Origin of the sequence: Micromonospora humida (assembly GCF_016901255.1) — a bacterium.
GTDB lineage: Bacteria > Actinomycetota > Actinomycetes > Mycobacteriales > Micromonosporaceae > Micromonospora > Micromonospora wenchangensis.
On the sequence record NZ_JAFEUC010000010.1, the window covers coordinates 1 to 115,343 of the forward strand.

At 73.4% G+C, this 115,343-nt stretch carries 87 protein-coding genes (1 of these 87 running past the window's edge); 24 read left to right on the forward strand and 63 right to left on the reverse strand.

Annotated features, from left to right (window positions below; translation table 11 throughout):
- Positions 1–195 precede the first annotated feature (195 nt).
- Entirely contained in the window at positions 196–516 is a 321-nt protein-coding gene (locus tag JQX11_RS20095; RefSeq protein ID WP_204926506.1) for a DMT family transporter, read from the reverse strand.
- 317 nt (positions 517–833) lie between these two features.
- Here JQX11_RS20095 and JQX11_RS20100 point away from each other — a divergent pair, with 317 nt between their 5' ends.
- Positions 834–1,847 carry a hypothetical protein gene (locus JQX11_RS20100; RefSeq protein WP_204926507.1) on the forward strand — a complete coding sequence of 338 codons (1,014 nt, stop codon included), beginning with the start codon at positions 834–836 and terminating at the stop codon, positions 1,845–1,847.
- Between the two features lie 94 nt (positions 1,848–1,941).
- Entirely contained in the window at positions 1,942–2,958 is a 1,017-nt protein-coding gene (locus JQX11_RS20105) for an Acg family FMN-binding oxidoreductase (protein ID WP_204926508.1), read from the forward strand.
- Between the two features lie 71 nt (positions 2,959–3,029).
- Here the strand turns inward: JQX11_RS20105 and JQX11_RS20110 are convergent, their stop codons facing one another.
- Both JQX11_RS20110 and JQX11_RS20115 read right to left on the reverse strand, forming a co-directional pair.
- Complete coding sequence (locus JQX11_RS20110) at positions 3,030–4,175, reverse strand: fatty acid desaturase family protein (protein ID WP_204926509.1); 1,146 nt, start codon at positions 4,173–4,175, stop codon at positions 3,030–3,032.
- Between the two features lie 13 nt (positions 4,176–4,188).
- Entirely contained in the window at positions 4,189–5,280 is a 1,092-nt protein-coding gene (locus JQX11_RS20115; RefSeq protein WP_204926510.1) for a ferredoxin reductase, read from the reverse strand.
- An 83-nt stretch (positions 5,281–5,363) separates the two neighbouring features.
- Here JQX11_RS20115 and JQX11_RS20120 point away from each other — a divergent pair, with 83 nt between their 5' ends.
- The 3 genes from JQX11_RS20120 (at position 5,364) to JQX11_RS20130 (ending at position 11,953) form a co-directional block, all read left to right on the forward strand.
- Complete coding sequence (locus JQX11_RS20120) at positions 5,364–6,605, forward strand: PucR family transcriptional regulator (RefSeq protein WP_204926511.1); 1,242 nt, start codon at positions 5,364–5,366, stop codon at positions 6,603–6,605.
- A 180-nt stretch (positions 6,606–6,785) separates the two neighbouring features.
- Complete coding sequence (locus tag JQX11_RS20125) at positions 6,786–7,145, forward strand: effector-associated constant component EACC1 (protein WP_204926512.1); 360 nt, start codon at positions 6,786–6,788, stop codon at positions 7,143–7,145.
- A complete protein-coding gene (locus tag JQX11_RS20130; RefSeq protein ID WP_204926513.1) occupies positions 7,142–11,953 on the forward strand; it encodes a caspase family protein in 4,812 nt (1,603 codons plus the stop codon). The genes JQX11_RS20125 and JQX11_RS20130 overlap by 4 nt, the downstream gene beginning before the upstream one ends.
- Before the next feature lie 25 nt (positions 11,954–11,978).
- On the opposite strand, the gene JQX11_RS20135 is transcribed toward JQX11_RS20130, so the two are convergent.
- The 6 genes from JQX11_RS20135 to JQX11_RS20160 form a co-directional block, all read right to left on the reverse strand.
- The gene (locus tag JQX11_RS20135; protein ID WP_204926514.1) at positions 11,979–12,863 is read right to left on the reverse strand and encodes a sulfite exporter TauE/SafE family protein; all 885 of its coding nucleotides are present in this window, start codon (positions 12,861–12,863) and stop codon (positions 11,979–11,981) included.
- A complete protein-coding gene (locus JQX11_RS20140) occupies positions 12,860–13,459 on the reverse strand; it encodes a rhodanese-like domain-containing protein (protein ID WP_204926515.1) in 600 nt (199 codons plus the stop codon). Before JQX11_RS20140 ends, JQX11_RS20135 begins: the two co-directional genes overlap by 4 nt.
- 37 nt (positions 13,460–13,496) lie before the next feature.
- On the reverse strand, positions 13,497–14,897 hold the full coding sequence (locus tag JQX11_RS20145) for an MBL fold metallo-hydrolase (protein WP_204926516.1): 1,401 nt from the start codon (positions 14,895–14,897) through the stop codon (positions 13,497–13,499).
- A 126-nt stretch (positions 14,898–15,023) separates the two neighbouring features.
- Complete coding sequence (locus JQX11_RS20150) at positions 15,024–15,293, reverse strand: metal-sensitive transcriptional regulator (protein WP_204926517.1); 270 nt, start codon at positions 15,291–15,293, stop codon at positions 15,024–15,026.
- Between the two features lie 114 nt (positions 15,294–15,407).
- Positions 15,408–15,677: a GlsB/YeaQ/YmgE family stress response membrane protein gene (locus JQX11_RS20155; protein ID WP_204926518.1), complete on the reverse strand. Its 270-nt coding sequence runs from the start codon at positions 15,675–15,677 to the stop codon at positions 15,408–15,410.
- A 146-nt stretch (positions 15,678–15,823) separates the two neighbouring features.
- Positions 15,824–16,576: a dienelactone hydrolase family protein gene (locus JQX11_RS20160; protein WP_204926519.1), complete on the reverse strand. Its 753-nt coding sequence runs from the start codon at positions 16,574–16,576 to the stop codon at positions 15,824–15,826.
- Positions 16,577–16,777: 201 nt separating this feature from the next.
- Between JQX11_RS20160 and JQX11_RS20165 the strand changes: the two genes are divergently transcribed.
- Both JQX11_RS20165 and JQX11_RS20170 read left to right on the forward strand, forming a co-directional pair.
- A complete protein-coding gene (locus JQX11_RS20165) occupies positions 16,778–17,518 on the forward strand; it encodes an SDR family oxidoreductase (protein WP_204926520.1) in 741 nt (246 codons plus the stop codon).
- 62 nt (positions 17,519–17,580) lie between these two features.
- A complete protein-coding gene (locus JQX11_RS20170; RefSeq protein ID WP_204926521.1) occupies positions 17,581–18,486 on the forward strand; it encodes an RNA polymerase sigma-70 factor in 906 nt (301 codons plus the stop codon).
- Positions 18,487–18,711: 225 nt separating this feature from the next.
- On the opposite strand, the gene JQX11_RS20175 is transcribed toward JQX11_RS20170, so the two are convergent.
- From JQX11_RS20175 to JQX11_RS20285, 23 genes are all read right to left on the reverse strand, one after another.
- On the reverse strand, positions 18,712–20,163 hold the full coding sequence (locus JQX11_RS20175) for an MFS transporter (protein WP_204926733.1): 1,452 nt from the start codon (positions 20,161–20,163) through the stop codon (positions 18,712–18,714).
- 126 nt (positions 20,164–20,289) lie between these two features.
- Positions 20,290–21,123 (reverse strand): thioesterase II family protein, encoded by an 834-nt coding sequence (locus JQX11_RS20180; protein WP_204926522.1) that lies wholly within the window; start codon positions 21,121–21,123, stop codon positions 20,290–20,292.
- A 13-nt stretch (positions 21,124–21,136) separates the two neighbouring features.
- Entirely contained in the window at positions 21,137–22,234 is a 1,098-nt protein-coding gene (locus tag JQX11_RS20185) for a class II histone deacetylase (RefSeq protein ID WP_204926523.1), read from the reverse strand.
- A 101-nt stretch (positions 22,235–22,335) separates the two neighbouring features.
- Positions 22,336–22,641: a hypothetical protein gene (locus JQX11_RS20190; protein ID WP_204926524.1), complete on the reverse strand. Its 306-nt coding sequence runs from the start codon at positions 22,639–22,641 to the stop codon at positions 22,336–22,338.
- Between the two features lie 92 nt (positions 22,642–22,733).
- Entirely contained in the window at positions 22,734–26,771 is a 4,038-nt protein-coding gene (locus JQX11_RS20195) for a bifunctional SDR family oxidoreductase/pyridoxal phosphate-dependent aminotransferase family protein (protein WP_204926525.1), read from the reverse strand.
- The gene (locus tag JQX11_RS20200; RefSeq protein WP_204926526.1) at positions 26,768–27,889 is read right to left on the reverse strand and encodes a DNA alkylation repair protein; all 1,122 of its coding nucleotides are present in this window, start codon (positions 27,887–27,889) and stop codon (positions 26,768–26,770) included. Before JQX11_RS20200 ends, JQX11_RS20195 begins: the two co-directional genes overlap by 4 nt.
- The gene (locus tag JQX11_RS20205) at positions 27,886–34,254 is read right to left on the reverse strand and encodes a type I polyketide synthase (RefSeq protein ID WP_204926527.1); all 6,369 of its coding nucleotides are present in this window, start codon (positions 34,252–34,254) and stop codon (positions 27,886–27,888) included. Before JQX11_RS20205 ends, JQX11_RS20200 begins: the two co-directional genes overlap by 4 nt.
- Before the next feature lie 37 nt (positions 34,255–34,291).
- Positions 34,292–43,714, reverse strand: a complete 9,423-nt coding sequence (locus JQX11_RS20210) for an SDR family NAD(P)-dependent oxidoreductase (protein ID WP_204926528.1) — start codon at positions 43,712–43,714, stop codon at positions 34,292–34,294.
- Positions 43,715–43,724: 10 nt separating this feature from the next.
- The gene (locus JQX11_RS20215) at positions 43,725–53,399 is read right to left on the reverse strand and encodes a polyketide synthase (protein ID WP_204926529.1); all 9,675 of its coding nucleotides are present in this window, start codon (positions 53,397–53,399) and stop codon (positions 43,725–43,727) included.
- Entirely contained in the window at positions 53,396–54,556 is a 1,161-nt protein-coding gene (locus JQX11_RS20220) for an aromatic ring-hydroxylating oxygenase subunit alpha (protein ID WP_204926530.1), read from the reverse strand. The genes JQX11_RS20215 and JQX11_RS20220 overlap by 4 nt, the downstream gene beginning before the upstream one ends.
- Positions 54,557–54,658: 102 nt before the next feature.
- The gene (locus JQX11_RS20225; RefSeq protein WP_307826268.1) at positions 54,659–56,056 is read right to left on the reverse strand and encodes an NAD(P)/FAD-dependent oxidoreductase; all 1,398 of its coding nucleotides are present in this window, start codon (positions 56,054–56,056) and stop codon (positions 54,659–54,661) included.
- A 940-nt stretch (positions 56,057–56,996) separates the two neighbouring features.
- Entirely contained in the window at positions 56,997–57,758 is a 762-nt protein-coding gene (locus JQX11_RS20230; RefSeq protein ID WP_204926532.1) for an SDR family NAD(P)-dependent oxidoreductase, read from the reverse strand.
- A gap of 26 nt (positions 57,759–57,784) precedes the next feature.
- Positions 57,785–58,447, reverse strand: coding sequence for an NADPH-dependent F420 reductase (npdG, locus tag JQX11_RS20235; RefSeq protein ID WP_307826269.1), 663 nt, complete (start codon positions 58,445–58,447; stop codon positions 57,785–57,787).
- 276 nt (positions 58,448–58,723) lie between these two features.
- Complete coding sequence (locus JQX11_RS20240) at positions 58,724–59,059, reverse strand: VOC family protein (protein ID WP_204926533.1); 336 nt, start codon at positions 59,057–59,059, stop codon at positions 58,724–58,726.
- Positions 59,056–60,039 carry an LLM class flavin-dependent oxidoreductase gene (locus JQX11_RS20245; protein WP_204926534.1) on the reverse strand — a complete coding sequence of 328 codons (984 nt, stop codon included), beginning with the start codon at positions 60,037–60,039 and terminating at the stop codon, positions 59,056–59,058. The genes JQX11_RS20240 and JQX11_RS20245 overlap by 4 nt, the downstream gene beginning before the upstream one ends.
- A gap of 8 nt (positions 60,040–60,047) precedes the next feature.
- Positions 60,048–61,019, reverse strand: a complete 972-nt coding sequence (locus JQX11_RS20250) for an enoyl-CoA hydratase/isomerase family protein (protein WP_204926535.1) — start codon at positions 61,017–61,019, stop codon at positions 60,048–60,050.
- A gap of 15 nt (positions 61,020–61,034) precedes the next feature.
- The gene (locus JQX11_RS20255) at positions 61,035–62,015 is read right to left on the reverse strand and encodes an LLM class flavin-dependent oxidoreductase (protein WP_204926536.1); all 981 of its coding nucleotides are present in this window, start codon (positions 62,013–62,015) and stop codon (positions 61,035–61,037) included.
- A gap of 11 nt (positions 62,016–62,026) precedes the next feature.
- Positions 62,027–63,625 carry a class I adenylate-forming enzyme family protein gene (locus JQX11_RS20260; RefSeq protein ID WP_204926537.1) on the reverse strand — a complete coding sequence of 533 codons (1,599 nt, stop codon included), beginning with the start codon at positions 63,623–63,625 and terminating at the stop codon, positions 62,027–62,029.
- Complete coding sequence (locus JQX11_RS20265) at positions 63,622–64,647, reverse strand: LLM class flavin-dependent oxidoreductase (RefSeq protein WP_204926538.1); 1,026 nt, start codon at positions 64,645–64,647, stop codon at positions 63,622–63,624. The genes JQX11_RS20260 and JQX11_RS20265 overlap by 4 nt, the downstream gene beginning before the upstream one ends.
- Complete coding sequence (locus JQX11_RS20270) at positions 64,644–65,735, reverse strand: LLM class flavin-dependent oxidoreductase (protein WP_204926539.1); 1,092 nt, start codon at positions 65,733–65,735, stop codon at positions 64,644–64,646. The genes JQX11_RS20265 and JQX11_RS20270 overlap by 4 nt, the downstream gene beginning before the upstream one ends.
- 74 nt (positions 65,736–65,809) lie before the next feature.
- Positions 65,810–66,838: an acyl-CoA dehydrogenase family protein gene (locus tag JQX11_RS33135; protein WP_204926540.1), complete on the reverse strand. Its 1,029-nt coding sequence runs from the start codon at positions 66,836–66,838 to the stop codon at positions 65,810–65,812.
- 13 nt (positions 66,839–66,851) lie between these two features.
- Positions 66,852–68,003 carry an acyl-CoA dehydrogenase family protein gene (locus JQX11_RS20280; protein ID WP_204926541.1) on the reverse strand — a complete coding sequence of 384 codons (1,152 nt, stop codon included), beginning with the start codon at positions 68,001–68,003 and terminating at the stop codon, positions 66,852–66,854.
- Positions 68,004–68,036: 33 nt separating this feature from the next.
- Positions 68,037–69,584, reverse strand: a complete 1,548-nt coding sequence (locus tag JQX11_RS20285) for an AMP-binding protein (RefSeq protein WP_204926542.1) — start codon at positions 69,582–69,584, stop codon at positions 68,037–68,039.
- 68 nt (positions 69,585–69,652) lie between these two features.
- On the opposite strand from JQX11_RS20285, the gene JQX11_RS20290 reads away from it, so the two are divergent.
- A complete protein-coding gene (locus tag JQX11_RS20290; protein WP_204926543.1) occupies positions 69,653–70,633 on the forward strand; it encodes an MBL fold metallo-hydrolase in 981 nt (326 codons plus the stop codon).
- A gap of 33 nt (positions 70,634–70,666) precedes the next feature.
- Here the strand turns inward: JQX11_RS20290 and JQX11_RS20295 are convergent, their stop codons facing one another.
- Genes JQX11_RS20295 through JQX11_RS20345 form a run of 11 tightly spaced genes read right to left on the reverse strand, consistent with a single transcriptional unit; the run spans position 70,667 to position 82,751 of the window.
- Positions 70,667–72,220, reverse strand: coding sequence for a class I adenylate-forming enzyme family protein (locus JQX11_RS20295; protein WP_204926544.1), 1,554 nt, complete (start codon positions 72,218–72,220; stop codon positions 70,667–70,669).
- Positions 72,217–73,734 carry a class I adenylate-forming enzyme family protein gene (locus JQX11_RS20300; RefSeq protein ID WP_204926545.1) on the reverse strand — a complete coding sequence of 506 codons (1,518 nt, stop codon included), beginning with the start codon at positions 73,732–73,734 and terminating at the stop codon, positions 72,217–72,219. The genes JQX11_RS20295 and JQX11_RS20300 overlap by 4 nt, the downstream gene beginning before the upstream one ends.
- On the reverse strand, positions 73,734–74,228 hold the full coding sequence (locus JQX11_RS20305; RefSeq protein ID WP_204926546.1) for a VOC family protein: 495 nt from the start codon (positions 74,226–74,228) through the stop codon (positions 73,734–73,736). The genes JQX11_RS20300 and JQX11_RS20305 overlap by 1 nt, the downstream gene beginning before the upstream one ends.
- Before the next feature lie 29 nt (positions 74,229–74,257).
- On the reverse strand, positions 74,258–75,178 hold the full coding sequence (locus JQX11_RS20310) for an SDR family NAD(P)-dependent oxidoreductase (RefSeq protein ID WP_204926547.1): 921 nt from the start codon (positions 75,176–75,178) through the stop codon (positions 74,258–74,260).
- Positions 75,175–76,359, reverse strand: coding sequence for an acetyl-CoA acetyltransferase (locus JQX11_RS20315; RefSeq protein WP_204926548.1), 1,185 nt, complete (start codon positions 76,357–76,359; stop codon positions 75,175–75,177). The genes JQX11_RS20310 and JQX11_RS20315 overlap by 4 nt, the downstream gene beginning before the upstream one ends.
- Entirely contained in the window at positions 76,349–77,761 is a 1,413-nt protein-coding gene (locus JQX11_RS20320) for a zinc ribbon domain-containing protein (protein ID WP_204926549.1), read from the reverse strand. Before JQX11_RS20320 ends, JQX11_RS20315 begins: the two co-directional genes overlap by 11 nt.
- 17 nt (positions 77,762–77,778) lie before the next feature.
- Positions 77,779–78,570: an ABC transporter ATP-binding protein gene (locus JQX11_RS20325; RefSeq protein WP_204926550.1), complete on the reverse strand. Its 792-nt coding sequence runs from the start codon at positions 78,568–78,570 to the stop codon at positions 77,779–77,781.
- Positions 78,567–79,457: an ABC transporter permease gene (locus tag JQX11_RS20330; RefSeq protein WP_204926551.1), complete on the reverse strand. Its 891-nt coding sequence runs from the start codon at positions 79,455–79,457 to the stop codon at positions 78,567–78,569. The genes JQX11_RS20325 and JQX11_RS20330 overlap by 4 nt, the downstream gene beginning before the upstream one ends.
- A gap of 2 nt (positions 79,458–79,459) precedes the next feature.
- A complete protein-coding gene (locus JQX11_RS20335; RefSeq protein WP_204926552.1) occupies positions 79,460–80,383 on the reverse strand; it encodes an ABC transporter permease in 924 nt (307 codons plus the stop codon).
- Positions 80,380–81,225 carry an ABC transporter ATP-binding protein gene (locus JQX11_RS20340; protein ID WP_204926553.1) on the reverse strand — a complete coding sequence of 282 codons (846 nt, stop codon included), beginning with the start codon at positions 81,223–81,225 and terminating at the stop codon, positions 80,380–80,382. Before JQX11_RS20340 ends, JQX11_RS20335 begins: the two co-directional genes overlap by 4 nt.
- A 2-nt stretch (positions 81,226–81,227) precedes the next feature.
- On the reverse strand, positions 81,228–82,751 hold the full coding sequence (locus JQX11_RS20345) for an ABC transporter substrate-binding protein (RefSeq protein ID WP_204926554.1): 1,524 nt from the start codon (positions 82,749–82,751) through the stop codon (positions 81,228–81,230).
- Positions 82,752–82,942: 191 nt separating this feature from the next.
- On the opposite strand from JQX11_RS20345, the gene JQX11_RS20350 reads away from it, so the two are divergent.
- From JQX11_RS20350 to JQX11_RS20360, 3 genes are read left to right on the forward strand one after another with little or no spacing between them, the layout of a single operon-like run.
- A complete protein-coding gene (locus tag JQX11_RS20350) occupies positions 82,943–83,680 on the forward strand; it encodes an enoyl-CoA hydratase/isomerase family protein (protein WP_204926555.1) in 738 nt (245 codons plus the stop codon).
- Positions 83,677–84,495 carry a VOC family protein gene (locus JQX11_RS20355; RefSeq protein WP_204926556.1) on the forward strand — a complete coding sequence of 273 codons (819 nt, stop codon included), beginning with the start codon at positions 83,677–83,679 and terminating at the stop codon, positions 84,493–84,495. Before JQX11_RS20350 ends, JQX11_RS20355 begins: the two co-directional genes overlap by 4 nt.
- Entirely contained in the window at positions 84,492–85,007 is a 516-nt protein-coding gene (locus tag JQX11_RS20360; RefSeq protein ID WP_204926557.1) for a flavin reductase family protein, read from the forward strand. The genes JQX11_RS20355 and JQX11_RS20360 overlap by 4 nt, the downstream gene beginning before the upstream one ends.
- An 87-nt stretch (positions 85,008–85,094) precedes the next feature.
- On the opposite strand, the gene JQX11_RS20365 is transcribed toward JQX11_RS20360, so the two are convergent.
- From JQX11_RS20365 to JQX11_RS20390, 6 genes are read right to left on the reverse strand one after another with little or no spacing between them, the layout of a single operon-like run.
- Complete coding sequence (locus JQX11_RS20365) at positions 85,095–85,583, reverse strand: MaoC family dehydratase (protein WP_232378252.1); 489 nt, start codon at positions 85,581–85,583, stop codon at positions 85,095–85,097.
- Positions 85,571–86,392: an enoyl-CoA hydratase/isomerase family protein gene (locus JQX11_RS20370; protein WP_204926558.1), complete on the reverse strand. Its 822-nt coding sequence runs from the start codon at positions 86,390–86,392 to the stop codon at positions 85,571–85,573. The genes JQX11_RS20365 and JQX11_RS20370 overlap by 13 nt, the downstream gene beginning before the upstream one ends.
- Entirely contained in the window at positions 86,389–87,345 is a 957-nt protein-coding gene (locus JQX11_RS20375; protein WP_204926559.1) for a zinc-binding dehydrogenase, read from the reverse strand. Before JQX11_RS20375 ends, JQX11_RS20370 begins: the two co-directional genes overlap by 4 nt.
- Entirely contained in the window at positions 87,342–88,052 is a 711-nt protein-coding gene (locus JQX11_RS20380; RefSeq protein ID WP_204926560.1) for a nitroreductase family protein, read from the reverse strand. The genes JQX11_RS20375 and JQX11_RS20380 overlap by 4 nt, the downstream gene beginning before the upstream one ends.
- Positions 88,049–88,798: a nitroreductase family protein gene (locus JQX11_RS20385; protein WP_204926561.1), complete on the reverse strand. Its 750-nt coding sequence runs from the start codon at positions 88,796–88,798 to the stop codon at positions 88,049–88,051. Before JQX11_RS20385 ends, JQX11_RS20380 begins: the two co-directional genes overlap by 4 nt.
- Complete coding sequence (locus JQX11_RS20390) at positions 88,795–89,781, reverse strand: nuclear transport factor 2 family protein (RefSeq protein WP_204926562.1); 987 nt, start codon at positions 89,779–89,781, stop codon at positions 88,795–88,797. Before JQX11_RS20390 ends, JQX11_RS20385 begins: the two co-directional genes overlap by 4 nt.
- Before the next feature lie 121 nt (positions 89,782–89,902).
- Between JQX11_RS20390 and JQX11_RS20395 the strand changes: the two genes are divergently transcribed.
- Positions 89,903–91,051, forward strand: coding sequence for an acyl-CoA dehydrogenase family protein (locus JQX11_RS20395; protein ID WP_307826288.1), 1,149 nt, complete (start codon positions 89,903–89,905; stop codon positions 91,049–91,051).
- 27 nt (positions 91,052–91,078) lie between these two features.
- On the opposite strand, the gene JQX11_RS20400 is transcribed toward JQX11_RS20395, so the two are convergent.
- The 4 genes from JQX11_RS20400 to JQX11_RS20415 all read right to left on the reverse strand — a co-directional run bounded on the left by JQX11_RS20400 (position 91,079) and on the right by JQX11_RS20415 (position 94,632).
- A complete protein-coding gene (locus JQX11_RS20400) occupies positions 91,079–91,714 on the reverse strand; it encodes a TetR/AcrR family transcriptional regulator (RefSeq protein ID WP_204926564.1) in 636 nt (211 codons plus the stop codon).
- 156 nt (positions 91,715–91,870) lie between these two features.
- Positions 91,871–92,779 carry a hypothetical protein gene (locus JQX11_RS20405; RefSeq protein ID WP_204926565.1) on the reverse strand — a complete coding sequence of 303 codons (909 nt, stop codon included), beginning with the start codon at positions 92,777–92,779 and terminating at the stop codon, positions 91,871–91,873.
- An 84-nt stretch (positions 92,780–92,863) separates the two neighbouring features.
- Positions 92,864–93,526, reverse strand: a complete 663-nt coding sequence (locus JQX11_RS20410; protein ID WP_204926566.1) for a response regulator — start codon at positions 93,524–93,526, stop codon at positions 92,864–92,866.
- On the reverse strand, positions 93,523–94,632 hold the full coding sequence (locus JQX11_RS20415) for a sensor histidine kinase (RefSeq protein WP_204926567.1): 1,110 nt from the start codon (positions 94,630–94,632) through the stop codon (positions 93,523–93,525). The genes JQX11_RS20410 and JQX11_RS20415 overlap by 4 nt, the downstream gene beginning before the upstream one ends.
- A gap of 217 nt (positions 94,633–94,849) precedes the next feature.
- Here JQX11_RS20415 and JQX11_RS20420 point away from each other — a divergent pair, with 217 nt between their 5' ends.
- Entirely contained in the window at positions 94,850–95,278 is a 429-nt protein-coding gene (locus JQX11_RS20420; protein WP_204926568.1) for a DUF6223 family protein, read from the forward strand.
- Between the two features lie 89 nt (positions 95,279–95,367).
- On the opposite strand, the gene JQX11_RS20425 is transcribed toward JQX11_RS20420, so the two are convergent.
- Together JQX11_RS20425 and aceB are read right to left on the reverse strand one after the other, a co-directional pair.
- Positions 95,368–96,360: a TauD/TfdA family dioxygenase gene (locus JQX11_RS20425; protein ID WP_204926569.1), complete on the reverse strand. Its 993-nt coding sequence runs from the start codon at positions 96,358–96,360 to the stop codon at positions 95,368–95,370.
- Positions 96,361–96,385: 25 nt separating this feature from the next.
- Positions 96,386–97,987: a malate synthase A gene (aceB, locus tag JQX11_RS20430; protein WP_372444616.1), complete on the reverse strand. Its 1,602-nt coding sequence runs from the start codon at positions 97,985–97,987 to the stop codon at positions 96,386–96,388.
- A 557-nt stretch (positions 97,988–98,544) separates the two neighbouring features.
- Here aceB and JQX11_RS20435 point away from each other — a divergent pair.
- From JQX11_RS20435 to JQX11_RS20465, 7 genes are all read left to right on the forward strand, one after another.
- Positions 98,545–99,642, forward strand: a complete 1,098-nt coding sequence (locus tag JQX11_RS20435) for an ABC transporter substrate-binding protein (RefSeq protein WP_204926570.1) — start codon at positions 98,545–98,547, stop codon at positions 99,640–99,642.
- Entirely contained in the window at positions 99,642–100,427 is a 786-nt protein-coding gene (locus tag JQX11_RS20440) for an ABC transporter permease (RefSeq protein WP_204926571.1), read from the forward strand. The genes JQX11_RS20435 and JQX11_RS20440 overlap by 1 nt, the downstream gene beginning before the upstream one ends.
- Positions 100,428–100,454: 27 nt before the next feature.
- Positions 100,455–101,225 (forward strand): ABC transporter permease, encoded by a 771-nt coding sequence (locus tag JQX11_RS20445; RefSeq protein ID WP_204926572.1) that lies wholly within the window; start codon positions 100,455–100,457, stop codon positions 101,223–101,225.
- On the forward strand, positions 101,222–102,013 hold the full coding sequence (locus JQX11_RS20450) for an ABC transporter ATP-binding protein (RefSeq protein ID WP_204926573.1): 792 nt from the start codon (positions 101,222–101,224) through the stop codon (positions 102,011–102,013). Before JQX11_RS20445 ends, JQX11_RS20450 begins: the two co-directional genes overlap by 4 nt.
- A 109-nt stretch (positions 102,014–102,122) precedes the next feature.
- Entirely contained in the window at positions 102,123–103,082 is a 960-nt protein-coding gene (locus JQX11_RS20455; protein WP_204926574.1) for a PaaX family transcriptional regulator, read from the forward strand.
- A 229-nt stretch (positions 103,083–103,311) separates the two neighbouring features.
- Positions 103,312–104,571 (forward strand): cellulose binding domain-containing protein, encoded by a 1,260-nt coding sequence (locus JQX11_RS20460; protein ID WP_204926575.1) that lies wholly within the window; start codon positions 103,312–103,314, stop codon positions 104,569–104,571.
- 84 nt (positions 104,572–104,655) lie between these two features.
- A complete protein-coding gene (locus JQX11_RS20465; protein WP_204926576.1) occupies positions 104,656–105,126 on the forward strand; it encodes a hypothetical protein in 471 nt (156 codons plus the stop codon).
- Between the two features lie 13 nt (positions 105,127–105,139).
- On the opposite strand, the gene JQX11_RS20470 is transcribed toward JQX11_RS20465, so the two are convergent.
- The 8 genes from JQX11_RS20470 to JQX11_RS20505 are packed head-to-tail and all read right to left on the reverse strand — an operon-like array spanning position 105,140 to position 111,323.
- Entirely contained in the window at positions 105,140–105,916 is a 777-nt protein-coding gene (locus tag JQX11_RS20470; protein ID WP_204926577.1) for an IclR family transcriptional regulator, read from the reverse strand.
- 1 nt (position 105,917) lies between these two features.
- Complete coding sequence (pcaC, locus tag JQX11_RS20475) at positions 105,918–106,298, reverse strand: 4-carboxymuconolactone decarboxylase (RefSeq protein ID WP_088642633.1); 381 nt, start codon at positions 106,296–106,298, stop codon at positions 105,918–105,920.
- Entirely contained in the window at positions 106,298–107,071 is a 774-nt protein-coding gene (gene pcaD, locus JQX11_RS20480) for a 3-oxoadipate enol-lactonase (protein WP_307826270.1), read from the reverse strand. The genes pcaC and pcaD overlap by 1 nt, the downstream gene beginning before the upstream one ends.
- On the reverse strand, positions 107,068–108,408 hold the full coding sequence (gene pcaB / locus JQX11_RS20485) for a 3-carboxy-cis,cis-muconate cycloisomerase (RefSeq protein ID WP_204926578.1): 1,341 nt from the start codon (positions 108,406–108,408) through the stop codon (positions 107,068–107,070). Before pcaB ends, pcaD begins: the two co-directional genes overlap by 4 nt.
- Positions 108,383–108,955 carry a protocatechuate 3,4-dioxygenase subunit alpha gene (pcaG, locus tag JQX11_RS20490; RefSeq protein ID WP_204926579.1) on the reverse strand — a complete coding sequence of 191 codons (573 nt, stop codon included), beginning with the start codon at positions 108,953–108,955 and terminating at the stop codon, positions 108,383–108,385. The genes pcaB and pcaG overlap by 26 nt, the downstream gene beginning before the upstream one ends.
- Positions 108,948–109,688, reverse strand: coding sequence for a protocatechuate 3,4-dioxygenase subunit beta (pcaH, locus tag JQX11_RS20495; RefSeq protein ID WP_204926580.1), 741 nt, complete (start codon positions 109,686–109,688; stop codon positions 108,948–108,950). Before pcaH ends, pcaG begins: the two co-directional genes overlap by 8 nt.
- Entirely contained in the window at positions 109,685–110,470 is a 786-nt protein-coding gene (locus JQX11_RS20500) for a CoA-transferase subunit beta (protein ID WP_307826271.1), read from the reverse strand. Before JQX11_RS20500 ends, pcaH begins: the two co-directional genes overlap by 4 nt.
- Before the next feature lie 34 nt (positions 110,471–110,504).
- Positions 110,505–111,323 (reverse strand): CoA transferase subunit A, encoded by an 819-nt coding sequence (locus JQX11_RS20505; RefSeq protein WP_204926581.1) that lies wholly within the window; start codon positions 111,321–111,323, stop codon positions 110,505–110,507.
- Positions 111,324–111,582: 259 nt separating this feature from the next.
- On the opposite strand from JQX11_RS20505, the gene JQX11_RS20510 reads away from it, so the two are divergent.
- The 4 genes from JQX11_RS20510 to JQX11_RS20525 form a co-directional block, all read left to right on the forward strand.
- On the forward strand, positions 111,583–112,755 hold the full coding sequence (locus tag JQX11_RS20510) for a 4-hydroxybenzoate 3-monooxygenase (RefSeq protein ID WP_204926582.1): 1,173 nt from the start codon (positions 111,583–111,585) through the stop codon (positions 112,753–112,755).
- 212 nt (positions 112,756–112,967) lie between these two features.
- On the forward strand, positions 112,968–113,927 hold the full coding sequence (locus JQX11_RS20515) for an ABC transporter substrate-binding protein (RefSeq protein ID WP_232378253.1): 960 nt from the start codon (positions 112,968–112,970) through the stop codon (positions 113,925–113,927).
- Positions 113,928–113,991: 64 nt separating this feature from the next.
- Positions 113,992–114,786 (forward strand): ABC transporter permease, encoded by a 795-nt coding sequence (locus tag JQX11_RS20520; RefSeq protein WP_307826272.1) that lies wholly within the window; start codon positions 113,992–113,994, stop codon positions 114,784–114,786.
- On the forward strand, positions 114,783–115,343 hold the 5' portion of the coding sequence (locus tag JQX11_RS20525) for an ABC transporter permease (protein WP_307826273.1). Its footprint extends 261 nt past the window's final position; 561 of the gene's 822 nt are visible here — the first part of the coding sequence; it begins with the start codon at positions 114,783–114,785; its stop codon lies beyond the right edge, outside the window. The genes JQX11_RS20520 and JQX11_RS20525 overlap by 4 nt, the downstream gene beginning before the upstream one ends.

The window sequence follows — 115,343 nt, forward strand, 5'->3', positions numbered from 1 at the left end:
CGAGGACTCGCCACCCGCTACGACAAGTTGGCCGCCAACTTCCAGGCCACCCTCGATCTGGTCGAAACCCTCGACTGGCTACGCGCCGTCCCCGACAACCAAGATCCGCGAGACAGAACCTAGACCTCGACCACCACAAATCCCCACGATGGTCAAAACACGAGGTAGCCGGCCGCCCCTGCCGGGGCGGCCGGCTCAGTGCGTCCCGCCGAGGTTAAGCACGACCACTCCCCCGATGATCAGGCCCACCCCGACCACCTTCGTCAGGCTCAGCGGCTCGCCGAGGAAGACCGCGCCGACGGCGACGATCGCGGCGGTGCCGAGCCCGGACCACATGGCGTACGCCACCCCGACCGGGATGTCCCGGACCGCCAGCGCGAGCATCCCGAAGGCCAGCAGGTAGGCCACGGCCAGCCCGACCGTGGGCCAGAGCCGGGTGAACCCCTGCGTCGCCTTGAGCAGGCTGGTGCCGCCCACCTCGGCACCGATCGCGATCAGCAGGAACAGGTAGGCCACCGCTCTCCCTCCACCGGTCCCCCGATGATCCCGCACGGGCGGACCTTCCCGCCGCCGTCCCACCCACGGAGCGCCCGGCGCGCCGCTCGACCACGGCGGGATGCCGCCCGGCGTGCGGGAAGCCGTGGCGCGGGCCGCCCGGCGTGCGGGCGGTCGCGTTTCGGACAACGCGTAACCCGGCACCCGGCTCGCCCGTCATACAGGCGTCACCGACGCCCGGTCCACCGGGGTCGGCCGCACCGCACGACCCGCCCGCGCCCGCCCCACCGGCGGGCGGGGGCGCGGTCCCCCCACCACCACGTCCGATCGGAGCCACCATGATCCGTCACCGTTTGCTCGCCGGGGCCGTCGTCGCCCTGCTGACCGCCGTGCCGGGCCTGCCCGGCACCGCCGCCGCCGGACCACCGCGCGGCGACGGTCTGCGCCCGTGCGCGCTGCGTCCGCTGCCCCTGCCCACCGGGGTGGCCCACGGCCGGGCCACGGCCGTCGATCCGACCGGGCGGTACGTCGCCGGCATCGGCACCCGGATCACCGACGGGGTGTGGGAGCCTGCGCTGCTGCTCTGGCAGGGCTCCCGGGTCACCGCCGTGGACACCGCGCTGGCCGAGGAGGTGGTGGGCGTCAACAGCGCCGGGGTGGTGATCGGCAACGCCTACGTCACCGCGGTGCAGCGGCCGTGGCGCTACCAGGGCGGCCGGCTGACCGACCTGCCCGTGCCGGGGAGCGTCTCGGGCGCCTGGGTCACCGGGATCAACGGGCGCGGGGACATCGTGGGGTACGGCGCGGTGGAGGAGACCGAAAGCACGATCCCGTTGCGCTGGCCGGCGGACCGGCCGGGCACGGTCGCGACGATCGGCACCCCGCCCGACGGGGCCGCCCTCGCGGTGCTGGACGACGGCACCGTTGTCGGCTCCGCCCGGGCGTCGGCGGGATCGTCGTCCTACGCCGGCTGGGTGCTCCACCCCGACGGGCAGCTCGACCGGCTCACCGTGCCCGGCAGGTCGAACGCCTGGGTGCTCGCGGCCCGGGACGGCTGGGCGGCCGGCGTCACAGCCGACGACCCCGACGGACAGCAGCACCCGGTGCGGTGGGAGCTGGCCACCGGGCGGGCCACCGTCGTCGACCCGGCGGTGCAGCCGGTGCAGGACGTCACCGCCGGTGGGGTGGTGCTCGGCCTGCGGGCGGTGTGGCACCCCGACGGGGTGACGCCGCTGCCGGGGGCGGTCGACGGGTTCCCCGGGGTGCAGGCGCAGGCGATCGCCGACACCGGCACGACGGTCGGCTGGACCACCACCGACCGGCTCACCCCGGTGCGCTGGACCGGCTGCTGACGGGCCACCGGCCCGCCCGGTCGGGTCCTGTGGCCCTGTCCGCGACCCGCGAGGCGGCGCAGGGTGGGGGCAGAGCGACCAGGAGGTGTCTGCGATGACCTCGCCGTCCACCCGGCCGGGCCCGGTGCCGACCGTACGCGAACTGACCGCCGCCGCCGAGCTGTCCCGGTACGCGCCGTCGGTGTTCAACACCCAACCGTGGCGCTGGCGGGTCGCCCGGGGACGGTTGGCGTTGCACGCCGACCCGACGCGGCAACTGGCCAGCACCGACCCGGACGGGCGGCTGCTCACCCTGAGCAGTGGGGCGGTGTTGCACCACGCCCGGGTGGCGCTGGCCGCCGCGGGGTGGCGGGTCGAGGTCGACCGGCTGCCCGACCCGGCCGACCCGGGACTGCTGGCCCGGTTGCGGGCCACCGGGCCGGGTGGGCTGGACGTGGCCGCCGCCCGGTTGACCGAGGCGATCCCCCGGCGGCGCACCGACCGGCGGGCCTTCGGTGACCGGCCGGTGCCCGACGAGGTGCTGACCGGGTTGCGGGCGGCGGTCGAGGCCGAGGGCGCGCACCTGCACGTGGTCCGGACCGACCAGATGCCGATGCTGGCCGTGTCGACGGGCCGGGCGGCCGACGCCGAGCTGGCCGATCCCGGCTACCGGGGGGAGCTGCACCGGTGGACCCACCGGTCGGTCGGCAGCGGTGACGGGGTGCCGACGAGCACGGCGGTGCGGCCGGCGCCGCGCCGGGTGCCGCTGCGCGACTACGCGCCGGGCGACGCCGCCGGGTTGGCCGCCGGCGCCGACTTCGACCGGGGCGCGGCGTACGTGATCCTGTTCGGTGACCGGGACGACCCGGCGGGGTGGCTGCGCGGCGGCGAGGCACTGTCGGCGCTGCTGCTCACCGCGACCGCGGCGGGGCTGTCCACCGCCCCGATCAGCGACACCATCGAGCTGGCCTGGCCGCGCCGGATGATGCGGGAACTGCTCGCCGACGTGGGCGAGCCGTACCTGGTGGTCCGGGTGGGGTGGGGGCCACCGGCGGCGGAGCTGCCGGCGGCGCCGCGCCGCCCGGCGGCCGAGGTGATCGAGGTCGACGGGGACGGGGACGGGGACGGCTGACCGTCCGACGCCGGCCCGGCGTCGTGCCGGGCCGGCGTCGCCGACCGGGTGGGTGCCGGGACCGGGTGGGCTCAGACGCCGGAGGTGGCGAGCACCCTGGCCGGGGGTTCGTCGGTGGCCGGCGGGGCGGTCTCCCGGTTGGGCAGCGAGAGCCGGATGACCTTCCACCAGGCGGAGGCGACCTGCTTGGGCAGCGGGCCCGTGGTGTAGGCCAGCCCGTACCTGTCGAACAGCGCCCGCACCTGCGGGGCGATCTCCTGGTAGCGCTTGCTGGGCAGATCGGGGAAGAGGTGGTGCTCGATCTGGAAGGACAGGTTGCCGGTCATGATGTGCAGCAGCCGGCTGCCGCTGATGTTGGCCGAGCCGAGCATCTGCCGCAGGTACCACTCGCCCCGGGTCTCCCCCTCGATCGACGTCTTGGAGAACGTCTCGACCCCGTTGGGGAAGTGGCCGCACATGATCACCGAGTGGCTCCACAGGTTGCGGAGCAGGTTCGCGGTGAAGGTGGCGGCCAGGGTGGTGAGGAAGGACGGGCCGGACAGCAGCGGGTGGATGACGTAGTCCTTGAGCACCTGACGGCGGATCTTGCGGCCGACCGCGCGCAGCCGGGCCCGGAACTCGGGCGTCTTGTGCCGGCCCTTGCGCAGGTTACGGCCCAGCTCCAGGTCGTACGCGGCGATGCCGTACTCGAAGAAGCAGGCGTTGAGGAAGTTCCACAGCGGCTGGCCGAGGTGCAGCGGGTACCACTTCTGGTCCTCGTCGACGCGCATGATGCCGTACCCGAGGTCGTTGTCCTTGCCCAGCACGTTGGTGTACGTGTGGTGCAGCTGGTTGTGCGAGTGCTTCCACTGGTCGGCCGGGGAGACGTGGTCCCACTCCCAGGTGGTGGAGTGGATCTTCGGGTCGCGCATGAAGTCGTACTGGCCGTGCAGGATGTTGTGGCCGATCTCCATGTTCTCCAGGATCTTGGCCACCGTCAGGCCGGCGGTGCCGACCACCCAGGCCGGCGGGAAGAGCGAGAAGAGCAGCACCGCGCGGCTGCCCATCTCCAGGGTCCGCTGCGTCTTGATCACCTTGCGGATGTAGGCCGCGTCGCTCGCGCCGCGCTCGGCGAGCACCCGGTCCCGGATGGCGTCGAGTTCCTTGCCGAGCGTCTCGATGTCCTCGGCGCTCAGGTGGGCGATCGGGTTGACGGGCTTGTGCTGGATGACGGTCACGTCCGGCCTCCGGTCAGAGATCGATGTCGCAGGAGCCGGCCGCCGCCGACACGCAGGTCTGGATGAGCACGCCGTCCCCGGGGACGGCGGTGGTGAGTTCCCCGGTGCGCAGGTCCCGCACCGCGCCCTGACGCAGCGGCAGGACGCAGCCGTAGCAGATGCCCATCCGGCAGCCGGAGGGCATCAGCGCGCCGGCGGCCTCACCGGCGTCGAGGATCGGGGTGCCGCCGTCGGCGGCGAGGGTCAGGCCGGTCCGGGTGAAGGTGACGGTGCCGCCCTCGCCGGGTGCGATCACCGTCGGCCGGAACCGTTCGGTGTGCAGCCGGTCGGCGACGCCGGCCGCCGTCCAGTGCTGCTGGGCGGCGTCGAGCAGGCCGACCGGGCCGCACGCCCAGGTCTCCCGCTCGAGGTGGTCGGGGACCAGGGTGGCCAGTTCGTCGACGCCGAGCAGGCCGTCGCGGTCGGTGTGCCGCTCGACCAGCCGGATGCCGCCCTGCGCGGCCAGCGCACGCAGGTGCGCGCCGAACACGACGTCGTCGGGGGTCGGTGCGGAGTGCACCACGACCACGTCGGCGCGGGTGTGCACGCCGGCACGGAGCATGCCCATCACCGGGGTGATGCCGCTGCCGGCGGTGAGGAACAGCACCCGGGTGGGGGCGGGGTCGGGCAGGACGAAGTCACCGAGCGCCTGGTCGAGCTGGACGACGGTGCCGACCCGGGTCCGCCGGACCAGGTGGTTGCTGACCCTGCCGTCGGGGATGGCCTTGACGGTGACGCTGATCAGGCGGTCGGGGCGGTCGGGGGCGGAGGTCAGCGAGTAGGCCCGCCACTGGCGTACCCCGTCGACGTCGACGCCGAGGCGGACGTACTGGCCGGGGGTGTGGCCGCGCCAGTCGCGGCCGGGCCGGATGGTGAGGGTCGCCGCGTCCCGGGTCTCGGGCTCGACGGCGACGATCCGCCCGCGCAGGGCGGCCCCGGCGCGCAGCGGCGCGACCAGGTCGAGGTAGTCCTCCGGCAGCAGCGGGGTGGTGACCGTCTCGGCCAACCGCAGGAGCCGGTCCCGGACGGTGCTCTTCGCCGCAGGGTGCGGGACGGTGGTGGTCATGAACCCAGGATCCTCGCACTTTCGCATAACATCTTGACCAGGGAAGGTGAATCGGACGCGATAACTTGTTCGAAGGGAACAACATGTCGGAATCGGGGGCGACCGGCCACCTGGGTGGTCGACTGGAACTCGACGCACCGGTGGCCGCGCGGTTACGCGGCCGGCTGCCGATGGTCGCCGCGCACACCGTCACCACCATCACCGCCGAGGTCCCCGCCTACTCCGGCACGCTCACCGGCCAGATGCGCGAGAAGATCGAGAACGCGGTACGGATCGCGTTGGGCACCTTCCTCCAGCTCATCGAACGGGCCGGCGCGGAGACTGACCCGAGCACCCCGCTGACCCGGGCGTTGGAGGCCGCGTACGCGCTGGGCGCCGGGGAGGCGCGGGTGGGGCGGAGCATGGACGCGCTGCTAGCCGCGTACCGGGTGGGGGCCCGGGTGGCCTGGCGGGAGGTCTCCACCACCACGGTGCGCAGCGGGCTGTCCGCCGAGACGGTCGCCGAGTTCGCCGAGCTGATGTTCGCCTACATCGACGAACTCTCCGCCGCCAGCGTCGCCGGCCACTCCGACGAGCTGGCCAACGTCGGTCGGGCCCGGCGGCGCGACCTGGACCGGCTCACCCACCAACTGCTCGCCGGGGAACCGGAGGAGGTGCTGCGGCGCAGCGCCGAACGGGCCGAGTGGCCGCCGCCGCAGACCCTGACCGTGGTGGTGCTGCCCCGCAGCAGCCTGCGCGGGGTGCTCGCCGTGCTTCCGGCGCACACCCTGGAGAGCGGCGAGGAACCGCCCGGGGCGCAGTGGGCCGAGGAGGGGGCGCTGCTGCTCGTACCGGACATGCACGGTGGGCGGCGGCGGCAGCTCGCCACGGCGCTGCACGGGCAGCGCGCGGTGCTCGGGCCGGCCCGGCCCTGGGTCGCGGTGGCCCGGTCGTACGAGCGGGTGCTGAAGGCGCTCGCCCTCGGCGTGGCGTCACCGGCGGACGCCGCCGCGTGGGACACCGAGCAGCACCTGGCCCGGCTGGTGCTGCACACCGACCCGGAGGCGCTGGCCGATCTGCGCGCCCAGGTGCTCGCGCCGCTGGCCACGCTTCCGGCGGCGACCGCCGCGCGACTGGCCGAGACGATGCGTTCCTGGCTGCTGCACCAGGGCCGCCGCGACGACGTCGCCGCCGACCTGTTCGTGCACCCGCAGACGGTCCGGTACCGGATGGGCCGGCTGCGGGAGCTGTACGGCGACCGGCTGAACGAGCCCGGCACCGTGCTCGACCTGACCGTGGCGCTGGCGTTCCCGCCCGCCGAGGACGCCGGGCCCGCCGACTCCTGAGCCGGCGCTCCGCACCGCTGCCTCCTCCCCCACATCGGACGGTCCACCGGCCGCGCAATTCCCACCGGACTCGGCCGCGCCGGTGGTCCGAGGTGGACGGTCGGCGGGACTGTGTCGACAGGACGACAGGAGAGCGTCCGGCGGCTGACACCGCGTGACGGCGTGGGCCATGATGGCGGCATGCGTCTGATCTTCTCGGTCTCGGACTCCGACGAGTCGCCGGTGCACGACCTTCGCGATGAACTGGTGGCCGACCCGGAGCTGCGTGACGCCCGGGTCCGGCTGATCCACCGCGCACCCGAGCCGGGCACCCTCGGGGCCGCCGAGGTGCTGGAGTTCGTCGGCCAGGACGTGCTGCTGCCCGTGGTGATCCAGGTGGCGTACGACTGGTTCCAGGCCCGACGCGGTGCCCGCCGGGGTGGCGACACCACCGTGACGGTCACCCTCACCGACAGCCCGGACGGCACCCGGGAGGTGAAGATCGAGGCCAGCGGCTCGGCCGAGGACGTCATCGCGGTGCTCCAACAGGGTCTGCGGTGACCGCTGCGCACCAACCACGGTTCGACCCGGCCCAGTCCCGCGCCGTCCTGCTGGGGGTCAGCTCCTACGCCCATCTGGGGTTGACCGTTCCCGCCGCCGAGGACAACCTCGCGGCCCTGGCCGAGGCGTTCGCCGACCCCGCCGTCTGGGGGCTGCCGAAGCGGCGGATCGCCGTGGTGCACGACCCCACGGCCGACGACCTGGCCGGATACGTCGAGGACGCGGCCCGACTGGTCGGCCGCGACGGCGTACTGGTGGTCTACTTCTCCGGTCACGCCGTCCTGGTGGGCCGGTCGCTACGGCTCCTTCCCCACGAGGCTACCGACACCTCCGGCAAAGAGTTCCCGGTGGAGAGGTTCGTGGCTGCGGCCAGGGGCACGGACGCCCAGCGGTGCCTGCTGATTCTCGACTGCTGCCACGCGGGAAACGCCAGCCTGGTCCTGCCCTCGGAGGCGCTGCACCTCGACGAGGACCGTGGCTGGCAACTGCTGGCGGCCGTCCGTAGCGGACCGGCGCTCGACGCCGGCCCGGACGATCTGCACACCCCGTTCACCTGGGCTCTGCTGGGGGCCCTCAAGCACGGCCGCACGGACGCGCCCGAGTGGCTGAGCCCGGCGGAGGTGCTGCGGGAGGCCGGGGAACTCCTGGTCGATGCGGGTTATCCCGCGCCGGCCCGCAGCCCGGTCGAGTTCGACCGGGGCTGGGTGCGTAACCCGGCGTGGCGTCCGCCGGAGAAGCGCCCGGTGCCGTTCCCCCGCCGGCCGGCCGGCTCCCCCACCGACCAGGGCGAGCGGTCCGGCTTCGACAGCGCCTGGCCGGCCCGGCAGGTGCCGTTCGCCGGCCGGGTCCCGGAGCTGGCCCGGGGCGCGGCCAGCCTGGGCGTGCCGCAGGGGGCGGTACTGCCGGTCGTCGGGCCCCGGCACGCCGGCAAGCGGTACTTCGTCGACGAGGTGCTGGCCCGCTTCGCCGAGGAGGCCGGGCGGCTCGACGAGGTGGCGCTGCTGCGGCTGGACATCCCCAACAGCAGCGCGCCCGAGCCGGTACTCGGGGTGCTCGCCCGGGAACTCGACGTCACCATCGACGACGTCACCGACTACGGCATGGACTACGCCGAGGCGGTCCGGACGACCCTGGCCGAGGAGCTGCAACGGCAGCTGCACCGCCGCCGGCTGATCCTGTTCGTCGAGGGTTCCCGGCTGGGCACCCGACCGGAGGCGGTCCGGGCACAGCTCGACCGGCTGCTGAAGCTGTCGGCGTTCGACCGGGCGCTGGTCATCGTCGCCACCCGGGCGGAGATCCAGCTCAGCGGCGACGGCCAGTTCCGGTACCTGCCGGTGATCCAACTGCGCGAACTCGACGAGGACGAGGCCACCGCGCTGGTCGACCAGGTGCTCTCCGACCCGCTGTACGGCGGCGGCCTGACCATCACCGGGCTCGCCGAGGGCCGGCTCTGGACGGAGCTGGACGACAAGCTGGTCCGGCTGCCCGGAGTGCTGCACAACGGGGTCGACGAACTCGCCAACGACGTGCTCAACAAGCGGATCGAGCAGCCCGGCGTCGAACACCTCGTCGACGCCCTGCTGCGCCGCTCGGCCGCCACGGTCGGTGCCGGGCTTCGGGACGTGGACTGCTTCGCGCTGTGGACCGGCACCGACGGCAAGCGGGGCCGACCCGGCGCGCTGGCCGTGCTGACCGCCTGGGCCATCACCGACGGCCTGTGGCTCTCCACCGAACTGCTCGAATCGATGGGCTGCGGGCTCACCCCGCAGGCCACCCACCATCTGGTCGAGGCACGCATCCTCACCCAGCAGGAGCGCGACGGCACCCTCTGGCACGACCTGGGCCGGTCGACGCGGCACGCGTTGAGCAACGCGCTGACCGCCACCCTGCGCGGCAGCGGCGGCGACAACGTCTACGGCCGGGCGCTCGTCGACGGTGCCGAACTCACCCCCGACCAGCTCGACGAGCCGGTGGCCGAGGCGATGTTCGCCCTGATCATGGCGATGCTGCGGCAGCGGCAACGGCACCCGGCCAACTCCGACCGGCACGTCATGCTGGGCGTCGACCGGGCGATCGGCTGCCTCGACGAGGCGGTGGTGGCCGGATACCCCCGGCTGCGGGAGACGCTGACCAAGCTCGCCGCCGCGCACTCCGGTGACGCGGCGTTCAGCCCGGTGCGGCTGGAGGCCACGGCCGTCGTGGCCACCGACGGGCCGGTCACCGTCCCGACCGACGCCGTCGCGCCGCCGGTCGAGGCGGACGTCCCCGCCGACCGGCCGGTCCGGGCCACCGGCTACCCGGTGGTCGCCGGTGCCGCCCGGCTCAACCAGGCGATGCGGGCCACCGGGCAGAGCCAGCAGGTACGCGAGGCGTTCGTGGCCGCCGCCGACGCGGTGGCGGAGGCGATCGGGCAGGCCGACCGGGACGCGTTGTCGCACCGGCTGCTGAAGTCGATCGACACCGCGCTGTTCATCGGTGGCCGCCGGCTGCGGGCGGGGACGAGCCTGCTGCCGGCCCGGGAGCGGGCCGCGCCGGTGCTGGCCGACTGCGCCCGGGTGGCCGGCGGCAACCGCCCGGATCTGATCACCGTGGCGATCTCCTGGCTGCTGAACACCGTCGACCTCCAGCTCACCTCGGGTCGGGTCCCCGCCGCGCGGGACGCGCTCGGCACCGCGTTCGAGCTGTTCGAGCTGATGCCCGAGCCGGTCACCCTGCGCGACCGGTTCGCGGTGTTGCAGATGCGCCACCGGCTGCTGTCCGGTCGCGCCCGGGGGGAGCGCACCCTGGCGGAACGGGTGGCGACGCTGACCGAGGCGACGGCGGCGGTCAGCGAGGGGTTGGCCCTGTCCGGGTCGGACAGCGACCGGGGCCTGTGGAGCATGCGGCTGTGCGGGGTGGCGACGCTGCTCGTCGCCGAGCAGCCGACCTTCGCCGACCAGGAGGCGACGGGCCGGCGGGTGGTCGAGGAGCTGACGGCGGCTTGGGGTTCGCCGGCCCGCTGGCCCGGCGACACCCGGATGTACGTGTGGCGGTTGCTGCACGCCGTGCACCGCAGCGACCCGGACGTGGTCAGCCAGCTGGAGGCCGCCCGACGGACGACGGCCCTGGTGCTGACCGACGGCGAGTTCCCGCTGTTCCCCGGAATCGAGGCGGAGGTGCACCTGTTCGTCGCGCACTGCCTGCGCCGCAACAACAGGTTCGCCGAGGCGACGACCGAGGCCGAGGTCGCGCTGGAGTGTGCGAAGCGGGCCCACGAGGACCGACCGAGCGCCCGGTCGCTGCTGCGGGAACTGCGCATCCAGCGGGAGCTGGGCAGCTGGCGGGCCGAGATCGACGCGTCCCCGCGCGGCGGTGACGCCCCCCGGACCCGGCCCCGGGACCAGAAACTGCTGCGCCGGATCAGGGAGGTGCAGAACTGGCTGGCCGAGCAGGAGCACACCACCTGGCACCACGCGGTGCTCGACCTGTGGTGCCACCGGGCCCGGTGGAGCAGCGAGGGTAACCTGCTGGCCGCGGCCACCCCCGAGGGCGTGGAGCGCCTGGAGCGCAGAAAGCGGCTGCGGCCGGAGGATCTGGTGGAGATCCGCCGGGTCTACCGGCTCCGCCGGGACAAGCTCGACGGGCACCTGCGCCGGTTCAGCCACTCGATCGAGCTGCTCCAGATGGAGGTGGGGCTGGAGCGGCAGTACCGGCGCTGGCTGGGGGTGGGCGAGCAGCAGCCTGACGAGCAGGGGGTGCACCGGCGTAACGACGTCGACAACAGCACGGTCTGGGAGCTGATCCGGGCCGCCGAGCGGCGTTGGCCGGACCATCCGGGGGTGCTGGAGGTCCGGGCGGAGTTCCACCGCTACATCTGGGAGTACCGGCAGGCGATCGAGACGTACCGGCGGCTGATCGTGACCGCGTCGGACGGTCGGGGACGGTTGCGGTACGGGCTGGCCATGGTCGAGGCCATCGTCGGGTACGCCCACTTCGGCTGGCCGCGCAACGATCCCGATCCGCGCCCGCTGCTGCTGGAGGCGGGCGAGCTGCTCGCCGCCGAGGAGCGGGAGGGTCCGCTGCTGGAGCAGTTGGTGATCCTGCGGACCCGGGTGGACCTGGAGCTGAACCGGGAGATCGCCTGGAGCGACGTCGAGAACGTCGCCACCGAGATCATGAGCGACGGTGGCTACACCGAGGGTGTCGCGCGGATGCTCAACCGGCGGCGCAGCGGCGATGCCGTGGTCACCAGCCTGGCCGACCGGGGGGTGTGGCGGATCGCCGAGGGCAGCGAGTTCGCCGACCAGCTCAACCGGGTCTTCCACCCCACCCCCCGGGTGCGTCCGCCGGCCGACCGGGAGGTCACCGACGAGTCCCACTCGACGATCGCCGACCTCCTCCGGGAGAACTTCACCGAGGTGCAGCTCCTGCGCGGCCTCGGCGCGGTCTACCTGCGGATGGCGGAGCTGCGTCGGGACCCCGAGAAGGCGGTGAAGGCGTTCCACTTCTTCGACGGGTGCCGGGTGTTCCAGCAGGTCCACCTGGCCGGCCGGGTCACCCCGGTCACCATGTTCCTGATGGCCCGGGCGATCCTGCTGGCCGCCGAGCTGACCTCCTCGGCCGATCCGATCGCCGAGCCGTGCCCGCGGGAGGGTCGCAGCTGGCTGGAGTACGCCGAACAGCGCCTCCAGTCGAGCAAGGACCAGTCGGTGGGCGAGTTCGGCAAGCAGTGCAGCCACTTCCACAAGGAGACCGGCAAACTGCTGCGTACCATCCAGGCCCGGCAGGGCATGGAGAAGATGGCCAACCTGCGCCGCCGCCCCCGGTGACCGCGCCGGAGGCCCGGCCGGGCGGTCAGTCGGCGGGGCGGGTCGCTGTCCGACCGACGCCGGCCGGGGAACGTCGGGCGCAGGTCAGCGCGGCGAGCGCCGCGCCGGCCGCGAGGCCGGCCAGGCCGGTCCACAGTGCCGGGTCGGCCCGAACCCCGCCGGGGAGTTGCTGGACCAGCACGAAAGCGCCCATGACCAGCACGAACCAGCCGAACGACAGGCGCAGAGCCTCGGCCGGTACCCGGCTGGTGAGCCGCCCGCCGAGCAGGCTGCCGAGCACGGCGGCGGCGGTGACGGCGAGCGCCAGCGGCCAGTGGATGTCGACGGTCCAGAGATAACCGGCGAGACCCGCGAACGACTTCATCGCGATCACCACCAGCGAGGTGCCGATGGCGACCGGCATCGGCAGGCCGCCCAGCAGCGCCAGCGCGGGCACCACCAGGAACCCGCCGCCGGCCCCGACGAGGCCGGTTACCAGCCCGACCACCGCCCCGTCGGCGAGCACCCGGGCCAGGGGCAGCTCGTGCGGCCCGGTCCCCCCGGTGACCCGTCGGCCACGGATCATGGCGGCGGCGGTGGCCAGCATCATCACCGCGAATCCGGTGAGCAGGAGCGTCGGCGGGAGGTGGCCGGCCAGCCGCCCGCCGACGTACGCCCCGGCCATGCCGGCGAGCCCGAACACCAGCCCGGTACGCCAGCGGACCCGGTGTTCCCGGGCGTGCGGCAGCACCCCGACGAGGCTGGTGACGCCGACGACGAGCAGCGAGGCGGCGATGGCCTCCCGGGTCGGTAGGTCGGCGACGTAGACCAGCAGCGGCACGGCCAGGATCGAACCGCCGCCGCCGAGCAGGCCGAGGCTGACGCCGATCAGCACGGCCAGCCCGACGGTCAGCGGCAGGGTGGCGCTCACCCCTGCCGTCCGGTGTCACCGCGTAGCTGGGCGACGACACCGTCCAGGTCGCATCCGGTGCCCCGGTTGTAGGGCAGCCGGCCCAGCAGCATGCCCATGGCACAGGTGTCGGTGAGGGCGGCGACGGTGAGCCCACCGCCGATCAGCGCGGCGACCCACTTCAGCCCCGGCACCAGCACCGAGCCGAGGATGCTGACCAGCACGATCGACCCGGCGACGAGGCGTACCTGCCGTTCCAGGGCCCAGCGGGGGGTGCCCCGCCGTACGGGTGCCGACGTCTTTTCCCAGGCGAGCATGCCGCCGTCGAGGACCCGCAGGTGGGGCAGGCCGGCAGCGGCGAGCGACCGACCGGCCTGGCCGGCCCGCGCGCCGGAGCGGCAGATCAGCACCACCTCCTCGTCGAGGTGTCGCCGCAGTTCGTCGCGGTGTTCGCGGAGCAGGTCGAGCGGGACGTTGTAGGCGCCGGGGATGTGCGCGGTCTCGAACTCGGCCGGGGTGCGGACGTCCAGCAGGCGGGGCGCCCGGCCGGAGTCGACCAGGGCACGCAGGGTGCCGGCGTCGACGGTGGCCTCGCGGGTGGGGTCGGTACGGTCCATCTCTCCTCGTTTCGGGGTCCGCCGCAGCGGGGGCGGGTCAGGCGGGGGTGGTCAGGGTGAGGCCGGCGGGCGCGGCCCGGTCGAACCGGTCGTCGACGACGACCACCGTCCGGCCGGCGTTGGCCAGTAGGGACGCGGCGGCGCTGGCCCGGTAGCCGGAGCCGCAGTGCACCCAGATCGTCCCGGCGGGGATGTCGGCGAGCCGGGCCCGCAGGTCGGGCAGGGGGACGTGGACGGCGTCGGTGAGGTGCCCGGCCTTCCACTCGTTGGTCATCCGCACGTCGAGGACGACCTGCGGGGCGGGCAGTCCGGCGAGCGGGTTCCCGGCGCGGGCGGCGGCCAGGGCCGCGAAGTCGGCGGTGGGCTGCTCGCGGAGCTGGCCGGGGTCGGCGGCCCACCGTTCGGGGCCGCCGGTGGCCTGGGCGGCGGGCCGGTCGATGCCGATGCGGGCCAGTTCCCGCTGGGCGTCGGCGATCTGTTCCGGGGTCTCGGCGAGCAGGGTCAGCGGGGCGCCCCAGTCGATCAGCCAGCCGAGCCAGGTGGACATCGGCCCGTCGAGGCCGAGGCTGACCGTGCCGGCGAGGTGCGCGGCGGCGTACGCCTTGCGGTGCCGCAGGTCGACCACCCACTGCCCGGCGGCGATCCGTTCGCGCAGTTGCCCGGCGTCGGCGCGGGTGGCCGGGGTGAGGTCGATCAGCGTCGGGCCGGCGGCGTTGGCGGCTCCCATGTGCGCGTAGTACGCGGGGTGGGCGTCCAGGCCGGCGAGGATGTCGGTGACGAAATCGTCGGCGGCGAGCCGGAGCACCGGGTTGACCTGCCGCTCCCGGCCGATGGTGGAGTCGGGGGCGTCGGCCTGGGTGGCGGAGCAGAAGCTGCCGAAGCCGTGGGTGGGCCAGATCTGGGTGCCGTCGGGCAGCAGGTCGGCCAGCCGCCGGGCGGAGGCGTGCTGGTGGTGGGCGAGTTCGTGGGCGTGCTGCTGGCCGAGCAGGTCGGTGCGGCCGGTGGTGCCGAAGAGCAGGGAGCCGCCGGTGAACACGCCGACCGGCTGCCAGCCGCCGTCGGTGGCGGCGTCCAGGACGTAGGACAGGTGGTGGAAGGTGTGGCCGGGGGTGGCGACCACCCGCAGCCGCAGGGTGTCCGACACGGGCACCTCGTCGCCGTCGTCGACCGGGGTGCGGGGGAAACCGACCTGGTCGGCGGCGGCCACCAGGTATTCGGCCCCGGTGAGCCGGGCGAGTTCCCGTCCGCCGGAGACGTAGTCGTTGTGCAGGTGGGTCTCCACCACGTGGGTGATCCGGACGTCGCGCTGGCCGGCCAGGCGCAGGATGCGGTCGACGTCGCGCTGCGGGTCGACCACGACCGCGATCCGGCCGTCGGAGGCCAGGTAGCTGCGGTCGCCGAGGGAGGACGTGCTGAGCACCGTCACCTCAACAGTCATGACAAACCTCTCTTTTCGCTTATACCCTGGGGGGTATATACCGGACAGACGGGTGTTCGTGTTCCGGGGTACGGAGTACCCGCCCGGAGCGCGCTCAGGCGGGCCGGGCGGGGTGTCGTTCGCGGGTCAGGCCAGCGCCAGGAAGAGCTTCTCCAGCTCGGCCTCGGTCATCTCGGGAGTCTCACCGCGCCCACGCGCCGCGTCGCAGTGCCGCATCCCGGAGGCGATGATCTTGAAACCGGCCCGGTCAATGGCCTTGGAGACCGCCGCGAGCTGGGTCAACGCCTCCCGGCAGTCCTCGCCGTTCTCCATCATCTCGATCACGGCGTTGAGCTGACCCCGGGCCCGCTTGAGCCGGGTCAACGCGTCGCCGGTCATCTCCGGTCGCAGTTTCACGGTTGCACCTCCTGCCACCAACATACCCCCGGGGGTACCCGAACCGCCACCCGCCCGCAACGGCCGCGTCGGCCCGCCCCGGGGAGAGGGCGGGCCGACGCTAGGGGGTGCGGGTCAGTGCCGACGTCGGCCGTACGTGCCGGCGAGAACGGCGACGCCGACGGCCGCGAAGGCCACCTGGAGGAACAGCTCGATCCAGTCGATGCCCCGGGTGTCGTCCACCCCGAGCGCGCCGGCGAGCAGGGTGCCGAGGATCGCGGCCACCACGCCGATGGCCAGGGTGAGCAGGATCGAGATCTTCTGCTTCCCGGGCACCACGAGGCGACCCAGGGCACCGATGATCAGACCGATGATGATGGCGGTGAAGAAGCCCTGTACTTCCACGTGTGTCGTCCCTCCACGAGTCGCTGTCGATCTGGACTCTGCCCCGGGCGGGCGGGCGGTGAAACCACGACGGGACGCTGCGGGCCAAATGTCACGCGACTGTCATGACCCCGCGTGGGGACCGTCATCCGGCCACGGCGTCCGGCTCAGCGCAGGGTCCGCTCCAACAGGTCGAACAGCGCCGCCCAGTGCCGCTCGGTGGCCCCCTCGTCGTACATGGCGGTGTCGGCCATCGTGAAGCCGTGCGGAGCCCCGGCGTACACCTCGGAGCGGTAGGTGACCCCGGCGGCGTCGAGCGCCCCCTCCAACGTCGCGATCTGGTCGGCGGTCATCGAGTCGTCCCGGTCGGCGTGGGCGAAGTACAGCTCACCGGTGACCGCGCCGACGCCCCGGTGCGGGCTGTCCGGCGCGTCGGTGACGACCCGGCCGGCGTGGAAGCTGGCCAGCGCCGCGATCCGGTCCGGATGCGCCTCGATCGCGCGCAGCGCGTTGGTGCCGCCCATGCAGTACCCCACGATCGCCACCGGCCCGTCGGCGACGTCGTCGCGGGCGGCGAGGAAGTCCAGGTAGGCCCCGGCGTCCCGGGCCACCAGCTCCGGGGTGAGCGCGTTGATCAGCGGCACGATCCGGCCGAACAGCTCGCCGCGCCGCTGCGGGTCGGCCAGGTCGGCGAGGTCGACGCGCGGCATCGGGCCGGTGCGGTGGAACAGGTTCGGCACCAGCACCAGGTAACCCTGCGCGGCGATCCGCTCGGCCATCTCGGCGAGCCGGGGACGCAGCCCGAAGGCGTCCATGAAGAACAGCACCGCCGGGAACGGCCCGTCCCCGTCCGGCCGGGCCAGGTACGCATCCGCCGCGCCGTCGCTGGTCGGAACCTCCACCGTCGTCGTACCCGCCATGGTGTCTCCTCACCCGGGTGCCGGCGCACCCACCGCGGGAACGCTACCCGCTGCCGCGGCCGCCGGTGGGCCGTGGCCGGACGCCCCGGCCGCCGACGGCGACGGGCCGGGACGACGCCTGTCACGGATCGCGGGTCCCGTCGGTCGTTGGGAGTGCAGGGCGGTGTGCACCGCCAGGGACGGACAGGGAGTGGATCGACCATGAAGATCGTCGTCATCGGGGGCAGCGGACTGATCGGCAGCAGGCTGGTGACCGTGCTGGGGCAGCAGGGTCACGACGCGGTGGCCGCCTCGCCGCGGACCGGGGTCGACGCGCTCACCGGCACGGGGGTGGCCGAGGCGCTCGACGGCGCCGACGTCGTGGTGGACGTGTCGAACTCCCCCTCCTTCGAGGCGGACGCCGTGCTGGCGTTCTTCGAGACGTCCACCCGTACCCTGCTGGCGGCGGAGGCGAAGGCCGGCGTACGGCACCATGTGGCGCTGTCGATCGTCGGCGCCGACCGCATTCCCGACAGCGGGTACATGCGCGCCAAGGTGGCCCAGGAGGCGTTGATCGCCGCGGCGGACGTGCCGTGGACGGTGCTGCGGGCCACCCAGTTCTTCGAGTTCGTGCCGGCCATCGTCGAGTCGTCCGTGGTGGGTGACGAGGTGCGGCTGCCGTCGGCGCTGATCCAACCGGTCGCCGCCGACGACGTGGTGACGGTGCTTGCGGAGATCGCCGTCGGCGTGCCGGCCGACGGGATCGTGGACCTGGCCGGGCCCGAGCGGTTCCCGCTGGACGAGTTGGGCCGCGCGACGCTGGCCGTCGCCGGTGACCCGCGACCGGTGGTCAGCGACCCGCAGGGGCGCTACTTCGGGGCGCTGCTGGCCGAGCAGTCGCTGGTCCCGCTCGGCGACGCCCGGATCGGCGGGGTCCGGCTGGCGCAGTGGCGCGGACGCTGACCCGACGCGCGGGCCCGGCGGGTGACGTCGGGTCCGCGCGGCGCACCGCCTACGGTAGGCGTATGACGACCGGGTCGGGGGCCACCGCCGACGCGCCGGCGGCCGTCGCGCCGGCCGACCTGACCGCGTTCCTCGACGTGCGGCCACGGCTGTTCGGGCTCGCCTACCGGATGCTGGGCAGCGTCGTCGAGGCCGAGGACGTGGTGCAGGAGGCGTGGCTGCGCTGGCAGGGCACCGACCGCCGCGGGGTGCGCAACCCGGCGGCCTTCCTCACCACCACGACCACCCGGCTGGCGGTGAACGCGGCCACCTCGGCGCGGGCCACCCGGGAGACGTACGTGGGGCCGTGGCTGCCCGAGCCGGTCGACACCGGGGCCGACCCGACCCTCGGCGCGGAACGGGCGGCGGCGCTGGACGTCGCGGTCCTGCTGCTGCTGGAGCGGCTGACCCCCGCCGAGCGGGCCGCGTACGTGCTGCGGGAGGCGTTCGACTACCCATACCGGGAGATCGCCGAGGTGCTCGGCACGTCCGAGCCGAACGCGCGGCAGTTGGCCGGCCGGGCCCGGCGGCACCTAGCCGTCGAGGGTGCCACGCCGGTCGCGCCGCAGCAGCGTCGGCGGCTGGCGCAGGCATTCCTCGACGCGGCCCGTGACGGCGACCTGGCGACGCTTGAACGGCTGCTCACCGCCGACGTGGTGGCCCGGTCCGACGGCGGCGGCCGGGTGCACGCGGCCCGCCGGGACGTGCGCGGGCCGGCCCGGGTGACGAACTTCCTGGACAACGTGCGGCGCAAGTACTGGCGGGCGACGACCGTCGAGCTGGTGGAGGTCAACGGCGGTCCGGGGGTGCTCGTCACCGCCGACCGGCCGGTCACGCTGATCACGCTGGACACCTCGGCCCGGGGCATCGAACGGCTGCTGCTGGTGGTCAACCCGGACAAGCTGGGTCGGCTGCCGGTCCGCCGCTGACCGGCGAGCTACCCCACCGTCACCGGCACCTCCAGGCCGGCGACCCCGCCCGGCCGGCCGAGGATCTACCCGGCGTCCCGGACCGGTGCTGTCCCGGGTGCGCGCGACGAGCCGCCGGAGGGCGTTCTCCCGGCTGTCGAGGAGCGTCCGGTCACGACGCCGGGGGCGCACCGACGGACACCTGGTCCGTCGGCACGCCCCCGGTGGTGTCGGGGCGAACGCGGGTCAGGACGCCGACCGCGCCGGTACGGTGTCGTCCACCGGGGCGTCGTCCGGCGCGGCCGGCCGGACGCGGACCATGGTCAGCACCGCCACGGCGAGCAGGACGGTGATCACGGTGCTGATCGCGCCGATCACGTTCAGCCCGCCGGTGAACGCGTCCCGGGCGGAGGCCAGCAGCGTCGCGCCGACCTCCCCGGGCAGCCGCTCGGCGGCGGCGACGGCGGTGGCCAGCGTGTCACCCGCGGCGGTGCCCTCGGGGACGGTGACCTGGCTGCGGTAGACGATCGCGCCGATGCTGCCCAGGATGGCGACGCCGAACGCCATGCCCAGTTCGGTGCTGGTCTCCGAGACGGCCGAGGCGGAGCCGGCCTGCTCGGGCGGTGCCGACCCGACGACGATGTCGGTGCCGAGGGCGATCAGCGGCCCGCCCCCGGCGTAGACCAGGAGGAAGCCGACCACCAGCTGGGTGAGCCCACCCTCGCTGCCGAGCAGGGCCAGGCTCAGGTGCCCGACCGCCGAGACGGCCAGGCCGGCGGCCACCACGTGCGCCGGGGCGAACCGCCCGGCCAGCACCGGGGAGAGCATCGAGGTGACGATCAGCGCGATCGCCGCCGGCAGCAGCCACAGCCCGGCCCGCAGCGGGGAGAGCCCCACCACGAGCTGGAGGTACTGCGTGACGAACAGGTACGTCCCACCGGCGATCAGCATGCTGAACAGCATCGCCACCAGGGCGGTGGTCAGCGCGCGGTTGCGGAACAGCCGCAGGTCGACCAGCGGGCTGGTGAGGCCCCGCTGCCGGCGGACGAAGAACACGCCGACGGCCAGGCCGGCGACGATCGCGAGCACCGGCAGCAGGCCCGGGTCGTCCTTGGCCAGCTCCTTGAGGCCGTAGATGACCGGCAGGATGGTGGCCAGGGACAGCGCCACGCTGGTCAGGTCGAGCCGGCCGGCGTCGGCGTCCCGGTACTCGGGCAGCAGGCGCGGGCCGGCCAGCAGCAGCACCGCCATGATCGGCACGTTCAGCAGGAAGACCGAGCCCCACCAGAAGTACTCCAGCAACGCGCCGCCGACCACCGGGCCGAGCGCGATGCCGACGGAGAACATGGTGACCCAGACGGCGATCGCGATCCCCCGCTGCTTCGCGTCCTGGAACATGTTGCTGATCAGCGCGAGGGTGGACGGCATCAGGGTGGCGCCGGCGATGCCGAGCGCGGCGCGCGCGGCGATCAGCATGGCGGCGCTGTCGGCGTACGCGGCGATCACCGAGGCGACCCCGAACGCGGCGGCGCCGATCAGCAACAGCCGACGCCGGCCGATGCGGTCACCGAGCGTGCCCATGGTCACCAGCAGGCCGGCGATCATGAAGCCGTAGATGTCGATGATCCACAGCATCTGTGGCGCGCTGGGCAGCAAGCTCTCGCTGATGTGCGGCACCGCGAGGTGCAGGACGCTCATGTCGATCGAGAGCAGCAGCGTCGGTAGCGCCAGCACTGCCAGGCCCAGCCATTCCCGGGGGCTCGCCCGGTGCTGCGGTTCGCTCGTGGTGCCCAAGGTGGTTCCTCTCTGGATGGTGCGGAGTGGTCAGTGCGTAAACATCGCACTGGGGTGGGACATTTCTTGATGTTCCGCCATATGGGGGAAACAAAGATGTAAAAGATGTTCCGCGATGGTTGCCGCAGTGTCCGGGTCGTACAGGTAGAAGTGGCCGCCGGTGAACATCCGGCGGGAGAAGACCCCCGTCGTCTCCAGCGACCACAGGTGCAGCCGGTCGGCGACGACGACCGGGTCGTCCACCGCGCCCAGCGACAGGATCGGCACCGCCACCCCCGTCGGCGGCCGGCGGTAGGTCTCCATGGCTTCGAGATCGGCCCGGATCGCGGCCAGCGCGGGGCGCACCAGGTCCCCCCGGTGCAGCAGTTCGGGGCCGATCCCGCCGATCTCCACCAGGTGTTCCAACAGTTCGTCGTCCGTCCGGCGGTAGGCGAACGGCGGCTCGCTGGGAAAACACGGTGGTTGGCGGGCCGACACCGTGAGCAGCCGGGGCGGCCGACCGAGCCGCTCCATCGCCCGGGTCAGTTCGTAGCCCAGCACACTGCCGAAGCTGTGCCCGACGACCGCGTACGGCAGCGGTGGCAGCTCCGCGACGGCGCGGCTGAGGCCGTCGACGAGCGGTGCCACCCGGCGCAGCGGCGGCTCCCCGGCCCGCAACCCCCGGCCGGGCAACTGGGCGACCAGCAGCTCGACCCCCGCCGGCAGCACCGGCCGCCAGGTGCGGAACGCCGACGGCCAACCGCCGGCGTGCGGCAACGCGATCAGTCGCGCCCACGGCCCGCCGCGGGCCGGGCGGGCGGAGTGGGACCCGCTCTCGACCGGGTGCCGCAGGCCCGCGCCCACCCGCATCAACCAGCCGTTCATCGGCTCTCCCTCCTCATGTCAGCATCGGGTGGTGGGCCTCGAGGTGCTCGACCACGCGGCTCTGCTGCGGTCGCAGCCGTTGCCCGGGCAGGTGCTCCAACGAGTGCAGGAAGGGATCGGGCGGGGGTGGCAGGCCGGCGATCGCCGACGCGATGGCCAACACCAGCGTCGGCTGGTACCAGGCCGAGTAGCCGCCCTCGTGGACGAACACGATCCGCCCGCCGGTGAGTTCGTCGGCCAGCGCGCACATCGTCAGGGTCATCGCGTGGAACGTCCGGCTGGTGCACATCATCCGACCCATCGGGTCGTGGCCGCTCGCGTCGACACCGGCCGCGACCAGGACCAGCTCCGGGCGGAAGGCGCGCGCCGCCGGCACGACCAGCCGGGACAGCGCCGCCAGGTACGCCTCGTGCCCCGAACCGGCAGGCAACGGCACGTTGAGGGTACGGCCCGCGCCGGCACCCGTGCCCGTCTCGGTGACCAGCCCCGACGCGGGTGGGAACAGCCCCTCCTGGTGGATCGAGACGTAGAGCACGTCCGGGTCGTCGTAGAAGGTGCGCTGGATGCCGTTGCCGTGGTGCACGTCCCAGTCGAGCACCAGCACCCGGCGTGCCCCGTGCCGCTGCGCCGCCCGCGCGGCGATCGCCACGTTGTTGTAGAGGCACAGCGCCATCGCCCGGTCCGGCTCGGCGTGGTGCCCGGGCGGCCGGACCAGGCAGTACGCCCGGTCGAAGCGCCCGTCGAGCACGGCGGTGACCGCCTGCGCGCCGGCCCCCGCCGCCACCCGGGCGGCCTGGGCGCTGTGGTGGTTGACGTACGCGTACACCCCGGCGTCACCCGCGCCGAGCGCGGAGGCCGCCTCGACCCGGGCGAGGTGTTCCGGCACGTGCACCAGCAGCAGATCGTCGTCGGTGGCCGGCTCGGGGGTGACCGGGGTGTAGTGGTCCAGTACCCCGGCCAGCCGGACCAGCCCCTCGGCCCGGCGCAGATCCGGGTCGACGGCGTGCTGGCGCAGGGGTTCGATGCCCGGACCGACAGGCAGGTAGCCCGATCCCGGTCCGGGGTCGTGCCAGAAGCAGATCTCGTGGCTGTACCAGGCGAGCTTCGACATGGGCGACGTCCTCGGCGCTCGACATCGGACAGGGGCGGATGGCCGGGGTGCGCCACCGACGGGACCAGGTCGGCGGCGCACCCCGGACCGGACGCCGCCGGTCAGGCGGCGACGGTGGCCGGCGCCCGGGTCACCCCGGACACCTCGGCGATGTACCGGTGGTAGTGCTCCCGCTCCTCGGCGGGGGTGAGCTTGGCCCGGAACGTGGAGTCCAGCCAGCCCAGCACCTGCTCGGCCTCGGCCCGGGTGAGGGCCCGGTCGCCGAGTTCCTTCTCGAACTCCCGGATCCGGGCGGTCGGGGTCAGCACCCCCTCGGCGTAGCCGGTCTCGTCCGTGTTGTGGTTGCGGGTGCAGGCGACGGCCTTCAGGACGGCACCGAAGAAGGCCCTGCTGTCGATGTCACTCACTGCGTTCTCCTCTCGACGGGGTTCCTTCGCCGACCGCCCGGTCGGGCGGTCGGCAACACGGGTGGGTCTCGGTCGGAGCGCGCCGGCCGCACTCAGGAAATGAGCCCGACCTGCCGGCCGGCCCGGGCGAAGACGGCGACGGCATGGTCGAGGTCGTCGGCGCAGTGGCTGAGGTTGACGATGGTGCGCAGCCGGGGCAGCGCCTTGGGCACGGTGGGATAGACGATGGGCTGGACGAAGATGCCCTCGGCCTGGCAGAGCCGGGCCATCTCCTGCGCCTGCCCGGCGCTGGCGCAGATGATCGGCACCACCGGCGTCTCGCTGGCCAGGGTGTCGAAGCCCAGACCGCGCAGCGTCGCCCGGTACCTGTCGGTGAGCGCCCGCAGTTCCCCGGTGAGCTGCGGGGCCGCCTCCATCACCTCCACCGCGGCCCGCGCGGCGGCCACCTGCATGGGGGTGCCGGCGGCGGAGAACATCCAGCCCCGGGCGTTGTTCTTCAGGGCGAAGATCAGGTCGCTGGAGCCGGCCACGTAGCCACCGGTGCTGGGCACCGTCTTGGACAGCGTGCCCATCTTGACCGCGATTCGGGCCGGATCGATGCCGAAGTGCTCGGTGATGCCCCGGCCGGTGGCGCCCAGCACACCGAGACTGTGCGCCTCGTCGACCATCAGCGGCGCGTCGTAGCGCTCACACAGCGCCAGGATGCCGGGCAGGTCGGCGATGTCACCGTCCATGCTGAAGACCGCGTCGGTGACCACCAGCTTCCCGGCGTCACCCGCCCGGCGCAGGGCACGTTCCAGGTCGGTCAGGTCGTTGTGCGCGTAGGTGATCACGGTCGCGCCGGACAGCCGGTAGCCGTCCAGGATGCTCGCGTGGTTGTAGACGTCTCCGATCACCACGTCGCCCGGCCCGACCAGCGCGCCGATCGTCGCCACGTTGGCCATGTAGCCGCTGGTGTAGACGATGGCGTCCTCGGCCCCGAGGAACCGGGCGATGCCCAGCTCCAGCTCGCGGTGCAGGTGCAGGGTGCCGGCGAGCAGCCGCACGCCGTGCGCGCCGGTGCCGTGCCGCTCCAGGGCCCGCTGCGCCTGGTGGTTGATGTAGTCGTGGCCGATCAGCCCGAGATAGCTGTACGACGCGAAGTTCAGGAACCACCGGCCGTCGAACTTGATCCAGGCACCTTTGGACTCCTCGATGACCGGCTCGTAGAAGTAGTCGTCCTGGGCGATGACCACCCGGTCGTCCACCGACAGTGCGTCGATGCGCCGGTCGAGGAAGGAGCCACCCGGGTGGTCGCCGAGCCGGCCGGGCAGGGTGCGGCGGGGCACCGACGCGCCGACCGGGACGGTGACGCCGGGTGGCCCGGCGGGCCGCTCCCGGGTGGCCGGCGGACCCGCCGCCGGCCGGTGCCCGTTCGTCCCCGGGTTCCCCGTCGCCGGACCCGTCCCCGCCCGGTGGCCGGGCCGGGGCGGACGCCCGCCGGCGGCGTCGACGTCGCGGTAGCGGTCCCAGTCCGGCACGAAGCGCGCCGACCCCGACGCGGCCGTCGGGTCCGGCGACGCGCCATCCGACCCGGCCGGCACGGCGGCGGACCCGGACCGTCCGCCCACCGGCACGGCGGAGGACGGCGCCACCGGTACGGCGGCGACGGGGCGGGACGCGGCGACGGCAGGCGGGGCCGGGACGGGTGGGCCGGTGACGGGCGGGGCCGGGGTGGCGGGCGCCGGGCCCGACGGGTGGCGGGGCAGTCCTTCCAGATGCCGGGCCAGCGCCCCGACGTCGGGGTGGTCGAACATGGCCACCGGGTCGACGTCCAGCCCCTCACCGGCCAGCGCGGCGGAGACCTCGACCGCCATCATCGAGTCCAGCCCCAGTTCCAGCAGGTTGTCCTCGGGCGACACCTGGTCGACGTGCAGGGTCCGCTTCAGGATCTCCGACAACGCCGGCCACAGCCGGGTCTCGACGGGGGTCACGGTGGTCATCTGGTCGTCCTCCGGTTCGTCGACTGCGGACACGACGTAGTTCGCGGGAGTCAGTTCGAGGGTGTGCCGCAGCAGGGCGATGCCGTCGGCGGCGGTCAGTGCCGGGATGCCGCGTGCCGCCGCGGCGTCGGCGATCCCCGCACCCATGCCGACCCGCCACAGACCCCAGCCGAGGCTGTACCACGCCTCCCCGGCGGCCCGACGGCGCGCGGCGTAGCCGTCGAGGTAGGCGTTGGCGGTCGCGTAGGAACTCTGGCCGAGGTTGCCGTGGGTCGCCGAGATGGAGGAGAACAGGACCACGAACCCGGGTCGCGCGTCGGCGGGGAACGCCTCGTCGAGCGCGTGCACTCCACCGATCTTCGGCCCGAACACCTCGTCGATCCGCTCCGCCGACAGGCTGCGCGCCAACCCGTCGCGCAGCACACCCGCGGCGTGGAAGACACCGTCGAAGGGTTCCGCGCCGCGCAGCACGTCCGGCAGCGTGCGGACGTCGGCGGCGACGATCCGCAGGTCGCAGGTGGTGGCGAGGCGGTCCAGCCGGGCCCTGGTCGGCCCCTCCGTGGGTACCGTGCGGCCGACCAGGGTGAGGTGCGCACCGCCCGCACCGGCCAGGAACTCCGCCACGTGCAGGCCGATGCCGCCCAGACCACCGGTGACGAGGAACCGGCCACCGGCCACCGGCCGGGCCGACCGCCCGGGTACGACCGGTACCGCCGGATGCGTGGGCGCGTACCAGGAGCCGTCCCGCCAGGCGAGTTCCGCCTCGCCGTGCCGTACCTCGTCGAGGGTCGGCGGCTCGGTGCCGCCGCCCAGGCCGATGTCGACGAGGCGGACCCGGGCCTGCGGGTGTTCGATCCGCAGGGTACGCGCGAGGCCCCACAGCGCGGCCTGTCCGGGCTCGATCGACTCACCGTCGGTGACCTGCTGGGCGGCGTTGGTGACGATGGTGAGGGCCGGCATGGGCGGCTGCGCCGCGAGCCGCCGGACCAGGGTGAAGACGCCGTGCAACAGGGCGACGGCCGCCGCCCGGTCCCGCCCGCCGCGCGGTGCCACGTAGACCACCTCGGCGGGCGGCGTCTCGGCAAGCGCCCGGTCGAGGTGGACGTCGTCCAGGTCGGCCGGGGTGAGCAGGACGGGCCCACCCTCGTACGACTCGACGCCGACCTCCCCCGACACCACCCAGGTGCGACCGGGGTCGGTGGCCGGTTCCGGGGTGGGAACCACCGGCCGCCAGACCACGGCGGTGACCGACCCGACGGGCACCCGATCGACGGGCACCGGATCAGTGGGAGGCGGGTCGGCCTGAGGCCGGTCGGTGGGTGCCGGGGTGGGGCGGGTCGACGGGGGCTGCCGGTGGGGGGCCGCCGGGGCGGTGGTCGGGCCGGCCGCCTTGAGGACGATCCGGTCCAGCTCCAACAACACCTCGCCCTGCTGGTTGCAGACCGTGGCCCGCCCGCGCACCGCGCCGCCGGCCCCGCCCGCCGCTTCGGTCCGCTCGACCAGGGCCAGGACCGTGCCGGTGACCGGCCGGCGGGCGGTGATCCGCCCGACGTACCAGGGCAGGCAGGTGCCCGCCGTGCCGTCGTCGAGCATGCCGAGGCACTGGAAGACGCTGTCCAGCAGCGGCGGCGGGACGACGTGCCGGTCGGTCAGCCCGCCGGAGGCGCGGAGCACGGCCAGCATCCGGTCGGGCCCCCGGTGCGCGGCGCGGATCGCCCGGAACGTCGGGCCGTACGCGATGCCGCTGCCCCGCCGCCACTCGTCGACGGTGGCGAGCGGCACCTCGTCTACGCAGCCGGCGCGCAGCCCCGCCACGTCCCGGTAGGTCGGCGGGGCCAATGCGCTGCTGGTGGCCCGGGCCCGGCTGTGCAGGACCGGGCCGGAGCCGTCCGGCTGCCACGAGGCGAGCGTGCACTCCCCGGCCGGGGTGAGCACGGTCTCGATCTCGACCGACCCGCCGGGCGCGACCGGCAGCGGCGCGAGGAACGCCACCCGGTCGAGCTGCCAGCTCCCGCCCTCCCGGGTCGCCGCGCAGGCGCTGAGCATCGCGTCGAGTTGCGCCGCCGCGGGCAGGACCGGCGTGTCGCCGATCCGGTGGTCGCGCAGCACCGGGTGGTCGGCGGCGAGCGACGTACGGTGGCCGCTCACAGCCGGAGGTCGAATCTGTCGGTGGCCAGCACCTGGCCGTTGACCTGGATGTCGACGAGGTGCTCGCCGGCGTAGTAGCGCCTGGTGGAGACCTCCCGGACCGGGTGCGACTTCTCCACCGTCCGGCGTTCGCCGGGGGCGAGATCCAGCGTGGTCAGCTTGAAGACCTTCGGAATGCGCTGGCCGTTCTTGCGGACGTGGTGCACCACGTAGTCCACGGTGACGGTGTGCCGGCGGCTGTCGGTGTTCTCGACCTCCAGGCGGATCATGGTCGACTTACCGAGCGCCAGGGTGCGCGGGTGGAGCCCCATCGTGGGCACCCGGATGTGCTCACCCCCGGTGACGCCCACGATCGCCAGCGCCTCCTGGTTGCCCTTCTTGACCAGCGTGCGCAGTGCGTGCCGGACGATCCAGGTGGTCTCCGGGGTCGGGCTCTCCTGCGACCACCGCAACGCGGTGGCGACCGCGATGTCGGGCGAATCCTTGGAGATGTCGTTGAGGTTGTTCGCCACCGACTTGCGCACGTACTCGGAGGGGTCGCTGCGCAGCGGTTCGAGGATCTCCAGTACGGGCTGCGGGTCCCGGACGAAGGCGGTGAGCGTACGCGCCCAGGGAAGCCGGGGACGCACGCCCTCGCTCGCCAGCCTCCGGACGTTGTGGCTGGGGTCGCGGGCCCAGTCGGCGATCCGCTTCATCGTCAGCTCGTGGTGCTGCTCGATGAAGGGGCGGATGGCGTACTCGGCGGTGTGTCGTTTGGTGATCTCGACCAGTGCGTCGAGGGACACCTCGGGGTGGTCCAGGCCGTACTCCTCGACGAACCGGGCCACCGGCATGAGGTACCAGCTCACGTTGAACATCCCCTCGCCCTCGGCGAGTTCGTCGCCGAGGATCGCCAGGAGAATCTTCACGCTCTCGGGGTAGTCCTCCGGGAGCCGGCTGCGCAGCCCCTCCGCCAGGACGAGGACGCGGTCCTTCAGCTCCTTTCCGGGAATGCGACGCTCCACCTCGACGGCGTATTCTTCGACGTCGAAGTCCGGGTGAACCTCGCGGATCTTGCCGCCGATGAGGCGGGCGGCGTCACCGTTGAAGTGACGCTTGAGTCCGTATTCCGTAGTCATGACATCCGGTCCTTGTCGACGTGGTTTTCCCGGGCGGGCGGATAAAGGCGGATCTTATGTCGGGACGGCTCCTGCCTCCCGGAAGCCGGCCGGGCGGGGGAGCCGTTCGCCGCCCCGTCCACTCCACCGTGGACCCAGAATCTCTGCCGTTGGAAGGGGTAGGTGGGGATGGTGGTGGTGCGGTGTCCCTTCCCGTGGTGCACCCCGGCCCAGTCGATCTCACCCAGCCCCTGGTTGTAGAACGACGTGATGGCCGTGTGGAGCTGCGCCTGGTCGTCGTGGTCCCGGCGTAGCGTCGGCAGCCAGGTCAGACCGGTGTCGGTGAGCGTCGACCGGGCCAACCCCGTCAGGACCGGATGCGCGCCGATATCCCAGAAGACCCGTCCGCCGGCCGCATAGGCCGCTTCGACCGCCTGGGTGAAACGCACCGGTTCGCGGATCCCCGAACCCCACAACCGGCCATCCGCCACCGACCGGGCGTCATGCCAACCACCCGTCACCGTCGAGGCGAAACCGATCCGCGGCGGCGACACCACCGCCCGCCCGAACTCCTCGGCAAAAGGCCCCACCGCCCCGGCCATCGCCGCCGAATGGAACGCATGACTCACCGTCAACCGCTGCGTCCGCAACCCCGACCCGACACAGAACGCCTCCACCGCCCCGGCCGGACCGGAGACCGTCACGCTGCGCGGAGCGTTGAACGCCGCGATCTCCACCCCCGGAAACGACGGCAACACCGCCTCCACCGACCCGGCATCGGCGAACACCACCGCCATCGCCCCACCCGACGCCTGCCCCTGCATCAACCCACCCCGCACCACCGCCAACCGCAACAACTCCCCCAACCCGAAGACCCCCGCCGCCCACGCGGCCGTCAACTCCCCCACGCTGTGACCCACCACCAACCCCGGCCGAACACCCCACGACTCCAACAACCGCACCAACCCCACCTGCACCGCCACGATCCCCACCTGCGCAAACCGCGTCTGCACCAACTCACCACCCCGGTCCCCCCACACCACCTCCCGCAACGGCACACCCGAACCCACCAACTCGACACACTCATCGACGGCATCCCGAAACACCGGCTCCGCCGCACACAACCCCGCACCCATCCCCGCATACTGCGAACCCTGACCGGAGAACAGGAACACCGACGACGGCGGCTGATTCGACAACCGGGCCACCGGCCGATCCCCACCCGCGACCGCATTCAATCCAGCGGCCAACTCCGACCCGTCAGAACCCTGGACCGCCACCCGGAACCGATGCGACGCACGACCCACATTCGCCGTGAAACCCACATCACCCACACCCGGACCATCAACCGACGCCAACACCCCCGCATACGCACCCGCCAACCGCCGCACACCCTCCTCACTGGCCGCCGACACCTTCACCACGAACGACCCCTGCGGCAACCGTTCCTGGACGGCCGGAACCGGAGCCTCCTCGACGATCACGTGGGCGTTCACCCCACCCATCCCGAACGCCGACACCGCCGCCCGACGCGGCGCACCCGCCACCCGGGGCCACGACACCGGCTTGTCCGCCACAAAGAACGGCGTGTCCTCGAACCGGATATGGTCATTCGGCCGCACCACATGCAACGTCGCCGGCACCACCCCACGCTCCAACGACAACAACACCTTCACCAACCCCGCCAAACCCGCCGCCGGCTCCAAATGACCAATATTCGACTTCAACGAACCAATCGCACAGAACTGCGTCCGCGACGTGAACCCCCGCCACGCCCGGGTGAGACCCTCCACCTCGATCGGATCACCCAACGACGTCCCCGTCCCATGCGCCTCCACCATCCCCATCCCCTCCACACCAACACCCGCATCCCGCAACGCCGCCACAATCACCTCCCGCTGGCCGACGGGGCTCGGAGCGGAGTACCGGGTGGTCCGGCCACCGTGGTTCACCGCCACCCCCTTGATCAGACCCCTGATGCGGTCGGCGTCCCGTTCGGCGTCCGCGCGGCGGCGGAGCACGACCGCCACCGCCCCCTCACCGGGCACGAACCCGTCGGCCTCGACGTCGAAGGCCCGGCAGCGGAAGCTGGGCGAGAGGGCCCGCAGGTCCCGCATGGAGTCGAAGTACTCGGGGCTGATCGCGGCGTGCACGCCACCGATGACGGCGGTGTCGATGTCGCCGGCCCGCAGGTGCTGTACGGCGGTGTGCAACGCCACCAGCGACGACGAGCAGAGCGTGTTCACCACGACGCTCGGGCCGTGCCAGTCCATCAGGTACGACAGCCGGTTCGGGATCATCGCCTCCAGGCCCAGCCCACGCCCGTCGGCCACCCCGTGTCGGGACCGCTCCTCGTGATAGTGGTCGTGGCTGTAGGCGATCCACAGGCCGATCCGGTTGTCCGGGCTCCCCTGCCCCGTCCGGCCGGCGTCCTCCAGGGCCTGCCAGATGGTCTCGTAGACGATGCGGGCCTGGGGGTCGATCAGCGGTGCCTCCCGGGCGGAGATCCGGAACGGCACGGGGTCGAACTCGTCGACCCGCTCCAGGAAGGACGCCTGCGGCACCGGTCCCTCCAGCGGCTGCCACCGGCCCTCGGGCAGGGTGCCGACGGTGTCGCGCCCGTCGGTGAGCAGCGTCCAGAACGCGTCGAGGTCGCCGGCGGTGGGCACCCGGATCGCGGCACCCACGACGGCGATGTCACGCCCCGGGTCCGTCCCGCCGACCCCGGCGGCCGTCGGCGCGCCGGCAACCGTCGGCGCGGCGGGCACGTCACCGGCCGGGGGTGGAGGAGGAACGCTGCCGGCCGGCAGCGGGGTGGGCACGGACCCGTCCGGCGGCGTGGCGACGGTGCCGACCGGCGTCGCCCCCGGGTCGGCGGGCGGCGAGACGGGGGCAGCCGGCGACGAGACGGGGACGGCGCCGGCCGACGGTGGGGCGGCGGCGGGCGGGACCGGGGGCGGCGGCGCGGACAGCGCGGCGACGAAGTCGGGTTCCTCGTCGACGAGGTGCTGGGCGAAGCTGCGGGGGGTCGGGTACTCGAAGAAGACGGTCGGGTACAGCGACAGGCCGTGCTCCCGGGACAGGCGTTCGCTGAGCCCGACCAGGCCGACGGAGTCGAAGCCGGCGGAGAGGAACTCGGCGTCGACGTGCTCGGCATCCGTACCGGACAGGGCCAGGAACCAGGCGAGCGCCCGGGCGAACGGCGTCGCCGCGACGGGGTCGGCGGCGGGCGGCGACGCGGACCGGTCGGCGGCCGGCGGCACCTCCGGAGCAGCCCCGGCCGGCTCCGCTGCGGGCCGGTGCGCCGCTGCGGATGCGGACGCTTCCCCACCCACCGGAGCCGCGCCAACGGCGGGGTCCACCGGGACGGCAACGGCGGCGGAGGCCGGCGCGACCGCCGGCACGGGTGCCGGTCGGTGCGCGGTGTCGGCCGGCGGCTCGCTGAACGCGAGGACGGGCACCCGCTTGGAGGAGATGTCCCCGAAGGTCAGCAGCGGTACGCCCGAGGCGTCGAGGACGACCTGGGTGACCCGGCACGCCTCCTCGTTCCAGAAGGACACCTCGGTGCGCACGTAGGCGGCGTCGGCCAGGGCACCGTGCACGCTCACCCGGTCGACGGAGAGCGGAATGAACGCGGTGGCGTGGTCGGTGCCGAACACCGGGTTGTCCGGGTCGATCGCCGCGATGGTGACGCTGTCCAGCAACCCCGGGAAGAGCTGGACGTCAGGGGGGTTCAGGGAACGTTGCCGGCCCCCCTCGATCCGGGCGATGGTGCCGCCGCCGGGCAGGCTGGCGACCCAGGAGATGTTGCGGTAGTACCGGCCGTGCTGGTAGCCGATGCGGCGCAGCCAGCGGTACACGGTGGACCCGGCGTGCACCCGGGAGCAGGTGTCGAGCAGCGCCGCGAGCGGCTGCGGCGCGGGCACCGGATCGGGCTGCGGGGCGTACCGGCCGGTGACGAAGGGGGTGCCGTCGGCGTCGGCGACGGTGAACCGCCCCTCGGCGTCGACCCGGCACGCCACCCGGTGCGCCCCGGTCGGGATGAGCGGGCGGTGGAAGAGCACGTCGCGTACCCCGTGGAACGGCTCGCCGCGCAGCTCGGCGCCCTGGCGCAGGAAGTCGAACCAGGCGACGCCGGGGAGCATGATCCGGCGGTACACCGAGTGCTGGGCGATCGGCACCTCGCCCGGCCCGAAGACGCGGGAGAAGGCATACCCGGCCGGGCCGGCGTCGTCGAGGGTCAGCGGGCCGCCGGGCTCGGCGGAGCGCAGCGGCTCCCGCAGGTCCAGCGCGGGGCCGCGGGCCTGGCCGACCGGCAGGAGGCGCTTGTGCCAGGCGACCGGCCCCTGGAACGTGGCCCAGTCGATGTCCGCCCCGGCCTCGAAGAGTTCCGCCGTGACGGCGGCGAGCACCCCGGCTGCCTGCCGCCCGTCGGTGGCGGCGGCCAGGCGCGCGCAGAGGTCCAGTCGGGCGTCGACGTCGTCCGGGTCTGGAGTGTCCGTGGTCGCGGCTCCGGCGGCCAGCACCGTGCTGAGCGCCTCCTCCAGGGAGGTACGTCCGTGCACGAAGTCGGCGATCGACGCCCAGCCGGGCGGCAGGTCGACCGCCTGCTCGGGTACCCCGCTGCCGCGCAGCGCCACGGCCAGCACGACCCCCGCGCAGATCCGCAGCAGCGGGCCGGAGAACGTCGTCACCGGGCTGCCGACAGCGGTCTCGAACCGGCCGACGATCTCCCGTACCGCCGGCAGGTCGTGGTGGAGCGCGAGCAGCCACCGCGGCGGGGCGGACCCGGCCACCGGGCGGACGGCGACCACGGGCGGCCGGCCGGTGGGCTCCCCCAGCGGGACGTCGGCGCGTAGCAGCCGGGCGCGCAGCGCGGCGGCGAGGCCGTCGGCGTCCGGCCCGGTGACCGCGCAGCGTACGGCGCGGGCCGGGCGGCCGAGCCGGGCGGTGGCGAGCACGTCGGCGATCTCGTCGGCCGCCGAGGGGAGGAACTCCACCCACTGCGCGGCCAGCTCGCGCAGCACGTCGGGGCTGTCGGCGGAGAGGGCGAGCACCTCTGCGGGCCGTCCGGCCCCGGCGGTGGTCGGCGCGGGCCCGGTCGCCGCCTCGGCCACCACGTGTGCGTTGGTGCCGCCGAAGCCGAAGCCGCTCACGCCGGCCCGGCGGACCGGGGCCGCCGGCCAGGGTCGGGGACGCGGCGGCAGGTACAGGGGGCCGGTGTCCAACCGGAGCCGCGGGTTGACCGTCGGCACCGGCACCCCGGGGACGACCCCGTCCCGCAGGCAGAGGACGATCTTGGCCAGGCCGGCCAGGCCGGACGCCGAGTGCAGGTGCCCGATCCGCCGTTTCAGCGAGCCGAGCGCGACGCTGCCGGGGGCGACGCCGCGCCGGCCGAACACGTCGGTGAGCGCCCGCACCTCGATCGGGTCGCCGATGGCGGTGCCGGTGCCATGGGTCTCGACGTACTGCACCGTGGTGGGGTCGATCCGCCCGTACACCCGGTCGAGCAGCGCGATCTGGGCCTCCAGGTTGGGGGTGGTCACCCCCATGGTCCGGCCGTCGTTGTTGACGCCGGTGCCGGCGATCGCGCCGAGGATCAGGTCACCGTCGGCCACCGCCGCGGCCATCGGCTTGAGCACCAGGGCGACGGCCCCCTCGCCGGGGACGTACCCGTTGGCCTTCTCGTCGAAGGTCTGGCACAGCCCGTCCGGGGACAGCGCGCCGGTGCGGGACAGCAGCACGAAGGTCAGCGGGTCGAGCAGCAGGTCCACGCCGCCGACCAGGGCGATCTCGCAGCTGCCGGCGGCGAGGCTCTGGCAGGCCAACCAGACCGCCGTCAGCGAGGACGAGCAGGCGGTGTCGACCACCAGGCTGGGTCCGGTGAGGTCGAGGCGGTCGGAGAGCCAGGCCGCGACGAAGTTCTGCGACCGGCCCCACAGTGCCGCCGGCACCGGCCGGCCGGTGCCGTCCGGGCCGGTCGGGGTCAGTCCCCGGCCGTGGTCGAAGCCGTAGGAGTTCATCCGGGCACCGACGAAGACGCCCGCGTCGAGACGGCGGCGCACGGAGCGGTAGCCGGCGTCCTCCAGCGCCCGCGCGCCGACCTCCAGCATCACCCGCTGCTGCGGGTCGAGCAGGACGGCGTCACCGGCGGTCAGGCCGAACGCCTCGTGGTCGAAGGAGAACGGGTCCTGGAGGAAGGCGCCCCGGTGGTGGGTGCCCTGGTGGTCGCCGTCACCGAGGTAGTGGTCGCGGGCCCACCGGCTGGGCGGGACCTCGTCCACCTCGACCGAGTCGTGGGTCAGCAGCCAGCGCAGGTCCGCCACGTCCTCGGCACCGGGAAGCCGTACGGCCATGCCGATCACCGCGATTCGACTGTCCGTCATGTTCGCGTCGCTCCTTCCGTCACACTCGGTGGGCAGGTCAGTGGCGCGGCTGCTGGCCGGTGGCGAGCAATGGCCGCAGCAGGGCACTGAGGCTCGCCGTGGGCGCCGGGCCGTCCGGGTCGGGCGCGGACGACACCGCACCGGCCGCCCTGATCACCGGGTCGGTCCCGGCCGCCGGGGCGGGTGGTACGGCCCGGTCGGTGAGCCGGGCCGCGAGGTCGGCCATGGTGCGGGACCGCATCACCAGCGAGGGGTCGACGGTCGTCCCGCTGAGCCGCTCGATGGCGCTGGTCAGGTCGGCGATGACCAACGAGTCCAGCCCCAGGTCGGGCAGGGGGCGCTCACCCGGGTCCTCACCGAGCACGTCGACGAAGGCGTCCCGCACCAGCCGGTAGGCGACCCCCGGGTCGCCGTCCGACGGCGGACCGGCCGGTGCGGCGTCACCACCGGCGGAATCAGCCGGGGCGGGGTCGGCCGGTGCCCGGTCGGCCGGGGCGGGCTCGGGGTCCGCCGACGACGCGGGCCGGTGGGCGGCCTGCGGCGGCGGCGCGGAGACGGTGGTCGGCGGCGGTACGGCGCTGCCGGGGAACACCACGGCACCCCCGGTGAGCAGGTGCGCGTCGAAGCCGGCCAGCGCCTGGTCGAGGGTGATCGAGTGCCCGGCGGAGAACGACTCGTCCGCCGCCATGCCGATGCCGGACCAGTTCGGCCAGGCGTGCGCGGTCACCGTCGGGCCGTCGTCGCCGGCCTGCTCGGCCAGGGCCAACTGGTACGCGTTGGCCAGGGCGTAGTCCACCAGACCCCGGCCGGCGTCGGGCAGGGCACCGGCGATCGAGGAGACCAGGGCGACGTGGTCGGCGCCCTCGGTGCGGGCGAGCCGGATCACGTTGCGGGAGCCGGCGACCTTCGGGGCGGCCACCCGGGCCGCCTCCGACCACTGCCGACGACGCAGCGACCCGAACTGGTTGACCCCGCCGGAGCAGTGCACGATCCCGCGCAGTCGGCCCCACCGGTGGGTGAAGGACGCGGCCGCGGCGGTCAACGCGACCTGGTCGGCGACGTCGCACCGCTGGTAGTCCACCTCGGCTTCCGGGCGCAGCCCGCGCAGGAAGTCCTCGGCGGCCCCGTCGAGCGGCGATCGGCCGAGGATGCCGATGCGTCGGGCGCCGCGCGTCACCAGGTGCGTGACCAGTCGCCGGCCGACCGCGCCGAGGCCGCCGGTGACCAGGTGGTACCCGTCCCCGGCCAGGTCGGCGGGGGGACCCGGCCGGGCCGGGGACGGGGTCGGAACGTACCGGCTGCCACGGCGGTAGGCCACCACGGTGTCGGGGCCGGTGCGCAGCGCGGCGAACTCGGCGGCGACCTGCCGGGCGCGGATCTCGACCGGATCGGCCGGGTCGAGGTCGAGCACGGCGACGGTGAACCGGTTCTCGGCCGCGGCGGCGCGGACCGCGAACACCCGCGCGGCGGCCTCGGGGTCGAGTAGCGTCCGGTCCGCCTCGTCGACGGTGACCGACCGGTGTGCGACCCAGACCATCCTGCCCCGGGGCGCGACGGTGGCGGCGTAGGAGCGGAGCTGCTCCCAGAACCCGCGCAGGTCCGGTGCGGTGTCGGTGGACCCGGGGACGGCGTCGACCACCACCAGTGCGCGGGGGGTAACCCCGTCGGGGGCCAGGTCGGCACCCTTGGCGGCGAGCGCGGCGGAGACCGCACCGCCGAGGTCCGGGTCCGCCACGACCACCCGCACGGTGGCCCCGTACGCCGATGCGCCGGGCGGTGGGTCGGCGGGTCGCCACCGGGTGACCAGGGCCTCCGGTGCCGGCGTCGGGTTGCCGTAGTGGCCGCCGTCGGCGGGCCCGGGGTCCACCGGTGGGGTGTGCTCCGAGGGCAGGTCGACAGTGGTGACCGGGGCGGGTCCGGTCACCGTCGCGGCGGGGCGGGTGTGCCAGTAGCGGCCCCGGTCGAACGGGTAGGTGGGGAGCGCGACGCTCCGTGCGCCCGGCACGGACAGGGCGGCCCAGTCGATGTCGGCCCGGCCCTGCCGGACCTGGTCCACCACCGCCGCGTGCCGCTGCGCCGGGTCGGCGGGGAGCGGGTCGGCGGGCCGGTGGCAGTCGACGCGGGCGACCGGGATCCGGCCGTCGGCGACCGCCCGGAGCTGCTCGGCGATCACCTGCCCGGTGGGGCCGCTCACCGCGGTCTGGTAGTCGAGCGAGGAACGGCCCACGTTGGCGGTGTGACAGAGGTCGGCGGTGGCCCGGTCGTCGGGGGCGGCCGCGAAGGAGTCGGCGTAGGCGGCGGCGAGGCGGCGTACCGCGTCCTCGGTGGCGGCGGACACCTTCACCACGTACGACTGCTGCGGCAGGGGTTCCCGGGTGGCCGGGAGCGGGGCCTCCTCCACGATCACGTGGGCGTTCACCCCGCCCATGCCGAACGCGGACACCGCCGCCCGACGCGGCGCGCCCGCGACACGGGGCCACGGCACCGGCTTGTCCGCGACGAAGAACGGCGTGTCCTCGAACCGGATATGGTCATTCGGCCGCACCACATGCAACGTCGCCGGCACCACCTCGTGCTCCAACGACAACAACACCTTCACCAACCCGGCAAGACCCGCCGCCGGCTCCAAATGACCAATATTCGACTTGAGTGAACCAATCGCACAGAACTGCGTCCGCGACGTGAACCCCCGCCACGCCCGGGTGAGACCCTCCACCTCGATCGGATCGCCCAACGACGTCCCCGTCCCATGCGCCTCCATCATCCCGATCCCGTCGGGACCAACACCCGCATCCCGCAACGCCGCCACGATCACCTCCCGCTGCGCGGCACTACTCGGCACCGTCAACCCACTCGTCCGACCACCGTGATTCACCGCCGAACCCCGAATCACCCCCCGCACCCGATCCCCATCCCGCACCGCATCCACCAACGGCTTCACCACCACCGTCACCACACCCTCACCCGGCACGAACCCATCCGCCCCCGCATCGAACGCCCGCGACGCACCCGTCGGGGAGAGGGCCCGCAGGTTCCGCATCGCGGTGTAGTGCAGGGGGGACATCGCCAGTCGCACCCCGGCGACGATGGCCTGGTCGCACTCGCCGCTGCGGATGCTGCGTACGGCGGTGTGCAGAGCCACCAACGACGACGAACACAACGTGTCGATCGTCATGCTCGGCCCCGACAGATCCAGGAAATAGCTGACCCGGTTCGCCAGGAACGCGTTGTGGTTGCCCAGCCCGCTCGGTGCGTCCAGCTCCGGGGCGAGGTTGTAGTCCTTGTAGTGCTGGTAGCTGGCACCTACGAACACGCCTGTCGAGGCGGGCGTGGACAGCGGGGCGATCCCGGCGGACTCCAGTGCCTCCCACGCGGTGCGCAGCAGCCAGCGGACCTGCGGGTCGAGCACCTCGGCCTGCTTGGCGAAGAAGTCGAAGAACCGGGCGTCGAACTCGTCGATCGGGCCCAGGAAGCCGCCGATCGCGGCACCGTCGCCACCTCCCGCCCAGCGGAAGGCGGGCGCGGGGCCGATGCCGCTGCCCCCACGCGCCAGCAGGGACCAGAAGCCCTCCGGGTCGGTAGCACCGGGCAGCGCGCAGGCGATCCCGATGACGGCCAGGTCGCCCCGGTCGCCGCCGTCCGGCCCGGCGGGCGGCTGGTCCCGGGCGGCGGAGGCAGTCGGGGCGGGCTGGTCGGTGCTGGCATGGATGTCGTCGGCGGTGGCCCCGGCCGCCGCCGGGGCGTCCCCGGGCGCGGAAACGGCCGGGGCGTCCCCTGGCCCGGAACCGGCCGGGGCACCCGTCGTCGGCGGGGTCTGCTCGGGCAGCACGGACGCCACCACGGCGGCCAGCGCGCGGCAGTCGGGCGCCTGCAACACCTCCACCGGGCTCAGCGTCACCCCGAGGCGTTCCTGGAGGTCGGCGGCGACCATGGTGGCGAGCATCGAGTCGATGCCGGTCGCGGCGAGCGAACCGGTCGCGGTGACGTCCGGGTCCCGCAGCACCGTGCGGACCACCTCGACGACGGTCTCCTCGACGGCGAAGGCGGTCACCGGCTGACGCCCGGCCGTGGCCGCCGCACCCACCGTCGGGGAAACGTCCGCCGGCTGGTCGGGGTCGCCGGTCGGGGCGGCGACCGGCCGGTAGACCACGTCGGTGAGGGAGACCAGGACCCGGCCGGCGGTGTCCAGCAGCACGACGTCGGCCCGACGGCTGCCGTCGGGATCCTGACCGGTGAGCCGCAGCCGCACGTACCGGGTGTCGACCGGGTCCGCCCAGCGCACCGCCCGGCCGATCGACACCGGCAGGTAGGTCAGCGCGGAGGCGGCCGGATCGGCCAGGGTCAGGACCGCCATGCTCTGCAGCGCCGCATCGAGCGCGGCCACCGCGCGCACCGCCGGGTCGGCGTCGGCGTGGTCGACCCGGACGAGCACCCCGGTCGGGCCGTACGCGATGTGGCCGACGACCCGCAGCGCCGCGCCGAAGTCGACCCGCTTCGCCGCGAACCACGCGTACAGGCCGGCCGGGTCGAGTGTGCGGGGGTGGGCGGCGTACTCCCGGTCCACCGGCAGCGGCGCGGGGGGCGGTCCCTGCGGCCGGACCGCGCCGGTGGTGAGATGGCCGATGACCTGGCCGCCGTAGCGGAACGTCACCGTGTTGCCGGCGGTCGTGTCCACGGTGAGCCGGTGGTGCCCGGTGCCCCGGGCGGTGAAGGCCAGCCGTTCCAGGACGGCGGCGGTGGCGAACCCCCTGGTGACGAGGAGCGCCGCCGGCACCGTCTGCCGGCCGAAGACCCGGTGGGCGTCCAGCAGCCGGTCGAGCCCGGGTTCCCGGTGCCCGGCGGCCGGGTCCGGGGCGACCGCCGGGAGCGGTGTCGACGGACCGGGGACCGGCCGGGCGGACGCCCGGTCGGCGCGGTCCCGGAACGGGTAGGGCGGCAGGGCGAGCCGGCGCGGGCGGGCACCGTCGTACAACGGTCGCCAGTCGACGTCCCGGCCGGCGACGTACCAGCCGGCCAGCGCGGTGAGCAGCCCACCGTCGGGGGTACGCAGCTCGGCGGCGATCCGCTCGGCGGGCCACGGCAGGTGGCGCGCCAACCGTTCGGCGAGGTCCGGCCCGACCGGCACCGGGTCACCGGCGAGCACCGTGTCGCCGCGCAGCACCGTGCCCGGCAGCTCGGGCCCGAGGCGCAGCGCCCGGCGCAGGCCCGCGCCGAGGGCCGCCCCGGTCGCCCCGAGCACGGCGACCCGGTACGGCAGGTGGACCCGCCCCACCGAGGCCGAGAAGCACAGTGCCCCGACGTCGACCGCGTCGTCCGCCTCGATCATCCGCCGTACGTCGGCGACCCGCCGGGTCAGCAGCTCGGGAGTGTGCGCCGACAACACCAGCAGGTGTTCGCGCGCCGGCCCGTCGGCGGGCCGGGCGGCCGGGGCGGGGGTGTACTCCTCGACGACGACGTGGGCATTCGTTCCGCCCATGCCGAAGGCGCTGATACCGGCCCGGCGCGGCCCGGTGGCCCGCCACGGCTGCGGTGCGGTCGGGATGGCCAGCCGGCCCGGGGGCAGGGTGATGTGCGCGCCGAGCGTCGCGAACCCGGCCAGCGGCGGGATCTCACCGTGTTCGAGGCAGAGCAGCACCTTGGCGAGGCCGGCCAGGCCGCTCGCCGGTTCCAGGTGGCCGATGTTCGCCTTGACCGAGCCGAGCTGGCATGGTTCGGGCCGGTCGCCGTCGAAAACCTCGGCCAGGGCGGCGATCTCGATCGGGTCACCGAGCCGGGTGGCCGTGCCGTGCGTCTCGACCAGGGAGATGTCGGCCGGGGTGAGCGCGGCGTCGGCCAGCGCGGCCCGGATCACCGCGACCTGCGACTCGCTGCGCGGTACGGGCAGGGCGCTGCCCCGTCCGCCGTGGTTGACCGCCGCGCCCCGGATCACCGCGTGGACGCGGTCACCGTCGCGTTCGGCGTCGTCGAGTCGTTTCAGCATGACGGCCACCGCGCCCTCACCGGGCACGAAGCCGTCGGCCCGGTCGTCGAACGGCCGGGGCCGGGTCGGCGACAGTGCGCCGAGCTGGCTGAGGCTGCGGTAGTACCAGGGCGTCAGGCCGACGTGGCAGGCGGCGACGATGGCCGCGCCGCACTGCCCGGTACGCAGGCTGACCACCGCCTGCTGGAGGGCGACCAGGGACGACGAGCAGAGCGTGTCGACGGTCTGCGAGGGGCCGGTGAGGTCCAGCGCGTAGGAGATCCGGTTGGCCAGGACGGCGTTCATCGAGCCCAGGGCGGTGTGCGGGCCGACGGCCGCCAGTCCCTGCGCGTCGCGGTGATGGGTGTAGGTGGCCCCCACGAACACGCCGATGTCCCGCCGGCCGGCGAGCCCGCTGTCGTCCACCACCGACCAGGCGTGCTCCAGCAGCAGCTTCTGCTGCGGGTCCATCTCCTCGGCCTCCCGCACGGCGATGCCGAAGAACTTCGAGTCGAAGCGGTCGATCCCGGCGATGAACGCGCCGCTGCGGCAGTAGGTGCCCGTCATGTCGGGGCCGCGCTGCTGGTAGTGGTCGTCGATGTTCCAGCGTTCCGCCGGGATCTCGGTGAAGGCGTCGGTGCCGGCGCGCAGCATCGGCCACAGGTCGGCCAGGTCGCGTCCGCCGGGCAGGTCGCCGGAGACGGCCACCACGGCGATGTCGCCGGCCCGCCGTTGCGCCGGCCCGGTGGCGGGAGCCGGTGCCGCGGCGGGGCCCGGCACGGTCGCGGAGACCGGGCCCGGCACGGACAGCGGTGCCGACACCGTTGCCGGCGTGGCCTGCGGCGTCGGCGGGGACGCCGGTTCGACCGGCGCGGCGGCATCGGTCGGGGAGGCGGCATCGGCCGGGGAGGGCCCGGCGGGGGCCGGCGGGGACGCCGCGGTGGCCGGTGCCGGCTGCGGGGCGGGTGGCCGGGCGCCGTACCGGGTGGCGAGCGCCCCGGCCAGCTCGGCGAAGTCGCCGTACTCCAGGAAGAGGGTGGCCGGGAGGGCGACCGCCCACCGCCGGGACAGCTCCTCGGCCAGCTCGACGCTCAGGATCGAGTTGATGCCGTAGTCGGTCAGCGGGGCGGTCCGGTCGAGGTCGCCGAGGCCCAGCCGCTCCGCGAGGAAGTCGGCGAGCCCGTCCTCGGTGCGCCCGTCGTCGGTGTCGGCGCTGCCGGACGAACCGCCCGGGGACGCACCCGGCCCGGCGGCGGTCGGTGCCGGGTGGGCGGGGGCCGGTGACGCGGGGGCCGGGCGGGCGGAAGGCGTGCCGGCACCCGGCGTCTCCCCCGTGCCGGCGGACCCGCCGGCCGGTGCGGCGTCGGGGTGGGCGATGACGACCTGCCGGACGTCGTCGCGCAGGACGGTCATCAACGCGTCGAGCGCCTCGACGGTGCCCAGCGGCCGGACGCCGCGACGCCTGAGCTGTTCGGCGACGGCGGTGCCCATGCCCACCTCACCCCACAGCCCCCAGTCCACACTGGTCCACGGGTTGCCCCGGGCGTGGGCGAACGCGTCGAGGTAGGCGTTGGCGGCGGCGTACCCGCCCTGGCCGAGGTTGCCGAAGGTGCCGGAGACCGAGGCGAACAGCACGGCGAAGTCCAGCGTGGTGCCGGCGACGGCGGCGGCCAGCTCGTGCGCGCCGTCGACCTTCGGGCGCAGCACCTCGGCCACGTCCCCGGCGGTGGTGCCGCGCAGCAGGCCGTCCTTCAGCGCGCCGGCGGCGTGCACCACGCCGTGCAGGTCACCGAAGCGGTGGCGGATCTCCCGTACCACCTCGGCCAGGGCGCCGGGTGCGCCGACGTCGGCGGCGAACGAGACCACCCGGCAGCCGTACGACTCGATGCCGGCCAGGACGGTCCCGTCGGTGCCGGTGCCGCCGGAGCGGCTGACCAGGGCGACCAGGCCGGCGCCGTCGGTGGCGAAGCGGCGGGCCACCGCCAGGCCCAGTCCGCCGTGACCGCCGAGGATCAGGTACCGGCCGCCCGGCCGGACCGGCGGCCGGCCACCGTCGGACGCGCCCAGGGGCACGCGGACCGGCACGTGCCGTACCCCGGCGCGGTAGCCGGTCTCCACCGGCCCCCCGTCGCCCAACTCGGCCGGCAGGGCGGCGGCCGAGGCGGGGTCGAGGTCGACGAGGCGGGGCCGCAGCCCCGGGTACTCGACGGCGGCGGTGCGGACGAGGCCCCACAGCGCGGCGCGGGCCGGCACCGGGGTGTCGCCGTCGGCCACCGGTTGGCCGCGTTCCGTGCCGACCAGGAAGTGCCCGGAGCGCTGCCGCTGGCCGAGGGTCTTCAGGGCGGCGAGGCAGGTGTAGAGGCCCAGGCGCAGTTCGGTGGCTTCCGGTCGGGTCGGGCCGGTGTTCCACAGGTGCACCACCCCGGCGACCGGGTCCGTCAGCTCCGCCCAGAGCTGCTGGAACGCCGGCTCGTCGGGCTCCGGGACGACCCGCTGGTCGGCCCCGAGGCCCGACGCCGGTGGCTCGGGCAGCACCTCGACGACCCGGGCCCCATCGGCGCGCAGGGCCCGTACGATGGCCGCTCCCGGGCCGTCCCGCTCGCCGTGGTGCAGGACCACCCAGGTGCCGGCCGCCGGCCCTGCGGGGGCGGGGGCGGCGGCTGGGGCCCAGTCGATCCGGGTAAGCAGCTGCCCGGTCGCCGGTGCGGGGGGCGCGGCCGGCAACCGGCGCATCCGTACCCCGGTGAGTTCGGCGACGACCCGGCCGGCGGCGTCGACCAGGATGGCGTCCGCGACGGACCAGGCGTCCCGCACGGCGGTACGGCGTACCCGCACGGTCACTCCGGTGCTGAGCGGGGACAGCTCGGTGTGCAGGGCGAGGCGGGCCACCCCGATCGGCAGCATCGGCCCCGGCGGGTCGCCACCGGTGAGGTCCTGGAGGGCGCAGCTGACCACCTGGAAGACGCCGTCGATCAGCAGCGGGTGGGAGTACCACGGCAGTGGCTGGGCCACCGTCTCCAGGGTCGCCTCGGCGGTGCCCGTGCCGACGGCGAGCCGGCGTACGGTGCGGAAGTCCGGCCCGTAGACCAGGCCGGCGGCCGACCAGCCGGCGTAGACGCGTTCCGGCGGGACGGGCACCGGGCAGCTCACCGCCCAGGCGGCCGGCGGGTGGGTGTCCGACGGGATCGGTCCACCCGACCCGGTGGAGACCGTCTGGCGGCCCCCGGGGGTCACCGCGCCCAGCTCGAACCGGGCCCGCTCCCCCAGGGTCACGTCGAGGCGGCCGGTGACCTGCTCGCCGTCGGCGACCGTGAACGGCCTGACGAAGGCGACGTCGACGAGTTCGAGTGGGCGGAACGCCCGGCGTTGGGCGACCCCCAGCAGGGCCATCTCCAGTTGCACGGCGGCGGGCAGGATGCCGAGACCGCCGGAGCGGTGCTGGGCGATGAACGGCTCGTGGGTGGCGAAGGTCTTCTCGTAGGTTTCGACCCGGTACGTCACGGTCCCTCGCTCAGTGCTCGTAGTGACGGTCGAACAACGGGTGGCCGACTGCCCCGTCACCCGCTGCGGGTACGGAAGCCTCCGGCTCCGGTCGACGCCGCGCGGCGGAACCGGGGAACCGGGGTGCGCTCAGCTCCCGGCGCTCGAAGGGGTAGGTGGGGATGGTGGTGGTGCGGTGTCCCTTCCCGTGGTGGATTCCGGCCCAGTCGAGGTCGCCGTGGCCCTGGTTGTAGAACGACGTGATGGCCGTGTGGAGCTGGGTCTGGTCGTCGTGGTCGCGGCGCAGCGTCGGCAGCCAGGTCAGGTCGGTGTCGGTGAGGGTCGCCCGCGCCAGACCGGTCAACACCGGATGCGCGCCGATCTCCCAGAAGACCCGTCCGCCGGCCGCATAGGCCGCTTCGACCGCCTGAGCGAACCGCACCGGTCGGCGGATCGCCGAACCCCACACCTGGCCGTCGGCCACCGACCGGGCGTCATGCCAACCACCCGTCACCGTGGAGGCGAACCCGATCCGTGGCGGTGACGCCATCGCCTGCCCGAACGCCTGGGCGAACGGGTCCACCGCCCCGGCCATCGCCGCCGAGTGGAACGCGTGGCTGACCGTCAACCGCTGCGTCCGCAATCCCGACCCGGCACCGAACGCCTCCACCGCCCCGGCCGGGCCGGAGATCGTCACACTGCGCGGGGCGTTGAACGCCGCGATCTCCACCCCCGGAAACGACGGCAACACCGCCTCCACCGACGCCGCGTCGGCGAACACCACCGCCATCGCCCCGTCTGCGGGTTGCGCCTGCATCAACCCACCCCGCACCACCGCCAACCGCAACAACTCCCCCAACCCGAAAACCCCCGCCGCCCACGCAGCCGTCAACTCCCCCACACTGTGACCCACCACCAACCCCGGCCGAACACCCCACGACTCCAACAACCGCACCAACCCCACCTGCACCGCCACAATCCCCACCTGCGCAAACCGCGTCTGTACCAACTCGTCGCCCCGGTCCCCGAACACCACCTCCCGCAACGGCACGTCCCCACCCGACGCCACCAGCTCGGCGCACTCGTCGAACGCCGCCCGGAACACCGGCTCGGTCGCGTACAAACCCGCAGCCATCCCCGGGTACTGCGAACCCTGGCCCGAGAACAGGAACACCGACGACGGCGGCTGATTCGACAACCGGGCCACCGGCCGGTCCCCACCCGCGACCGCATTCAATCCGGCGGCCAACTCCGACCCGTCAGAACCCTGGACCGCCACCCGGAACCGATGCGACGCACGACCCACATTCGCCGTGAAACCCACATCACCCAGCACCGACGAATCCACCCCAGACAACAGTCGCGCATACCCGTCCGCGAGCCGACGCACCCCGTCCTCACTCGCTGCGGACACCTTCACCACATACGACTGCTGCGGCACGACCTCCCGGACAGCCGGGAGCGGCGCCTCCTCCACGATCACGTGGGCGTTCACCCCACCCATCCCGAACGCCGACACCGCCGCCCGACGCGGCACACCCGCCACCCGAGGCCACGACACCGGCTTGTCCGCCACAAAGAACGGCGAGTCCTCAAACCGGATATGGTCATTCGGCCGCACCACATGCAACGTCGCCGGCACCACCCCACGCTCCAACGACAACAACACCTTCACCAACCCGGCAAGACCCGCCGCCGGCTCCAAATGACCAATATTCGACTTCAACGAACCAATCGCACAGAACTGCGTCCGCGACGTAAACCCACGCCACGCCCGCGTCAAACCCTCCACCTCGATCGGATCACCCAACGACGTCCCCGTCCCATGCGCCTCCACCATCCCGATCCCGTCGGGACCAACCCCCGCATCCCGCAACGCCGCCACAATCACCTCCCGCTGCGCAGCACTACTCGGCACCGTCAACCCACTCGTCCGACCACCGTGATTCACCGCCGAACCCCGAATCACCCCCCGCACCCGATCCCCATCCCGCACCGCATCCACCAACGGCTTCACCACCACCGTCACCACACCCTCACCCGGCACGAACCCATCCGCCCCCGCATCGAACGCCCGCGACGCACCCGTCGCGGAGAACGAGCGCAGGCGGGAGCCGAGCTGGAAGTACTGCGGGGACATGGCCAGGTGGACTCCGGCGACGATGGCCTGGTCGCATTCGCCGTTACGGATGCTGCGCACGGCGGTGTGCAGAGCCACCAACGACGACGAACACAACGTGTCGATCGTCATGCTCGGCCCCGACAGATCCAGGAAATAACTCACCCGGTTCGCCAGGATGGCGTTGTGGTTGCCCAGCCCGGCGGCGGTCTGCACCACGTCCCCGACGACCATGTCCCGGTAGTGCTGGTAGCTCGCGCCGACGAACACGCCTGTCGACCGGCCGTCCGTACGGCCCGACAGGCCGGCGTCCTCCAGCGCGCGCCAGGCGGACTGGATGAGGTGGCGCTGCTGCGGGTCGATCCACTGGGCCTCGGCCGGTGAGATCCGGAAGAACGGCGCGTCGAAGTCGGTCAGGTCGTCGACGAAGCCCGCCCGGCGCAGGTAGACGGTGCCGGGTTCGGCCGCGTCGGAGTAGTAGTCGTCGATGTCCCAGCGGGACTTCGGGACCTCGCGGAGGCAGTCCTCGCCCCTGGTGAGCACCTCCCACAGCTCGTCGAGGTTGCTGGCGTTGGGGAAGACGCCGTCGATGCCGACGATGGCGATGTCGTGCCGGTCCGGAGCCGTCGAGGTCGCCACCGCGACCGGTGTCACCGCAGCCGGTGCCACCGCAGCCGGTGCCACCGCAGCCGAACCCACCGGGTCCGGAGCCGGAGCGATCGGAGCCGGGACGGCCGGGGCGTAAGCCGGAGCCGCCGTCGCGGGCAGGTCGACCGGGGGCGCGTCGGCCGTCGGTGCGACAGGCACCCCGGCCGGCGAACCACCGCCCGGAACGGGTGGCACCGCGCCGGGCGTCGACGCGGCACCGGGTACGGCGGTGACGCCGTACGAGTCGCGCAGTTCCCGGGCGAGGTTCTCCACCGTCCCCACCTCGAGCAGCAGGGTGACCGGGATGTCCACGCCGAGCCGGGTGCGGATGTCCTGGGCCAGCGAGACGGCGAGCATCGAGTCGAGCCCCTGGGCCTCCAACGGGCGGTCCAGTTCGAGGGTCTCGACGTCGGTCTCAAGGCCCTCGGCGATCCACCGGGCCAGCGTCCGGCCGAGGTCGCCGGCACCGTTGACGGGCCGGGAGACGGCGGTTCCGTTGACCGGCAGGGGGGCTGCGGCGGTGGTGCCGGGTCCGGACGCGGCCGGGACCCGACCGTTGCCGTCGGCACCGTGGACCGGGGTGGACCCGGGCGGGGTGCCACGGTGCCCGGGGACGCCGGTCGGGGTGGTGCCGTCGAACCGGGCCCGGTCGTGCGCGCCCGTCCCGGTGGGCGGGGTGGGCGGCGGGGCCGGGGAGATCCGACGCCAGGTGACGCCCCGGGCGGTGAGCACCGGCCGGTCGCCGTCGAGCACCACCAGACTGGCGGTGAGCAGCCCGGCGTCGGGCGCGCTGCCCCGGTCCCGGCGGGCGTGCACGCGTACCTCACCGGTGAGCGGGCCCCACACGGTCAGCCGGGAGACGGTGAACGGCACGTAGAGGCCCTGCGCCCCGCAGGCGGCGAGGGCCACCTGGAACGCGCCGTCGAGTAGCCGGGCGTCTACCGGGCCGGCGTCGGGTCCGGCGTCGACCCGCAGGGTGCCGGTCGCCACACCGTCCGCCGTGGACAGTTGGCGTACGCAGCGGAAGCTCGGGCCGTACCGCAGGCCGTTGCGGTCGAAGTCGCGGTACATGCCGTCGAGGTCGACCGGGGTGAGCCCGACGGTGGCGGCCGGTGGGGTGAGCGTCGGATCGGCCGGTTCGGGGTCGGCCACCTCCAGGTCGCAGACCACGGCGGTGGTGCCGTCGCGGAAGGTGACCCGGCTGCCGTGCCGCTCCGCGGTGAGCGTCGCCGGCGGCCGTACGGTGGCCCGGAAGGTGAGGTCCCGCAGGGTGAAGGCGTCCCGGCCGAGCAGCTCGGCGACCTTGCCGGGGTAGCCGGAGCCGGGCAGTGTCGGGTCGCCCAGCACCACGTGTTCCCGGGCCTCCGGGTGCTCGGTCCACGACCCGGGTGGGGTGGTCGCCGGCACACCGGCCGCCGGGAGCCGCCCCGCCGTCGACGCGGGCGTCAGCCACAGGTGCTTCTCCTCGTGCGGGGCGGTGGGGAAGCGCACCGGGGCGCGTTCCTCGGCCACCAGGCCGTCGCCGGCCACGAAGCGGCGGGCCGCCGTGTCGAGGGCGTCGCGTCCCGGCGCATCGCCCAACGGGGGCAGGGTCCGCCCCGACGGGGTGGGGACGATCCCGGTGTAGAGGTTCCGGGTGCCCTCGGCGCGGGCGAGGAACAGCATCAGCTTGTCGTCGAGCTGTTCGACGGTGTCCACCACGCAGGCGAGCCGGTACGTCGCCGCCGGCCGCTGCCGGCTGGCCACGCAGATCCAGCCCAGCGGCGGGCAGTACGGCGATCTCAGCAGGTGCACGAGCCGGTCGGCGAGGGTACGCAGCCCCTCCTCGGAGCCCGCCGAGAGGGTGAGCAGGCCGGTGCCGGTCCGGGCGGGCACCCGGGTCGGCGACGGGGCCGCCGCGAGGACGGCGTGCGCGTTGACCCCGCCGAAGCCGAAGCTGCTGACCCCGGCGACCCGGGGCCCGGCCCACGGGACGAGCCGGTCCGGGACGAACAGCGGCGAGTTCTCGAAGCGGAACGCCCGGTTCGGGAAGGTGAGGTGGGCCGAGGGCGGAATCCGGTCCGCCTGCAGCGCGAGGATCGTCTTGATCAGGCCGGCGATCCCGGCCGCCGGTTCGAGGTGGCCGATGTTCGTCTTCACCGAGCCGACCGCCACCGTGCCGCGCCGCGCCGCGCCCAGGGCGGCCTGCAACGCCTCCAGCTCGATCAGGTCACCGAGCTGCGTGCCCGTGCCGTGCGCCTCGATGTAGCCGACCCCGTCCGCCTCGACGCCGGCCCGCCGCAGGGCGCTGCGGATCACCGCCTGCTGGGCGGTGCTGCTCGGCGCGGTCAGGAAGCCGGCGGCACCGGTGTGGTTCACCGCGGATCCGCGGACCACCGCGAGGACCGGGTCGCCGTCGCGTTCGGCGTCGACGAGCCGCTTGAGGACGACGACCCCGCAGCCCTCGCCGCGGACGTACCCGTCGGCGTCGTCGTCGAAGGTCCGGCACACCCCGGTCGGGGAGAGCATGCCGTTGCGCAGGAAGGACCGGGTCTTGGTGGGGGTCAGCACCAGGTTGGCCGCGCCGACGACGGCCGCGTCCACCTCCCCGGCACGCAGGTGCATGGCCGCCTGGTGCAGGGCGACCAGCGAGGACGAGCAGGCCGTGTCGACGGCGAAGCTCGGCCCCGACCAGTTGAAGGCGTGGGAGAGCCGGTTGGCGACCATCGACACCGCCGTGCCGGTGGCCACGTGCGGGTCGCCGGCCCCGATGCTGCCCGCCACCAGTTCGGGGAAGTCGCTGGCGATGGTGCCGACGAAGACGCCCGTGGCGGTGCCGAGGGAGGCGGCGGTGTGGCCGCAGCTCTCCAGGGCCTCGTCGGTGACGCTGAGCAGCAGCCGCTGCAACGGGTCCAGCCGTCGGGCCTCCCGGTCGGTGAGCTGGAACCGGGCGGCGTCGAAGTGCTCGACCCGGTCGACCCAGCCGGTCGGCACCTCGTCGGCGGCGGACCAGAGGTGGCCCCAGCCCCGGTGTCCGGTCGGCGCGTCGCCGACGCTGGACACCCCCTCGGCGAGGTTGGCCCAGAACTCGTCGGGGGTGGCCGCGCCGGGGAACCGGCAGGCCAACCCGATGACGGCGAGCGGCTCCTCGACGGTGTCGGGTGCCGGGGTCCCGGACGCGTCCGCCGGGGCGGGCCGGTGGGACGGGTCCTTTCGTACCGTGCCGGGTGCGGCCGGGTCACCGGTGGTGGTGGCCCGCGGTCCGCCGGTCGTACCGGCCGGGGCGGGGTGTGCCGGGTCCGGCGCGGCGTCGACGGTACGCTCGGCGGCCGTGTCGGTGGTGGCCGCGACGACCGCCTCGGCGGCAGCGACGACGGCCTGTTCGGGGGTCGCCCCGGTGGTGTCGGGCCGGGAGCGTGCGAGCGTGCCGGGCGCGGGCTGGAGCAGTTCGGCGAGCCGTTCGGGGGTGCCGGTGGCGAAGATGGCCGGTGGGCTCACCGCGACGCCGAACTCCTCGGTGAGCGCCAGCGCCGCGCGGGTGACGTTGGCCGAGTCCCCGCCGAGGTCGAAGAAGTTGTCGGTGACCAGGAACTCGTCGTGGCCGAGCACGGCGGCGAACACCCGCGCGATGCGCTGCTCCGGCGCGATGGTCGGCTCCGGCGCGGCGGCCGGTTCGGGGGTGGCTGCGGCGGCCGCCGGGGGCGCGGCGGGCGCGACGGAGGGGACGCCGGTGCGGATGATGCTGTGCCGGTCCGGCCGGGGCAGCCGGTTGCGGGCGATCTTGCCGTTGTCGGTCAACGGCATCGCGTCGAGCCGCACATAGGCGTCCGGCACCATGTACTCGGGCAGCCGCCCGCCGACGAAGGTGTCCAGCTCCGCCTTGACCAGGGTGCGCTCGCCGACGAGGTACGCGGTCAGCCGCGGTTCGCCCCGGCCCTCGAAGGCGACGGCGATGACGGCGGCGGCGGTGACGCCGGGGTACTCCGCCAGGACGCGTTCGATCTCGGCCGGTTCGATCCGGTTGCCCCGGACCTTGACCTGCGAGTCGGCCCGGCCCAGCCACTCGATCGCGCCGTCGGCGTGCCGCCGGACGGTGTCCCCGGTGCGGTAGAGCCGCTGACCGCTGACCGGGTGGGTGAGGAACACCTCGGCGGTCCGGTCCGGACGGTTGACATAGCCGCGGGCCAGGCCGACACCGGACAGGTACAGCTCGCCGGTGTCGGCGGGCTCCAGGTCGGCGTCGAGCACGTGCAGGGCGAGGTTGGGCAGCGGTTCGCCCAGCGGCAGGAACGCGCCGACCGACTCGACCCGGTGGGCCGACGCCCAGATCGTCGCCTCGGTGGGGCCGTAGAGGTTCCACAGGGCGCGGGCGGTGCCGTGCAGTTGCTGGGCGGTCGCCGGCACCAGGGCCTCGCCGCCGGACAGGACGGTGAGCCGGGACGTCGGCGTCCAGCCGGTCTCCAGCAGCAGCCGCCACATACTCGGGGTGGCCTGGGCGACGGTGACCTCGCCGATCAGGTCGGCGAGCCGGTGCGGGTCGCGGGCCACCGCCCGGGACGCCAGGGTCACGGTCGCGCCGACGGTCAGCGGCAACAGCAGTTCCAGCAGGGAGATGTCGAAGGCGACGGTGGTGTGCGCGAGCACGGTGTCGGTCCCCGTGACGTCGAGCCGTTCCCCGATGCCGGTCAGGAAGTTCGCCAGGGCGGCGTGCCCGATCTCCACCCCCTTCGGCTCCCCGGTCGACCCGCTGGTGAACAGCACGTAGGCGAGGTCCGCGCCGGTGACGGTGGGCGGCACGGCCAGCGCGGAGCCGTCCGGGCCGGGGATCGGCAGCACCGGCCCGACCGCCTCGCCGCACGCGAGGCTGTGTTCGTCGGCGAGGATCAGGTCGCACTCGGCGACCTGCGCGTAGCGGCGCAGCCGATCCACCGGGTAGTTCGGGTCGAGCGGTAGGAACGCCGCCCCGACCCGGAGGATGCCGAGCATGGCCGGGACCAGGTCGGGGCCGCGCTCGGTCAGCAGGCCGACGACGGACCCGGCGCCGAGCCCCTGGTCGTACAGGTGGGCGGCGATGGCGTCGGCCCAGGCGTCCAGTGTGGCGTAGTCGATCCGCCGGGCCCCGCTGCGGACCGCGACGGCGTCCGGGCGGGCGGCCACGGTCGCCGCGACCAGGTCCAGCACGGTGGGTACGGGGGCGGCGGGCTCCGGCGCGGGCTCCGGGTGCGCCGTGACGTCGGGCGGGCCGGCGGAATCGGTGGGGCCGGCGGCGAGCGGCTCGGTGGCCGGGGCGGGCGCGGACCCGTCGGTCGGGGCGGGCCCGGTCGTCGCCGACGCGCCGCCGTCGGCGGGGGCCGGTGCCGAGGCGGGGGCGGGCATCGGCGCGGCGGTGCCGAGGAGCATGGCCCCGAGGGCGAGGTCCTCGACCCGCTCGGCGAACTCCAGAGCCTCGTCGGCGGACATGGCGGTTTCGCGGACGAAGACCGTTGGCGGGCCGTCGTGCAGGCAGAGCAGGGCGATCTCGGTGTCCGGCTCGGTGGCCGCCTCGTCGTCGGGGTGCCGCTGGAGGACGGCGATCCGGGTGAAGGTCGGCCCGTCGGCGCCGACCGGGCGGTACGCCAGGCCGAGGCGTACCTCCAGGTCGGTGGCGTACCCGTGGCGGGCGGTCGCCTCGTCGAGCCGGGCGGCCAGTTCGTCGGCGGCGGCCGCGTCGAAACGGACCGGGACGCGGGCGACGGCGAGCCCGTGGGTCGCCTCGGCCAGCGCCGGTGCGGACGAGGCCGACCAGGCGAAGTCGAAGCTCGGCGCCTCCATCCGTTCGGCGAGGACGGCGAGGAAGGCGCGGATCACGGTGACCGTCTCGGCCCACGACCGGGGCAGGTACGCCAGCTCGTACCGGCCGTAGTGCGCGGACGCGGCGGAGAAGTCCTCGGCGGGCAGCGGCGCGGGCCGCAGGTCGGTCAGCCGGGCCTTCCACCAGGACTCGTGCCGGCGCAGTGGTCCCTGTGCCTCGGCGATCGCGGCCAGCCGCCCGGGGGGCGCGGCCGGCAGCGGCCGGCCCGGGGCGATGCCCAGCCGTTGGGCCACGGCCCGGCCGCTGAGTGCGCTGCCGTCGGTGGCCGTGAAGTCGCTCAGCAGCAGGTCGCCGTCGGGGGTGGACAGGGTGATCGCGGAGTCGGTCACGGCCGTCGTGACGGTCACCGACGGCGGGTCCTCGCGGGGGATGCGCCGGATCTGCCGGGTGAAAACCGCGCCCTGGGCGGTGACCAGGGCCGGCACCCCGAGCGGGTTGGGGAACGTGCCGTAGTCGAGGGCCTTGGCGATGCGTTCGGCCTCGACGGCGGAGGTGCCGGCGTGGATGAGCCCGCCGCCGGCGATCCGGTCGCGCTGGTGGTAGAAGCGGCGCCCACGGTCGGCGGTGTCGACCGGTTCGGGCAGTGCGCGCCGCAGCAGGTACGGGACGAGGTCGGCGAAGAGCGCGATGCCCACCTCGGCGGTCTCGTAGGTCAGGGACAGCGCGGTGGAGTGGGTGCGGACCGGGAACCACCGCTCCAGCAGCACGGGGCCGGCGTCGACCGCCTCGGTCATCCGGTGCCAGGTCGCGGCGTGCCGGCCCGCCCCCTCGTAGAGCGCCCAGGCGGCGACGTTGCTGCCGGAGTAGCGGGGCAGTGGACCGTCGTGGAAGTTGATCGCGGCGACCCGCGGCAGCGCCAGCACCGGGCCGGGCAGGATCCGGAAGTTGACGATGCTGAACAGGTAGTCGACCTCGGTGGCGGTGAGCGCGGCGGCGAGGTCGGCGTGCGGGTCGAGCACCGGGACGTCGTGCGCGTCCGCCCAGGCGGTGGCGACCGGTTCGGCGGTGAAGACGCCCTCGATCCGTACCCCGGACGCGACGAGCTGGTCGGCGCAGCGGGCCAGGACCCGGGTGCCGCCGATGAGGAAGCAGGTGACCACGGCCGTCATCCCTCGGTGTCGACGGGGTCGGCCGTCTCACGCGCCACCCAGGCGTCGATCTGGGAGACGACCTCCTCGTCCAGGGAGAGCTGGCCGGGCGACCAGAGCGGGTTGGACAGGCCGCGGTGGGTCCGCTCGCACATCTCCCAGTCCTCGTAGTTGGCCTTGTCCCAGAGCGCGAAGACGGCCTCGTGCGAGAAGTCGCTGCGGGCCGTCTCGGAGGGGTGGAACAGCCAGAAGTGCCGTACGTAGCAGGTGCTCGGGCTCTCCGGCCAGACCCACTGCATCATCACGTAGTCGGCGGTGAAGCCGAAGAGCAGGTTCGGCAGGATGGTGATCCAGTTGATCTTCTTGAGGTCGGCGTCCGGGACCAGCGGCATGGGTGCCCGGTCGCTGCGTCCGGTCATCGACACCGAGTTGTACTTGTCCCGGATGACCTGCCACGCGCCGACGATGTCGCCCTTGAGCTCGTAGGTGCCCGCGTCGTCGAAGTCGGTGATCCGGTGCAGGTCCTTGTGCGCCGTCGGGAAGTGCAGGCTCTCGTTGACGTTGTGCGCCACCAGCTTCCAGTTGGAGGCGACCGGGTAGTCCTTGGCCTGCACGCACTTCAGGTCGGCCAGCTCGTAGACCCGGGCGAACTCGCCGAACTCGCCGAGGGAGGCGTCGAGGTCGGGCGCGTCGTCGGAGAAGGTGATGAAGACGACCCCGAACCGGATCTCGGTACGCACCGGCAGCAGGCCGTTCTTCTCCTTGTCGAAGAAGTGGTCGAAGTACGTGCCGTTGAAGCTCTTGAGCTTGCCGTTGCGGTCGTAGACCCAGCAGTGGTAGATGCAGACGATGCTCTGCCGCTTGCCGGCGGCCTCCTCCACCAGCCGGTACCCCCGGTGGCGGCAGTAGTTGTGGTACGCCTGGATGCCGTTGTCGCCGTTGATGATCAGGATGGAGCCGGTGCCGATGGTCAGGGTCGCGTAGGAGCCCTTCTCGGTGAACCGGGAGACGTGGTCCACCGGCAGCCAGCGGCGGCGGTAGATCCGTTCCAGCTCCCGCTGGTGCTGCTCCTCGCCGGTGTAGAACGCGTGGGACCGGCCACGGCCGCCGGTGTCGTAGTACGGCCGTTGGTCGTCCTGTTGGCCGATGAGATCGAACATGCTGGACGCGCGCGTCATCTGCCTGCCTCCTCCGGGGGGATCAAGTGCCACGAACGGACGGCGGAGGACGGGGACGTCCTCCACCGTCGTGCCGCGCTGTCCCGCGCGGCCTCACGCCGATCAGGACGGTTCGTAGATCCGCTTGTGCTGGGGGACGCCGGCGTCGTCGTAGATCCGGTCCAGGTTGTCGGGGGCGAACAGCTCGTGCCCCTCGACCCCGCCGGCGATCATGCCGAGCATCTTGGTGGTCCACTCCCGGCTGGTGCTGATCGCGCCCAGCACCGCCTCCAGGTACGGGTCGAGGGTCAGCTCGGCCATCGCCGTGGTGTAGTCGTAGACCGGCGCGCTCTCCTCGTCGCGCACCTTGACGTAGTCGGCGAGGGCGTCGTCCATGGTCCGCTCGCCGGACAGCGCCTCGTGGATGCGGTCGGCGAGCAGCTCGCCGTGCAGGAAGGCGTCGGTCATGCCCCACCCGGTGATGGGGTCCTTGTGGTAGCCGGCGTCGCCCACCAGCGCCCAGCCGGGGCCGTGCGAACGGCGGTAGTAGTTGTCCGGGTAGCGCATCGGCCGCAGCGGTTCCTCGCGCCGGCCCTGCTCGCGTAGCTGCGCGCCCATCTCCGGCTCGACGTCGTCGAAGACGGCCAGGAAACGCGCCTCGGGGTCCTGACGGAACTCCTTGAGCTGCCGGCGGGTGCAGATGACGGCGACCATGTTGACGTCGCCGTTGGTCGGCCAGGTGCCGAACCACTGCTCGTGGAAGCCGGTCTTGTGGTGCAGGCCCCAGTCCAGGCCGCTGTAGTAGGAGTAGTAGGTGAATCCGGCGGCGGGCCGCACGTTGTACAGCTCCGCGCCGACCTTCCGGGCCACCGTCGAGTGGAAGCCGTCGGCGCCGACCACCACCGTGGACCGGAACTCCTGCTCCGGCCCGTCGCCCTCGCGACCCCGGATGCCGACCACCCGGCCGTCGGAGAAGACCAGGTCGGAGACGGTGAACTGCTCCAGGACCTCGACGCCGGCCCGGCGGGCCGCGTTGACCAGGATCTCGTCGAGCACGACCCGACGCGGGCAGTAGACGGCGTCGATCCCGTCGATCGGGTCGGCGAACCCGATCAACGGGATGCCGTGGTTGGCGTAGTTCATCGTCCGGATGGCCGGCGTCTTCGCGTCGATCACCTCGTCGAGCAGTCCCCACGCCTGGAGGCGGGACAGCCCGGCCTGGTGGATGTAGTGGGTCGACACCGCGTCGCTCGGAAAGGAGGAGCGATCGACCATCAGAACCCGGTGGCCCTGCCGGGCCAATAGCATTGCCACGGGCGAACCCGCGCAGCGTGCACCGACAACGATTACATCGAACATGGGCCTGCTCCGATCAGTCGTCAGCCCTGGAAAGCAACCGTCCAATGCGGATGTGGGATTGCCAAGAGAGTACGTTTCCACGTTCCTCATGGTCAATACGCGGGTTCGCCGGCGATGGTGAATGAGAACGCTAACAAGAAGGAAGTCCTGCTTGTGGACCATGCTCGAACTGGCAAAGTGTGACGTGGGTCACATGCATAAAGCAGCCTGAATGAAAGCTGAGAATTGCGCTGAGCTGGGATGATCACTTTCGGTTTACCAAATCACCCCGACCAATCACAGAATCGAGTTGGGGTGAACAGAACCGAAGCCACCCTCAGAAGCTGGAAATCCGGCGGTGCGCACACCTGGACCAATCGGTGGCGAGGCACCTCCAGGGCGGGCCAAACCCCCAAGAGGGGCAACGATCCCCCGTTAACACTTACCGCAACATTTCGGTCATGACCGCCCTGAACAGGAGATACGGCGGCTGTGATCGAAGTTGATCGATTAACATGCGGTCAACACCGCAATGGTGAACAACCCTGATGATTGCCTCCGGCAATCTCTGGCTCGCCATTTGGTTGCCTCGACGAATCGTTGCCCCGGGCGCTTTTCTCGGCGACGGGCGGCGAAGGGCGTCCCCCGGGACCGCACCACCCGACCACCCGCCGCCGTCCGAGCCGCGCCATCCGGAAACGCCGGCCCCTCCCCGTCGCGGAGAGCCGACAGTTTCGGTACCCATCGAGACAGTGGGAACGATTAGCCAAATACCTTTTCCGGTGGGTCGGCGGGAGGGTTTCGGGCACCGGAATCGTGGAAAGAACCGTCGGACCAGAAATGCCGACGCATGAGGGATCATCCGATACGGTGCGCAACATCGACGCGGAGAGAAACGGTCACCCGGGCATCGCTCCGGCCGACGCGGCCGGGTGACGACGCTTTTCCCGGTGCGGGGGAATCGCCTCTTTCGCGCGGACGTCACGTTGCGGTCGTCCGCTCACCGGGCTACACCGGTGGTCGGCCACACCGGCCCCCGAGCCGCCCGGCACACCAGGTCGGTCTACGTTCCCGCCCGCCCGGCGTGCCGATGTGCTCCGGCCCGCCGGGCCGCGCGGCGGGATCAGCGGGGTGCCATCCGGAGGGCACCGTCAAGGCGGATGACCTCGCCGTTGAGGTAGTCGTTGCCGATCAGGGAGAGCACGAGGGCGGCGTACTCCCCCGGATCGCCGAGGCCGCCCGGGAACGGCACCCCGGCGGCGAGGCCGGCCCGGTACTCCGACGACACGGTCTGCATCATCGGCGTCAGCATGATGCCGGGCGCGATGGTCATCACCCGGATGCCGTGCGGGGCGAGGTCACGGGCGGCCGGCAGGGTGAGCCCGACGATGCCGCCCTTGGACGACGCGTACGCCGCCTGGCCGACCTGGCCCTCGTAGGCCGCGACCGACGCGGTGTTGACGATCACGCCCCGCTGGCCGTGCCCGTCCGGGGCGGTCTCCGCGATCCGTTCCGCGGCGAGCGTCAGCACGGTGAAGGTGCCGATCAGGTTGACCCGGACGACGCGGGCGTACAGCTCGAGGTCGTGGACGCCGCGCCGGCCGAGAATCCGCTGCGACGGGGCGATGCCGGCGCAGTTCACCACCGTCCGCAGGGGATGGTCCCCGACGGCGGCCCGGTCGACCGCCGCACGGACCGCCGCCGGGTCGCAGACGTCGACGTCGACGAGGCGCACCCCGGCCGGCGCGTCACCGGCGGCGGCGATGGCCGACCCGAGATCGAAGCCGTGGACGGTGGTGCCCGCGCCGGCCAGCGCGGCGGCGGTGGCCGCGCCGAGGCCGGACGCGGCGCCGGTGACGATGGCGGCGGTACCTGCGAGTTCCATCCTGTGCTCCTTCGTGCCGGACCGGGTCACACGTCGGTGATACGCAGGCCCGCGTGGGCCCGGTAGCGCCGGTTGACCGAGATGAGGTTGGCGGTGAACGCCTCGACCTGGTGGGCGTTGCGCAGCCGCCCGCCGTAGACGCCCCGCACCCCGGGGATGGCGGCGGCGAGTTCCCGGACCAGGTCGGTGGCCTCGCGGTCGTCGCCGAGCACCAGGACGTCGGTGTCGACCGCGTCGAGCCCCGGGTCCTCCAGGAGCACGGCGGAGACATGGTGGAACGCCGCGACGACCCGGGACCCGGGAAGGAGCGCGGCGGCCTGCTGGGCGGCGGAGCCCTCCGCGACGGCCAGCGCGTAGGCGCCCTGCTTGTCGAAGCCCAGCGGGTTCACGCAGTCCACGACGATCTTCCCGGCCAGTGCCGGGGCGAGCGTGGTGAGCAGCTCGGCGTGCCCGTCCCAGGGCACCGCGACCACCACGATGTCGGCCTGCCCGGCGGCGTCGGCGTTCGACCCGCCCCGGACCCGGCCGGGCAGCGCGGCGGCCGTCCGTTCGGCCCGCTCGGCGTCCCGCGACCCGAGTACGACGTCCAGCCCGGCCGCCCCGAACCGCCGGGCGAGCCCCCGCCCCTGCGGCCCCGTCCCGCCGAGCACGCCGACGGTACGGCCCCGCAGCTCGTCACTCACACTCACGTGGATCTCCTTCTCGTCCCCCACCGCCCGCCCCGTGCAGTCCCGGTCTCCGTCCCCGCCGGCCCTCCCGGTCCCCTGCCCTCCCGCGCCCCTCGGCCCCGCCGTTGCGGTGATCAAGAGGTTCGCGTCAGTTGATCAAGAGGTTCGCGTCATCGTGGAGATCACTCCTGACGCTTTTCTCTTGATCACCGGAGCGGGGCGGGGCGGGGTGGAGCGGGGCGGGACGGGTGAGGTTGGGGGGTGGGAGGGGAAGGGGACGGGTGGGGCGGGGGTGGGTCAGGGGTGGGGTTGGTAGAGGGTCAGGGGGTTGCCGGTGGGGTCGGTGACCAGGGCCCGACGTTCGTGCGGGCCGGTGGTCGGGGCCGAGACGGTGACGCCGGCGGCGGCCAGGTGGGCGAGGCAGGCGTCGAGGTCGTCGACCTGGATGCTGAGCACGGTGCGGCCGGCGACGGGTTGCTGGGTGGCGTCGGCCAGGCCGAGGGTCACCGTGCCGTCGGTGACGGCGGCGTACCGGTCGCCGTCGCGGAAACGCACCGTCAACCCGAGCGCGGTGTAGAAGGCGAGCTGGGCGTCCAGGTCGTCGGCGGGGACGATCACGTGGCCGATCCTCATGGCCGGAACCTCGGCATCACCTCGCGGGCGAACCGCTCCACGATCTCCATCGACCGTTCGATCGGCAGGCCGAGCCACTGGGCGCGGAAGACGAAGTGGTTGTAGCCGGCGTCGGCGAAATCCTGGATCTTGGCGGTGATGTCGTCGGGCGAGCCGAAGAACAGCGCCTTCTCCTTGATCGCGTCCCACTGCGACTCGAAGAAGTCCATGCCGTACTGGACGTACTCGCCGTAGGAGCGTTTCACCTGTTCACCGGCGACGGCGAACGCGGCCTCGGCGGAGTCGGCCACGCACAGGTCCCGGTGGATCGGGAAGACCGCGTCGGACTCGTCGAACCCGGCGGCCCGCCGCTGCTCACGGTAGTCGGCCAGGTTGCCCACGGCCCAGTTGCGGCGCACGTTGGACGGTGCGAGCCAGGGCAGCCCCTGCCGGGCGATCCGGGCGATGCCGGTCGGACCGTTGGCGCCCACCCAGACCGGCGGGTGCGGACGCTGCACCGGCAGCACGCTGCACCGCACCCCGTCCAGGGTGAAGTGGTTGCCCTCGTGGTGCACCGGCTCCCCGGTCCACAGCTGCTGCATCACCGAAAGCGCCTCGTTCATCCGGGACACCCGGGTGCGCCGTTCGATGCCGAACGCGGCGAACTCGACGTCGCGGTAGCCCGAGCCGATACCGAGGACGAACCGGCCGCCGGACATCTGGTCGATGGTGGCGATCTCCTCGGCCCAGTGCACCGGGTGGCCCAGCGGCAGGATGAGGATGCCGGTGCCGAGCTGCATCGTCCCGGAGTGGTCGACGAGCCGGCTCAGCAGCGGCAGCGGCTGCGGGGTGCGCAGCGACGACAGGTAGTGGTGGATGCCGAAGACCGAGTCGTAGCCCAGGTCCCGGACGTGCTGGACGTACTCGACGGTCTCCCCGATGCGCCGGCCCAGGTCGTCGCCGGGGGCGTACTGGTGGTCGAGCAGGATGCCGAACTTCACGCCGTCGCCTACTCTTCCCGCGACCGGCTGTCGCTGAGCCGGAAGTACGGGGCGACGAGCCGGTCCCGGTCGGCGAGCGCCTGCGCGATGCCCTTCTCCCGGCGTTCCTTGAGGAAGTTCCAGTCGCCGTCGGCGAAGCTGACGTTGGTGGCCCAGCCGTGCCCGACCCAGCCGGTCATCGCCCCGAGGCCCTTGCCGCGCGCCTCCATCACCACCTGCATCATCGACTTGCCCATCATCAGCGAGTCCAGCGGCATCACCGCGATCGCGTCGGCGTAGTCGTCGACCCACTTCTGGAGTTCGTCACGTGGGACGACCTTGGTGACCAGGCCCTTGCGCTCGCCCTCCTCCGCGCCGATCGCGCGCATGGTGAGCATGACGTCCTTCATCGTGGTCAGGCCGACCTTCTCGATCCAGTGGTACATGTCCTGCGGGGCGGGACCGAGGTAGCGGAACGCCGGGTGGGTGAACCGGGCGTCCGGGGAGGCGATGACGATGTCGGCCGACAGCGCGATCTGGAAGTGCCCGCCGTAGCAGTAGCCCTGCACCTGGCAGATGGTCGCCTTCAGCGACTCGATGATCGGCCGGGTGAAGCCGGAGCTGAGCACGTTGCGGTCGGGCAGGATGCGCTGCCGCTGCGCCGGGCGACGCCGGGACGCCTTGTCGGTGCCGTTCTTGTAGCCGATGTAGTGACCGAGTTCGGCGGCGTCGGCACCGGTGCCGAAGTGCTCCCCCTCCCCGGTGAACACGATGACCTTGACCCGGTCGTCGGTCTCCGCCTCCTTCACCAGGTCACCGACCCGTTCGAAGGCGGCCACCGGGATGGCGTTGAGTCGCTCGGGACGGTCGAAGGTGATGGTGGCGACGGCCCGTTCCTCGTCCACGTCGTACCTGACGTACTTCGCGAGGACCTCGGGGTCGACCTCCATGTTCTCGACGTCCCACTGGTTCTCCAGCAGTTCGGCTTCGGTCTTCTTCACGGCGAATTCCTTAGGTCAGGTGGTGGTACGGAAGGCGGGGATCACTTCGGTGGCGAACAGCCGCAGCGAGGCGCGCAGCTTCTCGGTCGGCATGCCCAGCCAGCCGGGCCGGAAGATGAGATGGTCGAACCCCAGGTCCCGCAGGGCGGAGATCCGCTCGACGAGAAACTCGGGCGAGCCCAGCAGCAGCGTGTTGCGGACCAGCTCGTCGAACCGGTCCCGCTGCCAGCGCAGCGCCGGGTACTCGGCGTACGTGGAGTACTCGACGCGGGCGTGCGGCAGCGCCTCCGCGACGGCCTGTTCGGTGCTCGGCGCGCAGTACAGCTCCACGCCGACGGGCCGCTGCACCGTCGCCGGGTCGCGCCCGTACTCGGCCAGCGCCTCGTTGTAGACCGCCAGGTGTTCGGGCAGGAACCGGCGGCTCGGGGAGTTGCCCGGCGCGTACCAGGCGTCGCCGAGCCGGGCGGCCCGACGTACCGCCTTCTTGCCGCCCGCGCCGATCCAGATCGGTGGGCCGCCCGGGGTCAGCGGCGGGATGCCGATGGTGGCGTCGACCTGCGGGTAGAACTCCCCGTCGTGGGTGACGGGTGCACCGGTCCACAGCGCCCGGATCAGCCGCAGGCTCTCGTCGAACCGACGGAACCGGGTCTCCGGGTCGACGCCGAAGGCGGCGAACTCGTTCTCCCGGTAGCCCGCCCCGACGCCGAGGACCACCCGCCCGCCGGAGAGGTGGTCCAGGGTGGCGAACTCCTCGGCGACGTGCACCGGGTGGAACATCGGCAGCAGCAGGATGCCGGTGCCGAGCAGCATGTCCCCGGAGCGCGGGATGAGGCTCGCCAGCATCGAGATGGGCTGCGGGGTGGCCAGGTTGGACTGGAAGTGGTTGATCGTCCAGACCGAGTCGTAGCCCAGTTCGGCGGCGAGTTCGACGGTGCCGAACAGGTCGTCGAGGTGTCTGCGGAGGTCGTCGCCGGGCGGGTACTGGTGCGACGCCATGATGCCGAACCTCATCGGCTCCCCCCATCTGTCGACCGGCTGGCCCCGCCCGCCTCCGGCGGGGAGGCCGCTGCGCGGCTGATCTTTCCGGTGGCGCTGCGTTCCAGCGCGGGCACGAACTCGATCCGCCGGGGGGTCTTGAAGTGGGCCAGCCGCTCCCGGGCGTACGCGACGAGCCGGGCGGCCAGGTCGGTGTCGTCGACCGTGTCGTCGGCGGCCCGGACCACGAGCGCCACCGGGATCTCGCCCAGCCGGTCGTCCGACCGGCCGAGCACCCGGACGTCCTGCACGAGCGGGTGCCCGCGCAGTTCGTCCTCGATCTCCTCGGGCCAGACCTGGAAACCGCCGCATTTGATCATGTCCCGCTTGCGGCCGACCAGGAAGAGCACCCCGTCGGGGTCGACGTAGCCCATGTCGCCGGTGTGCACCCAGCCGTCGCGGACCAACTCGGCCGAGGCGGCGGCGTCGTCGACGTACCCCCGGGTCAGCGCGGAGCGGACCACCACCTCGCCCTGGGCGCCGGTCGGCAGCGCGGCCCCGGCGTCGTCGCGGATCTCCAGCTCGACGCCCGGGTAGACCCGGCCGGCCGAGCCGGGCTTCCACCGGCCGGACTTCATGTCCCGGCCGGTCCAGCCGGCGATGTGCCCGGCCTCGGTCGAGCCGTAGTTGACCAGGATGGGCACCCGGTAGCGCTCCTCGAAGGCGCGCCGCACCGGCCAGGAGATCGCCTGCCCGGCCACCAGCACCGACCTGACCCCGTCGAACGGCAGCTCCCGTTCGGCGTGCACGATGTCGAAGACCATGGTGGGCAGCAGGAACAGGTTGTCGAACCCGAACCGGGGCATCAGGTCGGCGAGCCGGTCGACGCCGAAGCGTTCCCAGACCACCGCCGGGCGGCCCACGAAGTACGCGAACAGCAGCGCATGCTGGCCGCCGCTGTGGAACAGCGGCAGCGCGATCAGGTTGGGGCGGGCGTCGCGGGTGGCGCTGCCCTCGGCCTCGGTGCCGGTGGTGACCCGGGCGAGGCGCATCAGCGACTCCCGCGTCCCGCCGTGGGTGACGCTGACGGCCTTGGGTCGCCCGGTGGTGCCGCCGGTGAACAGGATGCACGCCTCGGCCTGCGGCCCCACCTCGACGCCGGTGACCCGGGCCTCCCGCCGCCACGGCAGCTCGGGCACGCCGGTCAGCGACGTCGTGACGGACCGGACCGGGACGGCGGCACCGTTCCCGTCGAGGTCGGACCGGGCGGCGAGGAAGGCGGCGACCACGTCGGGCCGGCGGTCGTCGACCAGCAGCAGCCGGGGCGCGGTCTTCGCCACCGACTCGGCCAGCTCGGCGGCGTTGTAGAGGCTGCTGACGGTGACCGGCACCGCGCCGATCTTCCAGGCCCCGAAGAGCAGGAAGACGATCTCGGGGCCGTTGGTCAGGTAGCAGGCGACCCGGTCGCCGGGGCCGACGCCCTCGGCGCGCAGCGCGGCGGCGACGCCCCCGGCGAGCAGGTCGATCTGGTCGAAGGTCCACCAGCGGCCGTCCTCGGCGTACAGGCCGGGCAGGTCGCCCCGGTCGGCGCACCGGCCCTCCAGGATGCCGACCAGGTTGCCGGCGCTCACCGGGTCACCCCGGTCGCGGTCGCCGCGATCCTCGGGACGACGGGCGTGGCGACCCTGGGGATGACCTCCGCACCGAAGCGGGCGAGCTGTTCCATCGCCTCGTCCTGGCTCGCGCCGACGAACTGGTGGCGCAGCGAGACCTCGGTGATGCCCAGCTCGGTCTCCCAGCGGCGCAGCTTGGCCACGATCTCGTCGGCCGAGCCGACCAGGCAGTCCTCGGCCAGGTACCGGTCGAGGTCGAGGGACTGCGCGTCGTCCCAGGACTTGTAGCCGGCGTACTGGCGTTGCAGGTGCGGGCGGACGGCCGCGACGGCCGCCGGGTAGCTGTCGGCGAGGTACGCCTCACGGCTCATCGGGTACTCCCGGTCCAGGGGGAAGCCGCGCTCGGTCAGGTCGGCCCGGTAGAGCCCGAGCAGTCGGGCCAGTTCGGCGTCGTTGCCCTTGGGGCCGATCAGCCACGGGGCGTCGAGGCGGGCGGCGCGGCGGATCGCGGGTTCGGCGAACGCGCCGATCCACAGCGGCGGGCCGCCGGGCTGGGCCGGGCGCAGCGCCAGCGACGCCCCGGGAACCTCACCCCAGCTACCGGCGGCGTCGATCGTCTCGCCGTTCCACAGGGCGCGCAGGATCGGCACGTACTCCCGCAGCCGGCGCAGCCGGTCCTCCCAGGCGACGCCGAACGCGGCGGTCTCGCGTTTGCGGTAGCCGGCGCCGATGCCGACGGTCAGCCGGCCGCCGCACAGCACGTCGAGGGAGGCCAGGTCCTCGGCGAGGGCGACCGGGTTCAGCAGCGGGGCGAGCAGCACGCCGAACCCGATCCGGACCCGGGAGGTGGCGTGGGCGAGGTAGCCGGCGAGCGGGACGGGTTGGACGAACGCCGACCGGGCCAGGTAGTGGTGGCCGAGGTAGACGGCGTGGAAGCCGGCCGCCTCGGCGGCGGCCGCCTGGGCCAGCACGCCGTCGATGCCCTCGGCGGCGGACGCCGACGGGTCGAACTGGGCACTCAGGAAGCAGCTGATCTTCACCCGAGGACCGCCTCGGCGGTGGGCACCCGCTCGGCGGCGCGGTCCTGGGCCCGGAAGTGCGGGATGACCTTGTCGGCGAACTCCTCCATGGAGCGCAGCGCGGCGGCGCGGTCCAGCGACGGGATCCGCAGCCAGCCGATGTAGTGGTTGATGCCGAGCTGGTCGCGCAGCATCTCGATGGTCTCGATGACGCGCTCGGCCGAGCCGAAGTTCCCGCCGTGGGTCAGCGTCTGCTCCAGGGTGAGCAGCTCGATGTTCTTGGCGACCGCCGCGTAGTAGGCGCGCTCCTGGGCGATGGCGTCCTCCGAGCCGGGGATGACCTTGCCGACGGACTTGTAGTAGTTCATCGCCGCCGTCGCCGCCGTACGCAGGCCCTCGTCGCCGTCGCCGCACCAGACCTGCTGCATGAACGGCAGGTCGTAGGTGGACAGGTCGAAGCCGTTGTCCCGCATGCTCTGCCGGTAGAGGTCGAAGTTCTTCTGCATGATGCCCAACGGCGTGAAGTTCGGTGAGGTGATGATCGACTCGCCGACCGCGCCGCGTTGCCGGAAGCTCTCCGGGGAGACCGTGCCCTGCAGGATGGGCGGCCCGCCGGGGGTGAACGGCCTCGGGTAGGTGGTGACGTTGTCGTAGTGGAAGATCTCGCCGTGGTAGGAGAAGTTCTCCTGCGACAGCGCGAGCCGCAGGATCTCCAGGGTCTCCTGGTAGCGCTGCTTGGACTCCGCCAGCGGTACGCCGAAGCCGGTGAACTCGGCGGGCTGGTAACCCCGGCCGACGCCGATGGAGACCCGGCCGCCGCTGAGCACGTCGAGGGCGGCGATGTCCTCGGCCAGGCGCAGCGGGTGGTGCAGCGGGAGGACCAGGACGGCGGTGCCGATGGTGATCCGGCGGGTCCGCTCGGCGACGGCCATGCCGAAGTTCAGTGGGCTGCCGAGGATGCCGTACTTGGAGAAGTGGTGCTCGGCGAGCCAGACCGAGTCGAAGCCCAGCTCGTCGGCCAGCTGGATCTCCTCGAGGGTTTCTCGGAGCACCTGATGGTCCGATGCGCCGTCGGCCACCGGGAACAGGTTCATGATTCCGAACTTCACGGCCTTCTCCTCATTTATTCCGACCAGCCGGTATGTTACTGCTCCGGGCTGGTGCCCGGCAAGACTTCCGCAGGTCAGCCCCGCGCGGCCCGACGTGCCCGGATGCGCAACTCCCCGGCCCGCCGCCGGTGCCACGACCCCCGCCCGCAGCGGGCGTCGAGCACGAACGCGCGGCGCAGGAACAGGTGCGGGTCCGCCTCCATGGTGATGCCCATTCCGCCGTGCACCTGGATGCACCGCTCGGCGGCGAACACCGCCGCCTGCCCGGCCGCCGCCTTGGCCGCGTGCACCTGGACCGCGGCGTCCGGGCGTCCGGTGTCGACCGCCCACGCCGCGTACAGGGTCAGGTCCCAGGCCGCCTTGCGCGCGGTGGCCGCCTCGGCCAGCGGGAAAGCGACACCCTGGAACGACCCGATCACCCGACCGAACTGCCGCCGGGTGCGGGCCTGCTCGGCGGCCAGGTCGATCGCCCCCTGCGCCACCCCGCACAACTCGGCCGCCACCACCAGCGCCGCCCGCAGCGGCCCGGTGCCGGTCGGGCGGGGCCGCTCGGGCGCGGCCACCGTCACGTCCGCCAGCGGCACCGACGGGTCCAGCGACTGCCGCGCGGTGATCCGGACCGGGTCGGCGAACCAGACGCCCGCCGGGCCGAGCGCGACCACGCCGTCAGCCTGCGCCGCGTACGGCACCAGGGTGCGCACCAGCGGGTCCACCGACGCCGCGTCGACCCAGCCTGAGCCGCCCGGCACGTCGACCGCAGCGGTGAGTACCCGGCGACCGTCGAGCACCTCCTCGGGCAGCGGCCCGTGCTGCCCGTCGCCGCAGAGCAGCTGCACGGCCGCCGCGTGCGTCGGGAACCGGCTGGGCAGCAACCGCCCGCCGAGCGCCTCGACGGCGACCAGCAGGTCGATCAGGCCCGACCCGATGCCACCGGCCGACTCGGGCACCCCGAGCAGCCCGAAGTCGCGCAGCAGCGGCCCGTCCCCCGCCGGGGCCCGCCACCCGCCCGACCACGCCGCGCGGGCCGCGCCCCGGTCGGCGTCGGCGAGCGCGCCCACGGTACGGCCGATGTCCTGCTGTTCCTGGGTGAATGTCGCGCGCACCGGACCACCTCGCTCAGCGGGAGCGGGGCAGGCGCAGGACCCGCTCCGCGAGAATCGACTTCTGGACTTCCTCCGTGCCGCCCTCGATGGTGTGGGCGCGGGCCCGCAGGTAGCGGCGCATCCGGGCGGCGGCGCCGTCGCCGTCGACCAGCACCCCGCCGGCCTCGTCGAGCTGCACGGCGAGCCGGTTGGCGTTCTGCACGACCCGGGCCCACAGACTCTTGAGCGCCGAGGTCTCCGGCCCCGGCACCCCGCCGGCCCGGCTCTCGCCGAGCATCCGCATCGAGCCGATCCGGACCGCCTCGGCGTCGCACTGCAACGCGCCCACCGCGTCGACGAACGCGCTGTCGTCGGCGACGCCCCGCTCGACGGCGACGTCGATCAGCCGGTCGACCGCCTGCCGGGCCCAGACCCACAGGTTGAGCGCCATGCTGCCGCGCTCGAACGCGAGCGTGGTGAGCGCGACGGTCCAGCCGTTGCCGACCCCGCCGAGCACGTCGTCGTCGGCGACGAACACGTCGTCGAGGAACATCTCGTTGAACTCGGTGTCCCCGTTGATCATCACCAGCGACCGGACGGTGAACCCGTCCATCGGCGCGAGGAAGTAGGTGATCCCCTCGTGCTTCGGCGCGGCGGCGTCGGTACGCGCCAGCAGCAGGCACTTCGACGCGTTGTGCGCGTTGGACGTCCAGATCTTGGCCCCGTTGATCCGCCAGCCGCCGTCGACCCGGATCGCCGCCGTGGTCAGGCTCGCCAGGTCCGACCCGGAGCCGGGCTCGCTGAACCCCTGGCACCAGTACTCGTCGCCGCGCAGGATGCCGGGCAGGTGCCGGGCCTGCTGGGCGTCGGTGCCGTGCGCGATGATCGTCGGCCCGGCCAGCATCATGCCCACCCCGTTGAGCGGGTACGGCGCGCCGCGTACCGCCGCCTCCTCGTTGAAGACGGCCTGGGCCAGCGCGTCCATCCCCCGGCCACCGTGCGCCGTCGGCCAGGACAGCCCGGCCCAGTTGCCGGCGCAGAGCCGGTCCTGCCACACCCGGGACCAGTGCTCCCGCTCGTCCTGGGTCAGCTCCTCCTGGTCGGGCACGTCGGCCAGCGCCCCGTCGAGCCACCTGCCGACCTCGTGCCGGAACGCCAGGTCGGTGTCGCTGTCAGCGAAGTCCATGCCCACCCCCCTGTGGGTCGTCGGTGTCGCCGGTCATGCGCTGGCCTCCTCGGCGGGCACGAGCCGGGCCTTGTAGAGCTTGCCGTTCGGGTCGCGGGGCAACGCGTCGCGCACGACGTAGGACTGCGGGCGCTTCGGCTTGGCCAGCCGCTCGGTGAGGTAGCGGCGCAGCTGCGCGACGGCCGTTTCCGGGTCGGGCGCGGTGTCGGTGAGCACGACGTGCGCCTGCGGCACCTCGCCGAACTCAGGGTCGGGCACCCCGACGACGCCGACATCGGCGACCCAGTCGTGACCGATCAGCGCCGCCTCGATCTCGGCCGGGTAGACGTTGACCCCGCCGACCAGGATCAGCTCGGCCGCGCGGCCGGTGATGTAGAGGAACCCGTCGGCGTCGACGTGGCCGACGTCCCAGACGGTCATCAGGCCGTCGCGGCGCGCGCCGTCGGTCTTGCCGGGGTCGTTGTGGTATTCGACCCGGTCGTCGCCCTGGCGCATGTAGACGATGCCGGTCTGCCCGACGGGCACCTCGTTGCCCAGCTCGTCGAGGATGCGCAGGGTGGAGATGGAGGCCGGCCGGCCGACCGTGCCCGGGTGGGCCAGCCACTCGTGGGGGCGGGCGACGGTGGTGCCGACCTCGGTCGAGCCGTAGTACTCGTAGACCACCGGGCCGAACCAGTCGAGGATGCGCTGCTTGACCTCGCGCGGGCAGGGTGCCGCGCCGTGCAGCACGTAGCGCAGCGAGGAGAGGTCGTAGCGGTCGCGGACCGCCTCGGGCAGTTGCAGCAGCCGGTAGAAGTGGGTCGGCACCATGCTGGTGCCGGTGACCCGGCGCCCCTGCACCCGGTGCAGGAAGCCCTCCGGCGTCCAGCCGTCCATCAGCACCATCGTGCCGCCGGCGTGCAGCGCGCCCATCGCCGGGGTGATGTTGGCCGAGTGGTACATCGGGGCCGACACCAGCCAGGACGCGAACGCCTCCCGCTCCATCCCGAACTCGCGGAACAGCCAGACGTAGGTCAGCGCGCCGGTGTCGGCGTCGACGCCGCTGAGCGGGCGCTTGACCCCCTTGGGCCGGCCGGTGGTGCCGGAGGTGTACATCATCAGCGAACCGGCCGGGGTGTCCGCCGGGCTGGTGGCGGGCATGTCGGCGGTGAGCGCCGTGAGCGGTCGGGCCCGGTCGGTGCGGGGCGTGCCGTCGACGAAGACCTGGATGCCGGGCACCGCCGCGGCGGCGTCGAGCACGACGTCCTGCACCCGGGCGGAGCCGACCACCACCCGGGCCTCGCTGTCGGCGAGGATGTAGCCGACCTCGGGTGCGGTCAGGTGGTAGTTCAGGGTGACCAGGTAGAGCCCGGACTGCATGGCCGCGAGATAGAGCGCGACCAGGCCGGGGCTGTTGGTCATCACCGCCGCGACGGTGTCGCCGGGCCGCAGGCCCGCGTGCGTACGCAGCCCGTGCGAGATCCGGTTCACCTCGGCGAACAGGTCACCGTAGGAGATCCGCCGGTCGTCGGCGGTCACGATCGCGCACAGCTCCGGTTCCGCGGCTGCCCACAGCCGGAACCCGGTCCGCTCCTGGCTCATCGGACTCCTTGAGCTAGATTCCGACCATCCGGTATGTTGGTGTCCCACAGTAAGGGAGCCTCCCGACGATGTCCATACCCGTGAGCGACGCCCACGCCGCCAGCTGGCGGGCCCGCCAGGTGCCGGTCCCCACCCAGGTCGTCGACGGTGTCTGGGCGATCCCGGTCCCCCTGCACGGCAGCGCCCTGCGGTCCATCACCGTCTTCCTGATCACCACCGGCGACGGCCCGGTCCTCGTCGACGCCGGCTACGACCACCCGAGCTGCTGGACGTCGTTCCAACGGTCGGTGGCGTCCATCGGGCAGCGGGTCGACACCATCGCGGCGGTCCTGCTCACCCACAACCACCCCGACCACGTCGGCTTCGCCGACCGGGTACGCGCCGCCTCCGGCGCGCGGGTGGTGATGGGCGCGCCCGACGACTTCGCCACCATGCACCGCCGGCGCGGCACCTTCCTCCAGCAGGTACGCACCGCACTCGACCTGACCGGCGCCCCGCCCGACGTCGTCACCGCCATGTACGCCGACGCGGTCGCCGTCGCCGTGCACCAGGAGGACCTGCGGCTCGACGTGGCCGTGGAGCACGACACCGAGTTCCGTTTCGGCGACGTGACCGTCCGCGCCCTGCCCGCCCCCGGGCACACCTACGGACACACCGTCTACGTCGACGCCCGGGGGCTGGTCTTCACCGGTGACACGATGATGGCCGAAGGGCCCACCCAGCTCGCCATCGTCAGCCGCCCCGACGACGACCCGGCCGCCGACCTGTTCGGCACGCTGGCCCGCATCGGCGACCTCGGGGCCGCCATCGCCTGCCCCGCCCACCAGTTCCCCTACCGGAACGTCGCCGCCCGCGCGCAGGCGCTCGCCGCGTTCCACCGCGACGAGGTCGAGACGGTCCGGGGCCTGGCCCGCGACGGCGACACCGCATGGGACGTCGCCCGGCGGATGACCTGGAAGAAGCCGTGGGACGAGCTGGGCCGGGGCACCCGACGGTTCGCCCTGGTGCACACCCTCGCTCTGCTCCGCCACGCCGCCACCGACAGGTGACGCCGGGGCGGCCCGCCCGGCCCGGCTGCCGGCTCAGTCGCGCCGGGCGTCGTCGTACGTCCAGTCCGGGCGCAGGGTCGAGCGCAGCTCCCGCAGGGTCCGTTTGAGCACCTTGCCGGACGGGTTGGTGGGGAACTCGGGCACCAGGTAGACCTCCTTGGGCACCTTGAACCGGCCGAGCCGCTGCCGGGCGTGCGCGATCAGCGCCTCGGGTGTCAACCCCGGCCGGGCCACCACGAACGCGGCCGGCACCTCCTGCCACGTCGGGTGCGGGGCGGCCACCACCGACGCGGCCAGCACCAGCGGATGGTCGGCCAGCACGTTCTCGATCTCGGCGCTGGACATGTTCTCCCCACCGCTGCGGATCATGTCCTTGAGCCGGTCGCGGATGTAGAGGTAGCCGTCGGCGTCGAAGCAGCCGATGTCGCCGGTGTGGAACCAGCCGTTCCGGAACGCGGCGGCGGTCGCCACCGGATCGTCAAGGTAGCCGGGGCTCACCTTCGGGCCCCGCGCGACCACCTCACCGTGCGCGCCGACCGGCACGTCCGCACCGTCCGGGTCGACCACCCGGACCTGGACCCACGGCACCGGCAGCCCCACCGACCCCTGCTTGGACTCCTGGTGGGCGGCGTCGAGGTAGGTCAGCCCGCTGCACGTCTCGGTGAGGCCGTACCCCTCGATCAGCCGGGCGTTCGGGAACAGCCCCCGGGCCACCCCGAACAGCGCCGAGGTGACCTGCGAGAAGATCAGCCAGCGGACCGACGACAGGTCGGTGCCGGCGGCGGTGGGCTCGCGGCGGACCAGGTCCAGCATGGTCGCCGCCACCACCATGCCGGTGATCCGTTCCGTCTCGATCGCCCGCAGCACGGCCGCCGGCACGAACCGGCGGTGCAGCACCATGGCGCCCCCGACGTGCCAGATGCCGAAGCCGGGCAGGTCGGTGCCACCGACGTGGTAGAGCGGCGCGGCGTTGAGGATCCGGTCGGTCGGCCGCAGGCCCAGCTCGACGATCTGGGCGTGCATGTTCCGGTTCACGTTGCCGTGGGTGAGCAGCACCCCCTTGGGCAGGCTGGTGGTGCCGGAGGTGTAGACGATCCGTTGCAGGGCCGCGTCGTCCAGGTCGACGTCGGCGACCCGCGCGCCCCGGTGTGCCGCGACGAGCGCCCGCACGTCGGTCCAGCCGTCGTCGACCGGCTCCAGCGCGAAGCGGCGTACGGCCGGCAGGTCGGCGAGGGCGGCGGTGGTGAGCGGGGCGAACTCCGGCACGGTGGCGACCGCCTCGACCCGGGCGTGCGCCAGCAGCCGGGCCAGCTCCCCCGCGGTGAGTCGGTAGTTCAGCGGGACGACGACCGCGCCGAGTTTCGCCAGCGCCAGGCAGAGGAGCAGGAACTCGGGGACGTTGTCCGCGACGACCGCCACCCGGACGTCCCGGCGTATCCCCTCGGCGACCAGCCCGGCGGCCAGCGCGTTGACGTCGTCGTCGAGCTGCCGGTGGGTCCACCGACGGTCGGCGAAGACGAGCGCGTCGGCGTCGGCGAACCGGCGGGCGTTGCCGGCCAGCATCGCGGCGAGGTTCGCGGTGCTCACTCCGCCGCCTCGCGCAGCGCCTTCTTCAGCACCTTGCCGGAGTCGTTGCGCGGCAACGACGTCACGAGCTGCACGTACCGGGGGACCTTGTAGCGGGCCAGTTCGGCTAGGCAGTGCGCGCGCAGCTCCTCGGCGGTGCCGGTCGCGCCGTCGCGGAGGATCACGAACGCCTTGGGCACCTCGTCCCACCGCGGGTCCGGCACGCCGATCACGGCGACCTCGGCGACGTCGGGATGCTGGGCGAGGACCCGTTCGATCTCGGCGCTGGCGATGTTCTCCCCACCGGACTTGATCAGGTCGGCCCGGCGGTCGACGAACCACAGGTAGCCGTCGGCGTCGATCCGCCCCACGTCGCCGGTGCGGAACCAGCCGTCGCGCCGGCTGCGCCGGTTGGCCTCGTCGTCGTTCCAGTAGCCGGGCGACACCTTCTCCCCCCGGACGATGATCTCCCCCTCGACGTCCGGGCCGACCGGCCGGAAGTGCTCGTCGACGATGCGGATCTGCACCCCGGGGAACGGCGCGCCGAGCGCACCGAGCTTGCTCTGCTCGTGGGCGGCGTCGAGGTAGCAGACCCCGTTGCACAGCTCGGTCATGCCGAACGTGTCGATCAGGCGGACGTGCGGCAGCCGGCGTTTCACCTCCTGCCGCACGCTCGGCGCGACCCCGGCGAACAGCAGGTAGCGCAACGCGGCGAGGTCCGGCGGGTCGTCCAGGTCGAGCAGCCCGAACAGGATCTGGGCGGCCAGCACCATGCCGGTGATCCGCTCCTGCGCGGCGATCCGGGCGATGTCGGTCGGCTTGAACGTCGGGGTGAGCACCATCGTCGCCCCGGCGACGAACGTCGCCAGGCCCGGCGCCTCCAGCCCGCTGACGTGGAACAGCGGCGCGGAGACGAGGATCCGGTCGGCGGCGGTCAACTCCAGTTCGAGGACCTGCGCGAAGTGGTTCGCGGTGAGGTTCCCGCAGGTGTGCACCACCCCCTTGGGGCGGGCCGTGGTGCCCGAGGTGTAGAGCAGCCGGTGCACGTCGGCGGGGCCCTTGTCGGCGTCGGCGACCCGCACGCCGGGTGGCTGACCGGCGAGCAGGTCGGCCAGCCGTCGGGCGTCACCGACGACCGTGTCGCCGTTGGCGACCAGCGTGCGCAGCCCGGTCGTGGCCGCCAGCCGGGCGGCGTCGGCGGCGAAGTCGTCGTCGTAGAGCAGCCCGGTGACGCCGGCCTGGTCGATGACGTACGCCTGTTCGTTGGCGTGCAGCCGCCAGTTCAGCGGCACCGAGACCGCGCCGAGCCGGCTCAGCGCCAGCAGCTCGATGACGTAGGTGGCGGTGTTGCGCCCGAGCACCCCGACCAGGTCGCCGTCGGCGATGCCGGCGTCGCGCAGGGCGGCGGCGTGCCGGTCCACGTCGGCGTCCAACTCGGCGTACGTCCAGCGGGCGGCCCCGTCGACCAGGGCTTCGGCGTCGGCGCGGCGCAACGCCTGGCGGCGCAGCGTCTCGGTGAAGTTGCTGCCGCCCATCAGTCGCCGCTCCCCCGCCGCCGGGCCAGGATCTCCTCCCGGGTTGGCAGCGACACGAACTCCAGCAGGTTGCCGTCGAGGTCGCGGGCGGCGAACGCGGTGATGTACCCGTAGTTGTCCAGCAGCACCCGGTTCGGCGCGGACAGGCACTCCGCGCCCAGCTCGGTCAGCCGCCGGTGCAGGTCGTCCAGCTCGTCCAGGGGCACCTCGAAGCTGAGCAGGAAGGTGCCCAGCTCCAGGTGACCGGCGGTGGCGGTACGGGTCTTCACCCCGTTCCACTCGATGAGTTCGAGCTGGCCGACCCGGCTGGGGCCCTGGAGGTACTGGACCCGGCCGGTGGTGCCGGCGGGCAACCCCAGCGACACCTCGATCCCCGGCCCGCCGACGTCGGTACGCAGCGTCCGGCGGTAGCCCAGGGCGCGTTCGTAGAAGTCCGCGGCACGGTCGACGTCCGAGACGGTCATGGCCACGTGGTGCACTTCGCTGACCGGCATGATGCCTGCCTTCCGATGGGGTTCGCGGTTCAGGCGGACGGTCCGGACGGCCCGCCGAGGACCCGTTGGATCAGGGTGACCTCGTCGGCGCCACTGTCCGGCACGATGAAGTCGTCGAGTCGGCAGATCTCGTCCACCGCGCCGAGCACGTCGTCGGGCGAGGCCGGGGTGGGCCCGCCGTACCAGCCGGGGGTGACGCCCAGGAAGATCCGCCCGACCCGGCCGCCGCCCACGGTGAGGATGTGCCGGTTGAGCTGGCACTGCTCGGAGGCGAGGAAGGTCGCCACGGCGGCCACGTGCTGCGGGTCGAAGCGGTCGGTCAGCTCGCCGAGCAGGTTCTCGGTCATCCGGGTCGCGGCGGTCGGCGCGATCGCGTTGACCAGGATGCCCCGGCGGGCCCCCTCCAGGGCGAGCACGTTCATCAGCCCGATCAGGCCGGCCTTGGCCGCGCCGTAGTTGGCCTGGCCGAAGTTGCCGAACAGGCCGGACGACGAGCTGGTCAGCACGATCCGGCCGTAGCCCTGGGCGACCAGGTGCGGCCAGGCGGGCCGCAGCACGTGGAACGCCCCGGCCAGGTGCACGTCGAGCACCGCGCTGACGTCCTCGTCGGACATCTTGGCAAGCGTCCGGTCCCGCAGGATGCCGGCGTTGTGGATGACCGCGTCGAGCCGGCCGTACGTGTCGATGGCCCGGCCGACCAGGTCGGCACCCCCGGCGGCGGTGGCCACCGAGTCGGTCGAGGCGACGGCGGTGCCGCCGGCCGCGCGGATCTCGGCGACGACCTGTTGCGCCGCGCCCGAGGAACCGGAGCCGTCGACCGTCCCGCCGAGGTCGTTGACGACCACCGACGCGCCCCGCGCGGCGAGGGTCAGCGCGTGCGCCCGGCCGATGCCGTTGCCCGCGCCGGTGACGACGACGACCCGGCCGTCGAGGGTGACCCGGGCGCTCATCGCTCGTTCCCCAGGACCGCCACGAACGCGACACAGGAACCGGGCTGACCGCCGAGGTTCTGGGCCACCGCCAACCGGGCGTCGGGCACCTGCCGGGGACCGGCCTCCCCGCGCAGCTGGGTGAAGCACTCGAACATCATCCGCAGCCCGGTCGCGCCGATCGGGTGGCCGAACGACTTGAGCCCGCCGTCGGTGTTGACCGGCAACGCCCCGTCGGCGTCGTAACGGCCGTCGAGGATGTCCCGCCACGCCTTGCCGCGGGCGGAGAAGCCCAGGTCCTCCATCAGCACCACCTCCGTCGGGGTGAAACAGTCGTGCACCTCGGCCAGCGAGATCTGCGCCGCCGGGTCGGTCACCCCGGCCTGCTCGTACGCCTCACGGGCGGCGGTGACCACCTCGGGGAAGGTGGTGAAGTCGTAGCCGTCGGCGGCCAGCCCGGCCCCGGAGCCGGCGACGAAGCTCATCCCGCGCAGGTAGACCGGTTTGTCGGTGTACCGGTGGGCGTCCTCGGCCCGGACCAGGATCGCCGCCGCCGCGCCGTCGGAGACGCCCGAGCAGTCCATGACACCGAGCTGCCCGGCGATGCGCGGGGACCGCTCCACCGTCTCGGCGGTCACCGCCCTACGGAACTGGGCGCGGTCGTTGCGGGCGCCGTTGGCGTGGTTCTTCACCGCGACCCGGGTCATCGCGGCGCGCATCTGTCGCTCGTCGATCCCGTACGCCGCCTGGTAGGCGGGGGCGAGCAGGGAGAATCCGGCCGGGGCAGTCCAGTCGACGTCGGTGCCGTCGGCGGGTGGGAACACCGCCGACAGCCCGGAGTACGAGGAGTCCTTCAGCTTCTCCACCCCGGTCGCCATGACCATGTCGTACGCGCCGGAGGCGACGGCGAAGGCGGCGTTGCGGAACGCCTCCGAGCCGGTGGCGCAGTAGTTCTCCACCCGGGTCACCGGCTTGCCGGTCAGCCGCAGCGGGCGGGCGAGGGTCTGCCCGGACATGCCCGAGCCCTGGGTGCCGACCCAGAACGCGTCGACGTCGTCGAGGGTGACGTCGGGCAGCGACCCGACGCACTCCTGCACGGCGTCGACGAGCAGGTCGTCGGCGGAGGAGTTCCAGTGGTCCCGGAACGGGGTGCAGCCCATCGCGACGATCGCGACGTCGTGGGTGGTGCGCCTACTGGCCATCGGCGGTGTCCTTCCCTGGCGCGGCGTCGGCGGGTGCCGGGCGGAGCTTCCAGAAGTAGTTGTGGATCGAGTCGGTGGTCCAGAGCCGCCGGAACACGGGGTTCATCGCCATCCCCACCGCCACGTCGGCGGGTGCCACGTCGGTGGCGTACGCGCTGAGCCGGCCACCGCCGTCGACGTCGGCGACGACGATCGCGACCTCCGGTTCCGGCATGGTCGTCAGGTGGTCGCGGGTCACCGAGACCACCCGGGCGGTGCGGTCGCGCAGCGACACCGGGGCGCTGCCGGACCCGGCGGTGCCGCAGGAGGCGCAGACCCGCCCGGGGGGTGTGGTGACCCGGCCGCAGGCGTCGCAGCGGCTGCCCTCCAGCCGGTACTTCCAGCCGGCCCGGCGGTGCATGGGCGGGGCGGCCGGGGCCGGGGAGGCCGGTCGGGCCGGGCCCTGCACGTCGAGCAGCCCCCGCCAGCGCAGGTAGCGGCCGTAGCCGAGGCGCTGCCGGGCGGCGAGCTGGGCGCGGACCGTCGGCCCGCCCCGGGCGGCGCGGACCCCGTCGCCGACCCGCAGCACGAACGCGTCGGCACCCTCGGTGGCCGACAGCAGCAGGATGGTCTGCCCGGGTTCGGCCTCGTCGAGGGCGGCGGCGAGCAGCAGGCCGGGGTGGGCGACGCCGGTGAAGCCGGTGGCCCGTTCGACGGTCGCGTCCTGCCCGGTGCCGCCGAGCGCCTTGCGTAGCGCCGCCGCCGCACGCGGGTTCGACGACGACACGACGACCTCGTCGACGGCGTCGAGGGACGCCTGCGCCAGGGCCCGGCGGGCGGTGTCGAGGCCGGCGGCGACGAGGATCTCGGCGGTGAACCGTTCGTCCCAGACCCGGTCGTGCCGTTCGCCGGGCAGCCGCCAGCGGTCGAGCAGCTCGGTGGTGTGGCCGGCGCGGGCGAGGAGCACGGCGGCCCGGCCGCCGCCGGCGAACGCCGTGGCGGCGTCGCCCTGGGCCAGTTCGTCGGGGGCGCCGGGGCGGGTGGTGCGCACGTCGGCCAGGGCCGCCGTGGCGACGCCCCGCAGGACCAGGTCGAGGGCGGACGCGCCGGCCCGGTGGCCGCGCAGGTCGAGGGCGGTGACGCCGGGGTCGAGGCCCAGCGCCTCGTGGACCACCCCGGCGGACGTCTTCGTCTCGTACGGGGCGCTGGTGGTGGCCAGCAGCAGGTGCCGCCCGGCCGGGGTGTCGGCGGCGATGTGCCGCAGCGCCTCGACGGCCATGGTGACGGCGTCCTCGTCGTAGCCGGCGACGCTACGGGTGGGGCCGCCGGCACGGGCCGGCGCGGTCGGGTCGAGCCTGGTGTCGTCGAGCGCGTACGACGGGAGGTAGGCCGCGTAGGCGTCGATGCCGGGTTGCTCGGGCATGGGTCGCGGGTTCTCCTTCAGCTCCACGAGGGGATGGCGGCGAGCAGACGTCGGGTGTACTCCTGCTGCGGTCGGTCCAGCACGGTCAGGGCGTCGCCCTGTTCGACGACCCGCCCGCCGCTCATCACCGCGATCCGGTCGCACAGGTCGCTGGCGAGCATCAGGTCGTGGGTGACGAAGAGCAGGCCGATGCCGAGTTCGTCGACGAGGGTGCGGAACAGGTCGACGACCTTGGTCTGGGTGGTGACGTCCAGGGCCGTGGTGCACTCGTCGGCGATCACCAGCGCGGGGCGGGTGACGACGGCGAGCCCGATGGCGACCCGTTGCCGCAGGCCGCCGGAGAGCTGGTGCGGGTAGCTGGCCAGCACCCGGCCGGGGTCGTCGATGCGCATCTGGGCCAGCACCTCCACCGAGCGGCGTTCCACCTCGGCCCGGGTGATGTCCCGGACGTGCCGGCGCAGCACCTCGGCGAGCTGGGTGCGGACCTTCAGCAGCGGGTTCAGCGACCGCGACGCGTCCTGGAAGACCATGCCGACGGCGCTGCCCCGGACCCGCGCGGTGCGGTCGACGCCGGGGGCCACCACCTGCTCGTCGCCGACGGTGACGGTGCCCCGGTCGACCCGGACGTTGCGGTCGAGCAGCCCGACGACGGCGCGGGCCAGGGTGGTCTTGCCGCTGCCGGACTCGCCGACGACGCCGACGATCTGGCCCCGGCGGATCTCCAGGTCGACGTCGTCGAGCAGGGTCAGGTCGCCGGCGGCGAGCCGGGCGGTGATGGACAGTCCGGAGAGTGTCAGCAGGGCGCTCATCGCCGCCTCTTCCGTGGGTCGTGGTGGGTGAGCAGCGCGTCCCCGAGCAGGTTCACCAGCAGCACCAGGACGGTGATGGCGAGGCCGGGGAAGAAGGCGATCCACCAGGCCTGGCTCAGTTCGTCCTGGCCGGAGGCGAGCATCGAGCCCCAGCTGTTCATCGGCGGCACCACGCCCAGGCCGAGGAAGCTCAGCGCGCTCTCGACCAGGATCGCGGTGCCGACCTGGAGGGTGCCGAGCGCGACGATGGTGCCGGCGAGGTTGGGCAGGATGTGCCGGAAGACGATCCGGGGTTCGGACGCGCCGGCGGCGCGCAGGCCGACGACGAACTGGCGTTCCCGGATGGCCAGGGTCGCGGCGCGGGTGACCCGGGCGCACACCGCCCAGCCGGTGAGCGCCAACACCAGGAACAGCACCGGCAGCGAGCTGCCCCGGTTGGCGATGATGGCGAGGGCGACCAGGATGAACGGCAGGGCGAGCTGGGCGTCGATGAGGATCGAGATGACCCGGTCGACCCAGCCCCGGAAGTAGCCGGCCAGCAGGCCGAGCAGCGTGCCGGGGCCGATCGCGACGAGCGCGCCGACCAGGCCGATCACGATGGTCAGCCGGCCGGCGGAGACGAACTGGGTGAGCAGGTCCTGGCCGAGCTTGTCGGTGCCGAGGGGGTGCGCCCAACTGCCGCCGGACAGGAACGCGGGCGGCCGGCGGGTCGCGTCGAGGTCCTGGCCGCCGTCGGGCAGCAGCCCGGTCAGCGGCAGCACGAACACCGCGACGGCGGTCACCGCCAGCGGCAGGGCCAGCCAGAACACCGACGTACGCGCCCGGCGGCCGGCCCGGCGCGGTGGCGACACCGGGGCGGTGACCGGGTCGAGTTCGAGTTGGCTCATGCTCACCGCACCCTCGGGTCGACGATCGAGTGCAGGACGTCGACGAGCAGGTTCAGCAGCACGAACACCAGCGCGCCGAACACCACGATCGCCTGCACCAGCGGGAAGTCGCGGAACTGGATGGCCTGCAACGCGAGCTGGCCGAGACCGGGCCAGGAGTAGACGTACTCGACGGCGACCGCGCCGGAGAGCAGGATGCCGGTCTGGAGCACCACGATGGTGAGGATCGGCATCATCGCGTTGGTGAAGGCGTGCCGCCAGATCACCCGGCGGGTGCTGATGCCCCGGGCGCGGGCGGAGTCGATGTAGGGCTCGGACAGCGCGTCGCTCATCGAGGCGCGGGTGAGCCGGGCGATGTGCGCCATCGGATAGACCGACATGGTCAGCGCGGGCAGGATCAGGTGTCTCGGGCTGCCGGACTGGCCGGCGGGCAGCCAGCCGAGTTTGACGGCGAACAGCACCACCAGCATCATGCCGAACCAGAAGACCGGCACCGACTGGCCGAGCAGGGCGAGGGTGGAGGCCCCCCGGTCCCACCAGGTTCCCTCCCGGGTGGCCGCGAGCACCCCGAGCGGCACGCCGACCAGCAGGGCGAGTGCCATGCCCGCGCCGACCAGTTGCAGCGTGTACGGCAGCCGGTCGGCGATCATCGCGGTGTTCGACTGGTAGAACTGCAACGACTGGCCGAGGTCGCCGGTGAACACGCCCTTGAGGTAGTCGAGGTACTGCACGACGACGGGCAGGTCCAGGCCCAGCTCGTGGCGCAGCGCCTCGCGTTGCTCGGGTGGGGCCAACGGGCCGAGGATGGTGGCGGTCGGGTCGCCGGAGAGCCGGCCGAGCAGGAACGCCAGGCTGAGCGCGATGAGCAGCGAGGCGAACAGCGACGCGAGCCGGCCGCCGACGCGGCGTACGGTGCTGGCCTTCATCGGCGGGACCTCCAGCGCGCGCCGGGCATCGCGGCGAGCAGTTCGCGGGTGTAGTCGTTCTCGGGGGTGCCGAAGACCCGGTCGCAGGGTCCCGCCTCGACGACCCGGCCCCGGTACATGACGTGCACGACGTCGCAGAGCGAACGGACCACGGCCAGGTCGTGACTGATCATCAGCAACGCCGCGCCGGTGGTGGCCCGGATCTGGCGCAGCAATGCCAGCACGTCGGCCTGTACGGAGACGTCGAGGCCGGAGGTCGGCTCGTCGGCGACGATGAGGCGGGGACGCATGAGCAGCGCGCGGGCGATGCAGACCCGCTGCGCCTGGCCTCCGGAGAGCTGGTGGGGGTAGCGGTCGAGCAGGTCCGGGGCGAGCCGGACCCGGCCGAGCAGGTCGGCGTCGTCGATCCAGGAGGTCCGTTCGGGTTGCAGCGCCCGCAGTTCCCGCAGCCCGGAGCGGACCGATTGGCGGGGGTCGAGCGAGCCGTGCGGGTCCTGGAAGACCACCTGCACCTCGGGGCGCAGCCGGCGCAGTTGGGTGCGGCTGACCGCCGCGAGCGAGTGGCCGAGCAGCCGGATGTCGCCCCGGCCGCGCGGGCCGAGCCCGGTGGCGGCCATCGCGAGGGTGGTCTTGCCGGAGCCGGACTCGCCGACGACGGCGACGCTCTCGCCGGCCGCGATGCGCAGCGACACCTGGTCGACCGCGCGGAACAGCGTGCCGGTGCCGCCGTCGCGGTGCTCGACGACGAGGTCGGCGACCTCCAGCACGGGGGTGTCCGACTCCGGGGTGCGGGGGTGCCGGGCGAGGTCGCCCGGCACCCCCGTCTCCGCTGCCTCGGGCATCGTCAGCGGGTCGCCTTCGTGAAGTCCACGGTGTTTAGCGGGCCGAACACCACGCCGGAGACGCCGGGGCCGGTCGCGTAGTTGAACACCTGCCGGTACAGCGGCACGTAGCAGTGCTTCTGGACCACGCCGATCGTGTTGAGCTGCTCGTAGAGCGGGGCGGCCTGCTGGGCGTCGTTCTGTTCCAGCGCCTGCTGGGCCAGGGTGTCGATCTGCGGGTCGGGGCAGTTGCCGGTGATCGACTTCGTCTTCATGAAGCCGCTGACGAAGTAGTCCGGCACGGCGACGTTCGGCACCCCGGCGAAGATCGACAGGCCGGGCACCTGGCGGCCGACGATCCGCTTGACCAGCGTGCCGTAGTCCAGCGGCACGTAGCTGACCTTGAAACCGGCCTTCTCCAGGCTGCCACCGACGGCCTGGGACACCTCTTCGATGTTGGTGTACTGGGCAGCCGGGTAGGTGATCTGCACGGTCGGGGTCGCCCCGCCGAGGAGTTCCTTGGCCTTGGCGGCGTCGGCGGTCACGCTCTGCGTCGGCTGCTGACCGGGCTTGACGTTGAGCAGCCCGGCGTCGGCGACCGCCTGGCCGTCGAAGATGCCCTTGACGATGGCGTCGCGGTCGATGGCCAGGGCCGCCGCCTCGCGCAGCTTCGGGTCGTCGAACGGCGCCTTCGTGGAGTCGAGGAAGGCGATGATCTTCATGGCGGTCTCGGTGCTGACCACCTCGACCCCGGCGGACTTGGCGGCGCTGGCCTGGGCCGGCGGCAGGTCGAAGGAGACGTCCACGCTCTTGCTCTGGATCAGCGCGAGCCGCTGGGCGGCCTCGTTGGCCCAGGTGAAGGTGACGCCCTCGTTGGTCGCCTTGGTGCCCCAGTAGTCGGGGTTGCGCTTGACCGAGATGTCCCGGCCGGCGTTCGCGCCCGACCAGACGTACGGGCCGGTGCCGACGGGTGCGGCGGCGAAGCCCTCCGAGCCCTTCTCCTGGTAGTACTTCGGCGGCACCAGGTAGACGGTGGTGAGCAGGTCGGGGATGTCGTACTGCGGGGTCTTGGTCTTGACCACGACCGTGGTGGCGTCGGGCGCCTCGATCGCGGTGACGTTGCCGAAGTACGTCTTGAGCTGCGAGGCCGCGCTGTCGCGGGTGAGCGTGATGGTGTTGGCGACCGCCGCCGCGTCGGCCTTCTCGCCGTTGCTGAAGCTGATGTCGGGCCGGACCTTGAACGTCCAGGTCGTGGCGTCGGTACGGGTCCAGCTCGTGACCAGGCCGGTGTCGGTCGGCGCGAGGTCGCTACCGGTGTTGATCAGGGGTTCGAGCATCGTCGCCCAGACGATCTGGGCGGAGCGCGCGCCGACGATCGGGTCGAGGGTCGCCGGCTGGGCGGCCAGCAGCGCCCGGATGGGCGCGGTGCGGGACGAGCCGGTGTCGTCGGAATCGGAGCCGCCGCACCCGGTGAGGCCGGCGCTCGCGACGGTCAGCGCGGCTGCCAATGCCAGGAAGCGCCGGGAGCGCAGGGATTTCATGATCATCATGGGTGTCCTTCACTGCGATGGACCCGTCATGTCTCCGCGTGAGGCGGCGGTGACGTTCGCCACAAAGTACCGACCAGCCGGTATCAAGTCAACGGGTCGACCGGGTATCTCGCTCGTGACATTCGCGTGACAAAGGCCCGCCGGCCAGCACCGTTGTGTTCATACCGACCGGTTTGTATGATACCGCGGTGACCATCACCCTCACCCATGGGCACGACGGCCGCCTCGCCCGGATCCGCTACGACAACGCGGCGCGCGGCAACTGTTTCGACACCACGACGCTGCACCGGCTCGTCGACACCCTGGAGACCGCCGCCGGCGACGCGACCTGCGCGGTCATCCGCCTCGACATGGCCGGGCGGCACTTCTGCGCCGGCTGGGACACCTCCTCCTTCACCGCGCTGGCCGGGGCCACCCGGGAGGAGGTGGCTGCCGACCTGCGCGCCAGCGACACCGCGTTGCAGCGCATCCGCCGGCTCCCGGTGCCCGTCGTCGCCGCCGTGCGGGGACGGATCATCGGGTTCGGCGTCGGCCTGCTCAGCGCCGTACACCTGCCGGTCGCCGCCGCCGACGCCCGGCTGTCGCTGCCGGAGGCACGCTACGGCTTCGCCCCCGCCGGGGTCGGCCACACCATCGCCCGGTCGGTGCCCCGGCCGCACGCCTACCACCTGCTCACCGGGGTGGCGGAGGCGACCGCCGGGCAGCTGCGCGACTGGGGCCTGGTGGCCCGGGTGGTCCCCGACGACGAGCTGGACGGGGCCGTCGACGAGCTCGTCGACGCCCTGCTGGCCGTGCCGGGGGCGACCCTGCGGGCGGTGGTCGGCGTCGTCGAGTCGAGCCTGACCACCGGGACCGCCGACCAGGCGTACGACATCTCGGCCCGCACGATCGTCGCGGGCCCGGCCACCAGGGGGGCAACCGGATGAGACCACGATTCCAGCCCGGCGAGGCGGTCTGGGTGGAGCTGTGCACACCCGACCCGGCGCAGGCCGAGACCTTCTACGCCGCGCTGCTCGGCTGGACGGTCCGCGCCGAACGCCTCGGCGGCACCACCTACCGGATGTGCAGCATCGACGGGCGGGACGTCGCCGGGATCTCCGACGCCGCCGCCCTGCACGGCGACCGCCCCCGGGGCTGGCTCACCTACTTCGCCGTCGACGACATCGCCGCGTCCGCCCGGCAGGCGGTGGCGCTCGGCGGCGAGCTGGTCGCGCCGCCGCGCTACCTGCCGGCGGCGGGCACCGGCGCGGCGGTGATCGACCCGTTCGGCGCGGCCTTCGGCCTCTACCAGGGTGAGTCGCGCGTCGGCGTCCAGGCGGTCAACTCGGTCGGGGCGCTGTGCTGGAACGAGTTGGACACCGGTGAGCCGGCCGAGGCGGTGGCCTACTACCGCACACTGTTCGGCTACACCACCCAGCAGCGCGACGACTCGCCGACGGCCCGGCCCTACACCGTGCTGATGCTCGCCGACGTGCCGGTCGCCGGGGTACTCGAACTCGACAACGCCTGGCCGAACCCCATCCCGTCGACGTGGGTCACCTACTTCGCCGTCGCCTCCCTCGACGACGCGCTGGCCCGGGTGACCGCCCTGGGCGGCAAGCCGACCGTCGGGCCGGTCGACACCCCCCACGGACGGCTGCACCTGGTGAAGGACCCGGGTGGGCACACCCTGTGCCTGATCCAGCTCGACACCGGGCTGCGTCCCGACCACGACTCCTGCGACCCGGCGGTGACCCGATGATGGCCGAGCCCCTGTTCGACTCCGCCGAGTTCCGTCAGGTGTGCGGGCACTTCCCCACCGGTGTGACGGCGGTGACCGCGGTGACCGCCGGGGGCGCCGTCGCCGCGCTGACCGTGAACTCGTTCACCTCGGTCTCGCTGCACCCGGCGAAGGTGCTGTTCTGCGTCACCAGTTTCTCGTCGAGCTTCCCGGTGCTGATGGACGCCCACCGGATCGCCGTGCACATCCTCAGCCAGGACCAGGAGGACGTGGCCCGGCGGTTCGCCACCTCCGGGCTGTCCGGGGAGCAACGGCTCGACGGGGTGTCCTGGGTGCCCGGCCCCGACGGCGTCCCGCTGCTGCCCGACACCCCGGCGATCCTGGCCGGACGACGCGACGAGGTGATCACCAGCGGCGACCACGTGATCGTCCTGATCGACGTCGACCGGGTCCACCTGAAGCCCACCGACGTGCCGGCGCTGTCGTTCTACCGGGGCCGGTTCGTCGCGCCGTCGCGCACGATGACCGAGTGACCGCCGGCCGCCGGGCCGGGTGACCGCCGGCCCGGCGTCGGCCCTGGTTCGGCCGACGCCGGGCGGGTCGGGCGACGCTCCCTGAGGTCAGGCGTAGTAGCGGAAAACGATCTCCGCCACGCAGCAGGGCTGCGACGTGTCGGCGAACTCCACCGCCACCGACGCCGTGGCCTGTACCCCGGGGGTGGCCTGCGGGCCGGGCGCGGTGATCGCGGTGGCCGCGACGAGGGTCGCGGTGCCCTGGATCTCGACCCCCGGCGGCAGCGGCCTGACGAACCGGACCCGGTCGAGGCCGTAGTTGACCCCCATCGAGAAGGTCCGCACCTCCAGGATGTCGGCGAGCAGCCGGGGGACGAGGGCCAGGGTGAGGAACCCGTGCACGACGGTACCGCCGAACGGCCCGGACCGGGCACGTTCGACGTCGACGTGGATCCACTGGTGGTCCCCGGTGACGTCGGCGAACTGGTCGACCTGCCGCTGGGTCACCACCTGCGGCGCGCTGACGCCCAGCTCCGTGCCGACCAGCCCCAGCAGGTCGGTCGGGGTGTCGACGGTGGTCCGTCTCATGGTGCGCATCGGGGGTGCTCCGTTCCGGGTGGTGGGTGCAGGGGGTCGGGTCGGGTGGGTGCCCCGGGGGCGTGACGGTCGGGCGGGGACGCGGTGCCGGCACTGGCCGCCGCCTGGGCCGTGACGTGCGCGGCGAGCGTCTCCCACTCCCGGTCCCAGTCCGCCTCGGCCACCGGCGGGCGGGCGACGGTGAGCATCCGGCGGACCGCCGCCGGGTCGCGGGCCGCGACCGCTGCGGCCAGCGCGTCGACGTGCCCGACGAGACGGTCGTCGGCGACGGCGGCGCTGACCAGTCCCCGGCGTACCGATTCCTCGGCCGACCAGGTCTCCCCCGTGATCAGCAGGCGTCGGGCGAGCGCCGGGCCGACGGCGAGGGGCAGCAGCACGCTGGACCCCCAGCCGGGGACCTGACCGGCGGCGAGGTGCCGGTCGCCGATCCGGGCACCGTCGGCGGCGACCGCGATGTCGCAGCCGAGCAGCAGTTCGAGGCCGCCGCCGAAGGCCGCCCCGTTGACCGCGGCGACGGTGGGCACCGGGGCCGCCCGGAGGGCGCGGACCAGGCGGCGGCCCCGGTCGAGGTGTGCCAGCAGCGCGGGCAGGTCACCGAGCAGGGCGGTGGCCTCGGCGAGGTCGGCCCCGGCGCAGAAGCTGCGGCCGGTGCCGGTGAGCACGAGCACGCGTACGCCCGGGTCGGTCGCGGCGGCCAGCCACCGTTCGAGACCGGTCAGCACGGTACTGTCGCAGGCGTTGCCGGACCCGGGCCGGTCGATGCGCGCCCAGAGTGCGGTCCCGCGCCGGGTCAGCACCACGGAGGTCACGTCAGGCTCACGCAGAGCTTGCCGAACGCGGTGCCGGCCAGCATCCGGGCCGCCTGGATCCGGATGTCGGCGAGGTCGACGACGCTGTCGACGACGGGTCGGAGCCGGTGGGTGTCGACGAACCCGACCAGCGCCACGAACTCTTCGAGGGTGCCCATGGTCGCGCCGTGCACGCTGATCTCCCGGGCGAACAGGCGTGGCAGGTCCAGCTCGGCGGTGAAGCCGCTGGTGCCGCCGCAGACCACGATGGTGCCGCCGGCCCGGGTGCAGCGGGTCGAATGGGCGAAGGTGGCCGCGCCGACGGTCTCCACGACGATGTCGGCGAGTTCCGGGGTCCGTGCGTCGCTGTCCAGGGCGACGGCTGCGCCGAGGGCGAGCGCCCGTTCCCGTTTGGCCGCCGACCGGGAGGTGACCATCACGGTTGCGCCGGCCGCCACGGCGAGGCTGATCGCGGCGGTCGCCACCCCGCCACCCGCGCCCTGCACCAGCACGGTCCGCCCGGGGCCGACGGCCGCCCGGCTGAACAGCATCCGGTACGCGGTGAGCCAGGCGGTCGGCAGGCTGGCGGCCTCGGCCCAGCTCAGTCCGGCGGGTTTGGCGACGAGGTGCGCCGCCGGGACGACGATCCGTTCGGCGAGCACGCCGTGGCCGGCGTCGGGCAGCAGGGTGGCATGCGGGACGGTCCGACCGTCGGGCGCGGTGGGCAGCACCGGGTAGACGATCACCTCGCGGCCCGCGGCGACGCCTGCCGCGTCGCTGCCGATGACCCGGGGCCCGTCGGGCCCGGTGGTGCCGATGCCGCGCAGCGTCCACAGGTCGTGCATGTTCAGCGCGCCGGCCCGGACGTCGACGTCGACCCAGCCGGGGGGTGCCGTCGGGGCGGCGAGGTCGCCGACGTGCAGCGCGCCGACCGGGTCGGCGGCGCTGGGGGTACGGACGTGGGCGGCTCTCACCGGGCCGCCGATCCGGCCGGTTCGGTGGGCCCGTTCCAGAACGCCACGTCGGCGAGGTCGGCGCGGGCGGCGGGGCGGAAGTCCAGGCCCCGGGTGTAGGCGACCGGGACGAGGGTGACCGGTCGCCAGTCGTCGGGCAGGCCGAGCACCTCGCGTACCCGGGTGGCCCGGTGGGCCAGGGCGGTGGCCAGTACCGAGCCGAGGCCCCGGGAGCGCAGGGCGAGCTGGAACGACCAGGCGAACGGGAAGATCGACCCGTAGTAACCGGAGGCGGTGCCGCCGACGGGTCGCTGCGGGACCGGTTTGGTGCTGCACAGCACGACCAGGACGGGCACCTGCGCCAGGTGGTCGACGAGGTGCTTGACGGCGGCGAGGACCCGCTGCTGCCGGGCCTGGGCGCGGGGGTCGGCCCGGACGCCTGGCGACAACCGGGTGGTGGTGGCCGCCTCGCCGTCGGCCAGCGGGCGGGCGACCGTGTCGTGCCAGATCTCGGTGTACAGGGTGGACAGTTCCCGCTTGAGTGCCGGGTCGTCGACCGCGACGATCCGCCAGTCCTCCAGGTTGGAGCCCATCGGCGCCTGCTGCGCGAGGCGCAGGCACTCCTCGACGACGGCGCGGCCGACGGGCCGGTCGAAGTCCAGCCGGTGACGCACCGCGCGGGTGGTGGTCAGCACCTCGTCGATGTCGGTGATCACTGCTCCGGTCATCGGTGGTCCTCTCCGGTGAGGCGGTCGACGGGCTTGTCCCGGTAGGGCAACGGGGTGCCCCACCGGTCGAGGTAGCTGACGCCGTGCACGGGCCGACGGGCCGCGACCCTGAAGTCGGTGCCGATGGTGTACGCGACCGGCAGCATGGTGATCTGCACCGCGCCGTCGGGGATGCCGAGCAGCGTGGCGACGGCGGCGGCGTGGTGCAGGTGCAGGGTGGTGATGACGGTGCCGAGTCCGCGCGCCCGCAGCGCCAGGTTGAACTGCCAGATCGCCGGATAGAGCGATCCGTAGAGGGCAGAGTTGGTGCCGGGGCCTCCGGTGGCCGGGTCGGGCCGGGTGGCGCACGGGATGACCAGGTACGGGGCCCGCCCGATGTGCCGCGCGAGGTGCTCGGCCCCGGCGAGGATGCGGGCGGTGCGGGCGCTGACCGTGCCGTCCGCGTCGACGCCGCCGAGGCGGCCCCGGACCAGGTCGTTCCCGGTGCCCGCCGCGCTGTGCAGCGGTTCGTGCACGTGGGTGCGGTAGGCGGAGTGGTAGAGCGTCGCCAGTTCGGCCTTGAGCGCCGGGTCGCCGACGACGAGCCAGCGCCAGTCCTCGGCGCCGCCTCCGGTGGGCGCCTGGACGGCGAGTTGGAGGCACTCGCCGACGAGGTCGAGGGGCACCGGACGGTCGTAGTCGAGGCGCAGCCGGACCGACCGGGTGGTGGTCAGCACGTGGTTGAGGTCGGTGAACGGCAGGGTCATCGGTCGGCCTCCGGGGCGACGCCCATCAGGTCGGTGACGTGCAGGGTGTCGCAGTACTCGCGGACCTCGGCGATGCCGCCGGGTCGGACGTCGACGATCCAGAGGTAGCGGTTCTGGTAGCGGGCGCCGTCGCCGAGGACGGCGTGTCCGTGGGCCTCGACGGCGACCAGGGTGTCGTCGACTATCCACCGGTCGGCGGTGACCGCGATCCCGGGGGACGCGTAGGCGCCGCCGGCCAGTCGGGCCCGCATGGCGGCGAGTTTCCCGCTCATCGCGACCCGCCCGTGCAACGGGCCGTTGGCGTCGAGGTCGCCCCGGCCGTGGTGCCGGCCGAGGTCGCGGCGGCGGCCGGAGTCGGTCCACCAGGTGGCGTCGGCGGTGAACAGCGCGCCGAAGGCGTCGAGGTCGCCCCGGGCGAGGGCCGGCCACATCGCCAGCGCGGTCGCCAGCGCCGGGGGCGCGTCGACCGGGTCGGGCGGGTCGTGGCGCGGGGGGTCGTGGTGCGGGGGGTCGTCGAGGCTGCTGCGGGGTACGGGCGCGTCGTCGCCCACGACGTGCTGCGCGTGGGCGGTGTCGAGGTACTCCCGCACGGCGACGATCGCGCCGGTCGGGTCCACGTCGACGACGAAGCCGTAGCGGTTGGCGTACTCGCGTCCGCTGGCGTGGACGCCGTACCCCTCGACCTCGATGACGCAGGTGTCGTCCCCGGCGACGATCCGCCGGGGGATCTGCCGGCAGCCGGTGGGGAACGCGTGCGGGCCGAGGGACCGCATCAGCGCCAGTTTGTCGTCCATCCGCATGCGGCCGTGCAGGGGGAAACGTCCGCTGCCGTGTGGGGCGAGCGCCGGGTCGCCGCCGCGACGGTCCGGGCCGGTGTCCACCCACCAGGTCGCGTCGGGGGCGCACAACCGGGCGAGGCCACCGAGGCTGCCCCGGTCGAGCGCGGAGACGAAGTCCATGCCTGCCCGGACCGCGCGGGTCATCCGGCCTCCCACATTCCGACTGGTGGGTATCTAACACCCCCGGCCCGGACAACTCAAGGGGTGCCCAACATACCGACCGGATGGTATTTTGCTGGCCGGCGGTTTGACGAGGGGGTCTGTGGTGTTCGAGGCGTACCGGTTGCCCGAGGAGCACGACGCGGTCCGCGAGGCGGTCCGCGAGGTCTGTGCCGCCAAGGTGGCCCCGCACGCGGCCGAGGCCGACGAGACGGGGGAGTTCCCCAAGTCCTCGTACGACGCCCTGCGGGCCGCCGACTTCCACGCCCCGCACATCCCCGTCGAGTACGGCGGGGCCGGCGCGGACGCCTTGGCCACCGCGATCGTCATCGAGGAGGTCGCCCGCGCCTGCGCCTCGACGGCCCTCATCCCCGCCGGCAACAAGCTCGGCACGATGCCCCTGCTGCTGGCCGGGTCCGAGGAACTCCGACGGCGCTATCTGACGCCGGTGGCGGCGGGTGAGGCGATGTTCTCGTACTGCCTGTCCGAGCCCGAGGCCGGCAGCGACGCGGCGTCCATGACCACCCGGGCCGTCCGGGACGGGGACCACTGGGTCCTCAACGGGGTGAAACGGTGGATCACCAACGCCGGGGTGTCGGAGTTCTACACCGTGTTCGCCGTCACCGACCCGGCCGCCCGGTCCCGGGGGATCTCCGCGTTCGTCGTCGAGAAGTCCGACCCCGGGGTCAGCTTCGGCGCGCCGGAGAAGAAACTCGGCATCAAGGGCTCCCCCACCCGGGAGGTCTACCTCGACAACGTCCGCATCCCCGCCGACCGGATCATCGGCGAGCCCGGCACCGGCTTCGGCACCGCGATGCGCACCCTGGACCACACCCGCGTCACCATCGCCGCCCAGGCCGTCGGCATCGCCCAGGGCGCCCTCGACTACGCCAAGGGCTACGTCCGCGAACGCAAGCAGTTCGGCAAACCGGTCGCCGAGTTCCAGGGCATCCAGTTCATGCTCGCCGACATGGGCATGAAGCTGGAGGCGGCCCGGCAGCTCACCTACGCGGCGGCCGGCAAGTCTGAGCGCGGCGACGCGGATCTGACCTACTTCGGCGCGGCGGCCAAGTGCTTCGCCTCCGACGCCGCCATGGAGATCACCACCGACGCGGTGCAGTTGCTCGGCGGGTACGGCTACACCCGGGACTACCCGGTCGAACGCATGATGCGCGACGCCAAGATCACCCAAATCTACGAAGGCACCAACCAGGTCCAACGCATCGTCATGGCCCGCCAACTCCTCAAGGACTGACGGGCGGGGCGAGGGCCCCGGCGGCGCTCAGGCGGTCAGGCCCTCCAGCACCATCGCACTGAACTGGCGGGCCACCTCGTCGACGCTGAGCGGTCCGCCGACGTTGAGCCACTGGTAGGCCCAGGCGCACATGCCGACCAGCCCGAAGGTGGCGATCCGCGGGTCGACGTCCGCGCGGAACGCCCCCCGGGCGACCCCGTCGGCGATCATCCCGGCGAACGCCGCCTCCACCAGGCCCCGCTTGCGGGTCACCTCGGCGAACAGGTCACCGGAGAGGTAGCGCCGCTCCTGGTAGAAGATCGTCACGTGGGCCCGGTACTCGGCCACGCTGGTCAGGCTGAACCGGATCAGCTCGCGTACCCGCACGGTCGGGTCGTCGCTGTCGGCCTCGATCTTCTGGATCGCGGCGAGCTGCGCCTCCAGGTACTCCTCCTGGATGTGCCGCAGCAGGTCGTCCTTGCTGGCGAAGTGGTGGTAGAAGGCGCCCTTGGTGAGCTGCGCCTGGTCGGCGATCTCCTGCACCGAGGTGCGGTCGAAGCCCCGTTGCTCGATCAGCCCCAACGCACTGGTGATCAGCGAGTTGCGGGTGTTCTCCGGGTCGTACCCGTCGGGCCAGCGTTGCCGGCGTCGGGTCGACTCCGGGCGGGACGTCGCACGCGCCATCAATGGCCTCCCTGTCCGCGATACAGCCAGACAATGCTACCGTCCGGTCGGAAGGAAACGAAGGGAGCCACCCCGATCGATCCGCCCGAGAAGTGTCGCGCACCCTCGACCCGGGGGGAAGCCCCTACGCCGGCACCGGGCGTACGCGGGACGGACTCAGCGCGGGGCGTCGCCCGCCCGGCCCCGACCCGGCCCGGCGGTGCGGTGGCCGACGCGGGGCGCGCGTACCACCGGGGAGGTCGCCGCACCGGGGCGGAACTGCCGGGCCGCGTCCGCGACCAGCTCCTCCGGGTCGTCGGTGAGCGCCTGCCGCAGGTGCGCCGGGACGAGTTCCGACGTCGCCACCGCCATCCGCACCTGCGCCGACCGGTCCTCCACCAGCGGACGCAGGTCTGCCTCGTCGAGCGCGACGGCGGACACCAGCGCGGCGCGGACGTCCGGCACCGGGTCCTGGGCGAGCGCGCGACGGTGCTCGGCGGTGGTCCGCGGATTGCGCGCCAGCCCCTTGCGTACCCGGGCCGTGCGGTCGGCCAGCAGCGTGGTCATCACGTCGGAGTCGTGGGTGTGCGCGGCGAGGCGCTCCCGCACCTCGGGAGAGACGTCGTCGACCAGCCGCGCGGCCAGCTCCGGCTCCAGGTCACGCGACTCGGCGAGCAGGCCCCGCAGTTCCTTGTCGGCGGTCTGCGCCATCGCCCGGCGTACCGACGCGTCGCAGGCCGGGTTGCCGGCGACCGCCCAGCGGACCCACCGGTCGGCGTCCCTGACCAGGCGCAGCAGATTGGCGATCGAGGTGGCGGGGTTACGTGCCACGGCCTCCCGTACCTCGCGGTCACGGTCCCGGGTGAGCGGACGCAACGCCTGCGCGGGCGCGTCGGCCCGGGCGGCGACCGCCCGCCGGACCACCGGCGACGGGTCGGCGGCCAGGTCGATCAGCGTCAGGTGGGTGGTGCCCGGGTCCTGCGCGAGGCGGAGCCGGGCCTCGGCGTCGCCGTCCATCGCCGCGGGCGGGCGGTCACCCGCCCCGTCGTGACGGTCGGACCGGTCGACATCCTGCTGCTTCCCCATGGGCGTCATCATGTCACGGGCCGGACGGGCCGCCGCGGGGCCGACCGAGCCGGCGCGGTCATGCCGTACGGGCCGGCGGCACGCTCATCCGCCGCCGGGGGTGACCAGGCCGGACTCGTAGGCGACGATCACGAGTTGGGCGCGGTCACGGGCATGGAGCTTGACCATCGCCCGGTTGATGTGGGTCTTCGCGGTCGACGGGCTGATCACCAGCCGGTCGGCGATCTGGGTGGTGGACAGGCCCTGCGCGACCAGGGCGACCGTCTCGCGCTCCCGACAGGTCAGCCCCGCCAGTGCGACGCCGGCGGCGACCCGCGGGCGCGCGGAGACGTACCTGTCGATGAGCCGGCGGGTGATCGACGGCGCGAGCAGGGCGTCACCACGGGCGGCTACCCGGACGGCGTGCAGAAGGTCCTCCGGCACGATGTCCTTGACCAGGAACCCGGCCGCCCCGGCACGCAGCGCGTCGACGACGTACTCGTCCAGGCCGTAGTTGGTCAGGATGACGACGCGTACCCCGGCCAGGGTCGGGTCCGCAGCGATGCGCCGGGTGGTCTCGATGCCGTCCATGACCGGCATCTGGATGTCGAGCAGCGCGATGTCCGGCCGGTGCCGCCGGGCCAGCGTCAGCGCCGCGACGCCGTCGGCGGCCTCCCCCACCACCTCGATGTCGTCCTCGATGTCGAGCAACGCGCGGAAGCCGCTGCGCAGGAGCGGCTGGTCGTCGACGAGCAGCACCCGGATCACGGGGTGCCACCCGTGGGGAGTTCGACGTGGACGGTGAAACCGCCGCCGCGGCGCGGGCCGACGCGCAGCCGACCACCGAGGGCGGCAACCCGTTCGCGCATGCCGAGCAGCCCGACGCCGGGGGTGGGCGCGCCGGACGGGAGGGCGGTGCCGTCGTCGTCGACCCGGATGGCGAGCGCGTCGCGCCGGTAGTCGATCCGGATCGACGCGGTGGTGGCGGCGGCATGCCGGTTGACGTTGGTGAGCGACTCCTGGACGATCCGGTACGCCGTCGCACCGACCGCCGCCGGAACGTCGTGCCGGTCACCCCCGATGGTCAGGGTCGTGTCCAGACCCGCCGCGCGGGCCCGACGCACCAACTCCGGGACGTGGTCGAGGCCGGGCTGGGTGGTTTCCCCGTCGTCCCGTAACGCCTCCAGGGTCGCCCGCAGCTCCCGGGTCGCCTCCCGGCCGGCCGCCCGGATCGCCAGCAGCGCCTCCGGCACGTCCTCGCCGCGCCGCTGGGCCAGATGCACGGCCACCTCGGCCTGCACGGTGATGACCGAGATCTGGTGGGTGAGCGAGTCGTGCAGCTCACGGGCGATGTGCAGCCGTTCCTCGTCGGCGCGCCGCCGCGCGGTCTCCTCCCGGCTCCGCTCGGCCTCGTCCGCCCGCCGCTCGGCCTGCCGCAGCGCCTCTCCCGCCGCGCCGGCGGCGACCAGCCAGGCCAGTTCGAGCACACCCCGGGCCCGGGTGAGCGCAGCGCCCAGGGCCAGTTCCTGCGGCGGGCCGAGAGCAACCAGCGGCAGTGCCACCAGCACCGCCACCACCGCCACCACCGTGGCCGTGCGGTGTCCCGCCCGGACGGCGGCGTACACCGCGAACAGGAAGGCGACGGCGGGCACGTCGAGACCGACCGCCTGGCAGCCCACCGCGCACCCGCCGGTGCCGACCAGCACGGCGACCGGGGCATGCCGGCGGGCGGCGAGCGCCAGACCGCCGGCCGCCAGCAGGGCGTAGCCGACCGGACCGGGCCCCGGATTCCCGGCCACCCCGGCGAGCAGCAGCACCACCGCCACCCCGCCGGCGATCGCCCAGTCGCGGACACCGCAGCGTGCTGTGCTCATGGGCGCACCCTAACCGGCTGCCACCGGGGGGCGACTCCTACCGACGGACGACCGGCGGATACCACGGACGCGGTAGGCGTACCGCGTCGGCGGCGGCCGGGTACGCCACGGCGGCAGTACGCACTGTCCACGTTCGCCGGACGACGGTCGCCGCGCCCGCCGCCATGATCGGGGAGACCGACGCGTGGGGGCACGCGTCGCGGACAGGAGGAGCATCATGCGTCCAGCAGGCATTTCCCGGTCGTCCCGACTGGTGTCGACGGTGGTCGCCGCCGTCGTTCTCGGCGCGACGGGGTTCGCCGCCCCGGCCTCGGCGCACCTGTCGGCGCAGCGGGACGCGGTCGGTGTCACCACCATGAGCGTCGGGCGGCTCGGGGCGACGGTCGCCGTGCTGCTGGGGCTCGCCGGGGTGGTCGTCGGAGGGTTGGCGCTGCGCCGGCCGACCGGTGCCGGGCGGCGCGGCGGCGTGCCGGCCGTGACGGCGGGGGTGGTCGGGATGGCCCTGGGTGGGCTGGTGGTGGCCTCCGCGGACGGTGGCGTCGGCACCGGCAACGGACGCGGCGGCGGCTACGTCGCCCTGGTGGTGGGGCTGCTCGCCGCCGGGCTGGGTGCGCTGGCGCTGGCCCGTCGACGCCGGGTGGGGTGAGCCGGCCGGGCCGGCGCTCGCGCGGGGTCCGGGCCGCGCCCGCCACGGCCGGCCGCGGATGCGCCGGTCGGCCGTGGCGGGCGGCGGGGTCACCGGGCCAGCGCGACCGCGCGGGGCACGATGCCCCCGGCGTCGAAGGCCGGCGGCAGACCGAGGTCACGGTCGATGACCAGCCACAGCCGGATCAGGTCCCGCTTGCGTTCCGGCTCCGGGTGGTCCTGGTAGTCGGTGCGCGCGTGCATGATGGTGTAGTTGTTGAGGAACTGGATGTCGCCGGGGGCGAAGTTCATGTTGAGCACGAACCCGTCGGAGTTGTCGAGTTCGTCGAGCAGGTCCATCGCCTCGATCTGGGCGGGGGTCAGGTCGGGCACGCCCTCGCCCCGGGGGGCCGACTCGATGTACGCGCGGCCGTAGTGCGCGAACAGCTTGCCGTCGTCGTTGCGGCCGAAGATCGGGCACTGGAAGAAGCTCTCCGGGCCGTTGCCCGAGCGGCGGTCGTGCCACCAGTCGGCGTACAGCACCTCGGCCAGGTCGGGTCGGCGGCGGACGATCTCGTCGTGGACCGCGACCGCGCTGACGATCGTGCTGACCCCGCCGGACATGGCGGGGCGGATGCACAGCAGCGCCACCACGTCGGAGGAGTCGGCGTGGTAGTCGAGCCGGGCGCTGGTCTGGAAGCCGCGCACCAGCGGGTCGTTACGGTCGACGCCCTGGTCCCGGATGTGGATGAGCAGGTCGTCCTCGGTCTTCTGGTGGATCGGGATGCCCACGTGCAGCCCGATGCCCCAGTACATCAGCTCGGCCTGCCGTTCGGTCAGCCGCTCGACCGGCACCCCGCGCACCAGCACGAAGCCGCGACCGTCGACCAGTTCGTCGACCACGCCCGCGAGCACCGGGGCGAGCGTGGGCAGCACGAAGTTCTCCTTCGTGACGTCCCGCAGGCCGACGTCGGGCCGGTCCACCGCCGCCAGGGCGGCCATGAGTTCGGCGACGTGCGCGTCGGTCAGTTCGATCTTCCACTCCGGACTGTCCACGATGTCCGGCCCCCGCCATGCCGCGGGGCCACCCACGATCTCGACCACATCAGATCCTTTCCTCGATGACTGTTCAGGACATCCGCGCGTAGGCGGGCAGGGTGAGGAACTCGACGAACTCGTCGGCCAGGCTCACCTCGACGAGGAGGTCCCGGGCGGCGGCGTAGCCGGCGGCGTCGAACGCCGGTCCCCGGGCGGCGGCGATCGTGGCGGTCTCCTCGTCGATCACCTGCTCGACCAGGTTTCGGGTGACCGGCCGCCCGTCGGCCAGGACGACGTCGTTGTGCACCCACTGCCACACCTGGGAGCGGGCGATCTCGGCGGTGGCGGCGTCCTCCATCAGGTTGAAGATCGCAACCGCGCCCAGGCCGCCGAGCCAGGCCGCGAGGTACTGGAGGGCGGCGCTGACGTTGTTGCGCAGGCCGGCCTCGGTGACCTGCCCGCCGGCCGACCGGACGTCGAGCAGCGCGGCGGCGTCGACCGTGACGTCGTCGCGGGTGCGGTCGAGCTGGTGCGGCGCGTCGGCCAGGAAGCCGTCGAAGACTTCCCGGCACAGCGGGACGAGGTCCGGGTGCGCCACCCACGACCCGTCGAACCCGATCGTCGCCTCGCGGGTCTTGTCCTCGCGGACCCTGGCCAGGGCGGTGGCGTTGACCTGGTCGTCGCGGCGGCTGGGGATGAAGGCCGCCATGCCGCCGATGGCGTGGGCGCCGCGCCGGTGGCAGGTCCGCACCAGCAGTTCGCAGTACGCCTGCATGAACGGCGCGGTCATGGTGACCGAGTTGCGGTCGGGCAGGACGAAGTCGGTGCCCCGGTTGCGGTGCTTCTTGATGATGCTGAACAGGTAGTCCCACCGGCCGGCGTTCAGCCCGGCCGAGTGCTCCCGCAGCTCGTAGAGGATCTCGTCCATCTCGAACGCGGCCGGGATCGTCTCGATCAGCACGGTGGCCCGGATGGTGCCCTGCGCGATGCCGCGTTCGCGCTGGGCCCAGACGAAGATGTCGTTCCACAGTCGGGCTTCCCGGTGGCTCTCCAGTTTGGGCAGGTAGAAGTAGGGGCCCCGGCCGGCGTCGAGCTGCCGCCGGGCGCAGTGGAAGAAGTAGAGCCCGAAGTCGACGAGCGCGCCGGCCACCGGTTGCCCGTCGACGTGCAGGTGCTTCTCGTCCAGATGCCATCCCCGGGGCCGTACGACGATGGTCGCGGGGTCGTCGCCGAGGGCGTAGGACCTGCCGTCGGGGGTGCCGAAGTCGATGGTGCGGTCCAGCGCGTCGACGAGGTTGACCTGACCTGAGATGACGTTCTCCCAGGTGGGGGTGATGGCGTCCTCGAAGTCGGCGAGCCAGACCTTGGCGCCGGAGTTCAGCGCGTTGATCGTCATCTTGCGGTCGGTGGGGCCGGTGATCTCGACGCGACGGTCCACCAGGCCGGGGGCCGGGGGCGCGACCCGCCAGTCCGCGTCGCGCACGTGCGCGGTCTCGGGGAGGAAGTCGAGCACGGCCCCGGCGTCCAGTTCGGCCTGTCGGGCGACGCGCAGCGCGATGAGTTCGTCGCGTCGGGCCCCGAAGCGGCGGTGCAGTCCGGCGAGGAAGGCCACCGCCTCCGGGGTGAGAATCCGGTCGGATCCCGGCACGGCCCGACCGGTGATCGTCACGTCCACGTCCTGCTGGTTGGTCACGGCTGAACCTCGCTGTTCGTTCGCCAGTTTCCTGCGCCCGGATCGCGGTGATGCTCGTGCGGGTCGTCGGCCGGGGCAGTCTGTATCAAAAAGAGAGACGCCATCTCGGATAGCGATAGATTTACCCATCATGCAGGTGCTGTCAACCCCACGCCACGGTCGCCGCGACGGCACCACACCGGCCGCGAGGTGCGCGAACACGGACTAGATGCCTCGTGGATCGCTTGACAAGATGGCGTCTCGCATAGAGTATTTCGGCACCCGTCAACGCAGCTCCACCGTCGGCACGGCCGCCACCCTTCCTCGTGCCCGTGACCGAGGCGCCGGTCATCCCGCCGCCTGCCGTGAAGTCCTGGCGACACCGGCCCGCGTCACCCACCACGTCCGATCGGCGACACCGGTCGGGTACCGCCGCACCCTCCTCATCCCCCATCAGGCCCCGTCAGCGATCGCGGATCACCGCCGGCCCCACCTGCGGCGTCCGCGGCGTCGGTGTCCGCGCCGACCGAGGCGCACACACCCCCGGGATGCCTGTCAAATCACTGGAGGACATCCCCATGGCTTTCTTCTTTGTGGACTCGAAGGCGCGCACCCCGGGAGATCGGGCCGCCGACGGACCCCGTCGCGGGCACGACCGCACCCCGCACCGCCGCCGGCACGGTGGACCGCTGCGGCGCGGACGGCTGGGCGTCGCGCTGGTCGCCGTCAGCGCGCTCGCCCTGTCCGGCTGCTTCTCCGACGGTGGATCGAGCGCCCCCGCCGACGCCTCGCTCGGCGAGCCGCTGAAGGTCACCCAGATCGGCTTCCCCAACGAGATCACCCTGGTGTGGGCGCTGAAGAAGGGCCTCTTCGCCAAGCACGGCATCGCCGTGGAGCCGGTCACCCTCGCGTCCGCCTCGTCCGCCGTCGCCGCCGCCGACTCCGGCCAGGTCGACCTGGCCTTCTCCGGCGGCTGGGGGGCCATCGTGGCCGCCTCGCAGGGGGTCAAGGTCAAGATCGTCATGGGCGCGTACTTCAACCCCACCCCGCCCGACCCGACCCGCAGCCGGGGCGTCTTCGCCAGCACGAAGAGCGGCGCGAAGACCTACTGCGACCTGGTGGGCAAGACCGTCGGCGTCACCGAACTCAACGGTCCCGGCCAGGTCTACACCAGCGCCGCCGTCCGCAAGGCCGGCTGCGACGACAAGAAGATCAAGTACGTGAACATCCCGAGCGCGCAGATGGCCACCTCGTTGAAGGGCGGCGCGGTCGACGCGATCAACGCCAGCGGGGCGATCGGCCAGACCCTGGTCCGCGAGGGCGGCGCGGTCTGGCTCGGCGAGCCGTACGCCGACGTGCAGGGGCGGATCAACTACGCCGACTACGTCGCCTCGGAAAAGTTCGTCGCCGCCAACGCCGACAAGATCGCGAAGTTCCGGGCCGCCATGGACGAGTCGCTGCGCCAGATCAAGGACCCGGCCAACGAGGCGGAATGGCAGCAGATGGCGGCCGACTTCGGCAAGACGACTGTCGAGGCGATCCGGGCCAGCCAGTTCGAGGAGCTGTCCAGCGAGGTGGACCGCGCGGCGCTGCAGAAGATGGCCGACCTCGCGCACGAGTTCGGCGCGATCAGCACCAAGGTCGACACCTCCGGCCTCGTCCACGAGTCGGCTTGATGGGCGCCGTCCGCACCGCGTTGCGGCGCGGCCAGCCGGTGATCTGGGGCGCGGCGGGTCTCGGCCTGCTGGTCGCCGGCTGGGCCGCCGTCGCCGCCGCCGGGGTGGTGCCCGCCTCCGGGCTGCCCGGCCCGGTCGCCGTCGGGCGGGCGTTCGCGAGCCTGCTCGGGGACGCCGACTTCGTCCGGGAGTACCTCGACACGCTCGCCACCTGGGCGGTCAGCCTCGGCCTCGCGGTGGTCATCAGCATCCCGCTGGGCCTGCTGATCGGCTACCTCGAACCGCTGGCCCGGGCCAGCTCCCTGGTGATCGACATCGGGCGGGCGATGCCGGTGGTGACGCTGATCCCGGCGGCGATCGTCCTGATCGGGCTGGGCCCACAGATGAAGATCTCGGTGGTGACCTTCTCGGTCTTCTGGATCCTCCTGGTCAACACCATCTACGGGGTACGCAGCGTCGAACCGCTGGCGCTGCGGGTGGCCCAGGCGCTGAAGTTCGGCCGGGTGGAGACGATGCGCCGGGTGCTGCTGCCGACCACCCTGCCGTACGTGGTGACCGGTATCCGGATCGCCACCGGCATCGCGTTCGTGGTGACCCTCAGCGCCGAACTACTCGGGGCCACCACCGGCGTCGGCACGGTGCTCGTCAGCTACCAGGAGGCGCAGCGGGCCGACGCGGTCTACGCCGGGGTGCTCGCGGTCAGCATCACCGGCATGGTGCTCAACATCGCCGCCCAGCTCACCGAGCGACGCGTCATCCGCTGGCGTCCGTCCGGGCAGGAGTAGACAGTGCGCAGGTTCCTCATCCGAGTGGTGTCCTACACGTGGCTCGTGCTCGCCCTGGTGCTCGTGGCCGAGGTGCTGCTGCGCTGGCGGGACTCGTCGTTCACCCCGCCGCCCAGCCGGGTCGCCGGCGCGTTCGTCGACCTGTGGTGGAGCGGGCCGGCGCACCGGCTGTTCGCCTCCGACGCGTTCGTCGCGGACGTCGGCGCGAGCATGTTCCGGTTGCTCGTCGGCTACGCCCTGGCGGTGTCGGTGGGCACCGTGGTCGGCGTGGCGCTGGGCCGCAGCCGACGCCTGGAGTGGCTGTGCGCGCCGGTGGTGCGCCTCGGCGTCGCCACCCCGGCGGTGGTGCTCATCCCGATCGCGATCGTGCTGCTCGGGATCAACGACCGGATGCCCATCTTCGTCATCGCATTCGGCTCGATCTGGCCGGTCGTGTTCAACACGATGGACGGGGTGGCCAACGTCGACCGGCTGGCACTCAACAGCGCCCGCGCGATCGGGCTGCGGCGGGTGGACCGTTTCCGGTTCGTCGTGCTCCCGGCGGCGCTGCCGCGCATCCTGGCCGGCGCGCGGGTCAGCCTGGGCATCGCGGTGGTCCTGATGGTCAGCTCCGAGCTGTACGCCTCCACCTCGGGGGTCGGCTACCAGATCCTGCTCCAGCAGCAGAAGTTCGACACCCCCCGGATGTTCGCCGGGGTGGTGATGGCGTGCGCGATCGGCATCCTGTTCAACGCACTCTTCGGCCTGTACGAGCGGTGGGCGCTCCGCGGGCGACCGACGGTAGGGAGATCGGCATGAGCGACCCGGAGCACACCTCGGCCGCGCTGGTCGTGGCGGGACTGTCCAAGACGTACACGACGAACGGGGTCGACCACCTGGCGATCGAACAGGTCGACCTGCAGGTGCACGCGGGCGAGTTCGTGTCCATCGTCGGACCCTCGGGCAGCGGCAAGACCACACTGCTCAACTGCATCTCGGGGCTGATGCGGCCGAGCACCGGCGAGGTCCGCTCGTTCGGCGAGACCATCGGCGACGGCCCGTCGGAGGACATGGCGATCGTGTTCCAGGACTACAGCCGCTCGCTGTTCCCGTGGCTCACCGTCGAGCGCAACATCGGGCTGCCGCTGCGCCGTACCGGGGCGAGCCGGGCCACCGTGAGCAGCGCGGTGGACAGCCTGCTTGCGGCCGTCGGGCTGCCCCGTTCGGTGATCGGCAAGTACCCGTGGCAGCTCTCCGGCGGCATGCAGCAGCGGGTCGCCATCGCCCGCGCGCTGATCAACAAGCCGAAGATCCTGCTGATGGACGAGCCGTTCGCCTCGGTCGACGCGCAGACCCGGATCAGCCTGGAGGACCTCACCCTGCGGGTGTGGCGGGAGTGGAACAAGTCGGTCCTGTTCATCACCCACGACATCGACGAGGCGGTCTACCTCTCCGACCGGGTGGTGGTGCTCAGCAAGGGCCCGTCGACGGTGAAGGCGACCGTGGACGTGCCGCTGCCCCGCGACCGCGACCAGATCCTCACCAAGCAGGAGCCGCTCTTCGGCAAGCTGCGCAGCGAGGTGATGGACCTGGTCATGGGCCACTGACCGAACCGCCGCGGGCCACCGGGACCGTCCCGCCGCCGGGCGGCCCGGCGGCCCCACGGGCGGGCCGGTCGGCGGCGTTGGCCGGACGGTGGTGCGAGAATCTGACGGGGTGACCGCCGAACAGCCCGCCCCCGACGTCCGCACCCCCCGGGCCCAGCACGGGTCGAGCCCACAGCACCTGCTGGCCACCCTGCTCGGCGAGTACCTCGACTCCGCGGACGCCGACCTGCCGTCGGCGGCGGTCATCGCGATGCTGCGGGAGTTCGGGGTCACCGAGCCCAGTGCCCGTGCCGCACTGTCCCGGCTGGTCAAGCGGGGTCTCATCGCCACCCGGGGCGACACCCGGCCGCCGGTCTACCACCTCACGCCCGCGGCGATCGCCCGGCACCGCTCCCGGATGCGGCACTTCCTGACCTTCGGCGCACAGCCGCCGCACTGGACCGGCGACTGGGTGCTGGTCTCCTTCTCGATCCCCGGCTCCGGCCGGGCATCCCGGCACGCGGTACGCCGGTCGTTGACCGCCCACGGCTTCGTGGGCCTCTACGACAGCGTATGGATCCGGCCGGGCGTCCACGCCGCACCGGTCCGGGCGGAACTGGAGTCGCTGCTGCATCCCGTCGCGGGGGCCCGCTGGTCGGTGCTGCACGTCCGGTTCGACGAGGAGGCCGGGCCGCACGGACCGGCCGCCGCGTACGACCTGACCGGGCTGGCAGCCGGCTACACGGCCTTCGTCGCGCGGTTCGCGCCGGTGCGGGCGGCGGCCCGTCGGGGCACGGTCGACCCGGCCACCGCGCTGGTGGCGCGGACCTCGGCGATGGACTCCTGGCGTCGGTTCGCCGACACCGACCCGGATCTGCCCGCGCACCTGCTGCCGCAGCCCTGGCCCCGTGGTCAGGCCCGGGAGACCTTCCTCGACGTCCACACCCGGCTCGGCGCGCTCGCCCGGGCGCGGCTGGTCGAGGTGACCGCCCCGCACTGGCCGGACGCCGCCCGGTGGATCACCCACTTCCACGCGCCGGGCGACCCCACCCGGCCGGAACCGGCAGGCGACCCGCGCGGCACCGGCTGACCGCCTCCGCACGGAGGTCGCACCCGGCCCGCCGAACGGGCAACACATTGACACTTTTCGTTGCCCCGGTGATAGTAACTGCATACCGCGACCGCCTGTGGGGACTGCGGCCGGGCGGTCGACGCGTCCACGTCGGCCCGCCCCGTCGCCGGTGCCGACCACCCTGGTCGGGCCCGGCGACAGACCCGCCACCGCAGGGGTGCCACCGCCGACACCCGCAGGAGGGTGCATGCCAAGGAGATCGAAGCTCTACGCGGGCCTGACCGCCGCGCTCGTGCCGGCAGCCGCCGTGCTGATGGCTCTCGGCGCGACGCCGGCCGATGCCGCAGTCGGCGGCTCGGGGCCCTACCCCGCCGACTACGAGACCTCGACCAGCCTGCCCAACCACACCATCTTCCGGCCCCAGACGCTGCCGACCGAACGCCTGCCGATCCTCGTGTGGGGCAACGGCGGCTGCTCGGCCAACGGCCTCTCGCAGGGCAACTTCCTGCGCGAGATCGCCTCGCACGGCTTCCTGGCCATCGCCAACGGCGGCCCGAACGCCTCCGGCTCCACCAACTCGCAGATGCTCACCCAGTCCATCGACTGGGCGGTGGCGGAGAACTCCCGCCAGGGCAGCAAGTACTACAACCGGATCGACACCGGCAAGGTCGCGGTCGCGGGCTTCTCCTGCGGCGGCCTGGAGGCGTACGCGGTCTCCAACGACCCCCGGGTGACCACCACCGGAATCTTCAGCAGCGGTCTGCTCAACGACGCCGACGACTACCAGCTCCGGCGGCTCACCAAACCGATCGCCTACTTCGTCGGCGGGCCCAGCGACATCGCCTACCCCAACGCCATCGACGACTGGGGCAAGCTGCCCGCCGGGCTGCCCGCCTTCATGGGCAACCTGAACGTCGGGCACGGCGGCACCTACGACCAGCCCAACGGCGGCGAGTTCGGCCGGGTCGCGGTGCTCTACCTCAAGTGGCGGCTCAAGGGCGACACCACCGCCGGCGGCAACTTCGTCGGCGCGAACTGCGGGCTGTGCCGCACCCAGTGGACCGTCCAGCAGAAGAACCTGACGCTCGACGGCCCGCCGCCGACCACCCCGCCCCCCACCACCCCACCGCCGACCACTCCCCCGCCCACGACCCCACCGCCCACCACTCCGCCGCCGACGACGCCCCCGCCCACCACTCCCCCGCCCGGCGGCGCCGGCTGCACCGCCGTCTACGCCGTACAGGACCAGTGGAACGGCGGGTTCGTCGCCAACGTCAGCGTCACCGCCGGGTCCGCCGCGCTCACCGGCTGGCGGGTCACGCTGACCCTGCCGGGCGGCGCAGCGGTCAGCTCGGTGTGGAACGGGGTCGCCACCGGCACCAGCGGCACCATCACCGTCACCAACCAGAGCTACAACGGACGGCTCGGTGCCGGGCAGAGCACCAGCTTCGGGTTCCAGGGCACCGGCACCGGCACCGGAGCCACCGCCACCTGCACCGGAAGCTGACCGTCGGCCGCCGCACGGCGGGTCGCAGGTGCGGCGGGCCGGTACGAGGTACCGGCCCGCCGCACCGTGCTCTAGGGTGCCGGCATGACCAGCGCACCCCGGGAGGCGGAGACCCGCATCGGGCCGGTCGGCGCGCTGCTCTGCCGGCTGCTCTTCCTGGCCATCTGCCTGCCCGGCCCGGTCCTGCTCGCCGCCGACGTGACAGGCGACCTGCCGGTGTCACCCGGGGAGCGCTGGGGGCTCGTCGCCGGCGGGGTGTTCACCACGATCGTCGGGTTCGGCTTCGGTATCTTCGGCTGGCGGGTGGTCGACCGGTCCCGCAGCGACGCCCGCCGGCTCGACGCCACCGGGGTCGCCGCCACCGCCGAGATCCTCACCGTGGCGCACCACCTCGGCGGGGAGAGCCCGGAACTCGACCTGCACGTGCGGATCAGCGGGCCCGGCTTCGCCTCCTTCGAGGCGGACACGGTCCGGCCCGACGACCCGGGACTCGTGCCCGGCCGGCTGCTGACCGCCGTCGTGGACCCGGCGAGCCGGCTCTACCGGGTCCGGTGAGGACGCCGGGCCCTCACGCGCCGCGCAGGTCCTCCTCGATCCGCCTGGCGGTGGCCAGCAGCGGCGGGAGCAACTCGCGCCGGATCAGCTCGAACGACCCCCGGCTGGCGTGTGCGGACAGGTTCACCGCCGCCACCACCGACCCGTGCGGGCCGTGGATCGGCGCGGCCAGCGACCGCAACCCCTCCTCCAGTTCCTGGTCCACGATCGCGTACCCCTGGGCGGCGATCTTCGTCAGGACGGCACGCAGTTTCGCAGGATCGGTGACGGTGCGCCGGGTCAACTGTTGCAACCGCGCCGTGGCGAGGTAGTCGTCCAACCGGTCCGCCGGTTGCGCGGCGAGCAGCACCCGCCCCATCGACGTGGCGTACGCGGGGAACCGGGTGCCGACGCTGATCCCCACCGTCATGATCCGTCGGGTGGGTACCCGGGCGACGTAGACCACCTCGTCGCCGTCGAGCACCGACACCGAGCACGACTCGTGCACCTGCGCGACCAGCGCCTCCATGTGCGGTTGGGCGATCTCGGGCAGGCCCAGGCCGGACAGGTAGGCGTAGCCGAGGGCGAGGATCCGCGCCCGCAGCGAGAACAGCCGGCCGTCGGTGTGCACGTACCCCAGCTCGACCAGGGTGAGCAGGAACCGGCGGGCCGCGGCCCGGGTCAGCCCGGTGCGCCGGGCCACGTCGCTCAACGTGAGCTGCGGATGCTCGGCGTCGAACGCCCGGATCACCGCGAGCCCGCGCTCCAGCGACTGCACGAACTCCGGTGACCGTGCCGTCTGACCGCCCACCTCACCCAGCCTCCCGCCGCAGCGCCTCCCGGGCCACCGTGAACGCCCGGTTCGCCGCCGGTACGCCAGCGTAGACGCCCACCTGGAGCAGGACCTCCGCCACCTCCTGTTCGGTCAGCCCGTTGCCCAGTGCGGCCCGCACGTGCATCGCCAGTTCCTCCTCGTGACGCAGGGCGGCGAGCACCGCGAGGGTGATGCAGCTACGGGTACGCCGGTCGAGGCCGGGCCGGGTCCACACCTCACCCCAGGCGTAGCGGGTGATGAAGTCCTGGAAGTCGGCGGTGAACGCGTCGGTGCCGGCGACCGCGCGGTCGACGTGCGCGTCACCGAGCACCTGCCGGCGTACGGTCATGCCGGCCTCGTGCCGTTCGCGGTCGTCCATCAGTCACCCGCCTGGTCGAAGTGTTCCCGCAGGAGTCGGCCCACCGGCCCGGGTCGCTCGACGTTGGCCAGGTGCGCCGCCGCGTCGAGGACGACCAGCCGCGCCCCGGGGACCAGGTCGACGATCTCCCGGGCGTGCCCGACGGGGATCGCCGGGTCGTCCGCACCCGCGACGACAAGCGTCGGCGCCCCGATCCGGGCCAGATCGGGGCGCAGGTCCAGGGCGGCGATCGCCTCGCAGCAGGCCGCGTAGCCGGCCGGGGAGGTCGCGGTCAGCATCGCGCGGTACCCGGCCACCAGAGCCGGGTTGGCGGCGGCGAAGGTCGGGGTGAACCAGCGGGCCACCACCGCGTCGGCGATCGCCGGCAGGCCACCGGCACGGACCGTGGCCGCCCGTTGCCGCCAGGGTTCGGGCGGGCCGAGCCGGGCCGAGGTGCACAGCAGGGCGAGCCGGCGCACCCGGTCGGGCGCGTGGGCGGCGAGCCACATGCCGACCATGCCGCCCAGCGACAGCCCCGCGTAGTGGACCCACGGCACGTCGAGGTGGTCCAGCGTCCGCAGCACCTCCCGGCCCAGCAGCTCCACGGTGTACGGCCCGGTGGGCGTCGCCGAGCGGCCGTGGCCCAGGTGGTCGTACCGGATCACCCGCAACCGTTCGGTCAGCGCCGCGACCTGGGGTTCCCACATCGCGCCGGTGGTACCGAGGGACCCGCCGAGCAGCAGCACCGGCGCGGTGGGCGGGCCGTCGATCCTCAGGTGCAGCCGGCAGGTCACGACGCCGCACCCCGGGCGGCGGCCAGCGCGGCGTCGACGAACCGGCCGGCCGACCCGAGCCACCGGTCCGGGTCGAGCGCCTCGTCGATCTCCGCCCCGGACAGGTGGGCACGGATCTGCGGGTCGGCGAGCAACGCGGCGCGGAACGTGGGCGCGGCGGCGGCCCGGGCGACCAGGTCGTGCGCGACGTCGCGGCCTACGGCGGGGGCCAGCCGGGCGGCGACGGCCTCGGCGAGCACCCGTCCGCCGGTGGCGTCGAGGTTCGCCCGCATCCGGGCGGGGTCGACCCGCAGTCCGGTCAGCAGCCGGGCGGACCGGGCGGTGACGCCGCCGGTCAGGTGCAGCAGGTCCCGCAGCGGCTCCCATTCGGCGTGCCAGCCGCCGGCGGCCCGCTCGTGCTCCTGCACCGCCGCGGCGAACAGGGTGGCGACGAGGCCGGGGCCGCGGCGGGCGGCGGCCCCGATCAGGATCGCGTCGACCGGGTTGCGTTTGTGCGGCATGGCGGAGGAGCCACCGCGTCCGTCGCCGCCCTCGGTGACCTCACCGACCTCGGTCTGGGCGAGCAGTCCGACGTCGAGCGCGACCTTGCCGGTGGCCGCGAGCAGGCCGCCGAGCGCGGCGGCCAGATCGAGGCGCGGCTGCCGTCGGGTGTGCCAGGGCAGCGCGCTCGCGGGCAGCCCCAGGTGGGCGGCGAACCGGGCGGCGACGTCGGGGCCGGCCGGGCCGAGCGCGGCGAGGGTGCCGACCGCGCCGCCGAGTTGCGCGGGCTGCCCGTCGCCGGCCTGCCGGAGCCGGTCGCGGGCCTGGGCCAGGCCGGTCAACCAGCCGGCGGCCTTGAGTCCGAACGTGGTGGGTGCCGCCTGCTGGCCGAGGGTCCGGGCGACCAGCACGGTGTCCCGGTGGGTGTCGGCGAGCCGGGCGGCGGCGTCGACGGCGGCGTCGAGGTGCCGGCGCAGCGCGTCGAGCGCCCGGACGGCCAGCAGGCTCAGCGCGGTGTCCAGGATGTCCTGGCTGGTCGCCCCGAGGTGCACCCAGGGTCGGGCCGGGGCGGGCACGGCGGCGGTCACCTCCCGCACGAGGGGGACGACGGGGTTCCCGGCGGCGTCGGCGGCCCGGCCCAGCGCCGCCGGGTCGTACCGCCCGGGGTGGCACGCGGTGACGATCGCGTCGGCCGCCGGGGCGGGCACGAGACCGGCGTCCGCGCCGGCCCGGGCGAGGGCCGCCTCCGCGTCGAGCAGCGCCCGCAGCAGGGCCGGATCGTCGAGTTCCGCGTCCACCTCCGGGTTGCCGGACAGTCCGGAGAGCAGGCCGTCAGACGGCGAAGAAGACGGTCTCACGGTCGCCCTGCAGGTGGATGTCGAAGCGGAACCCGTCCGGTGCGGCGCTGGCCAGCAGCGTGTCCCGGCGGTCGGCCTCCACGCCGGAGAGCACCGGGTCGACGGCGTTGGCCGCCGGCTCGTCGGGGAAGTAGAGCCGGGTCACCAGGCGGTGCAGCAGCCCCCGGCCGAGCACCGACAGGGTCAGGTGCGGGGCCTCGGTGCCGCCGTCCGGGTCGGGCAGCGGCCCCGGCCGGACCGTCAGCAGCCGGTAGCGCCCCTGGTCGTCGGTCTCGCTGCGGCCGAACCCCCGGAATCCCGCGAGCCGCGGCGGCCGGGCCCCGCGCGGGTCGTCGGGGTGGTCGAACCGGCCGTCCGGGTCGGCCTGCCAGCTCTCCACCAGCGCGTCGACCACGGGTTCCCCGGTGCCGTCGACGATCCGGCCCCGGATCCAGAACGCGCCGGGGGTGCCCTCGGGGACGACGTACGGGCCGTCGGGCCAGTGCAGGCCGATGCTCAGGTACGGCCCGACGGTCTGCGCCGGAGTGACGCCCAGCCGGTCACTCATGGTCGCCGTCCTCGAAGGGGGTGCCCTCCCGGCCCCGCAGCACGATGTCGAACGTGTAGGCCAGCGCCCACTCGGGCTGTGTGGCGGCGTGGTCGTAGCGGGCGACCAGCCGTTGCCGGGCCATCGGGTCACGCACCGAGTGCAACACGGGGTCCTGGAAGAACAGCGGGTCGCCGGGGAAGTACATCTGGGTCACCAGCCGCTGGGTGAACGCCCGGCCGAACAGGGAGAAGTGGATGTGCGCCGGCCGCCAGGCGTTGTCGTGGTTGCGCCAGGGGTAGGCCCCCGGTTGCACGGTGACGAACCGGTACCGCCCCTGGTCGTCGGTGAGCGTCCGGCCCACCCCGTCGAAGTGCGGGTCGATCGGGGCCGGCCAGGTGTCGCGCTCGTGGCGGTAGCGTCCGGCGGCGTTGGCCTGCCAGATCTCGACCAACGTACGCGGCACCGGCCGGCCGTCGCCGTCGCGGACCCGGCCGTGCACGATGATCCGCTGCCCCTGTGGTGATCCGTCGTGCTGGCGGGTCAGGTCGTGGTCGAGGTCGCCGAGGCGTCCCTCGCCCAACAGCGGCCCGGTGATCTCGGTCAGCCGCTGCGGCAGGTGGACCAGCGGCTGCCGGGGCGCCCGCGTCACGGTCGACCGGTAGCCGGGGCTGAACAGCGGCGGGTGGGCGTCGACGTCGTCGCGCCGGTACGCCGGCAGCGGCAGCCGGCGGCCGGCGGTGTCCTCGGTCATGGTCGGCTCCCCTCGGCCGTCGCCCGCAACGCGCGCAGCACCGCCAGCTCGTCTGCCGTGGGCGGTTCGTTGGTGGTCAGCGGCTCGGCGACGGCGAGGTCCCAGCCGGTGGCGGCCCGTGCCTGCTCCCGGCTCACCCCGGGGTGCAGCCGGGTCAGGGTCAGCTCGCAGCTCACCGGGTCGGGTTCCAGGACGCCGAGGTCGGTAATCACCAGTCGGGGTCCGCCGCCGCGCAGGCCGAGCCGTTCCCGGTCCCCCGGGCCAGTGCCGTAGCCGACGGAGGTGACGAAGTCGACCCGCGCGGTGAAGGTGCGCGGGTTCTGCCGGACGATCACCACGACCTCGCGGCAGGAGGCGGCGATCTCGGGTGCCCCGCCCGCGCCGGGGAGCCGGACGGCCGGGGTCGCGTAGTCGTCGCCGACGACTGTGGTGTTGAGGTTGCCGTACCTGTCGAGCTGGGCCGCGCCGAGGAAGCCGACGTCGATCCGGCCGGGTTGGAGCCAGTAGTTGAACACCTCGGGCACCGACACGACCGCGTCGGCGGTGTCGGCGAGGACGCCGTCGCCGATGGACAGCGGCAGCCGGTCCGGTTTCGCGCCGAGGCAGCCGGACTCGTAGACCAGCACCAGGTTCGGGGCGTGGGTGGCGCGGGCGAGGTTCGCCGCGGTGCTGGGCAGTCCGATCCCGACGAAGCAGGCGATGCCGTCGCGGAGCTGCCGGGCGGCGGCGACGGTCATCATCTCGTCGGCGGTCCACTCCGCGGGCGGGGGCGGGCCGCTCACGTCGGCCTCCCGGGGCGGGGGGCGGGCCGCGCGGTCACGCCGCCGCCCCGGCCCGGTGCACGTGCCGGTCGAGCCAGGCACGGAAGGTGTCGCGGTCCCGGCTGACGGCGTCCCACGCCCGGTAGAAGTCGTTGTCCCGGACCGAGTAGCCCTGGGCGTAGGAGGGGTGGGCGCCGCCGGGCACCTCGGCCACGGCGGTGACCGCCCAGCCGGGCAGCACGACCTGCCCGGGGACGGGGGTCAACTCGGGCACGACCTCCTCGACGGTGACCAGCGAGCGGCGGGCGGCGAGCACCGCCTCCTTCTGCACGCCGGTGATGCCCCACAGCTGCACGTTGCCGGCCCGGTCGGCGCGTTGGGCGTGCACCACGGTCACGTCGGGGCGCAGGGCCGCCACGGCGGTGAGGGTCTCGCCGGTGAACGGGCAGTCGACCGACCGGACGTTGGCGGTGTGCCGGGGCAGGTCGGTGCCGGTGTAGCCGCGCAGCACGGCGAACGGCAGGCCGGACGCGCCGGCCACGTAGCGGTTGGCCATCCCGGCGTGGCTGTGTTCCTCCAGCTCCAGCGGGCGCGGCCAGGAGTGCTGCACGGCGTCGCGGAACCGGTGCAGCGATCCCACGCCGGGGTTGCCGCCCCAGGAGAAGACCAGCCGACGGGCGCAGCCGGCGCCGATGAGCTGGTCGTAGATGACGTCGGGGGTCATCCGGACCAGGGTCAGCTCCTGCCGTCGCTGGCGGATGATCTCGTGGCCGGCGGCGAACGGGATGAGGTGGGTGAAGCCCTCCAGGGCCACCACGTCACCGTCGCGGACCAGTTCCGCCACGGCCTGCGCGAGCGGGACGAGCGTCGCCATGGGCCTCCCGCCTCACCTCGGACCGGTGTTCGCCATGCGGACCATCGTGCTCATGTCGAACGTACGGTCGGCGGCGACATCCGTCAATGTCCACCTCGGGTCCCGACGTCTGGAGGGCCACCGTCCGGGCAGGACGTTGACGGGAGCCGGGTCGCGTGCCAACGTTCAATGAGAGAACACCCGTTCGCTCAGCGAACGCTTTCGGTGGCCCGCCGCCGGGCCCCGGTGTCGGGCCGGCGTCCAGGAAGGACGGACCGGGATGCGTACCCAGGTCGGCATCGTCGGCGCCGGGCCGGCGGGGCTCATGCTGTCGCACCTGCTGCACCGGCAGGGCATCTCCTCGGTGGTGCTGGAGAGCCGCAGCCGTGAGCACGTCGAGCACCGGCTGCGCGCCGGGGTGCTCGAACAGGGCTCGGTCGACCTGCTGTGCCGCACCGGCGTCGGCGAGCGGCTGCTCCGCGAGGGGCTGCGGCACGAGGGCATCGAGCTGCGCTTCGCCGGGGAGTCGCACCGGGTGCCGATGACCGAGCTGACCGGGCGGGCGATCACCGTCTACGGGCAGCAGGAGGTGGTCAAGGACCTGATCGCCGCGCGCCTCGCGGCCGGCGGCACGATCCTGTTCGACGCCGAGGTGACCCGGCTGGACGGGCTCGACTCCCCCGACCCGGTGGTCCGCTACCGACACGACGGCCGGGAGGAGGAACTGCACTGCGACTTCGTGGCCGGCTGCGACGGGTTCCACGGGGTGAGCCGGGGCGCGGTGCCCGACGGGGTGCTGACCAGCTACGAGCGGGCGTACCCGTTCGCCTGGCTGGGGGTGCTCGCCGCCGCCGCGCCGGCCGTGGAGGAACTCGTCTACGCCCACCACGAGCGGGGTTTCGCCCTCTACAGCATGCGCTCGCCGCAGGTCTCCCGGCTCTACCTCCAGGTCGCCCCCGACGAGGACATCGCCGCGTGGCCGGACGAGCGGATCTGGGCGGAACTGCGGGTCCGGCTGGAGACGGTGCCGGGCTGGTCGCTCACCGAGGGGCCGGTGCTGGAGAAGTCGATCACTCCGATGCGCAGTTTCGTGGTGGAGCCGATGCAGTGGGAGCGGCTGTACCTGGCCGGGGACGCCGTGCACATCGTCCCGCCCACCGGGGCCAAGGGCATGAACCTGGCGCTGGCCGACGTGGCGCTGCTCGGCGAGGCGTTCGCCGCCTGGTACTCCCACGGCCGCACCGACCTGCTGGCGGGCTACTCGACCACCGCGCTGCGCCGGGTCTGGCGGGCCCAGCACTTCTCCTGGTGGATGACCTCGATGCTGCACCGGCTGGCGCACGACGACCCGTACGAGGCGAAGTTGCAGACCGCGACGCTGCGGTACGCCGCCACCTCGCGGGCGTACGCGACGAGCCTGGCCGAGAACTACGTGGGCCTGCCCGAGGTCTGAGCGACGCCACCACGACGCAGCCTCGTTCAACTTATTCATGACGGGCGTCAGAAATTCTTGACTTTCGATGTCGGGGTGGCTGACCATGGCCACCACAGCGGCGTGCGCCCCCACGCAGCGGTTGGTTCCCCCCGCAGGTCCGAGGCATCCCGCCGACTTCCGACGCACCCCACCACCCCCGCCCAGGAAGGGCCTCGTCAATGAAGAAGGTCATGGCTCTCGGGTTGATCGCCGCCGCGGTCGCCCTCACCGGATGTACCGACTCCGACGCGTCCACCCCGTCCGCGCCGACCTCCGGCGACCTGCGCAAGGTCCGGGTCGCGGCGCTGCCGATCACCGAGACCGCCGCGCTGTGGGGCGGCATCAAGGCGGGCCTGTTCGCCGAGCGCGGGCTCCAGGTCGAGGTGCTGCCCGCCCAGGGCGGCGCGCAGGCCATCCCGGCGCTGATGAACGGCGACATCGACTTCGCCATCGGCCAGCCGTTCGGCCCGTTCCGCGCCGACCTGCAGAACCTCGGCGTCGTCATCATCGGCAACTACGCCTCCTCGTACGCCCAGGGCGACGACATCAACGCCGTGGTGGCCTCGGCGAAGTCGGGTGTCACCCGGCCGGCCGACCTCGCCGGCAAACGGGTCGCGGTCAACAGCCTGGGCGCGGCCGGCGACGTCACGATCATGGCGGCGGTGGAGAAGGACGGCGGCGACCCCAGGAAGGTCAAGTTCGTCGAGGTGGCCTTCCCGGACGCCCCGGCCCAGCTCGCGGCGGGCAACATCGACGCCGCCTGGGTGCCGGAACCCTTCGTCACCCAGCTGAAGGGTCGGGGCGACAGGTTCGTCGTGGCGCCCTACCAGGCGGTGGTGCCGGGCCTTGCCACCCTGACCACCATCACCACCACCGCCCGCCTCGACAAGGACGCCGAGCTGGTCGAGGACTTCTCCGCGGCGATGAAGAAGACCCTCCAGTGGGCGCAGGACCCGGCCAACGCACCGGCCCTGCGGCAGGCCATCAAGGACAACCTCCAACTGCCGCCGCCGGTGGCGGAGTCGGTCAGGCTGCCGGCGTTCGGCTGGGACGTCGACCGGGCCAGCCTGCAGACGCTCGCCGAACTCGCCGGCCGGTACCGGGTGCTCGACCGCCAGCCCGACCTCGACCGGCTCATCCGCCAGCAGTAGCCGACCCGGCGACGCCCCGGCGGCCCGGCCGCCGGGCGACGCCACCTTCGGAGGTGACCCGCCCGTGCCCACCACCCGACGGCCACCCGCGTTGCGCAGGACGCTGCTGGGCGTCACCGGCCTGGCCGCCTTCCTCGTCGGCTGGCAGGCGATCCCGACGCTGGGCCTGATCGACCCGCAGTACCTGCCGTACGTGACGGACGTGCTGGCCCAGCTCGGCGAACAGCTCGTCGACCTGGCGTTCTGGCGGCGGCTCGGCAGCACCATGACCTCCTGGGCGATCGGGCTGACCGTGGCGACCCTCGCCGCCGTCGCCCTCGGCACCCTCGTCGGCCTGGTGCCCTTCCTACGCCGGAGCACCCACACGATGGTCGAGTTCCTGCGTCCCATCCCGTCGGTCGCGCTCATCCCGCTCGCCGTGCTGATGTTCGGCATCCAGCGGCAGGCCGCCCTGGTCATCATCGTCTACGCGTCGTTCTGGCAGGTGTTCATGCAGGTGATCTACGGGGTCGCCGACGTCGACGCGGTGGCCCGGGACACCGCGCGCAGCTTCGGCCTGCGCCGCCGCGAGCAGTGGACGCACCTCGTCCTGCCGACCACCCTGCCGTACCTGATGACGGGTCTACGGCTGGCGGCGGCGGTGGCGCTCATCCTGGCCATCACCGCCGAGATGGTGATCGGCAACCCGGGGCTCGGCCGCATGATCGAGCTGTCCCGCTCCGGCGGCGACGCGGTCGGCCTGTACGCCCTCGTCGTGGTCACCGGCCTGCTCGGGCTGGCGGTGAACCTCGTCTTCCGGTTCGTCGAACGGCGGACGCTGTCCTGGCACGAGTCCGTCCGTGGGGAGCGGGCGCTGTGACCGCGTACCCGGGCCGGGTCGTCGCCGCGCCACGCCGCCGGGCCGGTACGCGGGCCGTGGCGGGCCTGCTGCACGTGCTCGGGCTGCCGATGCTGCTGCTGGTGCTCTGGGGCCTGGTGGCGACCAGGGCGACGAACCGGTTCTTCCCCGACCCGGTGACGATCACCGACGCCTTCGTCGACACCTGGATCGGGCCCGCGTTCGTGCAGGACGTGCTGCCGAGCCTCTACCGCCTCGGCCTCGGGGTCGCCGCATCGATCGTGCTCGGCGTCGCCGCCGGCACCGTCATCGGCCTGACCCCGTGGTTGCGCGAACTGCTCGAACCGCTGCTGGAGTTCCTCCGGGCCGTCCCGCCACCCGTGCTGATCCCGGTGGCGATGCTCCTGCTCGGCATCACCGACACCATGAAGGTCGTGGTGATCGTCTCCGGCGCGGTCTGGCCGATCCTGCTCAACACCGTCGAGGGGGTCCGGGGCACCGACAGCGTGCTGACGCAGACCGCACGGTCGTTCCGGGTCACCCGGTGGGAGCGGCTGTGGTTCCTGGTGCTCCCCGCC

Excerpts from the sequence above, each read along its gene's own strand:
- JQX11_RS20100 (WP_204926507.1), top strand. The coding sequence starts at position 834 with ATGATCCGTCACCGTTTGCTCGCCGGGGCCGTCGTCGCCCTGCTGACC.
- JQX11_RS20105 (WP_204926508.1), top strand. The coding sequence starts at position 1,942 with ATGACCTCGCCGTCCACCCGGCCGGGCCCGGTGCCGACCGTACGCGAA.
- JQX11_RS20115 (WP_204926510.1), bottom strand. The coding sequence starts at position 5,280 with ATGACCACCACCGTCCCGCACCCTGCGGCGAAGAGCACCGTCCGGGAC.
- JQX11_RS20120 (WP_204926511.1), top strand. The coding sequence starts at position 5,364 with ATGTCGGAATCGGGGGCGACCGGCCACCTGGGTGGTCGACTGGAACTC.
- JQX11_RS20125 (WP_204926512.1), top strand. The coding sequence starts at position 6,786 with ATGCGTCTGATCTTCTCGGTCTCGGACTCCGACGAGTCGCCGGTGCAC.
- JQX11_RS20140 (WP_204926515.1), bottom strand. The coding sequence starts at position 13,459 with ATGGACCGTACCGACCCCACCCGCGAGGCCACCGTCGACGCCGGCACC.
- JQX11_RS20145 (WP_204926516.1), bottom strand. The coding sequence starts at position 14,897 with ATGACTGTTGAGGTGACGGTGCTCAGCACGTCCTCCCTCGGCGACCGC.
- JQX11_RS20160 (WP_204926519.1), bottom strand. The coding sequence starts at position 16,576 with ATGGCGGGTACGACGACGGTGGAGGTTCCGACCAGCGACGGCGCGGCG.
- JQX11_RS20165 (WP_204926520.1), top strand. The coding sequence starts at position 16,778 with ATGAAGATCGTCGTCATCGGGGGCAGCGGACTGATCGGCAGCAGGCTG.
- JQX11_RS20170 (WP_204926521.1), top strand. The coding sequence starts at position 17,581 with ATGACGACCGGGTCGGGGGCCACCGCCGACGCGCCGGCGGCCGTCGCG.
- JQX11_RS20175 (WP_204926733.1), bottom strand. The coding sequence starts at position 20,163 with ATGAGCGTCCTGCACCTCGCGGTGCCGCACATCAGCGAGAGCTTGCTG.
- JQX11_RS20180 (WP_204926522.1), bottom strand. The coding sequence starts at position 21,123 with ATGAACGGCTGGTTGATGCGGGTGGGCGCGGGCCTGCGGCACCCGGTC.
- JQX11_RS20185 (WP_204926523.1), bottom strand. The coding sequence starts at position 22,234 with ATGTCGAAGCTCGCCTGGTACAGCCACGAGATCTGCTTCTGGCACGAC.
- JQX11_RS20200 (WP_204926526.1), bottom strand. The coding sequence starts at position 27,889 with ATGACTACGGAATACGGACTCAAGCGTCACTTCAACGGTGACGCCGCC.
- JQX11_RS20205 (WP_204926527.1), bottom strand. The coding sequence starts at position 34,254 with ATGACGGACAGTCGAATCGCGGTGATCGGCATGGCCGTACGGCTTCCC.
- JQX11_RS20215 (WP_204926529.1), bottom strand. The coding sequence starts at position 53,399 with ATGACGGCCGTGGTCACCTGCTTCCTCATCGGCGGCACCCGGGTCCTG.
- JQX11_RS20220 (WP_204926530.1), bottom strand. The coding sequence starts at position 54,556 with ATGACGCGCGCGTCCAGCATGTTCGATCTCATCGGCCAACAGGACGAC.
- JQX11_RS20225 (WP_307826268.1), bottom strand. The coding sequence starts at position 56,056 with ATGGTCCACAAGCAGGACTTCCTTCTTGTTAGCGTTCTCATTCACCAT.
- JQX11_RS20230 (WP_204926532.1), bottom strand. The coding sequence starts at position 57,758 with ATGGAACTCGCAGGTACCGCCGCCATCGTCACCGGCGCCGCGTCCGGC.
- JQX11_RS20240 (WP_204926533.1), bottom strand. The coding sequence starts at position 59,059 with ATGAGGATCGGCCACGTGATCGTCCCCGCCGACGACCTGGACGCCCAG.
- JQX11_RS20255 (WP_204926536.1), bottom strand. The coding sequence starts at position 62,015 with ATGGCGTCGCACCAGTACCCGCCCGGCGACGACCTCCGCAGACACCTC.
- JQX11_RS20280 (WP_204926541.1), bottom strand. The coding sequence starts at position 68,003 with ATGGACTTCGCTGACAGCGACACCGACCTGGCGTTCCGGCACGAGGTC.
- JQX11_RS20285 (WP_204926542.1), bottom strand. The coding sequence starts at position 69,584 with ATGAGCCAGGAGCGGACCGGGTTCCGGCTGTGGGCAGCCGCGGAACCG.
- JQX11_RS20290 (WP_204926543.1), top strand. The coding sequence starts at position 69,653 with ATGTCCATACCCGTGAGCGACGCCCACGCCGCCAGCTGGCGGGCCCGC.
- JQX11_RS20300 (WP_204926545.1), bottom strand. The coding sequence starts at position 73,734 with ATGGGCGGCAGCAACTTCACCGAGACGCTGCGCCGCCAGGCGTTGCGC.
- JQX11_RS20305 (WP_204926546.1), bottom strand. The coding sequence starts at position 74,228 with ATGCCGGTCAGCGAAGTGCACCACGTGGCCATGACCGTCTCGGACGTC.
- JQX11_RS20310 (WP_204926547.1), bottom strand. The coding sequence starts at position 75,178 with ATGAGCGCCCGGGTCACCCTCGACGGCCGGGTCGTCGTCGTCACCGGC.
- JQX11_RS20315 (WP_204926548.1), bottom strand. The coding sequence starts at position 76,359 with ATGGCCAGTAGGCGCACCACCCACGACGTCGCGATCGTCGCGATGGGC.
- JQX11_RS20320 (WP_204926549.1), bottom strand. The coding sequence starts at position 77,761 with ATGCCCGAGCAACCCGGCATCGACGCCTACGCGGCCTACCTCCCGTCG.
- JQX11_RS20325 (WP_204926550.1), bottom strand. The coding sequence starts at position 78,570 with ATGAGCGCCCTGCTGACACTCTCCGGACTGTCCATCACCGCCCGGCTC.
- JQX11_RS20330 (WP_204926551.1), bottom strand. The coding sequence starts at position 79,457 with ATGAGCCAACTCGAACTCGACCCGGTCACCGCCCCGGTGTCGCCACCG.
- JQX11_RS20335 (WP_204926552.1), bottom strand. The coding sequence starts at position 80,383 with ATGAAGGCCAGCACCGTACGCCGCGTCGGCGGCCGGCTCGCGTCGCTG.
- JQX11_RS20340 (WP_204926553.1), bottom strand. The coding sequence starts at position 81,225 with ATGCCCGAGGCAGCGGAGACGGGGGTGCCGGGCGACCTCGCCCGGCAC.
- JQX11_RS20345 (WP_204926554.1), bottom strand. The coding sequence starts at position 82,751 with ATGATCATGAAATCCCTGCGCTCCCGGCGCTTCCTGGCATTGGCAGCC.
- JQX11_RS20355 (WP_204926556.1), top strand. The coding sequence starts at position 83,677 with ATGAGACCACGATTCCAGCCCGGCGAGGCGGTCTGGGTGGAGCTGTGC.
- JQX11_RS20360 (WP_204926557.1), top strand. The coding sequence starts at position 84,492 with ATGATGGCCGAGCCCCTGTTCGACTCCGCCGAGTTCCGTCAGGTGTGC.
- JQX11_RS20365 (WP_232378252.1), bottom strand. The coding sequence starts at position 85,583 with ATGCGCACCATGAGACGGACCACCGTCGACACCCCGACCGACCTGCTG.
- JQX11_RS20380 (WP_204926560.1), bottom strand. The coding sequence starts at position 88,052 with ATGACCGGAGCAGTGATCACCGACATCGACGAGGTGCTGACCACCACC.
- JQX11_RS20385 (WP_204926561.1), bottom strand. The coding sequence starts at position 88,798 with ATGACCCTGCCGTTCACCGACCTCAACCACGTGCTGACCACCACCCGG.
- JQX11_RS20390 (WP_204926562.1), bottom strand. The coding sequence starts at position 89,781 with ATGACCCGCGCGGTCCGGGCAGGCATGGACTTCGTCTCCGCGCTCGAC.
- JQX11_RS20400 (WP_204926564.1), bottom strand. The coding sequence starts at position 91,714 with ATGGCGCGTGCGACGTCCCGCCCGGAGTCGACCCGACGCCGGCAACGC.
- JQX11_RS20405 (WP_204926565.1), bottom strand. The coding sequence starts at position 92,779 with ATGGGGAAGCAGCAGGATGTCGACCGGTCCGACCGTCACGACGGGGCG.
- JQX11_RS20415 (WP_204926567.1), bottom strand. The coding sequence starts at position 94,632 with ATGAGCACAGCACGCTGCGGTGTCCGCGACTGGGCGATCGCCGGCGGG.
- JQX11_RS20420 (WP_204926568.1), top strand. The coding sequence starts at position 94,850 with ATGCGTCCAGCAGGCATTTCCCGGTCGTCCCGACTGGTGTCGACGGTG.
- JQX11_RS20435 (WP_204926570.1), top strand. The coding sequence starts at position 98,545 with ATGGCTTTCTTCTTTGTGGACTCGAAGGCGCGCACCCCGGGAGATCGG.
- JQX11_RS20440 (WP_204926571.1), top strand. The coding sequence starts at position 99,642 with ATGGGCGCCGTCCGCACCGCGTTGCGGCGCGGCCAGCCGGTGATCTGG.
- JQX11_RS20450 (WP_204926573.1), top strand. The coding sequence starts at position 101,222 with ATGAGCGACCCGGAGCACACCTCGGCCGCGCTGGTCGTGGCGGGACTG.
- JQX11_RS20460 (WP_204926575.1), top strand. The coding sequence starts at position 103,312 with ATGCCAAGGAGATCGAAGCTCTACGCGGGCCTGACCGCCGCGCTCGTG.
- JQX11_RS20465 (WP_204926576.1), top strand. The coding sequence starts at position 104,656 with ATGACCAGCGCACCCCGGGAGGCGGAGACCCGCATCGGGCCGGTCGGC.
- pcaC (WP_088642633.1), bottom strand. The coding sequence starts at position 106,298 with ATGGACGACCGCGAACGGCACGAGGCCGGCATGACCGTACGCCGGCAG.
- pcaG (WP_204926579.1), bottom strand. The coding sequence starts at position 108,955 with ATGAGTGACCGGCTGGGCGTCACTCCGGCGCAGACCGTCGGGCCGTAC.
- pcaH (WP_204926580.1), bottom strand. The coding sequence starts at position 109,688 with ATGACCGAGGACACCGCCGGCCGCCGGCTGCCGCTGCCGGCGTACCGG.
- JQX11_RS20505 (WP_204926581.1), bottom strand. The coding sequence starts at position 111,323 with ATGGCGACGCTCGTCCCGCTCGCGCAGGCCGTGGCGGAACTGGTCCGC.
- JQX11_RS20510 (WP_204926582.1), top strand. The coding sequence starts at position 111,583 with ATGCGTACCCAGGTCGGCATCGTCGGCGCCGGGCCGGCGGGGCTCATG.
- JQX11_RS20515 (WP_232378253.1), top strand. The coding sequence starts at position 112,968 with ATGGCTCTCGGGTTGATCGCCGCCGCGGTCGCCCTCACCGGATGTACC.